This window comes from Geothrix terrae (assembly GCF_022808775.1).
Lineage (GTDB): Bacteria > Acidobacteriota > Holophagae > Holophagales > Holophagaceae > Geothrix > Geothrix terrae.
The window spans coordinates 452,452-563,991 of sequence record NZ_JAKZLA010000002.1 but is presented as its reverse complement, the minus strand read 5'-3'; the positions used below and the strand labels follow the sequence as shown (position 1 = coordinate 563,991).

General features: G+C 69.0%; 95 protein-coding genes, 2 tRNA genes and 2 riboswitches (2 of these 99 cut by a window edge). Of the genes, 43 read left to right on the top strand and 54 right to left on the bottom strand.

The annotated features are described in order from the left end of the window. From MLE42_RS05610 to aat, 4 genes are all read left to right on the top strand, one after another. Positions 1-912, top strand: partial view of a hypothetical protein gene (locus MLE42_RS05610; protein ID WP_243286893.1) — the 3' portion only. 312 nt of this gene lie to the left of the window's left edge; only the last 912 of its 1,224 coding nucleotides appear in the window; its start codon lies beyond the left edge, outside the window; it ends in the stop codon at positions 910-912. 493 nt (positions 913-1,405) lie between these two features. Then, a complete protein-coding gene (locus MLE42_RS05605; protein WP_243286892.1) occupies positions 1,406-2,482 on the top strand; it encodes a tyrosine-type recombinase/integrase in 1,077 nt (358 codons plus the stop codon). Beyond that, complete coding sequence (locus MLE42_RS05600) at positions 2,445-3,377, top strand: AAA family ATPase (protein ID WP_338029960.1); 933 nt, start codon at positions 2,445-2,447, stop codon at positions 3,375-3,377. Before MLE42_RS05605 ends, MLE42_RS05600 begins: the two co-directional genes overlap by 38 nt. Further along, positions 3,359-4,039 (top strand): leucyl/phenylalanyl-tRNA--protein transferase, encoded by a 681-nt coding sequence (gene aat / locus MLE42_RS05595; RefSeq protein WP_243286890.1) that lies wholly within the window; start codon positions 3,359-3,361, stop codon positions 4,037-4,039. Before MLE42_RS05600 ends, aat begins: the two co-directional genes overlap by 19 nt. Here the strand turns inward: aat and MLE42_RS05590 are convergent. The 5 genes from MLE42_RS05590 to MLE42_RS05570 form a co-directional block, all read right to left on the bottom strand. Further along, complete coding sequence (locus tag MLE42_RS05590) at positions 4,028-5,119, bottom strand: metallophosphoesterase (RefSeq protein ID WP_243286889.1); 1,092 nt, start codon at positions 5,117-5,119, stop codon at positions 4,028-4,030. The two genes, aat and MLE42_RS05590, sit on opposite strands and share 12 nt — an antisense overlap. A gap of 3 nt (positions 5,120-5,122) precedes the next feature. Beyond that, complete coding sequence (locus MLE42_RS05585) at positions 5,123-7,708, bottom strand: cation-translocating P-type ATPase (RefSeq protein ID WP_243286888.1); 2,586 nt, start codon at positions 7,706-7,708, stop codon at positions 5,123-5,125. A gap of 146 nt (positions 7,709-7,854) precedes the next feature. After that, positions 7,855-9,144 carry a cell division protein FtsZ gene (ftsZ, locus tag MLE42_RS05580; RefSeq protein ID WP_243286887.1) on the bottom strand — a complete coding sequence of 430 codons (1,290 nt, stop codon included), beginning with the start codon at positions 9,142-9,144 and terminating at the stop codon, positions 7,855-7,857. A 36-nt stretch (positions 9,145-9,180) separates the two neighbouring features. Next, positions 9,181-10,395: a cell division protein FtsA gene (gene ftsA, locus MLE42_RS05575; protein WP_243286886.1), complete on the bottom strand. Its 1,215-nt coding sequence runs from the start codon at positions 10,393-10,395 to the stop codon at positions 9,181-9,183. 93 nt (positions 10,396-10,488) lie between these two features. Then, positions 10,489-11,277: a cell division protein FtsQ/DivIB gene (locus MLE42_RS05570; RefSeq protein WP_243286885.1), complete on the bottom strand. Its 789-nt coding sequence runs from the start codon at positions 11,275-11,277 to the stop codon at positions 10,489-10,491. A gap of 82 nt (positions 11,278-11,359) precedes the next feature. Between MLE42_RS05570 and MLE42_RS05565 the strand changes: the two genes are divergently transcribed. The 3 genes from MLE42_RS05565 (at position 11,360) to MLE42_RS05555 (ending at position 14,093) form a co-directional block, all read left to right on the top strand. Continuing rightward, complete coding sequence (locus tag MLE42_RS05565; protein WP_243286884.1) at positions 11,360-12,607, top strand: RNA polymerase sigma factor; 1,248 nt, start codon at positions 11,360-11,362, stop codon at positions 12,605-12,607. A 288-nt stretch (positions 12,608-12,895) separates the two neighbouring features. Beyond that, positions 12,896-13,303 carry a YciI family protein gene (locus MLE42_RS05560; protein WP_243286883.1) on the top strand — a complete coding sequence of 136 codons (408 nt, stop codon included), beginning with the start codon at positions 12,896-12,898 and terminating at the stop codon, positions 13,301-13,303. A 157-nt stretch (positions 13,304-13,460) separates the two neighbouring features. Next, positions 13,461-14,093, top strand: a complete 633-nt coding sequence (locus MLE42_RS05555) for a dihydrofolate reductase family protein (RefSeq protein ID WP_243286882.1) — start codon at positions 13,461-13,463, stop codon at positions 14,091-14,093. A 57-nt stretch (positions 14,094-14,150) separates the two neighbouring features. On the opposite strand, the gene murB is transcribed toward MLE42_RS05555, so the two are convergent. Beyond that, positions 14,151-15,044 carry a UDP-N-acetylmuramate dehydrogenase gene (murB, locus tag MLE42_RS05550; protein WP_243286881.1) on the bottom strand — a complete coding sequence of 298 codons (894 nt, stop codon included), beginning with the start codon at positions 15,042-15,044 and terminating at the stop codon, positions 14,151-14,153. A 22-nt stretch (positions 15,045-15,066) separates the two neighbouring features. After that, entirely contained in the window at positions 15,067-15,651 is a 585-nt protein-coding gene (locus MLE42_RS05545) for a TetR/AcrR family transcriptional regulator (protein ID WP_243286880.1), read from the bottom strand. An 89-nt stretch (positions 15,652-15,740) separates the two neighbouring features. Here MLE42_RS05545 and MLE42_RS05540 point away from each other — a divergent pair, with 89 nt between their 5' ends. From MLE42_RS05540 to MLE42_RS05530, 3 genes are all read left to right on the top strand, one after another. After that, entirely contained in the window at positions 15,741-16,679 is a 939-nt protein-coding gene (locus tag MLE42_RS05540) for an oxidoreductase (RefSeq protein WP_243286879.1), read from the top strand. A gap of 97 nt (positions 16,680-16,776) precedes the next feature. Beyond that, positions 16,777-17,841, top strand: coding sequence for an MBL fold metallo-hydrolase (locus MLE42_RS05535; RefSeq protein WP_243286878.1), 1,065 nt, complete (start codon positions 16,777-16,779; stop codon positions 17,839-17,841). Beyond that, a complete protein-coding gene (locus tag MLE42_RS05530; protein WP_243286877.1) occupies positions 17,838-18,527 on the top strand; it encodes an NAD(P)H-binding protein in 690 nt (229 codons plus the stop codon). Before MLE42_RS05535 ends, MLE42_RS05530 begins: the two co-directional genes overlap by 4 nt. On the opposite strand, the gene MLE42_RS05525 is transcribed toward MLE42_RS05530, so the two are convergent. Then, positions 18,484-18,828: a methylated-DNA--[protein]-cysteine S-methyltransferase gene (locus MLE42_RS05525; RefSeq protein WP_243286876.1), complete on the bottom strand. Its 345-nt coding sequence runs from the start codon at positions 18,826-18,828 to the stop codon at positions 18,484-18,486. The genes MLE42_RS05530 and MLE42_RS05525 overlap by 44 nt on opposite strands. Before the next feature lie 243 nt (positions 18,829-19,071). Beyond that, on the bottom strand, positions 19,072-21,111 hold the full coding sequence (locus MLE42_RS05520; RefSeq protein ID WP_243286875.1) for a M1 family metallopeptidase: 2,040 nt from the start codon (positions 21,109-21,111) through the stop codon (positions 19,072-19,074). 241 nt (positions 21,112-21,352) lie between these two features. Here MLE42_RS05520 and ruvX point away from each other — a divergent pair, with 241 nt between their 5' ends. From ruvX to MLE42_RS05505, 3 genes are all read left to right on the top strand, one after another. Then, positions 21,353-21,790, top strand: coding sequence for a Holliday junction resolvase RuvX (gene ruvX / locus MLE42_RS05515; protein WP_243286874.1), 438 nt, complete (start codon positions 21,353-21,355; stop codon positions 21,788-21,790). 19 nt (positions 21,791-21,809) lie between these two features. Beyond that, positions 21,810-22,688, top strand: a complete 879-nt coding sequence (locus MLE42_RS05510) for an NAD(P)-dependent oxidoreductase (protein WP_243286873.1) — start codon at positions 21,810-21,812, stop codon at positions 22,686-22,688. Positions 22,689-22,962: 274 nt separating this feature from the next. Further along, entirely contained in the window at positions 22,963-25,266 is a 2,304-nt protein-coding gene (locus tag MLE42_RS05505) for a PAS domain-containing hybrid sensor histidine kinase/response regulator (RefSeq protein WP_243286872.1), read from the top strand. Positions 25,267-25,280: 14 nt separating this feature from the next. Here MLE42_RS05505 and MLE42_RS05500 read toward each other — a convergent pair whose 3' ends face one another. Further along, complete coding sequence (locus tag MLE42_RS05500; protein ID WP_243286871.1) at positions 25,281-25,931, bottom strand: ABC transporter ATP-binding protein; 651 nt, start codon at positions 25,929-25,931, stop codon at positions 25,281-25,283. Continuing rightward, positions 25,928-27,154: an ABC transporter permease gene (locus MLE42_RS05495; protein WP_243286870.1), complete on the bottom strand. Its 1,227-nt coding sequence runs from the start codon at positions 27,152-27,154 to the stop codon at positions 25,928-25,930. The genes MLE42_RS05500 and MLE42_RS05495 overlap by 4 nt, the downstream gene beginning before the upstream one ends. 55 nt (positions 27,155-27,209) lie before the next feature. Between MLE42_RS05495 and hflX the strand changes: the two genes are divergently transcribed. The 4 genes from hflX to MLE42_RS05475 all read left to right on the top strand — a co-directional run bounded on the left by hflX (position 27,210) and on the right by MLE42_RS05475 (position 33,481). After that, positions 27,210-28,400 carry a GTPase HflX gene (gene hflX, locus MLE42_RS05490; RefSeq protein WP_243286869.1) on the top strand — a complete coding sequence of 397 codons (1,191 nt, stop codon included), beginning with the start codon at positions 27,210-27,212 and terminating at the stop codon, positions 28,398-28,400. A gap of 243 nt (positions 28,401-28,643) precedes the next feature. After that, entirely contained in the window at positions 28,644-29,147 is a 504-nt protein-coding gene (locus MLE42_RS05485) for a MarR family winged helix-turn-helix transcriptional regulator (RefSeq protein ID WP_243286868.1), read from the top strand. Between the two features lie 9 nt (positions 29,148-29,156). After that, positions 29,157-32,381: an efflux RND transporter permease subunit gene (locus MLE42_RS05480; protein ID WP_243286867.1), complete on the top strand. Its 3,225-nt coding sequence runs from the start codon at positions 29,157-29,159 to the stop codon at positions 32,379-32,381. After that, positions 32,378-33,481 carry an efflux RND transporter periplasmic adaptor subunit gene (locus MLE42_RS05475; protein WP_243286866.1) on the top strand — a complete coding sequence of 368 codons (1,104 nt, stop codon included), beginning with the start codon at positions 32,378-32,380 and terminating at the stop codon, positions 33,479-33,481. Before MLE42_RS05480 ends, MLE42_RS05475 begins: the two co-directional genes overlap by 4 nt. Here the strand turns inward: MLE42_RS05475 and MLE42_RS05470 are convergent. Further along, a complete protein-coding gene (locus MLE42_RS05470) occupies positions 33,463-33,984 on the bottom strand; it encodes a DUF4149 domain-containing protein (protein WP_243286865.1) in 522 nt (173 codons plus the stop codon). The two genes, MLE42_RS05475 and MLE42_RS05470, sit on opposite strands and share 19 nt — an antisense overlap. 44 nt (positions 33,985-34,028) lie before the next feature. Continuing rightward, a complete protein-coding gene (locus tag MLE42_RS05465; RefSeq protein ID WP_243286864.1) occupies positions 34,029-34,433 on the bottom strand; it encodes a type II secretion system protein in 405 nt (134 codons plus the stop codon). A gap of 106 nt (positions 34,434-34,539) precedes the next feature. Between MLE42_RS05465 and MLE42_RS05460 the strand changes: the two genes are divergently transcribed. Further along, positions 34,540-35,553 (top strand): guanosine monophosphate reductase, encoded by a 1,014-nt coding sequence (locus tag MLE42_RS05460; RefSeq protein ID WP_243286863.1) that lies wholly within the window; start codon positions 34,540-34,542, stop codon positions 35,551-35,553. 47 nt (positions 35,554-35,600) lie between these two features. Further along, positions 35,601-36,080 (top strand): DinB family protein, encoded by a 480-nt coding sequence (locus MLE42_RS05455; protein ID WP_243286862.1) that lies wholly within the window; start codon positions 35,601-35,603, stop codon positions 36,078-36,080. A gap of 568 nt (positions 36,081-36,648) precedes the next feature. Here the strand turns inward: MLE42_RS05455 and hppD are convergent. The 5 genes from hppD to MLE42_RS05425 all read right to left on the bottom strand — a co-directional run bounded on the left by hppD (position 36,649) and on the right by MLE42_RS05425 (position 43,847). Beyond that, the gene (gene hppD / locus MLE42_RS05450; protein ID WP_243286861.1) at positions 36,649-37,782 is read right to left on the bottom strand and encodes a 4-hydroxyphenylpyruvate dioxygenase; all 1,134 of its coding nucleotides are present in this window, start codon (positions 37,780-37,782) and stop codon (positions 36,649-36,651) included. 150 nt (positions 37,783-37,932) lie between these two features. Beyond that, positions 37,933-38,601, bottom strand: coding sequence for an NAD(P)H-dependent oxidoreductase (locus MLE42_RS05445; protein ID WP_243286860.1), 669 nt, complete (start codon positions 38,599-38,601; stop codon positions 37,933-37,935). A gap of 169 nt (positions 38,602-38,770) precedes the next feature. Next, positions 38,771-41,890, bottom strand: coding sequence for a translation initiation factor IF-2 (infB, locus tag MLE42_RS16030; protein ID WP_275975712.1), 3,120 nt, complete (start codon positions 41,888-41,890; stop codon positions 38,771-38,773). Between the two features lie 57 nt (positions 41,891-41,947). After that, positions 41,948-43,276 (bottom strand): transcription termination factor NusA, encoded by a 1,329-nt coding sequence (gene nusA / locus MLE42_RS05430; protein ID WP_243286859.1) that lies wholly within the window; start codon positions 43,274-43,276, stop codon positions 41,948-41,950. A 1-nt stretch (position 43,277) separates the two neighbouring features. Continuing rightward, the gene (locus MLE42_RS05425; RefSeq protein ID WP_243286858.1) at positions 43,278-43,847 is read right to left on the bottom strand and encodes a ribosome maturation factor RimP; all 570 of its coding nucleotides are present in this window, start codon (positions 43,845-43,847) and stop codon (positions 43,278-43,280) included. Between the two features lie 232 nt (positions 43,848-44,079). Here MLE42_RS05425 and folD point away from each other — a divergent pair, with 232 nt between their 5' ends. Next, on the top strand, positions 44,080-44,994 hold the full coding sequence (gene folD, locus MLE42_RS05420; RefSeq protein WP_243286857.1) for a bifunctional methylenetetrahydrofolate dehydrogenase/methenyltetrahydrofolate cyclohydrolase FolD: 915 nt from the start codon (positions 44,080-44,082) through the stop codon (positions 44,992-44,994). Between the two features lie 117 nt (positions 44,995-45,111). On the opposite strand, the gene MLE42_RS05415 is transcribed toward folD, so the two are convergent. Beyond that, entirely contained in the window at positions 45,112-45,870 is a 759-nt protein-coding gene (locus MLE42_RS05415) for a 3-oxoacyl-ACP reductase family protein (RefSeq protein WP_243286856.1), read from the bottom strand. Positions 45,871-45,916: 46 nt separating this feature from the next. Between MLE42_RS05415 and MLE42_RS05410 the strand changes: the two genes are divergently transcribed. Then, positions 45,917-46,225, top strand: coding sequence for a 4a-hydroxytetrahydrobiopterin dehydratase (locus MLE42_RS05410; RefSeq protein ID WP_243286855.1), 309 nt, complete (start codon positions 45,917-45,919; stop codon positions 46,223-46,225). A 19-nt stretch (positions 46,226-46,244) separates the two neighbouring features. On the opposite strand, the gene MLE42_RS05405 is transcribed toward MLE42_RS05410, so the two are convergent. The 3 genes from MLE42_RS05405 to MLE42_RS05395 form a co-directional block, all read right to left on the bottom strand. After that, a complete protein-coding gene (locus MLE42_RS05405; RefSeq protein WP_243286854.1) occupies positions 46,245-46,688 on the bottom strand; it encodes a hypothetical protein in 444 nt (147 codons plus the stop codon). Positions 46,689-46,721: 33 nt separating this feature from the next. Continuing rightward, positions 46,722-48,476: an RluA family pseudouridine synthase gene (locus tag MLE42_RS05400; protein WP_243286853.1), complete on the bottom strand. Its 1,755-nt coding sequence runs from the start codon at positions 48,474-48,476 to the stop codon at positions 46,722-46,724. Positions 48,477-48,611: 135 nt separating this feature from the next. Further along, positions 48,612-51,410, bottom strand: coding sequence for a M16 family metallopeptidase (locus MLE42_RS05395; protein WP_243286852.1), 2,799 nt, complete (start codon positions 51,408-51,410; stop codon positions 48,612-48,614). A 215-nt stretch (positions 51,411-51,625) separates the two neighbouring features. On the opposite strand from MLE42_RS05395, the gene MLE42_RS05390 reads away from it, so the two are divergent. Genes MLE42_RS05390 through MLE42_RS05380 form a run of 3 tightly spaced genes read left to right on the top strand, consistent with a single transcriptional unit; the run spans position 51,626 to position 53,002 of the window. Continuing rightward, the gene (locus tag MLE42_RS05390) at positions 51,626-52,099 is read left to right on the top strand and encodes a hypothetical protein (protein ID WP_243286851.1); all 474 of its coding nucleotides are present in this window, start codon (positions 51,626-51,628) and stop codon (positions 52,097-52,099) included. After that, the gene (locus tag MLE42_RS05385) at positions 52,096-52,602 is read left to right on the top strand and encodes a hypothetical protein (RefSeq protein ID WP_243286850.1); all 507 of its coding nucleotides are present in this window, start codon (positions 52,096-52,098) and stop codon (positions 52,600-52,602) included. The genes MLE42_RS05390 and MLE42_RS05385 overlap by 4 nt, the downstream gene beginning before the upstream one ends. A gap of 43 nt (positions 52,603-52,645) precedes the next feature. Then, positions 52,646-53,002, top strand: coding sequence for a PadR family transcriptional regulator (locus MLE42_RS05380; RefSeq protein ID WP_243286849.1), 357 nt, complete (start codon positions 52,646-52,648; stop codon positions 53,000-53,002). On the opposite strand, the gene MLE42_RS05375 is transcribed toward MLE42_RS05380, so the two are convergent. Further along, on the bottom strand, positions 52,963-53,598 hold the full coding sequence (locus MLE42_RS05375; RefSeq protein ID WP_243286848.1) for a uracil-DNA glycosylase family protein: 636 nt from the start codon (positions 53,596-53,598) through the stop codon (positions 52,963-52,965). The genes MLE42_RS05380 and MLE42_RS05375 overlap by 40 nt on opposite strands. 109 nt (positions 53,599-53,707) lie before the next feature. Here MLE42_RS05375 and MLE42_RS05370 point away from each other — a divergent pair, with 109 nt between their 5' ends. Continuing rightward, a complete protein-coding gene (locus MLE42_RS05370; protein WP_243286847.1) occupies positions 53,708-54,958 on the top strand; it encodes an FG-GAP repeat domain-containing protein in 1,251 nt (416 codons plus the stop codon). Positions 54,959-54,965: 7 nt separating this feature from the next. Here MLE42_RS05370 and MLE42_RS05365 read toward each other — a convergent pair whose 3' ends face one another. After that, positions 54,966-55,556 carry an isochorismatase family protein gene (locus MLE42_RS05365; RefSeq protein WP_243286846.1) on the bottom strand — a complete coding sequence of 197 codons (591 nt, stop codon included), beginning with the start codon at positions 55,554-55,556 and terminating at the stop codon, positions 54,966-54,968. 17 nt (positions 55,557-55,573) lie between these two features. Further along, complete coding sequence (locus MLE42_RS05360) at positions 55,574-57,616, bottom strand: M13 family metallopeptidase (protein WP_243286845.1); 2,043 nt, start codon at positions 57,614-57,616, stop codon at positions 55,574-55,576. 162 nt (positions 57,617-57,778) lie between these two features. Between MLE42_RS05360 and MLE42_RS05355 the strand changes: the two genes are divergently transcribed. After that, positions 57,779-61,069, top strand: coding sequence for a S41 family peptidase (locus tag MLE42_RS05355; protein ID WP_243286844.1), 3,291 nt, complete (start codon positions 57,779-57,781; stop codon positions 61,067-61,069). A 36-nt stretch (positions 61,070-61,105) separates the two neighbouring features. Here the strand turns inward: MLE42_RS05355 and MLE42_RS05350 are convergent, their stop codons facing one another. Together MLE42_RS05350 and MLE42_RS05345 are read right to left on the bottom strand one after the other, a co-directional pair. Next, positions 61,106-62,044: a DUF4126 domain-containing protein gene (locus tag MLE42_RS05350; protein WP_243286843.1), complete on the bottom strand. Its 939-nt coding sequence runs from the start codon at positions 62,042-62,044 to the stop codon at positions 61,106-61,108. Beyond that, complete coding sequence (locus MLE42_RS05345; RefSeq protein ID WP_243286842.1) at positions 62,044-62,298, bottom strand: GlsB/YeaQ/YmgE family stress response membrane protein; 255 nt, start codon at positions 62,296-62,298, stop codon at positions 62,044-62,046. Before MLE42_RS05345 ends, MLE42_RS05350 begins: the two co-directional genes overlap by 1 nt. 167 nt (positions 62,299-62,465) lie before the next feature. Between MLE42_RS05345 and MLE42_RS05340 the strand changes: the two genes are divergently transcribed. Next, positions 62,466-62,858: a YidB family protein gene (locus tag MLE42_RS05340; protein ID WP_243286841.1), complete on the top strand. Its 393-nt coding sequence runs from the start codon at positions 62,466-62,468 to the stop codon at positions 62,856-62,858. A 19-nt stretch (positions 62,859-62,877) separates the two neighbouring features. Here the strand turns inward: MLE42_RS05340 and MLE42_RS05335 are convergent, their stop codons facing one another. After that, positions 62,878-63,435 (bottom strand): hypothetical protein, encoded by a 558-nt coding sequence (locus MLE42_RS05335; protein WP_243286840.1) that lies wholly within the window; start codon positions 63,433-63,435, stop codon positions 62,878-62,880. 241 nt (positions 63,436-63,676) lie between these two features. Between MLE42_RS05335 and MLE42_RS05330 the strand changes: the two genes are divergently transcribed. Next, entirely contained in the window at positions 63,677-63,907 is a 231-nt protein-coding gene (locus MLE42_RS05330; protein ID WP_243286839.1) for a hypothetical protein, read from the top strand. Between the two features lie 16 nt (positions 63,908-63,923). On the opposite strand, the gene MLE42_RS05325 is transcribed toward MLE42_RS05330, so the two are convergent. From MLE42_RS05325 to MLE42_RS05310, 4 genes are all read right to left on the bottom strand, one after another. Then, a complete protein-coding gene (locus tag MLE42_RS05325; protein WP_243286838.1) occupies positions 63,924-65,282 on the bottom strand; it encodes an aspartate kinase in 1,359 nt (452 codons plus the stop codon). Next, positions 65,279-66,214, bottom strand: a complete 936-nt coding sequence (gene metA / locus MLE42_RS05320; protein WP_243286837.1) for a homoserine O-acetyltransferase MetA — start codon at positions 66,212-66,214, stop codon at positions 65,279-65,281. Before metA ends, MLE42_RS05325 begins: the two co-directional genes overlap by 4 nt. A 14-nt stretch (positions 66,215-66,228) precedes the next feature. Continuing rightward, positions 66,229-67,533, bottom strand: a complete 1,305-nt coding sequence (locus MLE42_RS05315; RefSeq protein WP_243286836.1) for an O-acetylhomoserine aminocarboxypropyltransferase/cysteine synthase family protein — start codon at positions 67,531-67,533, stop codon at positions 66,229-66,231. 124 nt (positions 67,534-67,657) lie between these two features. Beyond that, positions 67,658-67,766, bottom strand: a riboswitch (SAM riboswitch). A 99-nt stretch (positions 67,767-67,865) separates the two neighbouring features. After that, complete coding sequence (locus MLE42_RS05310; protein ID WP_243286835.1) at positions 67,866-69,053, bottom strand: hypothetical protein; 1,188 nt, start codon at positions 69,051-69,053, stop codon at positions 67,866-67,868. 198 nt (positions 69,054-69,251) lie between these two features. Here MLE42_RS05310 and MLE42_RS05305 point away from each other — a divergent pair, with 198 nt between their 5' ends. Then, positions 69,252-69,758: an SHOCT domain-containing protein gene (locus MLE42_RS05305; protein WP_243286834.1), complete on the top strand. Its 507-nt coding sequence runs from the start codon at positions 69,252-69,254 to the stop codon at positions 69,756-69,758. 32 nt (positions 69,759-69,790) lie between these two features. Here MLE42_RS05305 and metH read toward each other — a convergent pair whose 3' ends face one another. The 13 genes from metH to MLE42_RS05240 all read right to left on the bottom strand — a co-directional run bounded on the left by metH (position 69,791) and on the right by MLE42_RS05240 (position 87,542). Next, positions 69,791-73,213 carry a methionine synthase gene (gene metH, locus MLE42_RS05300; RefSeq protein ID WP_243286833.1) on the bottom strand — a complete coding sequence of 1,141 codons (3,423 nt, stop codon included), beginning with the start codon at positions 73,211-73,213 and terminating at the stop codon, positions 69,791-69,793. Position 73,214: 1 nt separating this feature from the next. Beyond that, positions 73,215-73,502: a 2Fe-2S iron-sulfur cluster-binding protein gene (locus tag MLE42_RS05295; RefSeq protein WP_243286832.1), complete on the bottom strand. Its 288-nt coding sequence runs from the start codon at positions 73,500-73,502 to the stop codon at positions 73,215-73,217. Beyond that, on the bottom strand, positions 73,499-75,358 hold the full coding sequence (locus MLE42_RS05290; RefSeq protein WP_243286831.1) for a bifunctional homocysteine S-methyltransferase/methylenetetrahydrofolate reductase: 1,860 nt from the start codon (positions 75,356-75,358) through the stop codon (positions 73,499-73,501). Before MLE42_RS05290 ends, MLE42_RS05295 begins: the two co-directional genes overlap by 4 nt. Before the next feature lie 68 nt (positions 75,359-75,426). Next, positions 75,427-75,531: riboswitch (SAM riboswitch) on the bottom strand. A gap of 73 nt (positions 75,532-75,604) precedes the next feature. Further along, the gene (locus tag MLE42_RS05285; RefSeq protein WP_243286830.1) at positions 75,605-77,047 is read right to left on the bottom strand and encodes a glycosyltransferase family 2 protein; all 1,443 of its coding nucleotides are present in this window, start codon (positions 77,045-77,047) and stop codon (positions 75,605-75,607) included. Next, entirely contained in the window at positions 77,044-78,195 is a 1,152-nt protein-coding gene (locus tag MLE42_RS05280) for a HEAT repeat domain-containing protein (protein WP_243286829.1), read from the bottom strand. Before MLE42_RS05280 ends, MLE42_RS05285 begins: the two co-directional genes overlap by 4 nt. Positions 78,196-78,207: 12 nt before the next feature. Further along, positions 78,208-78,612, bottom strand: a complete 405-nt coding sequence (locus MLE42_RS05275; protein ID WP_243286828.1) for a response regulator transcription factor — start codon at positions 78,610-78,612, stop codon at positions 78,208-78,210. A gap of 20 nt (positions 78,613-78,632) precedes the next feature. After that, positions 78,633-80,330 carry a tetratricopeptide repeat protein gene (locus MLE42_RS05270; protein WP_243286827.1) on the bottom strand — a complete coding sequence of 566 codons (1,698 nt, stop codon included), beginning with the start codon at positions 80,328-80,330 and terminating at the stop codon, positions 78,633-78,635. Continuing rightward, positions 80,327-82,603: a hypothetical protein gene (locus MLE42_RS05265; RefSeq protein WP_243286826.1), complete on the bottom strand. Its 2,277-nt coding sequence runs from the start codon at positions 82,601-82,603 to the stop codon at positions 80,327-80,329. The genes MLE42_RS05270 and MLE42_RS05265 overlap by 4 nt, the downstream gene beginning before the upstream one ends. A 113-nt stretch (positions 82,604-82,716) precedes the next feature. Beyond that, positions 82,717-83,679, bottom strand: a complete 963-nt coding sequence (locus MLE42_RS05260) for an alpha-ketoacid dehydrogenase subunit beta (protein WP_243286825.1) — start codon at positions 83,677-83,679, stop codon at positions 82,717-82,719. Next, the gene (locus MLE42_RS05255; protein WP_243286824.1) at positions 83,676-84,674 is read right to left on the bottom strand and encodes a PLP-dependent cysteine synthase family protein; all 999 of its coding nucleotides are present in this window, start codon (positions 84,672-84,674) and stop codon (positions 83,676-83,678) included. The genes MLE42_RS05260 and MLE42_RS05255 overlap by 4 nt, the downstream gene beginning before the upstream one ends. A 91-nt stretch (positions 84,675-84,765) precedes the next feature. Continuing rightward, entirely contained in the window at positions 84,766-86,202 is a 1,437-nt protein-coding gene (locus MLE42_RS05250; protein ID WP_243286823.1) for a pyridoxal phosphate-dependent decarboxylase family protein, read from the bottom strand. Beyond that, positions 86,199-87,122 carry an ATP-grasp domain-containing protein gene (locus tag MLE42_RS05245; protein WP_243286822.1) on the bottom strand — a complete coding sequence of 308 codons (924 nt, stop codon included), beginning with the start codon at positions 87,120-87,122 and terminating at the stop codon, positions 86,199-86,201. The genes MLE42_RS05250 and MLE42_RS05245 overlap by 4 nt, the downstream gene beginning before the upstream one ends. A 24-nt stretch (positions 87,123-87,146) precedes the next feature. Next, positions 87,147-87,542 (bottom strand): rhodanese-like domain-containing protein, encoded by a 396-nt coding sequence (locus tag MLE42_RS05240; RefSeq protein WP_420843078.1) that lies wholly within the window; start codon positions 87,540-87,542, stop codon positions 87,147-87,149. A gap of 219 nt (positions 87,543-87,761) precedes the next feature. Here MLE42_RS05240 and pdxR point away from each other — a divergent pair, with 219 nt between their 5' ends. The 3 genes from pdxR (at position 87,762) to MLE42_RS05225 (ending at position 92,339) form a co-directional block, all read left to right on the top strand. Beyond that, the gene (pdxR, locus tag MLE42_RS05235; protein WP_275975711.1) at positions 87,762-89,237 is read left to right on the top strand and encodes a MocR-like pyridoxine biosynthesis transcription factor PdxR; all 1,476 of its coding nucleotides are present in this window, start codon (positions 87,762-87,764) and stop codon (positions 89,235-89,237) included. A 182-nt stretch (positions 89,238-89,419) separates the two neighbouring features. Then, positions 89,420-90,652 carry an amidohydrolase family protein gene (locus MLE42_RS05230; RefSeq protein ID WP_243286819.1) on the top strand — a complete coding sequence of 411 codons (1,233 nt, stop codon included), beginning with the start codon at positions 89,420-89,422 and terminating at the stop codon, positions 90,650-90,652. 4 nt (positions 90,653-90,656) lie between these two features. Beyond that, positions 90,657-92,339 (top strand): DNA repair protein RecN, encoded by a 1,683-nt coding sequence (locus MLE42_RS05225; protein ID WP_243286818.1) that lies wholly within the window; start codon positions 90,657-90,659, stop codon positions 92,337-92,339. Positions 92,340-92,382: 43 nt separating this feature from the next. On the opposite strand, the gene MLE42_RS05220 is transcribed toward MLE42_RS05225, so the two are convergent. Both MLE42_RS05220 and der read right to left on the bottom strand, forming a co-directional pair. Further along, positions 92,383-94,806 (bottom strand): M4 family metallopeptidase, encoded by a 2,424-nt coding sequence (locus MLE42_RS05220; RefSeq protein WP_243286817.1) that lies wholly within the window; start codon positions 94,804-94,806, stop codon positions 92,383-92,385. A 293-nt stretch (positions 94,807-95,099) separates the two neighbouring features. After that, on the bottom strand, positions 95,100-96,674 hold the full coding sequence (gene der, locus MLE42_RS05215; protein WP_243286816.1) for a ribosome biogenesis GTPase Der: 1,575 nt from the start codon (positions 96,672-96,674) through the stop codon (positions 95,100-95,102). A 115-nt stretch (positions 96,675-96,789) separates the two neighbouring features. Between der and MLE42_RS05210 the strand changes: the two genes are divergently transcribed. Further along, positions 96,790-97,134, top strand: coding sequence for a hypothetical protein (locus tag MLE42_RS05210; protein ID WP_243286815.1), 345 nt, complete (start codon positions 96,790-96,792; stop codon positions 97,132-97,134). A gap of 732 nt (positions 97,135-97,866) precedes the next feature. On the opposite strand, the gene MLE42_RS05205 is transcribed toward MLE42_RS05210, so the two are convergent. Next, positions 97,867-97,943 (bottom strand) — tRNA-Asp (locus MLE42_RS05205). 22 nt (positions 97,944-97,965) lie between these two features. Beyond that, a tRNA-Val gene (locus MLE42_RS05200) sits at positions 97,966-98,041 on the bottom strand. Between the two features lie 195 nt (positions 98,042-98,236). Here MLE42_RS05200 and MLE42_RS05195 point away from each other — a divergent pair. The 8 genes from MLE42_RS05195 to MLE42_RS05160 all read left to right on the top strand — a co-directional run bounded on the left by MLE42_RS05195 (position 98,237) and on the right by MLE42_RS05160 (position 104,984). Further along, positions 98,237-98,749 (top strand): ATP synthase F0 subunit B, encoded by a 513-nt coding sequence (locus tag MLE42_RS05195; RefSeq protein WP_243286814.1) that lies wholly within the window; start codon positions 98,237-98,239, stop codon positions 98,747-98,749. Between the two features lie 2 nt (positions 98,750-98,751). Further along, on the top strand, positions 98,752-99,546 hold the full coding sequence (locus tag MLE42_RS05190; RefSeq protein WP_243286813.1) for an ATP synthase F0 subunit B: 795 nt from the start codon (positions 98,752-98,754) through the stop codon (positions 99,544-99,546). Further along, complete coding sequence (gene atpH, locus MLE42_RS05185) at positions 99,543-100,085, top strand: ATP synthase F1 subunit delta (protein WP_243286812.1); 543 nt, start codon at positions 99,543-99,545, stop codon at positions 100,083-100,085. Before MLE42_RS05190 ends, atpH begins: the two co-directional genes overlap by 4 nt. 52 nt (positions 100,086-100,137) lie before the next feature. Further along, positions 100,138-101,706, top strand: a complete 1,569-nt coding sequence (atpA, locus tag MLE42_RS05180) for a F0F1 ATP synthase subunit alpha (protein WP_243286811.1) — start codon at positions 100,138-100,140, stop codon at positions 101,704-101,706. Positions 101,707-101,710: 4 nt separating this feature from the next. After that, complete coding sequence (gene atpG / locus MLE42_RS05175) at positions 101,711-102,592, top strand: ATP synthase F1 subunit gamma (protein WP_243286810.1); 882 nt, start codon at positions 101,711-101,713, stop codon at positions 102,590-102,592. 31 nt (positions 102,593-102,623) lie between these two features. Then, positions 102,624-104,045 (top strand): F0F1 ATP synthase subunit beta, encoded by a 1,422-nt coding sequence (atpD, locus tag MLE42_RS05170; RefSeq protein ID WP_243286809.1) that lies wholly within the window; start codon positions 102,624-102,626, stop codon positions 104,043-104,045. A 62-nt stretch (positions 104,046-104,107) separates the two neighbouring features. After that, entirely contained in the window at positions 104,108-104,530 is a 423-nt protein-coding gene (gene atpC, locus MLE42_RS05165) for an ATP synthase F1 subunit epsilon (RefSeq protein WP_243286808.1), read from the top strand. Between the two features lie 94 nt (positions 104,531-104,624). Beyond that, the gene (locus MLE42_RS05160) at positions 104,625-104,984 is read left to right on the top strand and encodes an Hpt domain-containing protein (protein ID WP_243286807.1); all 360 of its coding nucleotides are present in this window, start codon (positions 104,625-104,627) and stop codon (positions 104,982-104,984) included. Between the two features lie 8 nt (positions 104,985-104,992). On the opposite strand, the gene MLE42_RS05155 is transcribed toward MLE42_RS05160, so the two are convergent. Both MLE42_RS05155 and MLE42_RS05150 read right to left on the bottom strand, forming a co-directional pair. After that, the gene (locus tag MLE42_RS05155; protein ID WP_243286806.1) at positions 104,993-105,754 is read right to left on the bottom strand and encodes an MBL fold metallo-hydrolase; all 762 of its coding nucleotides are present in this window, start codon (positions 105,752-105,754) and stop codon (positions 104,993-104,995) included. Between the two features lie 77 nt (positions 105,755-105,831). Beyond that, positions 105,832-106,428: a hypothetical protein gene (locus tag MLE42_RS05150; protein WP_243286805.1), complete on the bottom strand. Its 597-nt coding sequence runs from the start codon at positions 106,426-106,428 to the stop codon at positions 105,832-105,834. Between the two features lie 92 nt (positions 106,429-106,520). Between MLE42_RS05150 and MLE42_RS05145 the strand changes: the two genes are divergently transcribed. Together MLE42_RS05145 and MLE42_RS05140 are read left to right on the top strand one after the other, a co-directional pair. Continuing rightward, positions 106,521-107,564: a tetratricopeptide repeat protein gene (locus MLE42_RS05145; RefSeq protein ID WP_243286804.1), complete on the top strand. Its 1,044-nt coding sequence runs from the start codon at positions 106,521-106,523 to the stop codon at positions 107,562-107,564. A gap of 72 nt (positions 107,565-107,636) precedes the next feature. Then, positions 107,637-108,515 carry a phosphoribosylaminoimidazolesuccinocarboxamide synthase gene (locus MLE42_RS05140; protein WP_243286803.1) on the top strand — a complete coding sequence of 293 codons (879 nt, stop codon included), beginning with the start codon at positions 107,637-107,639 and terminating at the stop codon, positions 108,513-108,515. Here the strand turns inward: MLE42_RS05140 and MLE42_RS16025 are convergent, their stop codons facing one another. The 3 genes in view from MLE42_RS16025 to MLE42_RS05120 are tightly spaced (at most 13 nt apart) and all read right to left on the bottom strand, a layout consistent with a single transcriptional unit that may run on beyond the window. Next, entirely contained in the window at positions 108,516-109,805 is a 1,290-nt protein-coding gene (locus tag MLE42_RS16025; protein WP_275975710.1) for a M16 family metallopeptidase, read from the bottom strand. It lies immediately after the preceding gene. Next, positions 109,802-111,481: a M16 family metallopeptidase gene (locus MLE42_RS16020; RefSeq protein ID WP_275975709.1), complete on the bottom strand. Its 1,680-nt coding sequence runs from the start codon at positions 111,479-111,481 to the stop codon at positions 109,802-109,804. Before MLE42_RS16020 ends, MLE42_RS16025 begins: the two co-directional genes overlap by 4 nt. A 13-nt stretch (positions 111,482-111,494) precedes the next feature. Then, positions 111,495-111,540: the 3' portion of a DUF4097 family beta strand repeat-containing protein gene (locus tag MLE42_RS05120; protein ID WP_243286802.1), read on the bottom strand. Its footprint extends 857 nt past the window's final position; 46 of the gene's 903 nt are visible here — the last part of the coding sequence; its start codon lies beyond the right edge, outside the window; its stop codon occupies positions 111,495-111,497.

Below are 111,540 nucleotides of genomic sequence, written 5' to 3'. Positions count from 1 at the left end.
GGGTGGCAGATCAAGTCAGGCGCTTCCGATTATGTGGATCCTCACAAAGTCATCGAGGTCTACAACGCCTGCGCTGACGCTGGGATGGCCCTTGATTACCCACCTCGTAGGGATGTGGACACTACCTCAGAGGTCTTCCGCATCCTGGCGAAGATCCAGAAAGGGCACAACGGCATCTTTCTGGCCAAGAGGCGAGAGGGCTTGGAGCTGATCAATGTAGCCCACGGCGTTACAGGCGATCAGTGGCGTTCTTGGATCGAGTACGTCAATGCTCCTGCCGCCTTTCAAGGCTGGGCGATCTCCGAGGACTCGAATATCGACCCCCACTGCATGCTGAGAGGGGCCGCCGTCCTCTACCGAGACTTTGGCGTACGCGAACAGCGGGTGCATCTCTTCGGGATCAGCGGCCCACTTCAAATTCCAGTGGCAGCTTGGCTTGGGCGCTACTTCCCGAACCTGACTTCGGATTCCAGCAGCTGGCAGGGAGGGCGGTTCGCCTCGTACTTGTACAACAGCCATGGTGCCCTGCGGACCTTGAAGATTGGCCGCAAAGACCCAGAGGTCGCAGATGGCGATGCGCTGAATGACTATTGCCAATGCGAGTTCTGCTCCGTCCTGGGGAACTTCGGCGCGTACCGAGCCCCCGGAGCCTACCCGGCGCTCAGTGCTCACTCTGTGATCGCCATCCAGTCTTCAGTCGCCTTGTGGAATGACCTCGCGACCAAGGTCGGAAGGGCAGAGTACGAGCGTGAGATCCGAGATCGCTTCAGCTATCCAGGCCGTAAGCGAAAGATGGACCGGCCAGCCAAGATCATCCGGCAGTTGGACTATCTCGAAGAGGCGATGGCCAAGGGGCCGGAAGCGGCTGATCGGTTGATGGCAAGGTCACGCGGCCTCAAAGGCGCGGCCTAGACCCATGGCTTCGATCTTCGACAGGTCAGGGCACCCGTCCTGCTGGAGTGCCGCATCTGTATGCGTACGAGGTCCGCCTGCACTCAGACAGAACTGCAATTCCACTCAGACCAGCTTAATAACCCAGCAGGTTCCGGGCTGTCCGGACCAAGGAGGAAAGACATGAAACACCCTAAGAAACTCAACCCCATCACCGCACTCCGATCCCTCGAGAGTGAAATCCGAGGTTACCGTTGGATGGCCAAGCAGCTCGAAGCCGAACGGGACTTCATCGCGAACCTTCTCGGTGTTCAGCCTCGTGACGATCGCGGCCGGTTTCTCTCTCTCCGCCGGAAATGATGGTCATGGCTGATGAAGGGTAGGGAAAGCCGGGTGGACCTGCCCACGCGCAGACCACTCGACTGCTCGCTACTGGTGCCGGGGCCACCCCCCTGTGGGAAAAGGGGGGTGGCCTCGACCCGCCTTTTGCGGCCCCATGGCCCTGGGGTGAATGATGCCCATCCAGGCGAAGAAGGATTCCGGTCTCAAGGATGGACTTCGTCTGCGCCGAGGCATCTACCACTTCCGGTTCATGTATCACGGGAAGTTGAAGACTGGTTCGACAGGCTGCCGGGACCTCAGGTCTGCCAAGGCGTACCTGCTGAAGCTGCGTTCAGCCCTGGCCTTGGAGTCCATCGATGTCCGGACGACATCAAAGGCCACCTTCCAGGAGGCCTTCGACCTGTATCTCAAGGTTCAAGCTCCGCGTCTAGCCGCGAGGACGGTTCGCCTCTTCCGTAGCAATCACCAGCACCACTGGTCGCACTTTCAAGATGCACCACTCAAGGATATGCAGATGCACTTGGACGAACTCTTCCCAAGGCTTGTAGCGAAGATGAAGCCTGGGAGCCAGAGGCTGGTATTCGCAAGGCTGAGAAGTGTCCTTGAACTCGCCCGGAAGCGTGGGCTTCACAACACACCGCTGGAGTATCCCACTATAGATGTTCCCCGAGACCCCAAGCAGGTGCTGAGCGAAGAGCAGGTAGAAGTCTTCTTCACTCATGTGGACCGGATCGGAAGCCTTCACGCCCAGATCATGATCCGCAGCCTATTCTATCTTGGCCTTCGAGTGTCCGAGGCCCAGCGCCTTCACTGGGACGACTACGACGAAGATGAGATGACCTATCGCATCGACGAACGCCAGAAGAACGGGAAGATCCTCTACCTGCCGGTCCTTCCCGAGATGGCCGAATGGTTCGCAAAGCAGCCCCGGAAGAAAGGGGAGCTGATGTGCCCGGGACGATGGGGGCGTCACAACACCAGGTACACCGATCTCGTGGTCAAAGCCGCTTCGAAGTCCATGGGGCTAGAGGTGCCAATGACTCACCATCGTCTGCGGGCTAGTCTCTCGACTTCGCTGCTTCGAAGAGGGGTTCCCCTTGCTGTGGTTCAGCGTATCCTTCGCCATGCTGATCCTGCCACGACCACCAAGTACTACTGGGAAGAGGGCCTACAAGACATGCGGGAAGGATTGATGGTGCTTTCCAAGGTTAATGGCTTGCCACTGGATGAGGGTCGCCATGTTAGCTAAGGCGGCCAAAGGCTCAGGCCCCTGCCACCTGGACCCTGGCTCTCGCCCCTGGACCCCCCGGCGTCTATCCCTGATGCCAGGGCCTCCCGTCAGGCGCCAGGCGGGATTTGGCTTCATCGAACGACGAGGGAGAAAATTCACGGACTTCTCCCTCAACACCTGGCTCGGGAAGTCACAAACCCACGGAAATAACTCGAAGAGGCCCCAAAACCCTGGGTTGGCGGATTCCCAGGAGAAGCACACGGTGGCGCGGCTCATCGGCGCGCCGCCGGGCTATGTGGGCTACGAGGAGGGCGGCCTGCTGACGGATGCCGTGCGGAAGCAGCCCCACGCTGTGCTGCTCCTGGACGAGCTGGAGAAGGCCCACCCGGACCTCTTCGGCATCCTGCTCCAGGTGATGGACCACGCCGCGCTCACGGACAGCCACGGCCGCAGCGCGGACTTCCGCCACACGGTGCTGGTGATGACCACCAACGTGGGCGCCCGCGAGCTGTCGGCCCGGCAGGTGGGCTTCGCCGAGGCCGGCGGCCGGCGCTCGGCCACTGGCACCATCGAGAAGGCCTTCAGCCCCGAGTTCCGCAACCGCCTGGACGCCATCCTCCAGTTCGCGCCCCTGGGCCGGCGGGAGATGGAGCGGGTGGCGGACAAGCACCTGCGGGAGCTGGAAGAGCAGCTCAGGGAGAAGGGGGTCAGCCTCGTCTGCACGCCCCCGGCGCGGGCCTGGCTGGCGGAGAAGGGCTACGACCCGGCCTTCGGCGCCCGGCCCATGGCGCGGCTCATCGAGCGCGAGCTGCGCCGGCCCCTGGCGGAGGCCATCCTCTTCGGGCCCCTGGCCAAGGGCGGCACAGCCACCGTGGACCTCAAGGACGGCCGGCCGTGCCTGTCTTTCGGCTGACGAAGGCGCTGGTCTTCCCGGACCCGGAGCTGGCGGAGGATGGGCTGCTGGCCATCGGCGGAGACCTCAGCGTGCCGCGCCTCCTGCTGGCCTACCGCAGCGGCATCTTCCCCTGGTACGGCGAGGGCGATCCGCTGCTCTGGTGGTCACCAACCGAGCGAGCCCTGCTGCGCCCCGGCCACCTGCACCTGTCGGCCCGCACCCGCCGGAGCCTGCGCCACCGCCCCTTCGAGATCCGCTTCGACGCGGCCTTCGAGCGAGTCATCGGGCACTGCTCCGCCGTGCCGCGCCCGGGCCAGGACGGCACCTGGATCACGCCGGAGATGCGCGAAGCCTACGTCGCATTGCACCGTGCGGGCCACGCCCACAGCGTGGAGGCCTGGCGGGACGGCGAGCTGAAGGGCGGCCTCTATGGTGTGTCCCTGGGCGGCGCCTTCTTCGGCGAGAGCATGTTCAGCCTGGAGCCCGAAGCCAGCCGCGCCGCCCTCCAGGCCCTGGACGCGCGATTGAAGGCCTGGGGCTTCGCCATGATCGACGGCCAGCTGCCCCACGAAGGCCTGAGGGGCTATGGCTTCCAGGTCGTGCCCCGCGCCCTGTTTCTGGCGGAGCTGGCGGAGGCGCTCCGCGCGGAGGGCCGGCCGGGGAGTTGGTCAGGCGCCTGACCGGCTCTCCACCGACCGCAGTCGGATCAGGCTGATCTCGCCCCGCCGCCACAGCCGCATGCGCGGGCCCCAGGTGCCGGTGCCACGGCTGACGATCAGGGTCATGTCCCCCACCTGGGCCCGTCCGGACAGGGTTGGATAGACCCTCCCCACGAGGGTTCCGAAGGGCCAGATCTGGCCGGCGTGCGTGTGGCCCGAGAGCATGAGCCCCACGCCCGAGCGGGCCGCCAGCTCCAGTTGGGTGGGCCGGTGGGACAAGAGCACCAGGGCGCCGGCCGGGCGCTCCCGGGGCACGGTCCAGGCGGCCTGGCGGAGGCTCCGGCCCGCGTCCGCCCGGCCGGCCAGGACCAGCCCGGGCACGGGGCTGGCGAGGGCGTTCCGCAGGACCCGCACCCCCGCCGCTTCCAGGGGGGCCCCGGCAACGCCGTAGTGCTCGTGGTTCCCATCCACCCCCCAGACGCCCAGCGGGGCATGCAGGCCGCCCAGGGCCTGGATCGCGCGGGGGTCGGGCCGGCCGTGTCCCTCGAAGACGTCCCCGAGGAGCACCACCAGATCCGGCCTCAGGGCCTGGACCTGCGCCACCCGGGCCGCCAGCCAGTCCGGCCCCAGGATGGCGCCCACATGGAGGTCCGACAGGGCCGCCACCACCAGGCCATCCCGCTCCGGCGGCAGGCCGCGCAGGCCCACCTCGTAGGCCACGATCTCGGGCGGGCGCAGGCCCTGGACGGTCGCGAGGCCGGCCAACCCGAGGCTGGCCAGGAGGGCCCACCCGCGCAGGCGGGGCGCCGCGGCGCGGAACCACAGGCCGAACCCCGTGGCCAGGTCCACGGCCAGGAGGCCGGCGAAGGCGAGGAAGAGGAGGCCCAGCACGGTCATGCCCGCGAGGGCCACCCAGCCCGCGCCGGGGAAGGCGGCTTCATGTCCCAGGATCCCCCCGGCGAGCATCAGGACCCAGGCCCCCGCGAAGGCGGCCCCGAGGTGCCGCCGCGACCAGCGTGTGAACCAGGGCACCGAGGCGGTGCGCCAGGCCACGTGGGCCAGTACCAGGGCCGAGACCAGGAGGAGGAGGCCGATGAACATGGCTCAGCCTCCGGCCGGGGCGGCTCGGTGCCTCAGGAGCTTGAAGGCCTCGAACCAGAGGATGCTGGCGAAGCCCACCCCCAGGGCCAGCGGGACATCCAGGCCATGCAGGGGGGCGAAGTGGAAGAGGCGCTGGGCCACGGGCCAGGCGAGCACCAGAGCCAGGCAGGCGGTGGTGCCCCCCAGCACCCACCAGAGGGCGGGGTTGGGGCTCCGCAGGCTGCCGAGGATGCTCCGCGACCAGGACCGGTTGGCCAGGATGATGGCGAGGAAGGACGCCACCAGGCCGGCGAAGGTGAGGGCGCGCGCCGCGTCATGGCCATGGGTGGGCCGGGCCAGGAGGTAGACCGCCACGCAGGCGGCCAGGGCGGTGATTCCCTGGAGCAGGGCCAGCCCGGTGGCTTTCAGGCTGAACAGGCGCTCCTCGGGATCCCTGGGCGGCCGGCGCATGACGTCGGGTTCGGCTGCCTCCGCCTCGAAGATCAGCGTGCAGGAAGGATCGATCACCAGCTCCAGGAAGACGATGTGGACCGGAAGCAGGAGCAGGGGCCAGCCGAGGAAGACCGGCAGCAGGGACAGCCCGGCGATGGGGATGTGCACGGCGAGGATGAAGGCCACGGCCTTGCGGATGTTGTCGAAGATGCGCCGGCCCATCCGGACGGCGGCCACGATGGAGGAGAAGTCGTCGTCCAGCAGCACCAGGTCGGCGGCCTCCCGGGCCACGTCCGTTCCCCGGCCCCCCATGGCCACGCCGATGTGGGCGGCCTTGAGGGCCGGGGCATCGTTCACGCCGTCGCCCGTCATGGCCACCACCTCGCGGTTGGCCTTGAGGGCGGCGACGAGGCGCAGCTTCTGCTCGGGCACCACTCGGGCGAAGACATTGACCGCCCGGATCCGCGCCGCGAGGTCTGCATCGCTCATCTGGTTCAGCTCGGGCCCGGTGAGGACCTGCTCGGGGTGGGCGATCCCCGCCTGCCGGGCGATGCTTTCAGCGGTCAGAGGGTAATCGCCGGTGATCATCACCACGCGGATGCCCGCCGCATGGCATTCCGCCACCGCGGCGGGGACCGTGGGGCGCACCGGATCCTCCAGCCCCAGCAGGCCCACGAAGCCGAGGTCCAGGTCGTGGTGACCCTCCGGAAGGTCGGCGGCGCCGTAGCGGCCCCGGGCGACGCCCAGGACGCGCAGGCCCTGGGCAGCCAGCTCCGCCACGCGGGCGTCCACCTGGGCGCGGCGGTCCGGGGGCAGGTGGCAGAGGTCCACCACGGCTTCGGGGGCCCCCTTGGTGGCGACGACGACCTGACCATCGCCACAGTCCCACGCGTGGGTGACAGCCAGCAGGTCCGGCATCAGCGGGTATTCCCGGGCCAGGGACCAGTCCGGGTGCAGGTGCTCGGTCTCCATCAGCCAGGTCTTCCCGGCGGCGTGGAGGGCCCGCTCCATGGGATCGAAGGGATCCTTCCGGCTGGCCAGGATGGCGTATTCCATCAGCTCGTGGACCGGCTCGGGAAGGTCCGGTCCGGTCCTCGCCAGGTCCTCGGAATGACCCGACACGTCCAGCCGCCGGAGGGTCATCTGGTTGAGGGTCAGGGTCCCGGTCTTGTCCACGCACAGGACAGTGGCCGCGCCGAGGGTTTCGATGGCGGGCATGCGCCGGGTGAGGACCCGATGGCGGGAGATGCGCCAGGCGCCCAGGGCCAGGAAGACCGTGAGCACCACGGGGAATTCCTCGGGGAGCGTGGCCATGGCGAGGGCGATGCCGGCGAGCAGGCCCTCCTTCCACACCTCCAGGCCGCCGCCCCGGGTCAGGCCGTAGAGGACCACCACCGTCACGCAGGCGCCCAGGCTGAGCAGGGCGAAGGTGCGCACCAGCCGGCCCGTCTCCCGCTGGAGGAAGGTGGATTCCGGCTCCACCTGCTGCAGGGCCCTGCCGATCCGGCCGAGCTCCGTCCGGAGGCCGGTGCCCAGGACCTCGGCCACGCCCTGGCCCGCGGTCACCAGCGTGCCCGAGAAGACCGAAGGCAGGTCGTCCCCGCCCGGGGGCTCCATGGCGCGGGCCTCGGCGGAGGCCGCCTTGCGGACGGGCACGGACTCGCCGGTGAGGAGGGATTCGTCCACGGACAGGTGGAGGCCGGCGCGCAGGAGGGCGTCCGCGGGCACCCGGTCGCCCTCGACCAGGACGAGGATGTCGCCGGGCACCACCTCGCGGCCCGGGATGCGGCGCTGCCGGCCGTCCCGGATCACCAGGGCCCGGGGGCTGGAGAGATCCCGCAGGGCCTCCAGGGCGTGTTCCGTCCGCCGCTCCTGGACGATGGTGATGCCCATGACCACGAAGACGAAGCCGAGCAGCATCGCCGCGTCCCCGTGCTCACCCATCAGCAGGTACAGCGCCCCCGCGGCGACGAGCATGATGAACATGGGCTCCCGCACCACCTCCCACGCGATGGCCAGGAAGCCGCGCCGGTCCCGGGAGGGCAGCTCATTGGGTCCGTGGCGCTCCAGGCGAAGCCGCACCTCGGTTTCGGAGAGGCCGGCAAAGCCCTCCAGGTCGAGGCCGGACGGTCGATGGATGCGAGCTTCGGCAGTCATGGGATCACCGAGGATCCGCTGGGTCCACGCATGGAGCACGGACCGGTCCCCATCACCTTAGCCCCGCTCCGGCGTGAACGCCGAAGGGAAATCGCTCGCCGACCGCCTCGGCGGTCCGTGGGGTTATTCGATGGGCAGCCGCGCCGTCATTCGATGGGCAGTCGCCCTTGGCCCAGCCGGATGATGGCCGGCACGTGGAGGTCGTCGTTGCCGCCGGGCAGCTCGCCGCTGGGCGTGGGGGCCTGGGGCAGGAGGCGGGTGGGGGTCGGGCCCTGCTCGCTGGCGGGCACCTCGCCGTAGACCCGGCCGCTGGGGCCGTTCACGGGGAGGATGGCCTGGCCGTTCACGGGCAGGATGGCCTGACCGTCCACGGGTTGAATCCCGGCGGCGACCTGCGTCGGCGCGGCGGCCTCCGCGGCCCCGGCCAGGTTCAGGCTGTGGCGGCGGTCCTGCAGCAGCTTGTCCTCGCCATCGAAGCCGCTGGCCAGGACGGTGACCAGCACGCGGTCCTCCATGCCCTCGCCCTCCACGGTGCAGGCCTTGATGTCCGGGCGGCCGTTGTAGTGCTCCTGCAGGTAGTTCATCGCCGTCTCGATGGCGGAGGCCTCCATGACCTCCCAGTCGGCGGTGATGGACACCATGACGTTGGCGGCGGCGCCGGTCTGGGCGCGCTCCAGCAGGGGGCAGGCCAGGGCCTTCTTGAGGGCGTCCATGACGGCCTCCTCGCCGCGGCCCGCGCCGGTGCCGATGAGGGCCTCGCCGCCGTCCCGCAGCACGGCCTCCACGTCCGCGAAGTCGCCGTTGATGATGCCGGGCTTGAGGATGAGGTCCGCGATGCCGCGCACGCCCTGGATGAGCACGCCGTCCGCCACGCGGAAGGCCTCCTTCATGGTCACGCGGGCGTCGCAGACGGCCTTCAGGCGCTCATTGCTCACCACGATGACGGTGTCGGCGGTCTCCCGCAGGTTGGCGAGGCCGGAGAGGGCTAGGTCGCCCTTCTTGCGGCCCTCCCAGGCGAAGGGCGTGAGCACCACGGCCACGGTGAGGGCGCCCAGCTCCCGGGCGAAACTGGCCAGCACCGGCGCCGCGCCCGTGCCCGTGCCGCCGCCCATGCCGCCGGTGATGAAGACCATGTCGGCGCCCTGGAGGGCCGCTAGCACTTCCTCGCGGCTCTCCTCGGCGGCCACGGCGCCGCGCTCGGCGCTTCCGCCCGCGCCCAGGCCCCGGCTGCTCTGGGGGCCCAGGGGCAGCTTCAGGTGGGCCTTGCTCTGGGAGAGGCTCTGCTGGTCCGTGTTCATGGCGATGAACTGCACGCCGGTCACACCGCTCTCGATCATGCGGTTGATGGCGTTGCAGCCCGCGCCGCCCACGCCCAGCACTTTGATGTTGGCGCCGGGAAGGCTGTGGGGGCAGGGGAGGAAGGGGGTCTCAGACATCGGAACTCCCGAGTGGGGCATCACGGAGGACAGGCACTAGAAGAGTTTCTTGAAACGGCCGAGGAAACCGTCTCCCCGGTCCTGCTTGCCGCGGGTCTCGCTCATGTCCCGGGCGAGGGATTTCACCGCGCCCAGGGCATTCACGAAGTAGGGGTTGCCGGTGGCCTGGGGCAAGCCGGAGACGCCGATGATGCGGCCCAGCACCACGCGGGGCCGCCCGAGGATGGTCTGGGCGAGGATGGCCAGGTGGGTGAGGAGGGCGCCGCCGCCCACCAGGTGGACGCCGCCGTGGATCTCGTGCATGAGGCCCGTGCGACCCATTTCGGCCAGCACCAGGTTGAGCAGCTCCGCGGCCCGGGCCTGGAGCACCTCCGCGATCTCGCGGCGGGAGACCAGGCGGCCCTCCTCCTCGAGCTCGATGGATTCCTCGGGGGGCACGTGGTTGTGCAGCACGGTGCCGAAGCGGATCTTGATGCGCTCGGAGGCGGCGATGCCGCCCAGGTGCTTGGTGATCTCCAGGTCGCGGGTGAAGTGCATGCCGCCGATGGGGATCACCGCGGAATGGAACAGGGTGCCGTGCAGGAAGATGCCCAGGTGCGTGAGGTGCTCGCCGATGTCCACCACCACGGCGCCGTTCTCGCGGTCCTCGCGGCTCAGCACGGCCTCGGCGCTGGCCAGGGGCGAGTACATTAGCTCCGCGCCGTGCAGGCCGGCGTTCTTCAGCGCCAGCTGGATGTTCATGATGACGGGGCTGGGAGCCACGATGATGCGGACCTCGGCTTCCAGCGACTCACCGAACATGCCCACGGGATTGCGGATGTCCCGCTGGCCCTTGATGTGGAACATCTGGGGGATGCGGTGGAGGACCAGCTCCTCCTTGGCCAGCTTGCAGCCGTTGGTGGCCTGCTCCAGCACGCGGTCGCGGTCCGAGGCGGTGATGATCTTGTCGCTGCTGCTGATGGTGATGGAATCGCGGAGGTTCTCGCCCTTGAACTGGATGCCGTCCACGGCCACGCGGATGCCATCCACCTTGGTCTGCCCGGCCGTGTTCATGGCCTCTTCCACGGCGCGCACGACCGCGCGGGTGCAGAGGTCCATGTCCGTGATCTGGCCCTGCGTGAAGCCGCCCTGCGGGGAGGCCTGTCCCGTGCCCGTCACATTCAGCGTCCCGTCTTCTTCCTGGACGGCCACCACCGCCACCACTTTGCTTGCACCGAGGTCGAGGCCTAGGAGAACGGCACGCTGAGGCATGAAGATCCTTTTCCTTGCTCTAGGTTTACACCACTTCCGTGCCAGGTTCGAGCCTTTGCGCACGGAAAAAACGCCGCTTTCTTCCCCGGCAGGTCAGCGTGGCGTCTTGACGCCGGCCGGGGCATCCTCGGGTTCCCCCACGGCGACCTCCTCGTCCCAGCGCAGGTCGATGTACCGGAGCCGGGCCAGATCCGGCCGCTGGGACAGGCGGTCGACGAACAGGCCCTGGAAATTGGGCACGTTTTTCGTCACATCCTGGCGGGACAGGTAGATCGGGGCCGGAAGGCCCTCGATGTAGGCCACAGGCCCCTTGGGGCTCCAGCGGAGCTCGGTCACCCGGTCGTAAAACCCCGCCTGCTTTTCCCTCAAAACCCGTGCGGCGCTCACGAGCCGGGCCAGACCCTGATCCGTCTGACTGGCGGGATCCACCACGACCGGAATGGGACTTAGGTTCGCCTGATTGACCCGATCCAGGAGGATGCCGTCATCGGACACGAGGAACACGCCGTTGCTCCGCACCAGCCAGAGCACGGGCCGCCGCTCTTCGACCACGAGGCTGAGGCGGTCGGGGGGGTCCTTCCGGATCTGGAGGTTCCGCACCCAGCGCTTGGCCTCGATCCGGGTACGCAGGTCCTCCGCGTCCAGCCAGAAGAGGGGCTTGCCCAGGGCCAGCTTCTCCGCCAGGGCCTGGATCTCCGCCTGGCGCTCGCCCCGGCAGCCGCTCACGTTCACCTGCTCGATGGTGAGCTTCTGGAGCCCGAGATACCGCGTGCCCAGCTCCATCAGCGCCCAGGCCCCCCCGCCCAGCACCGCCACCGTGAGCCCGGCCCGCACCCAGGGGAACCAGGGGCGCTTGGGGCGGGTGCGGGGGAGCATGGACATGGGGGTCAGTCTACCGCCTGGAGGCAGTGGCCTGGAGGACCTGGAAGCCTCCTATATCCTCTAGGACCTGGGAGGGTGCTGCATGGCCTCGATCGCCCCCGGGGGCATTCCGGATTTCCTCGATTCGCTCTTTCGAGAGGAATCGCGCCGCATCCTGGCCTCCTTGATCCGGCTGCTCGGGGATTTCGACCTGGCCGAAGACGGCATGCACGATGCCTTCGCAGCCGCCCTGGAAGCCTGGCCCAGGGACGGGGTGCCGGACCATCCCCGCGCCTGGCTGGTGTCCACCGGACGCTTCAAGGCCATCGACCGCCTGCGGCGGTCCGCACGCTTCAGCACCTCGCTGGAGACGCTGGCGGAGCTGCCCGGCGAGGACCCGTCGGAATGGGGTGAGGAGGAGGGCGTCGAAGATGACCGCCTGCGGCTCATCTTCACCTGCTGTCACCCGGTCCTGCCCCCGGAAGCCTGCACCGCGCTGACCCTCCGGGAAGTGTGCGGCCTGACGACGGAGGCCATCGCGCGGGCCTTCCTCACCGCCCCGTCCACGCTGGCGCAACGGATCGTCCGCGCCAAGGCGAAGATCCGCGAGGCGGGCATTCCCTATGAGATCCCCAGCCGCACCGACCTGCCGGGCCGGCTGGACGCGGTGCTGAAGGTCGTCTACCTGGTGTTCAACGAAGGCTACTCCGCCTCCTCGGGAGAGGCGCTGACGCGTCCGGACCTCTCGGGCGAGGCGATCCGCCTGGGACGGCTGCTCCTCGAGCTGCTGCCCGATCCAGAGGTGATGGGCCTCCTCGCCCTCATGCTGCTGCAGGAGTCCCGGCGGGCCGCGCGGGTCTCGCCGGAGGGGGACCTGGTGCTGCTGGAGGACCAGGACCGTTCCCGGTGGGACCGGGGCTTGATGGCCGAAGGAAAGACGCTGGTGGACCAGGCCTTGGCCTCCCGCCGGGTGGGCTCCTACACGCTCCAGGCCGCCATCGCCGCGATCCACGCGGAGGCTGCCGAGGCCCCGGCCACGGACTGGACCCGGATCGTCGGGCTGTACACCCTCCTGGCCCGGGTGGCGCCTTCCCCCGTGGTGGACCTCAACCGGGCGGTGGCGGTGGCCATGCGGGACGGCCCCCAGGCCGGGCTGGACCTCACCGACGCCCTCCTGGCGCGCCGCGACATGGCGGAGTACCACCTGGCGCACGCGGTTCGCGCGGACCTCTGCCGCCGCCTGGGGAGGACGGAAGAGGCGCTCGCCTCCTACCGCCAGGCCCTGAGCCTGGTCCAGCAGGGGCCCGAGCGGCGGTTCCTCGAGCGGCGGGTGGCCGAGCTCCAATCGTGACCCTCGTTGTCGGCGAGCCGCTGTCCCAAAAGATCTCCACGAAGGACACGAAGCGGAAAGCAGAGACCACGAAGTCAGGCCCACCGCCCGAGCAGGGATGTCGCGATGGGTCGAGCTCCATTCGCGCCCTTCGTGCACCCGCAGGGTGCCTTCGTGTCCTTCGTGGAGAGCTTGTCTGGCTGGGGCTCGTCGACAACCGAAACTATTTCTGCGCCCCTGTCGAAAAGGGTCCTCCCCGAACGACCAGGGAATGAAGGCGGTCAGAACGACCTCCCATAGGAGCCACCCATGAAATACATCTGCTTCGGGTACCTCGACGTCCAGCAATGGTCGACCCTCTCCCAGAGCGAGCAGAACGCCAGGTTCGACGCGTGCTTCACCTACGATGAGGGCCTCAAGAAGGACGGCCACTGGGTCGGCGGGGAGGGGCTGCAGGGCCCGGATACCGCCGTCATGGTGCGTCTCGAGCAGGGCAAGGTGTCCGTGACGGACGGCCCCTATGCCGAGACCAAGGAACTGCTGGGCGGCCTCCTGATCCTGGAGGCCAGGGATCTCAACCACGCCATCCACCTGATCTCGAACCACCCGGGCCTGAAGATGGGGCCTTGGGAGATCCGGCCGGCAGCGGACCTGGACCAGATGATTCGCGAAAGCGAGGCACGGCGTGCCAAGGCCAAGGGGAAACCTGCTTCCTGAGCAGGGCGCATCAGGCCCGCCAAATCTCCACTTCGGATTCCAACTCCCTGCCTTGGTTTGCGTGCACTTTCTTCTGCACGCGGATCATGAGTTCAACGAGTTTTTCCTTGCCGTAATCCCGAGCTTGCATGGCATCCAAACATACGAGAGGAAAATCATGAGCAAGGTATTTGTGAACATCGCGCTTAGCCTCGATGGCTACATGGCGCCGGAAGGAATGACCATGGAGAATCCCGCGTATAAGAACTGGGGTGCCAAGTGGGGTGCGCTGATGGCTTGGCTCATCAATCAACAGTACTTTCGCGAGAACCTCCTCAAGCTCGAATCAGGAGGAGAAACCGGACCGGTCAATGACCTGGTTCGCAGGACCACCGAGCGCATCGGTGCCAACATCATGGGCAAGCGGATGTTCGACCAAGGCGAGCGCGCCTGGCCAGAAGAGGCTCCGTTTCACACACCGGTATACGTTCTTACCAATGAGAAACGCGAGCCCTGGATGCGCCCCGGTGGCACGACCTTTTTCTTCGTCAATGAAGGGCCAGAGCGCGCCCTAGAACTGGCTCGGGAATCCGCAGGCAGTCGTGATATTCGTGTCGCGGGTGGACCGGATGTGATCCAGCAGTATCTGAACCTAGGTGTCGTTGATGAGCTGGAAATCGCCTTGGCACCCGTGTTTTTCGGCGGCGGGCGGCGTCTCTTCGAGAACCTAAGCGAGCCCGGGCCGCAGTTTCGCATAGACAAGGTTCTTGATGGTCCAGCCGCCACACACCTGCGCTATGTCCGTCAGTGAGGGCGGCCTAACCCCGCTTAACTGGCCATCAGATCTCGAGGCGCTGGCCGTTGGAGATCAAGGGTGCTCCCGCCAGATCTCCACTTCGGGTTCCAGCTCCACGCCATGCCTTTCCCGCACCCTCGTTCGCACCTGTTCCATCAGCTCGGCGAATTCGGTGGCGGTGGCGTGGCCGTGGTTCACCAGGAAGTTGGCGTGCTCGGGGCTCACCTCGGCGTCGCCCACGCGCAGGCCCTTGAGGCCCGCTTGGTCGATGAGGCGGCCGGCGCTCTGGCCCGGCGGGTTCTTGAAGATGCAGCCGGCATTGCGCTTCGACAGCGGCTGGCTGGTGCCGCGCTTGGCCCGGTACTCGGCCACCTGGGCCCGGATGGCGGCCGGGTCGCCCTCCACGAGCTGGGCCGTGGCGGAGAGCACCACCCGGCCTCCGGTAAGGAAGCTCCAGCGGTAGCGGAACTCGCCGGGATCCGGCGCCTTCTCCACCAGCTCGCCCTCGGGCGTGAGGAAGCGGTATCGCACGAGCACATCCACCCACTCGCGGCCGTAGGCCCCGGCGTTCATGCGGATGGCCCCGCCCAGGGAGCCAGGAATGCCGCTGGCGAACTCCAGGCCCGACAGGCCGGCGGCGGCGGCGGCCTCCGCCAGGGCGATGTGGCCGTGGCTGGCCGGCGCGGTGATCCGCGTGCCGTCGCGCTGCGCGGTCTTCGGCAGGGCGAGCCGCAGCACCGGCGTGTCGATATCGCCCAGCACCACCAGGTTCGAGCCGCCGCCCAGCACCCGCCAGGGCAGGCCCTCGCGGGCGCAGGCCCGCACGAAGGCCTGGGCCTCGGCCTCCGTCGTGGGCTCGAAGAGCCAGCGGCAGAGCCCGCCCACGCCCAGCGTGGTGAGGCGCGCGAAGGGCACGTCCCGGCGGTGTGGGACCTTCAGCAGCTCGTCGGGCAGGGGGCGCGTCACGGGTCCAGTATGGACGAAGGCCTCAGGCCTCAGGCCCCTCGATGGGCGGCTGGAGGGAGGTCAGCACCATCTCCAGCAGGCCGTCGATCATGGTGCGGAGCTCGTCGGCGTCCTTGGCGGACTCCTTGAAGCCGTGGACGGCGCGGGTGAGGACGCGGGCGATCTGCTCGGGGGGCAGCGCTTTCGCGGGCGCCGTGGCGCTCAGGGGCGCGAGGATGCCCGCCAGCTCGGCCTCGAAGGTGGCGATGGCCTGGTCAATGGCCGCCTTGGCGAAGGCGAGGCCGCCGTGGAGGGGCTCCCGCAGCTCCGGCGAGGCCTCGAAGAACCCGAAGGGACGCACGGCCCAGAGGTCGAAGGCGAAGCGGAGCTTCTCCAGGGGCGTGGGCCGGGCGTTCAGGCCCTGCCGGATCTCCTCCAGCGTGCGGGTCGTGAAGGCCCGGAGGACGGCCTCGAAGACCTCCTCCTTGTTGCAGAAGACCAGGTAGAGGGCCGGCCGGGACATGCCCGCGGCGGCGGCGAGATCGCCCATGGTGGTCCGCCGGTAGCCGAAGCGGAGGAACACGGATTCAGCGGCCTCCAGGACCCGGGCCTTCTTCTCGTTTCCCATGAAAAGAGTATTGACAAAATTTGTCCGATTGTCAATATTGGCCTTCTGACATTATTAGTCATTATGTCAAATCAATCGTGGAGCACGACATGACTCGAGAAGATTGGACTTGGGCCCAGGTCCCCGATCAGACCGGGCGGGTGGCGGTGGTCACGGGGGCCACCTCCGGCACCGGCTTCGAGGCGGCCCGCATCCTGGCGGCGCGCCGGGCCACGGTGGTCCTGGCCTGCCGGAACCAGCCCAAGGCGGAGGAAGCGGCCCGGCGCATCCAGGCCCTCCATCCCGGGGCCCGGGTGGAGGTACAGGCCCTGGACCTGGCTTCCCTCGCCTCCGTGCGGAGGGCCGCCGCGGAGCTCCAGGCCCGCTTCGACCGCCTGGACCTGCTCCTCAACAACGCCGGGGTGATGATCCCGCCCTACGGGAAGACCGAGGATGGCTTCGAGACGCAGCTCGGCACCAACCACTTCGGCCCCTTCGTGCTCACGGGCCTCCTGCTGGAGCGCCTGATGGCCACGCCAAGCTCCCGGGTGGTGACCATGAGCAGCATCGCCCACCGCTCAGGGCGCATCTACGCCGACGACATGGACTTCGACGGCGGCTACCGGGCCTGGGCCGCCTACGGCCAGTCGAAGCTGGCCAACCTCCTCTTCGCCTTCGAGCTGGACCGACGCCTGGAGGCGGCGAACTCGGGCACGCGTTCCCTGGCCGCCCACCCCGGCTGGGCGCGGACGGAGCTGCAGCGCCACGCGGAGCAGAGCTGGTGGGCCCCGTGGCTCAGACGCTCGGGGCTCCTGAAGGGATTCGAGGCGTGCTTCAGCCAGGACGCCTTCGGCGGGGCCCAGCCGCTGGTAAGGGCCGCCACGGACCCCGCGGCCCAGGGCGGTGAGTACTTTGGCCCCTCGGGCTTCCAGGAACTGAAGGGGCCCCCGGTGCGGGTGCGGTCCACGGCCCGCTCCCGGGACGAGGGCCTTCAGCGCTGGATGTGGCGGCGCTCCGAGCAGCGCACGGGGGTGGTGTATCCCATCTGAACGTCTCCGCAAAGCCGGGGCCCTGCTCCTCGCCGCCGCCGTGGCGGGGGGCTTCCGGGCCGCCGGCTCCTCCCCCGGCTTCCTCAGGAGTCCCCGCATGGACCGATCCCCCCAATCCCCCCAGTGGCGCGATGGGCGCTTCCGCAACCCCCAACCCATCTGGAACGATCCCTGGGGCGCCCTCGCCGCCATGGTGCGGCGGGACCCGAACGCGAGCCCCCGGGCCGAGATCTCCGTGGTCCACCCCACGCGGGCCGAGCTGGCCGCAGACGCCCCCACGGGCCTGCGGGCCACCTGGCTGGGCCACTCCACGGTGTACCTGGAGGTGGACGGCACCCGCGTCCTCACGGATCCCGTGTGGGGCCCCCGGGCCTCGCCCCTGGGCTGGGCCGGGCCCCGGCGCTTCTACGCGCCCCCCATCCCCCTGGAGGAGTTGCCCGTGCCCCAGGTGGTGGTCCTCTCCCACGATCACTACGACCACCTGGACCGGGACACGATCCGCCGCATCAAGGACTGGGACACGCGCTTCCTGACCCCCCTGGGCGTGGGCGCGCGGCTGGTGCGCTGGGGCGTGCCCGAGGCCCGCATCACGGAGCTGGACTGGTGGGAGTCGGCGCGGGTGGGCGACCTGGAGGTGGTGCTGGTGCCGGCCCGCCACGCCTCCGGCCGGGGCCTGCGGGACAAGGACCGGACGCTCTGGGGCGGCTTCGCGTTTCTCGGCCCCCGCCACCGGGTCTACTTCTCCGGCGACACGGGCATGTTCCCGGGCCTGGCGGACATCGGCGAGCGCCTGGGCCCCTTCGACCTGGCCATGATCGAGGCGGGCGCCTACAACCCGGCCTGGCCGGACTGGCACCTGGGCCCCGAGCAGGCCGTGGCGGCCCACCGGATGGTGCGGGGCCGCGTGCTCATTCCCCTCCACTGGGGTCTCTTCAACCTGGCGGCCCACGGCTGGACGGAACCCGTTGAGCGGGTGCGGGCGGCGGCGGACCCCGCGGGCATCCCAGTGGCTCTGCCCCGGCCCGGCGAGGGATTCGAGCCCGGCGGCCTCCTGCCGAGCCAGCGCTGGTGGCCCGCGCTGCCCTGGAAGACCGCGGCGGAGGTGCCCGTCCGTGCCACGCTGGATGGGCGGCCCGCCGTCCTCCAGGGAGGTCTTCCATGAAGGTCCTGATCTTCGGCGCCACGGGCATGGTGGGGCAGGGCGTCCTGCGCGAGTGCCTGCGGGATCCCGGCGTCAGCCAGGTGGTGGCCCTCGTGCGTAAGCCTTCGGGCCAGGCACACCCCAAGCTCCGGGAGGTCGTCCACGGGGATTTCTTCGACTACCGGGCGGTGGCGTCGGAGCTGACCGGACTGGACGCCTGCTTCTTCTGCCTGGGGGTGTCGGCGGCGGGCCTGGGCGAATCCGAATACAGCCGCCTGACCCACGACCTCACCCTGGCGGCGGCGGAGGTGCTGGCCCGGCTCAACCCAGCCATGACGTTCGTCTACGTCTCCGGCGCCGGGACGGACAGCACCGAGCAGGGCCGCACCATGTGGGCGCGGGTGAAGGGGCGGACCGAGAACGATCTGCGGCGCCTGCCCTTCAGGGCCGTCTACCTCTTCCGCCCCGGCCTCATCCAGCCGCTGCACGGCATCCGGTCCCGGACGGGCTGGTACCAGGCCATCTACACCGTGCTGGGGCCCTGCTTCCCGCTGCTGCGACGGCTGTTCCCGAAGGCCATCCTCACCACAGAGGAACTGGGCCGGGCCATGCTCCGCGTGGCGCGGGACGGGACGCCGAGCGCGATCCTCGAGGCCGCCGACCTCATCGCCCTCGGGGCGCCTCCAGCGCCAGCAGCCGCGCCTTGACCTCGGGCGATCCGAAGGCGCTCCAGCCGCCGGGCCCGTCCGCCGCCACCACCCGGTGGCAGGGCACGAGGATCAGCACGGGGTTGGCCTTCACAGCCTGGCCCACGGCGCGCGCGGCGCCAGGCCGGCCCGCCAGCAGGGCCACCTCGCCGTAGGTGATCGTCTGGCCGGGCCGGGTGGAGCGCAGCACTTGGGCCACGCGGTGCTGAAAGGGCGCCAGATCTGACAGGTCCAGCGGGATTCTCTGGAGATCCTGTGCCTGGCCAGCGAGATATGACGTGAGCCGGAGAACCGCTTCCAACACCCACCCCGGGGCGTTCTTGGTTTCATGTTCTCCGATTCCCTCTGAGAAGCGTAGTTCGCAGACGCCCGTTCCGGTCCACCCCAACCGCATCCGCCCCAAAGCGGTGACGAAGGTCAAGGTAGAGGGCACGTGGGATTACCTACGCTGGGAGAATGGGAACCGCATATCGAGTTTCCGGGATCTACCCGCATGGAAGGGGGGGAGCAAGCTCTGCCAATGAGTTTCTGCTCACAAGAGTGATCAGTTTGGCATAGCCGTGCCCCACAGGTAGGTATCGAAAAAGGAGGTGTAGTCCTTTTTCGTAATCAACTTGAGGAGATTGATTAAATCCTGCGTAGTCCCAGGTCGTCCTTTGAGTGATTTCTGGAATGACCTCATCAGAGTCGCGAAGGCTTGGTCTCCGATTTCTGTATGGATCTTATGCAACAAGATCGCGCCTTTCCCGTAGAGAAGAGCCCACCGGATCCGGGAGGTATTCAGGTCATCATCGAGGTCCTCGACTCGACCGAGGGTCGGTATCGTCGACCACTTCGATTGATCACGGGCTTCACTCGCCCATTCGGTCATGAGCCGCTTAAAATCCGTCTCCCCCTTTCCGCTTCGGATGACAAGGGCCGAACAGTACTGGGCGAAGGCTTCGGAAATCCAGTTCTCCTCTTCGCTGGCGATCAATACCTGATTGCCCCAGTACTGGTGGGCGATCTCATGGGCAAAACGCTGGTTGATTCCATTGGAAAACCACCGGTTGTAGACTCCCATCAGAGGGCTGAATGCTTCGTTGGTGATGAAGAGAAAACCACTGGGAGCCTCGCCGGTGCCCCAGGAATTACGCTGCACGATGTTCAATTCCTTCACAGGGAAGGGGCCAAGGAAGGGCTCGTAGAAGTGGATGATGTCCTGTGCGAGCGCAGCGAGCTTCCGATCTGAATTGGACTTGTGGGCGTAGCTTGCAACCCTCACCGTCACGCCATTCCGACTCTCTTCTTCGAGGAGGTAATTGCCGGCCACGATGAAGAAAGACCAGGTCGGTTGGTCCACACGGGTCTCTAGCACATGAAACCCGCCTTCTTCCCGACGGCTGATGACTTGGCCACTTGCGAAGGGGAAGAAGGGCTTCTCGCTGAGGATCTTCGAAGTTGCGGTGAAACGCCTTCCCTCAATTTCAGGGGAAGGAATCCAGGGACCGCCTCCGAGCTCCCAGCGATTATCGCCATCGGGGTGGATCAGGAAGTCGCCCTCCACCTCGAAGCGAAGCTGAATGGGGCTCCCGAGCTCGGAGGCCTTGGAGAGCTCTACCAACAGTTCGTTCTCCTGGTGGTCGAACCGCAGCTGTTGACCTTCTTGAGTCACACTCCGCACCTTTAGGTGGTGGGCGACAACGAGACCAGTGCTTAGGTCAAATATCGTATCGGTCAGATCCAGGTTCATCATCCTCATGCCAGCCGCGTGCGGAATGAAGGTTTCCGTCGCCACGTACGTGCAGGTTCCATTGGCTCGAGCCACCAGATTCAGATCCAGATGGCGAAGCATGAAGGGAGGGGTTGCTGGACGCCGAGGCTGGGAGCCTAGAACTCGTCTTGAGATGGGAGCCATGACCAGTGAATCGGTCTCCCTTCTGCCTTCGCGCGTGGATCGCGTTCTTCCAAACCACAATTGCTCCGAGTGCGTCACCCAGGGGTCCCTCACGAATTCCCAAAGTCCCTGGTCTCCCAGGAGGTCCATGTACCACGCGGCCTGGGCGGGGAGATTGTGGTGGGAGGTCAAGATGATGTGGCTCCGGTTCCGCCAGCCTGGCACGAGGTATTGGCCTCGGAACGCCTTGAGATTTTTCTCAAGCGACGCACTGGATTGCGGCTCCGGAGAACCGAGCGGCGGGAGCTGGAGGCCCTCGTAAAGGAGGTTGATTTCCCGGACTGATAGATCCAGGTATAGGGATTGCCCCACCCACCGCAACTTGGCCTTGGTGTTGCGCTCGATGTTGAACTTGACCACTGGGATCTCATCCTCCTGGTCGATCGGAAGGGTGAATACACCAGTACCCTTGAAGTAGAATCCCACTTCGCGCTCCTTGTTCAGGAGCGGAAGGATCTGGCCCTCCGTCAGCCGCAGCGCGCCTTTCCCTAGGGTCAAGTTCCAATTGGAAATGCTTCGCGCGATCCCAGCCGTGGGGCCGTTCAATCCTTGAACCTGCTGCTCCAAATCTGGGTCGGAAATGATTCCAGCGCCCAGTGCGCTTCCGAGCACCAAAAAAGAAACTGCCAGGATCAAAAATGATTTCATGTCATCTCCATGCTTCTTGCTTGAGCAATTTGCCTGGGATTGATCGAGGAATTATATCGAAATCAAATTTGATGACTCATGGGGCGTCTATCTCTACAAGATGCTAATCGTGCCCCATCCAAATTTGCCGAAACCGGAGTCGGGATTCAAAAGGAGTTCCAGCTCCAGGTTCCATCCGCATCACCGAGGCTGTGCTGGCCGCAGAATTTGGCCTGGTTCATCCTCCCGGTAGGATGGCAGCATGCGCTGGCTCGCCATCGACCACGGCACGAAGAAGCTCGGCCTCGCCTTCTCGGACGAGCTGGAGATCCTGGCCTCGCCCTTCGAGGTGTGGCCCCAGGAGGACGAGCGCACCCTGGAGCGGCTGGCGAAGCTCTGCAAGGCGGAAGGCGTGCAGGCCCTCTGCATCGGCCTGCCCCGGCACAAGGATGGCGCCGAGAGCGCCACGGCACCCGCGGCGAGGGCCTTCGGCGAGGCCCTCGCCGCCCGCACGGGCCTGCCCCTGCGCTTCGTGAACGAGCACCTCAGCAGCGCCGAGGCCGAGCGCCTCCTGCGGGAGCGGGGCGTGAAGCCCGAGAAGCGCAAGCTCCTGCTGGACGCCGCGGCGGCGGCGGTCATCCTGGACGAGCTGCTGGAGGACCGGCGGGCCAGGGGGATCCCCGCCAACTCCTTGGACTGATTCCCCACGGGAGGGAGCCATGCGCATCGCATTCCTGGGCCTGGGACGGATGGGCGACCCCATGGCGCGCCGGCTGGTGGGCGCCTTCGAGCTGACGGTGTTCAACCGGGACATGGCCCGGGCCCAGCCCTTCGGGCCCCTGGGGGCCCGGGTGGCGGGCTCCGTGCGGGAGGCCGTGGCGGGGGCGGAGGTCGCCATCACCATGCTCTCGGACGACGCCGCGGAAGAGGCCATCACCTTCGGTCCTGGCGGCCTGCTGGAGACGCTGGCCCCGGAGGCCGTCCATGTCTCCATGAGCACCATCGGCATCGCCACCTCCGCCCGTCTGGGGGAGGCCCATGCCGAGGCCGGGCAGGGCTTCGTGGCGGCGCCGGTGTTCGGCCGCCCGCCCGCGGCGGCCTCGGGCCAGCTCTGGATCCTGGCCGCCGGCCCGGACGACCAGGTGGCCAAATGCCAGCCCCTGTTCCAGGCCCTGGGCCAGGGGGTCTTCCCGCTGGGGGGACGGGCCTCCACGGCCCACGCCATGAAGCTGGCGGGCAACAGCCTGCTCGTCACCGCCGTAGAGGCCCTCAGCGAGGCCTTCGCCTACGGCGAGAAGGCGGGGGTGGCGCCGGAGACCACCCTGAAGATCCTCAACACGGCCCTGCTGAAGTCCCCCCTGGCCGACGCCTACGGCGGAGCCGTGGTGCGGGGCGACTTCGAGCCCGCGGGCTTCGCCCTGCGCCTGGGGCTGAAGGACGTGAGCCTGGCCCTGCGCGCCGCCGAGGCCTACCAGGCGCCCATGCCCATCGCCAGCCTCCTGCGGGACCGCCTCCTGTCCGCCGTGGCCAAGGGCTACGGCGAGCAGGATCTGGCGGCCCTCTCCCGCCTCAGCCGGGAGGACGCCGGGCTGGCCTGAGAGAGCTGATGTTTGGTTCGGATCTTTTTTTGCCTGATTTGCTCCAGGAAATTCGAAAAGTTTTCTTGGGTTGAGCCTCGGCCAAACCGATGCATGATGGGTCGCGTGGAGATGGCCTCCGGGCCACTCCGAAGGCCGTCGTTTCCGACTCCAGGGGTCCAGGCATGGCAGGTTCCCTCAGAGCTCTCCATCCCACCTTCCGCAAGGCAGACGCAGCCCGCGGGTCCATCGCGGGGCGGGCCTCCGGTTCGGGAAAGCTGGACGGGCTCCAGCCGTGAGCCTGAGGGAGGCTCAGGGGCCGGGCGACGACCCCCCTGATGATGCCCGTTCCGAGGAGCGGCGGGGCCGGCGGTTCGAGGACGCCATCACCAGCTTCCTGCCCCGGATCGGCCGGATGGCCAAGGTGGGGGGCTGGAGCTTCGACGTGGACTCGGGCGAAGGCTGGTGGACGGAGGAGGTGGCCCGCATCCACGACCTCGATCCCTCGACCCCCGCCTCCTCGGAGCTGGGACTGAGCTTCTACACGGCCGAGTCCCGGCCTCTGATCGAGCGGGCCATCCAGGAGGCCATCGAGAAGGGCCGTCCCTACGACCTGGAGCTGGAGCTGGTGAGCGCCAAGGGGGTGCGCAAGTGGGTATGGACCCAGGGCCAGCCGGTGGTCGTGGGGGGGCGGGTGGTCCGGGTCCAGGGCACCTTCCAGGACATCACCGACCGCAAGCGCACGGAACTGGCCCTCCGCGAGAGCCAGGGGCGCCTGCAGATGCTCATCGACCACGCGCCGGCGGCCCTGGCGATGTTCGACCGCGAGATGCGGTACCTGGCCGTGAGCCGGCGCTGGCTCAGCGACTTCCACCTGGGCGATCAGGCCATCCTGGGGCGCTCCCACTACGACATCTTCCCGGAGATCCCCGAGGCCTGGCGGGAGGCCCACCGGCGAGGATTGGCGGGGGAGGTCATGCAGTCGGAGGAGGACCGGTTCGTCCGGCAGGACGGGACCGTGTACTGGCGGCGCTGGGAACTCCGGCCCTGGCACGCCGGCGACGGCACTGTGGGCGGCATCGTGATCTTCTCCGAGGACATCACCGGGCGCGTGGAGGCGATCCAGGCCCTGCGCGAGAGCGAGCAGCGCTTCCGCCTGGCGCTGCGGAACGCGCCGGTGTCGGTGGCCGTCCAGGACCGGGACCTGCGCTATGTCTGGGCCTACAACCACCGGACCGCCAGGCCCGAGGACGTGGTGGGCCGGCGCGATGCCGACCTGTTCTCCCCCGACCAGGCGGCCCGGCTGGATGAGCTGAAACGGAAGGTGCTGGAGGAGGGCGCGGAGATCCACCAGCAGATGTGGCTGGACCGCCCGGGACGCCGCCTGTTCCTGGATTTCTACTGCGAGCCCATGCGGGACGCCGAGGGCCGGATCACGGGGGTGGGGACCGCGACCGTCGACCTGACGCCGGTCCGCGAGGCCGAGGAGGAGCGGCGGCGGCTCGAGGCCGAGGTCGCCCACGGGCAGAAGCTGGAGTCCCTCGGCGCCCTGGCGGGCGGGGTCTCCCACGACATGAACAACGTGCTGGCCGCCATCATGGCGGTGGCGTCCATGCTCAAGGAGAAGCGCCAGGACGACGCGGACCTGGTGAAGTCCATGGACACCCTGCTGCACGCCGCGGGCCGGGGCCGGGACCTGGTGAAGGGGCTCACCGACTTCGCCCGCAAGGACCTCCCCGAGCCCCAGCCCCTGGAGCTCAACGAGCTGGTCCGGAAGGAAGCCGCTCTCCTCCAGAGGACGACCCTGCAGAAGGTGGAGGTGGAGCTGGCGCTGGCGGAGGGTCTTCCCCTGGTGATGGGCGATCCCAGCGCCATCTCCAACGCCCTCATGAACCTCTGCGTCAATGCCCTGGACGCCATGCCCGAGGGGGGCCGCCTGCGCCTCGCCACCCGCTCCGGCGCGGCCGGCATGGTGGAGCTCGCGGTGGAGGACTCGGGGCATGGCATGCCGCCGGAGGTCCTGGGACGGGCCCTGGAACCCTTCTTCACCACGAAGCCGGCGGGCAAGGGCACCGGCCTCGGCCTGGCCCTGGTCTACGGCGTGATGAAGGCCCACGGCGGGCGCGTGGACCTCCGCAGCGCGCCGGGCCAGGGCACGGAGATCACCCTCTCGTTTCCGGCGTACCGGGCCGACCTTCCCTTCGACGCCGGGATCGCCCTCGCGGAGGAGGCCGGGGTCCGGCGGCTCCGCATCCTGCTGGTGGATGACGACGAGCTGGTCCGGGGCACGGTGCCGGTCATGCTCGAGGCCCTGGGGCACGAGGTCCTGGCCGCGGCCGGCGGGCCCCAGGCCCTGGAGCGGCTCGAGGCGGGCTACACCCCGGACCTCGTGATCCTGGACCTCAGCATGCCGGGCATGGACGGCGAGGAGACCCTGAGGCGCCTCCGGCTCCTGCGGCCCGACCTGCCGGTCCTGCTGGCCACGGGCTACCGGGACGAGCGGGGCGACCGGATCCTCGAGCAGGGCGCGCACGTGGGCCTGATCCTGAAGCCCTTCACGCTCATGGACCTCAAGCTGAAGCTGGGGCAGATGGGCTGAACCCGCCCTCCGGCTCAGCCCAGGCGCACCGTCCGCATGCAGCGCTCCGCCAGGCCTGGGTTGTGGGTGACGAGCAGGGTGGTGGGCCGCAGCTCGGCATGGAGGTCCATCAGGAAGCCGAAGACCTCCTCGGCCGTGGCGGGATCCAGGTTGCCGGTGGGCTCGTCCAGCAGCCAGAGGGCGGGCTTGCGCACCAGGGCGCGGGCCAGGCCGGCGCGGGCGGCCTGGCCTCCGGAGAGCTGGCCGGGCAGGCGCTCGCCGAGGTCGCCCAGGCCCACGGTGGACAGGAGCTGTCCGATCCAGGCCTCGGCCTCGGCGGAGCCGTCGCCGTCGATGAGCAGGGGCATGCGGAGGTTCTCCCGCACGGTGAACTCCGGCAGCAGGTGGGGCTGCTGGAAGGCCAGGCCCACCCGGCGCCGGCGGTAGAGGGCGCGGGCCTCGGCGCCCGCGGGCACGGGATCCCCGCCCACGGCGATGCCGCCGCCCTCCCAGTGGTCGAGGCCGGCGACGCAGTTCAGGAGCGTGGTCTTGCCCACGCCGGAGACGCCCACGATGGCGCAGAGGCTGCCGGCCTCCACGTCCAGGGAGAAGCCGTCGAAGACCGGATGGGCATTGCCGGGGTAGGTCTTGTGCAGATCCCGGATGGAAAGGGGTTGTCCGATCATTCGGCCCTCAGCGCGTCGACGGGGTCCAGGGCCGCGGCCTTCTTGGCGGGGTAGCGCGCGGCCAGCCAGGAGACCAGCAAGGGGAAGAGGCCCACCAGCAGCACGTCCAGCAGCCTGAGGCGGAAGGGCATGTAGGTGATGAAGTCGTAGACAGCCGCCGGCAGCTTCAGGAGCTTCCAGTGATCGAGGATGAGGCAGAGGGGCACGCTGATGCCCAGCCCCCAGGCCGTTCCCGCCACGCCGATGCGCAGGCCCTGCAGCTCGAAGAGCCGCTGGATCTGCTTCGGCGTGGCGCCCAGGGCCAGCAGCACGCCCAGATCCCGCCGCTTTTCCGTCACCAGCAGCACCAGGGAGGCCACGATGTTGAAGGCCGCCACCAGCACGATGAGGCTGAGGATGGAGGCGAAGGCCCACTTCTCCACCGTCAATGCGGCGAAGAGGGCCCGGTTGGATTCCCGCAGGTCCGTGGCCTGGAAGGCGGGGCCAAGGGCCTGGAGAACGCGGGGCTTTACGTCCGCGATGGCGTCGATGCTGGTGGCGCGCACCTCGATCATCTCGGCCCGGCCCTCGGATCGGGCGATCCGCATGGCGTCCGCCAGGTGGATGAAGGCCCAGGCCTTGTCGTACTCGGAGCTGTGGCTGTAGAAGGTCCCGGCCACGCGGAAGGCCGCCACCTTGGGCTGCTGGCCGCCCAGGCCCAGCTCCAGCCGGAAGACCGCCAGGGCCACGGTGTCGCCCACCTTGAGGCTGAGGCGCTGGGCCAGCTCCTTGCCCAGGATGATCTCGCCCTCCTTCAGCTGCTCCACGGGTAGGGGTTTCATGGAGTCGAAGATGCTGGAGGTGCCGTGGGCCGTGGCGGGATCCACGGCCTTCACCACCACGGTCTCAGGGGGCATGTCGCTGTCCGGGCGCCGCAGGAGCCCCTTTTCCAGCCGGATGGGCGAGGCGGCCTGCACACCGGGCACCGCACGGATGGTTCTCAAGGCGCCTTCAGTGTCCGGAATGTCCCCGCCCAGGTTGAAGACGGTGAAGTGGGCCGTGGCGCTGAAGAGGGTGGCCTGGATCTCCTCGTGGAAGCCGTTCATCACGGCCAGGGTCACCACCATGGCGAAGACGCCCAGGGCCGTGCCGCCCCGGGCGAACCGCACCATGATCCGCACGAAGGCCCCCTTCCGGTGGGTCTTCAGGTAGCGGTCGGCGATGGTGCGTTCGAACAGGGCCATGGATCCAGGGTAGCCGGGACTTGATTCTTGCCCCCCGACACGGCAGCTTTGGCTCATGGCCGAAACCCCGCCCCGCTGTCTGCTCATCGCCCGCCAGGGCCCCGAGGACCGGGAGGACCGCATCCAGGATCACCTCCTGGAGCTGGCCGAGCTCGCCCGGAGCTGCGGGTTCGAGGTGGAGGCCCGGCGCGCCCTGAGGCGGGCCCAGATCGCCACGAGGACCTTCTACGGCTCCGGCCAGCTGCAGGCGCTGGCTGACGAGGCGGCCCGGCAGGGGGTCCGCCACCTCATCTGCGACGACGAGCTGAGCGGCAGCCAGGTGAATGCCATCCAGAAGGTCACGAACCTCACCTGCCTCGACCGCACGGGGCTCATCCTCAGCATCTTCGAGCAGCGGGCCCAGACCCGGGAGGCCAAGGCCCAGGTGGAGCTGGCCCGGCTGGAATACGAGCTGCCCCGCCTCAAGGGGGCCTGGACCCACCTGGAGCGGCAGGTGGGCGGCGTGGGCGTCCGCGGGGGTCCCGGCGAGACCCAGATCGAGGTGGACCGCCGCATGATCCGCACCCGCATCAGCCAGCTCAAGCGGGAGCTCACCCACCTGGAGCGGGTGCGCGAGACCCAGCGCCAGGGCCGGCCCCAGGGCCTGCCCAGGGTGGCCCTGGTGGGCTACACCAACGCGGGCAAGACCACCCTCCTGAAGGCCCTCACCGGCGAAGGCGAGCCCCGGGACCTGCTCTTCGCGACCCTCGACACCACCACCCGCAAGGCCTGGCTGGGCCAGGACGTCGACCCCGAGACCGGCGAGGGTAGCCTCGAGCCCAAGCACTGCCTGGTGGCCGACACCGTGGGCTTCATCCGCAAGCTGCCCCACCAGCTGGTGGCCGCCTTCCGCAGCACCCTGGGGGAGGTCCGCACGGCGGACGCCCTGCTGGTGGTGGCCGACGCGGCCCACCCGGACCTGGAGGACCACCTCAAGGTGGTGGGGGCGACCCTGCGGGAGATCGGCTGCGCCCCCGAGGATGGCGACGCCCAGCCCCGCCTGCTGGTGCTGAACCAGGTGGACCGCCTGCACCGGCCGCAGAAGCTGGACCTCAAGAAGCGGCACCCGGGGGCCGTCCAGGCCTGCGCGCTGCACGGCACGGGCATCCCCGAGATCCGCGCCTGGCTGCGGGAGCTGATCCCCGGGCCGCCCAAGCCCCGGGAGCTGGAGGACTGGGAGCTGCCGGACCCCGCTCCGGCGGTCTGAGCGTGTGTTTTGGAATTCCCGCTAGCCACCGTTCCTCCGGGCTGGGGCGGCGGGCGTCGCCTGGCGTCGTCCAGCGCCCTCGACATGGAACCACCATGCCTGCGGGCCCTGTCCTAGCCATGCTCGCCCGGCGCTCCCAGCGCGGCCCGTGCGGATTCTAAATCACACTCTGACTCCCCAGGGAAGGCCGGGAGGGAAGACAGGACTAGACCCGGAGATTCCTGTCACGTAGCCTTATTGCTTATGCAACTAACTACCTTCTGGAAGACCGCCAGCCTGTCCCACATGATCACCGCGGTGAAGAGCCGCATGCGGCAGGTGGCCGGGCGCCGCCTGGCTCCCTATGGGCTGACGCCCCAGCAGTTCCAGCTGCTGATGGCCGTGGCCGAGCGGGATGGCCGTTGCCACGGCGACCTGGCCCGGTGCACCTGGATGGACAAGCCCACGGCCACCCGGATCCTCCGGACCCTCCAGGACCGGGGTCTCGTGCGGGCCGAGGGCGACCCCGCCCACCGGCGCCGGGTGCTCTTCCACCTCCTGCCGGAGGCGGAGGCGCTGGTCCAGGAGCTGCAGGGCTTCCGCCAGTCCATGCGGGAAGGGATGGAACAGGGGCTGGACCCCAAGGATCGGGACCGCCTCCGGGACATTCTGGCCTCGGTCATGGGCAACCTGGACCGGATGGACGAGCTGGACCGGATGGAGCAGGGCCAGGATCAGGGCCAGACCGGCTCCGCGGAAGGGAAGTAGGAGCGCGCCATGTGGATCGTCCGCCTGGCCCTGCGCCGCCCCTACACCACCGCCGTCATGTGCCTCCTGGTGCTGCTCATGGGCGGCCTGTCCGTCACCCGCATGCCTGTGGACATCTTCCCCAGCATCGACATCCCCGTGGTGGCGGTGGTCTGGCAGTACGGAGGACTCGCCCCCGAAGAGATGGAACGCCGGGTGATCTCCATCAGCGAGCGGGCCATGTCCACCACCGTCAACGGCATCGAGCGCATCGAGTCCCAGAGCATCCAGGGGGTGGGCCTGCTGCGGGTCTACTTCCAGCCCGGCACGGACATCGGCGCGGCCATCGCGCAGATCTCGGCGGTCAGCGGCCCCATCCTGCGCTTCATGCCGCCGGGCATGACGGCGCCGGCCGTTATCCAGTTCAACGCCAGCAATGTGCCCGTGGTCCAGCTCGCGGCGCGCAGCGACACGCTGCCCGAGCAGAAGATCGTGGATTACGCCACCAACTTCATCCGCATCCGGCTCTTCACCATTCCGGGCCTGTCCACGCCGCTCCCCTATGGCGGGAAGGGACGCCAGGTCTCCGTGGACATCGACACGGCCAAGCTGGCGGCCCGGAGCCTCAGCCCCGCGGATGTGGTGAACGCCCTGTCCGCCGAGAACGTCATCACCCCCGCGGGCATGGCCCGCATGGGCAGCCGCGAGGTGCCGGTGATGACGAACTCCAGCCCCTCGACCATCGAGGCGTTCCGGGACCTCCCCGTGAAGGTGGTGAACGGCGCGCCGGTGCTGCTGGGCGATGTGGCCCGGGTCTACGACGGCTTCGCGGACCAGACCAACATCGTGCGCGTCAATGGCCAGCGGGCCACCTACCTGGCCATCCTCAAGAAGGCGGACGCCTCCACCCTCGCGGTGGTGGACGCGGCCAAGGAGGCCCTGCCGGCCATCCAGGCCGCGGCGCCCAAGGGCCTGGAGCTGAAGTTCGACTTCGACCAGAGCCACTTCGTGCGGGCCGCCATCCAGGACGTGGCCAAGGAAGCCCTGGCCTCCTCCCTGCTCGTGTCCGTGATGATCCTGCTGTTCCTGGGCTCCTGGCGCAGCATGCTCATCGTCTGCACCAGCATCCCCCTGGCCGTCCTCGTGGGGCTCGTGGGCCTGAAGCTGTCGGGCCAGACCCTGAACATCATGACCCTCGGGGGCCTCAGCCTCGCCATCGGCATGCTGGTGGACGACGCCACGGTGGAGGTGGAGAACATCCACCGCAACCAGGCCATGGGCAAGCCCCTCACCGTCGCCATCCTGGACGGCGCGCGGCAGATCGCCGTGCCGGCCATCGTGGCCACCCTGGCCATCTGCATCGTCTTCTTCCCCGTGGTGCTGCTGGTGGGGCCCGCCAAGTACCTGTTCACGCCGCTGGCCATGGCCGTGGTCTTCTCCATGCTGGCCTCGTACCTGCTGTCCCGCACCCTGGTGCCCACCATGGCCCGGATGCTCATGGGCCACGACCACCCGGAGCCCGAGAGCCTCGTGGGCCGCTTCAACGCCTGGCGCGAAGGGGCCCTGGAGCGGTTCCAGGCGGCCTACGGGCGGGCCCTGGATCAGGTGCTGCACCACCGGGTCTTCGTCCTCATGGTGGCCCTGGCCTTCGTGGCGGTGAGCTCGGGCCTGCTCTTCGTCATCGGCCGCGACTTCTTCCCCACCGTGGACGTGGGCCTGATGAAGCTGCATGTGCGGGCCCCCGTGGGTCTGCGCCTGGAGGAGACCGAGCGGGTCGTGGCCCAGGTGGAAGCCGAGATCCGGAGCCTCGTCCCGGCCGGGGAGTTGCGGTCCATCAACAGCAACCTCGGAGTGGCCAACGCCTTCAACATGGCCTACATGCCCAGCGACAACGTCACGAGCCAGGACGCGGACATCTTCATCTCCCTGGCCCCCGAAGGGCACCACACCCGCGAGCACATGCGGCGGCTGCGGGAGGAGCTGCCGCGGCGCCTGCCCGGGGTCGGCTTCTACTTCCAGCCCGCCGACATCGTGAGCCAGGTGCTGAACTTCGGCGTGGCCGCGCCCATCGATGTCCAGATCGAGGGGCCCGACCTGGGGGCCAGCGGAGCGGTCGCCCAGCGCCTGAAGGCCGCCATCCAGGCCATTCCCGGGGCCGTGGACGTGCGCGTGAAGCAGGTGACGGAGGCTCCGGCCTACCGCATCGAGGTGGATCGCCTCCGGGCGGCGCGGGCGGGCGTCACCCAGCGGGATGTCGCCAACGGCCTGCTGGTCTCCCTCTCGGGCAACGGCCAGCTGGCGCCCTCCTACTTCCTGAACCCGGCCAACGGCGTGAACTACACCGTGGTCGTGAAGTCGCCCCTGGTGAACCTGGACTCTCCCGACAAGCTGCTCGCGACGCCCTTCGGGCTCCCGGGCTCCGCCGGCCTGCTCCAGGCGGAGCCCTTCAGGGCCGCGGGGCCCGCCACCCAGGCCGCCTTCCAGCCCCTCTCCAACCTGTCTTCGATCCAGCGGGTGAGCACTCCCAGCGAGATCAACCATTCGACGGTCCAGCGCGTGCTCGACGTCATGGCCAACGTGGACGGCCGGGACCTGGGCAGCGTGGTGAAGGAGATCGAAGGGCAGATCAAGGCCCTGGGGCCCTTGCCGCCGCCCATGAAGATCCGGATCCGGGGCCAGAACGAGGTGATGACGGAGTCCTTCCGGAGCCTGGGCGGGGGGCTGCTGATCGCCATCGCCCTGGTCTACCTGCTCATGGTCGTCCTGTTCCAGAGCTGGCTGGATCCCTTCATCATCATCACGGCCGTGCCGGGCGCCCTGGTGGGCATCCTGTGGATGCTGGCCCTGACGGGCACCACCTTCAATGTGGAGTCGCTCATGGGCGCCATCATGGCCGTGGGCATCGCCACCTCCAACGCCATCCTCATCGTGAGCTTCGCCAACGAGGTGCGGGCGGGCAACCCGGGGATGAGCGCCCTGGACGCGGCCCTGGAGGCCGGCAAGGTGCGCCTGCGGCCCGTGCTCATGACGGCCCTGGCCATGATCATCGGCATGGTGCCGATGGCCCTGGCCCTGGGCGAGGCCGGAAGCCAGAACGCGCCCCTGGGCCGGGCGGTGATCGGGGGCCTGCTGATGGCCACCTTCGTCACCCTCTTCATCGTGCCCGTCATCTACAGCCTCCTGCGGAGGAAGCCGCCCACGGCCCACCTGCTGGAGAGCCGGTTCCAGGAAGAACAGCAAGGGAGTGAAGCATGAGCGAGCGGCCGGAATCCCCCACCTTCAAGCTGGGCGGCGTCCTCACCGTGGCCGTGGCCGCGCTGGGCGTGGGCAGCCTCCTCTGGGCGCGCCAGTCCAGCCTGAAGCGGGAGGCCCAGCACCTCCGGGCCGAGGCCGAGGCGGGCCCCCGGGTCCACGTGGCCCGGCTGGACACCCAGGGCGGCGAGCGCGGCCTGGCCCTCGAAGGCGAGGCGCTGCCCTACGTCAGCACCACGCTCTACGCCAAGGTGAGCGGCTTCCTCCGCAGCATCCCCGTGGACAAGGGCAGCGCCGTGGCCAAGGGCCAGGTGGTGGCCGTGGTGGAATCGCCGGAGACGGACCGGGACACCCAGGCCCTCCAGGCCGATGCGGACAACAAGCGCCGGAACGCGGCCCGCAGCCGGACCCTGGGCGGGGATGGGCTCCTGAGCCCCCGGGACGTGGAGCAGGCGGAAGCCGATGCCCGGGTCGCCGAGGCCAAGCTGGCCTCCCAGGCGGCCCTGAAGGGCTACCAGGTGGTCCGCGCGCCCTTCAGCGGCGTGGTCACCCAGCGCTTCGCCGATCCCGGCGCCCTGGTGCAGAACGGCGGGGCCACCAGCACGGCCCAGCCTCTGGTGACCCTGGCGGAGGTGGACCGCCTCCGCGTCACGGTGTATCTGGATGCGTCGGCGGCGGCCCGGGTGAAGGTGGGCACCGAGGTGGAGATCCGCCCTGCGGAGCGCCTCGACATCGTCCGGAAGGCGAAGCTCAGCCGCGTGGCCGGGGCGCTAGATCCCCGGACCCGCACCCTGCTGGTGGAGGCCGATCTCGACAACCGGGACCGGGCGTTCCTGGCGGGGGGCTTCGTCCAGGTGGCGCTGAAGGTGCCCGCCGCCGGCCGCTTCGCGGTGCCCGCCGAGGCCGTGGTCCTGCGGGAGGGCAAACCCCTGGCGGCCGTGGTGCAGGCCGATGGCCGGGTGCGCTTCCAGGCCCTCCAGCTCGGGGAGGAGGAGGACCAGCGCATCCGCGTGCTGGGCGGCCTGCAGCCCGGGGACACGGTGGTGCTGAATCCGCCCCTCGGCCTGAAGGACGGGGACCGGGTTCAGGCCTCCGGGGCCTGATCCCTCCGGGGCAGCATCCCCACGGTGGCCGCCAGGCCCAGGGCCAGGAGGATCCGCAGGAAGAAGAGGTTGCGGCTGAGGCCGTGGGCCTTGTTGTAGGCCACGCGGTCCGCATGATCCGGCGCCAGCGTCTCGATGGGCGCGTCGATGCGGGCCCGGATGGCCCGGACCTTGGGGGTCACCACGAAGGTGCTGGCCAGGCACATGAGCATGGCCACCAGCCAGGCGGCGCTCCAGAGCCGGATGGGGCCGATGAGGTCCTCCTTCACTTCGGCGATCCACCGGGCGCCCCAGCTCAGGCCCGCCAGGCCGAAGACCGTCCAGGCGGCCCAGTCCAGACGGCCGAGGATGAGGCCGGCGATATGGCCCGCCACGTCGCGGCTGGGCAGCTCATGGAAGAAGACCGGCGCGGAGAACACGCCGAAGCCCAGCGCGGCGCCCGCCCAGAGCAGCAGGAGGGCGGTGGTGATGCGGTCGAGGCGGTGCAGGGTGCTGGGGCTCATGGGTTCCCGGGCTGGATGCTGAATGCTGAGGACTGGGGACCGCCCTACCACTCGTTGTAGGGGATCTGGTTGGTGGGGCTCTTGTCGGCGGAGCCGCTGCGAACGCGCCACACGCCCAGGTCGGCATCAGGATTATCAGGATCCGGAGGCTCTGTTTCGAGCTGCCAGGTGTCCCGGGACTGGGTCATGGGATCCCAGGGGATGTCCCGCAGGTAGCCCAGCTCCCGGAGGGGCGCGAGGCTTGAGGGATACTTGCCGCGATCCGCCCGGTACTGCTCCAGGGCGTGGTTGATCTGGAAGAGGTTCTCCTTGAGGACGGCCTCGCGGGCCACGGTTGTCTTGTACCGGTAGCCCACCAGGCCGATCGTGGCCAGGAGGGCCAGGATGGTCATGACGACCAGCAGTTCCATCAGGGTGAACCCGCGCTGGCGGGAGGGGACGAGGCGCATGGCATTACCTTAGCGCAGCCCGGGGCCGGCGAGGGGGTGGTTGCGGGATTGCCCGGGCCCGGCCGGCGGGATCGACGTATGCTGGGCGCGTCCGGACGAGGATCCCATGCCCGAAACCGCCATCACCTTCGACGACGTCCTCCTGATCCCGGCCTACAACCACCATGAGTCGCGGCGGATCGTGGACATCGGCATGACCGACAAGACCGGGAAGCTCCGGCTCGAGCTCCCCGTCCTGACGGCGAACATGGACACGGTCACCGAGGAGGCCATGGCCGACTTCATCGGCGAGCGGGGGGGCATCGGGGTCCTCCACCGGTTCATGTCCGTGGCGGAGAACGTGGCCATGTTCCGGCGGTGCCGGTTCCCGACCTTCGTCTCCGTGGGGACCGCCGAGGCCGAGATGGAGCGGGTGGAGGCCCTCCGGGACGCCGGGGCCCAGTACTTCTGCGTGGACGTGGCCCATGGCCATGCCCGGTATGTCGGCCGGATGGTCAAGCGCATGCGCGAGATCCTCCCCAATGAATGCATCATGGCGGGGAACGTGGCCACCTACGCCGGGGCGGACTACCTGGCCAGCGTGAAGGCCGACATCGTGAAGGTGGGCATCGGCCCGGGCAGCGTCTGCACCACGCGCATCAAGACCGGCTTCGGCGTGCCCCAGCTCACGGCCATCAAGGAGTGTTCCAGGGCGGACCGCTCCATCGTGGCCGACGGGGGCATCCGCACCCCGGGGGACATCGTGAAGGCCCTGGCCTTCGGCGCGGACTTCGTCATGATCGGTGGCATGCTGGCCGGCACGCGCCCCACCCCGGGCGAGCCGCTCCGGGACGCCGCCGGGTCGCCCACCCGCAAGGTGTACCGGGGCATGGCCAGCCAGGAGGTGGCCGACGACCACCTGGGCGGCCTCACCGGATGGAAGACCGCGGAGGGCGTGGCCACCGAGGTCCCCTACCGCGAGGACGAGGAGGAGATCCTCGCCGACATCGTGGGCGGCCTGCGCTCAGGCCTGACCTATGCCGGCGCGAACACTATCCGCGAGCTCCAGCGGAAGCTCAACTACGTGCAGGTCTCCCCCGCCGGATGGGTGGAGGGCCTGCCCCACAAGACGCTGCGCTGACGCGCCCCGGGGCTGGCATGCTGGGGGTACCTTCCCCCGGAGGGGCCATGTCCCGCGAGATCGAGCTGATCCTCCTGAGCCTCGACCAGGCCTACGACCGCAAGTCCTGGCACGGGTCGAACCTGAAGGGCGCGTTGCGCGGGCTGGACGCGGGGGCGGCCGCCCACCGCCCAGCACCCGGTCGGCCCTCCATTCACGAACTGGTCGTCCACCTGGCCTACTGGAAATACGCCGTGCTACGCCAGCTGGTTGACCTGCCCCGGGGCGCCTTTCCCCTCAAGGGGTCGAACTGGTTCCCCCGCGAAGGACCTGACTCCGCCGCATGGAAGGCGGACCTGGCCCTCCTGGACCGCATGCACCGGGACCTGCGCGCCGCCGTGGCCGCCCTGGACCCCGTCGATTTGGACCGCCCCTCCGCCAAGGTCCAGTACCGGATCCGCGACCTTATCCTTGGTGTGGCCGCCCACGACCTGCACCACGGCGGCCAGATCCAGCTCATCAAGCGGCTGGGTGGGGAGCGGCGTTAGAGAATGCCCCGCTTCTTCTGATCCAGCTCGATGGAGTCGCGCAGTGCCTGGAGAGCGACGGTGGGTGGTGAACCACTCCTGCCAGGATGACGGGGCGTTGTATTGCCTGGACCATTCCGGGAGAGGTCTGAGCCCGAAGGGCGAAGAGGTTGCCCTCGCCGAAGCCCTCGAAGCGGATGCGGGTCACGAGTGGACGCCGCAGGGCGGCGGTCCGAGTGGGGCCCCGCACCACTGAGATGCCATCGCGCAGCGGTCGGCCGGGGCAGGGGCCCCGGCTAGGGGGAACAGGGGCGGCGCTAGAGAACGCCTCTCTTCTTCTGGTCCAATTCGATGGAGTCGTACAGCGCCTGGAGAACGACGATGGGTGATGAACTCATCTGGCCAGGAGGATGGATGAGGTGGCTGCCGCCAACCTCCCGGGGAGAGGTCTGAGCCCGAAGGGCGAAGAGATTGCCCTCGCCGAAGCCCATGGGGCGACCGGCTATCGGAGGCTCCGAGGGAGCCTTCGATAGGGAGCGCATGAAAATGGGCCGCAAGGCGGCCCGTTTTCGAGGGAACAGGGGCGGCGCTAGAGAACGCCTCTCTTCTTCTGGTCCAATTCGATGGAGTCGTACAGCGCCTGGAAATTGCCCTCGCCGAAGCCCATGTTCCCCCGCCGCTGGATGATCTCGAAGAACAGCGGCCCGATCTGGTCCTCGGTGAAGATCTGCAGGAGGTAGCCGGTCTCGTCGCCGTCGATCTGGACACCCAGATCCTGCACGGTGGCCAGGTCCTCCCGCACGGTGTAGCCGCTCGTCGCGATGCGCCCGGGCAGTAGCTCGTAGTAGGTGTCGGGAACCCGCAGGAACTTGAACCCCTGGTCCCGCAGGGTGCGCAGGGTGTGGAAGATGTCGTTGGTGGAGAGGGCGATGTGCTGCACGCCCTGGCCCTTGTGCCGGGTGACGTACTCCTGCACCTGGCTCTTCTCGTCCGTGGGCTGGTTGATGGGGATGATCACCTGGTTGTTGGCGCTCTGCACCACCTTGGAGTCGAGACCCGTGCCCAGGGCGCCGCGGATGTGGAACTCGCGGGTGACGACGAAGCCGTAGACGCGCTCGTAGAAGTCCACCAGGGCGTCCATCTCGGCGGGGCCCACGTTGTTGGTGAGGTGATCCACACGCACCAGGCCGGGATCGCAGAAGGCCGGGGCCGGGTCGGGCGAGAGGCCCGGCCAGAAGGAAGACAGCTCGCCCTTCCGCTCGTCCTCGTTCCCCGGCGTGCGCTGCACGAGGAAGTTCCAGACGTCGCCCACGCCCTGGATCGCGGCGAAGCGGATCGTGCCGTCGCCCAGCGCGTGCGTCTCGGGCTCCAGCATGATGCGGGCCCCCTGGGCGCGGGCCTGGGCCATGGCCACGTCGAGGTCGTCCACCAGGAAGTTGAGCGCGCAGACACCTTCTCCGTGGGCCTGGGCGTAACCGCCGGCCGGATGGGAGGCCACGGCCTCGAAGATGAGAATGTCCATGCGCTGCTGGCGCAGGTGGACCATTCGGCCCCAGGCATGGGACCCGCTGGCCACACGGGCGAACCCCAGGCGGCGGTAGAGGGGCTCCAGGCGCTCGACGGAGCCGGTCAGCTGGAAGTGGTCGATGCGCTGCAGCCCCATGGGATTGCCGCCGGGTTTCCGGTTGGAGGGGGCGGTCAGGGCGAAGGTGGGAGCGGACATGCGTACCTCGTGGCGGCGGCTCCACCAGTCTGGTGCCGGATGGAGGTGACGCGGATCACACCATAAATGATTACTTCATTGTAATCAATAGTTTGAGCACCAGTGAGTCGAATATGCCTCGGCCAATCCAAAGGGCGGGAGACCTCGGTGTCAATAGCGGCCTACAGCCATTGGCGTCTCGGTCTCGATGCCGCGCAACCGTCCGGCCCAGGCCTCGAGCCAGGCCGCGCGCTCGGCGGCATCAACTCGCACGGGCTGGTAGTGGATCTGCGGCGCAAGCACCGAGAAGCCCGTGAACTCGAGGATGCCGCGGTGTATCGGGCGAAGGACCGCCGCCATGTCGCCGTGGAGTCCATCGGCCGTGTAAGCCTCCGGTGATCCACCGGTGGTCAGCGACAGCATGGCCCGCTTGCCACGGAACATGCCGGTCTCGTAGACGTGGCCACGGCCATAGGCCCGCCCCATGGCGAAGACGCGATCCGCCCAGCCCTTGAGGACGGCCGGCACGCTGAACCACCACAGCGGGAACTGCCAGATCATCAGGTCGGCAGCTTCCACCTTGGCGATCTCCGCCTCCAGTGAGGGGACGAAACCACGGGTTTCTGTGGCATGCGTCTCCTCGATCTGTAGCTTCAGGTAGTCCGGGTCTTTGGCTGCGATGAAATTGCGGCGGTCGGACACTGGATCAAAGGCCATGCGGTAGAGGTCGCTGGTCGCCACGTGGTGGCCGGCGCCGCGCAGGGTGGCGATGGCCGTGTCGAACAGCGCACCGTTGAAACTTCGGGGCTCCGGGTGGGCGAACACGATGAGCACCTTCATGACAGCCTCCTGGCGCCGGGGTCCGGCGATCCCCAGGGTTGCCCATGCAGGCGTGGCAGAAAAGTAGGCACTCCCTGGTTCGCATGAAGGGCACCCCGTGATCGCGCACCAGGCCCAAACGAAAGAGGGCCCGCATCGCGGGCCCTCTGAGATCTGCGCGGAGCGCGGATCAGCTGAGCGACGTCGCGATCACCTTCTCCTTGCTGAAGAACTCGAGGATGTCCCCTTCCTTCAGCTCGTCGAAGCCATCGAGGGAGATGCCGCAGTCGAGGCCGTTCTTCACCTCGGTCACGTCCTCCTTGAAGCGCTTGAGGTTCTTGATGCCGCCCTCGAAGAGGACCTCCTCGCCGCGCTTCACGCGGACTTTGTTCGACTTCTGGACCTTGCCCTCGGTGACGAAGGAGCCGGCGATGACGGTCTTGCCGATCTTGAAGAGCTGGCGCACCTCGGCCTGGCCGTGGACGGTCTCCTTCTCGGTGGCGTCCAGCATGCCGACCATGGCCTGCTCGACCTCTTCCGTGACCTTGTAGATGATGTCGTGGAAGCGCAGGTCCACGCCCTCCTCGTGGGCGAGCTCCTCGGTCTTCTTCTCGGCCCGGGTCTGGAAGCCGATGATGGTGGCCTTGGAGGCTTCGGCGAGGAGCACGTCGTTCTCGGTGACGGTGCCGGCGGCGCTGTGGATGATGCGCACCCGGACCTTCTCGGTGCTGAGGCGCTCCAGCTGGCCCACGAGGGATTCCACGGAACCCTGGGTGTCCGCCTTGATGATGAGGGGCAGCTCCTTGACCTGGCCATCCTTGAGGGTGCTGAACAGGGTTTCCAGCGTGGCGCGCTGCTTCTGCTGGGCCGCCTGCTTGGCCTTCTCCTGGCGGAAGGAGACGATGGTGCGGGCCTTGCCCTCGTCCTCCACCACCTGGAAGTTGTCGCCGGCGCTGGGCACTTCCTCGAAGCCGAGGATCTGCACGGCGGTGGACGGCTCGGCCTCGGTGACACGCTGGCCCAGGTAGTCGAACATGGCGCGGACGCGGCCCATGGTGGCGCCGGCCACGAAGATGTCGCCGGCCCGCAGGGTGCCGCGCTGCACGAGCACCGTGGCCACGGGGCCGCGGCCCCGGTCCAGGCGGCCTTCGATGATGGACCCGGCGGCGGGGCAATCGTAGACGGCCTTCAGCTCCTTCAGGTCGGCCACGAGGAGCAGCGTCTCGAGCAGCTCGTCGAGGCCCTGCTGGGTCTTGGCGCTGACGAGGACGGCCGGCACGTCGCCGCCGTAGGCCTCGGTCTGGACGCCGTACTGGAGCAGGCCCTGCTGGACCTTGTCCGGGTTGGCGCCGGGCTTGTCGATCTTGTTGATGGCGACCACCAGGGGGACGTCCGCGGCCTTGGCGTGGTTGATGGACTCCACGGTCTGGGGCATGACGCCGTCATCGGCGGCCACCACCAGGACGGCGATGTCCGTGACCTTGGCGCCGCGGGCGCGCATCTTGGTGAAGGCCTCGTGGCCCGGCGTGTCGAGGAAGACCACCTTGCGCTTCTCGCCGGTGTTCGGATCCTTCACGGCCACGTGGTAGGCGCCCACGTGCTGCGTGATGCCGCCAGCCTCGCCGGCCGCCACCTTGGTCTTGCGGATGGCGTCCAGCAGCGAGGTCTTGCCGTGGTCGACGTGGCCCATGATGGTGACGACCGGGGGACGGGACAGCTTCTCGCCCGCCACCTCGCCGGATTCGTCCGCGGCGATCTGCACGTCCTCCTCGAAGGAGACGATGTCGGCCAGGTAGCCGAACTCGCGGGCGATGTCCTTGGCCATCTCGGTGTCGAGGGGCTGGTTGATGGTGGCGAAGATGCCCCGGTGGAGCAGCTTGGCGACCACATCCTTGGCGGGCCGGTTGCACTTCTCGGCGAGTTCCTTGACCGTCACGCCCTCGGAGAGCATGACGATGCCGATCTCCTCCTCGATGTACTCGCTGGCCACCTGCTGGGCGCGGGAGCGCGGCTGGCGGAGCTTGAGGTCGAGTTCCTCCTCCTTGCTCCGGACGTAGCCGCCCTTCTTCTTCTTGCCGCCCACGTGGGCGCCGCGGCCGGGGCCCTTCTGGCTGTTGGGATCGATGGGACCGGAGGCCGGGATGGAGGGACCGCGGCCGGGGCCGCCGGGACGGGGGCCCATGCCGGGACGGCCGGGGCCGCCGGGCCGGGAACCCATGCCGGGACGGCCGGGGCCGCCGGGACGGCTGCCAGGACCGCCCGGACGACCGCCGGGGCCGCTGGGGCGGGCGCCGCCGGCAGGGCGGGGCTGGGGCAGCTGGATGTAGCGGGCGGGTTCCTGGGGCCGCGGCGTGGGGGCCGGGGTGTCCGAGGTCTTGATGCGGCTGAAGCCCTGGTCCGGTCGCAGCTCGGTGATGGCGGGCGGAATGTAGGGACGCCGGCTGGGGGCCGCCGGGGCGGGAGCGTCGTGGCGCACCTCGCCGCGACCCGTGTTGGTGGCCATCTGGAGAACGGCCTTCTCCTTCTGGGGCATGCCGGAGCGCTGGACGTCCCGGGGGGCGGGGGCCTGGCCGGGTCGCTGGACGATGGGCCGGGCGCCCGCTTCGGGGCGGGGACCGGAGCCCTGGGCCGTGGAGGGCTGAGCCGGGCGCTGGGCCGCCGGGGCGCCCGCGGGCCGGGTCGGCGGGAGCTGGATGTAGCGGGCGGGCTTCTCCTCGCGGGGGGCGGGCGCGGCTCCCGTGGACACCTTCAGGCGGGAGAAGGTCTCCTTGGGGGCTTCCGCCGCCGGGGTTGGCGCCGGCGCCTCAACCGCGGCCGGCGATGCGGCCGGGGCCGTGGCGGCCGGGGCTGCGGACGCGGCCGCAGCGGGCGCCGGAGTCGGGGTGGGTTCGGCCGGCTTCGCCTGGGATGCGGGCATGGCCGCGGGGGCCGACGCCTGCGGCTCGGGGCTCGGTTCGGGCTGGGGCTCGGGCCGGGCTTCAGGCTTGGGCTCGGCCTTCTTCACCAGCACGGCGGGCGCGGCCTTGGGGACCTCGACCGGGGTCTCGACCTTGGGCTCGGGACGGGGGGAGGCCGGAGCGGGCCCCTTCACCACCTTCACGGCGGCGGAGGGCTTGTGCAGCGCGAGGGGGGGCGCGTCGCTCTCCCCCTTGTGCTTGCCCTGGAAGGCCCGGCGCAGCTGGTCCGCCTGGTCATCGGTGAGGTTGGAGCTGTGGCTCTTCCCTTGGAGGCCCAGACGCTTCTCGCAGGCCTCGATGACCTCCTGGTTGGCGACTCCGAGCTCTTTGGCGAGTTGGTTGATACGCAGCATGTAAGGGGATTACCTCGGCCTGGGGGTGGGAAACGGGAAGGGCTGCAGGACTACAGCCTACTCCCCGAAGTACGCCTGCACGGCATCGATGAGACGGAAGGCCAGATCCTGATCCATGCCTTCCACCTGCATGAGCTGCTCGGCAGTGACAGTGTAAAGGGATTTGGCATCGGAATAGCCCGCGGCGGCCAGGCGGTCGGCGAGGGCGGTGTCCAGCCCCTCGACCTGGATCTCGTCCAGCAGGGTGGAGGCGGGGGCGGCGGCTTCGGCGGCGGGGGCCGCCTCGGCATCCATCTCCGGGAGGGCCAGGCCCATGGCGACTTCGGCCTCGCGGCGCTTGTCGGCCTCGCTGCGGACGTCGATGTTCCAGCCCGTGAGCTTGGCGGCCAGGCGGACGTTCTGGCCCCGCTTGCCAATGGCGACGCTGAGCTGCTCGTCGTCCACGACCACCTCGACCCGGTGGGCTTCGGGGTCCACCAGGTTCACCCGGATGGACTTGGCGGGGTTCAGGGCGTTGGCGATGAACTGGGCCGCGTCATCCGAGAAGCGCACGATGTCGATCTTCTCGTTTTTCAGCTCGCGGATGATGGCCTGCACGCGGCTGCCCTTGAGGCCCACGCAGGCGCCCACGGGATCGACATCCGGGTCGAGGCTGTGGACGGCCACCTTGGCGCGGTCGCCGGCCTCTCGGACGCAGTTGCGGATGACCACCGTGCCGTCGTGGATCTCGGGGACTTCATTCTCGAAGAGCTTGATGAGCAGCCGCGGATCGGTGCGGCTCACCTGCACCTGGGGATCCTTGGCGCTGCGGTCGACGCTGACGATGACGACCTTGATGCGCTGGCCCTTGTCGAAGCGGTCGCCGCGCAGCGCCTCGCTTCGGCGCAGCATGGCCTCGACACGGTCGATCTCGAGGATGATGGCGCTCTTCTCGAAGCGCTTGACCTCGGCCACCACCACCTCGCCGATGCGATCGGCGAACTCGGTGAAGATGCGCTCGCGCTCGGCCTCGCGGACCTTCTGCACCAGCACCTGCTTGGCGGCCTGGGCGGCGATGCGGCCGAGCTGGCTGGTGTCCTGGGGCAGCCAGAGGGTGTCGCCCTCGGCGGCGTCCGGATTCAGCGTCTGGGCTTCCGCCAGGCTGATCTCCAGATCCTCCTCCTCGACCTCAGCCACCACCTGCTTCAGGGCGTAGACGTGGAACTCGCCGGTCTCCCGGTCCATCTGGGCCTGGAAGTTGCCATAGAAATCCTGGGCATTGAAGTACTTGTCCGCGGCCTTGGCGAGAGCCTCCTCCACCGCCGCGAAGACATCTTCCTCGTTGATGCCCTTCTCGGCGGCGATCATCTTCACGCTGTCGAAAAAGGTCGTTGCCACGTTCGCCATCTCAGGCCTCCTCGTCCTCGACGGCGCTTGTCTCTACGCCATCGGCATCCGGTACTTCAGTCAAACGGGCGGCCAGGTGCTTGGGCCGCGGGGTCTTGTCCTCATCGAAGGGCGCCAGGCGCGCCTTCTGGATGGACTCAAGGGGAATGCTCTTGAGGACGCCGTCCTCTTCCAGGGTGACGCTGGCGCCTTCCATGGGGCCGATCCAGCCCTTGAACCGCTTCTGGCCGTTGATGGGCACGGCGGTCTGCACGCGGCAGAGCCGGCCTGCGAAGCGGCGGAAGTGGTCGGCCTTGACCAGGGGGCGCTCCATGCCAGGGCTGCTGACCTCGACCCCGAGCTTCTCCCGCAGGTCGGGGAACTCCACGTCCATCCAGAGCAGGAGGCCCTCATGGGCGGCGGTGCAGTCGTCCAGGGTGACCCTGCGGCCGCTGGTGGCGCCGTCGAGGTGGTCGATGTAGAGGCGCAGCACTTCGTCCCGGCCTTCGCGGGCCAGCTCCAGGTGCACCAGCTCGTAGCCCAGCAGGGCCAGCTGGCGCTCGAGGAGGGGTTGCGCTTTCTTCAGATCCACGGAATCTCCGGGTGAACAACAAAAAAGGTGGGCCGAACCCACCCAGTCTTGGCACCCGAGTCCGGGAGGCCATGGCCGAATTGACCTATGAGTCTAGCGCGATGTGCAAGGGTTCTCAAGGCCGGGAACGCATCCGGGGGTGGCGGTGCTCCGCCCTCGGTGGGCCTGACCTCGGACTGGTAGGCTGGAAAGGGGGCTGGCGGGTCCCTTATTGCTCAGGAGAGGGTGGCCCATGGCACAGGTGCTGGATGGCAAGGCGCACGCAGACCGGATGCTGGAGGTGGTGCGCCAGGGCGTGGAGGCCCGGCTGGCTGAGGGGAAGCGCGCCCCCGCCCTGGCCGTGGTGCTGGTGGGGGATGATCCCGCCAGCCACGTCTACGTCCGCAACAAGTCCGCGGCCTGCGCCAAGGTGGGCATCACCTCCCTGGAGCACCGGCTGCCGGCGGACACGCCCCAGGCCGTGCTGGACGATCTCATCGACCGCCTGAACGCCGATCCCGGGGTGGACGGCATCCTGGTGCAGCTGCCCCTGCCCAAGGGCCTGGATTCCAAGCGGGCCCTGCACCGCATCAGCCCCGCCAAGGACGTGGACGGCTTCCACCCGGTGAACCAGGGGCTCCTGCTGGAGGGCCTGCCGGGCCTGCGCCCCTGCACGCCCTCGGCTTGCATGTCCCTGCTGGCCCACCACGGGCTGGCGCTGAAGGGCCTGCGCGCCGTGGTGCTGGGCCGCAGTGAGATCGTGGGCAAGCCCATGGCGCTCATGCTGCTGGAGCAGCACGCCACCGTGACCATCGCCCACAGCCGCACAAGGGATCTGCCGGCCGTCTGCCGCGAGGCGGACCTGCTGGTGGCCGCCGTGGGCAAGCCCGGCCTGGTGGAGGGTTCCTGGATCAAGCCCGGCGCCGTGGTGGTGGACGTGGGCATCAACCGCGTGGATGACCTCGTCCTGGGCGAGCGCATCTTCGCCGCCGAGCCCAAGAAGCTGGAAACCCTGATGGCCAAGGGCGCTGTCCTCTGCGGCGACGTGCGCTTCGGCGAGGCCATGCAGGTGGCCTCCGCTGTGACCCCTGTCCCCGGCGGCGTCGGGCCTCTCACCATCGCGGGGCTGCTGACCAACGCCCTTCAGGCGGCGAATCAGTCCGTCTAAAGACACTCGCGGAGGACGCAGAGACAGGAGAGAAATGCGGAGGAAGGGCTTTCAGGTCAGGGCGCCTTTCTCCGCGATCCTCCGCATTCTCGGTGACCTCCGCGCGAGCTTGCCGCTTTAAGGGCAGAGTCCCCCGTCCACATTGATGATCTGGCCGCTCATGTAGCTGGCCCAGTCGGAGCAGAGGAAGGCCACGACGCTGGCGACTTCCTCGGGCTCGCCTTCGCGCTTGAGGATGGTGGGGGCCAGGAGGTCGCGCTTGGCCTCCTCGGAGACGTCCGCCGTCAGCTCGGTGTGGATGAACCCGGGGTTCACGGCGTTCACCAGGACCCCGAAGGGGGCCACCTCCCGGGCCAGGCTCTTGGTGAGGGCCATGACGGCCCCCTTGCTGGCGCCGTAGTTGGTCTGCCCCGCCATGCCGATGATGCCCGTGGGGCTGACGATGTTGACGACGCGCCCCCACTTGCGGGCCATCATGCCCCGCACGAAGGCCTTCGTGGCGTACACGGTACCCCGGAGGTTCACATTCATGACCTCCTCCCACTTCTCGTCGCCCATGAGGATGAAGGGGCCGTCCTTGCGGGTGCCGGCGTTGTTCACGAGGATGTCCACGGGTCCCAGCTCGGCCTTCACGCGCTCCGCGGCGGCCTCAAGCTCGGCCTTCACGCGGACATCCGCCAGCACGGCCATGGCTCGGCGGCCCATGCCGCGGACCTCCGCCGCCACAGCCTCTGCCAAGTCCTGGTTCTTCTGGGCATGCACCACCACATCCGCGCCCCAGCGGGCCAGCTCCACGGCGATGGCCCGCCCGATGCCCCGGGAGGAGCCGGTGACGAAGGCGATGCGGCCGAGCAGGGGAGGCTGGTTGAAGGGCATGGCGCGATTCCAGGGCAACGGATTAGGATGCCCCATGGGGGGAAGCATGTCCAAGGATCTGGTCAGCCCTGACGCCATGGAGGCCTTCCTGAAGGCGCATCCCGACTGGGTCGCGCAGGGGGATGCCCATGGCCTGACCCTCCGGCGCCGCTATGTTTTCTCCGGCTATCCGCGAGGCCTGGGCTTCGTCATGGCCGCCGCGGAACATGCCGAGAAGGTGAATCACCACCCGGACCTGACTCTTGGCTACCGTTGGGTCGTGGCGGTTCTCACCACCCACGTCAGCCGCGGGGTCACCCAGCGGGACCTGGACCTGGCCGAGGCGCTGGACCGGATGTACCAGGATCACATCTAGCCTGGGGACCGCCCTCGTCTCACCGCACCGGTGTGGTGCGTGGTGGCGGGTTGAACCGTTCCTGCATGGACTGCACCTTGGTGAGGTCCAGCTGCTGGGGATTCGAGGGATCCGACGAGACCAGCTCGCTGAGTTCGATCTCCCCATGGCTGGGCGGCGGGACCGCGAAGGCCCGGACCAGGCGATCCCGCAAGGCCTTGAGGGTGAGGCTGAAGGCTTCGCGCCGCGGTGTGTCGCGGTAGGCCAGATCCCACACTTCCACCGTGGCGCCGGCGGGGCCCCGACGGGAGGCGCGCAAGGGCCGGGGGGCAGCGTGCAGGACCAGGCTGTCCCAACACCCGGGCTGCACCAGGCGGAGCTGCGCCATGGGATCGGCGCCCAGATCGGTGCGCAGATCCAGGGCTCCCGCCTCCTGGGCCGCCAGGAAGGGGGTGAGGAGGAGGCTGAACCACCAGAGGCGCATGGGAAAAGGATGAGCCTGGCCGGGAGGGGTTCCTCAGGATTTCCGGGGCTTGGGTTTCCCGGTGCGCGGGCCGGGCTTGCCTGCGGGACGTCCGCCGGGGCCTTCGCGGCGCGGGCCTGCGGGGCGGCTGGTGGCGTCGTAGCTGCGCCGCGGGCGCTCGTCACCCTCCTCGCGGCGGGGCCGGGCCGGGCGGTCGCCAGGGGTGAAGGGCCGGCGGGGCCGCTCGTCACCTTCGTCACGGCGCGGGCGGGCGGGGCGCTCGGTGGAGCCGAAGGCGCGGCGGGGACGTTCGTCCCCCCCGTCACGGCGGGGCCGGGCCGGGCGGTCGCCGGGGGTGAAGGGACGGCGGGGCCGCTCGTCACCTTCGTCACGGCGCGGACGGGCGGGGCGTTCGGTGGAGCCGAAGGCACGGCGGGGACGTTCGTCGCCCTCGTCACGGCGGGGCCGGGCCGGGCGGTCGCCGGGGGTGAAGGGGCGGCGGGGCCGCTCATCGCTGTCGTCGCGCCGCGGGCGGGCGGGCCGCTCGGTGGAGCCGAAGCTGCGGCGGGGGCGTTCATCCCCTTCCTCGCGGCGGGGCCGGGTCGGACGGTCGCCGGGGGTAAAGGGGCGGCGGGGTCGCTCGTCGCTGTCGTCGCGCCGCGGACGGGCCGGACGCTCGGTGGTGTCGAAGGCCCGGCGGGGCCGCTCATCGCCATTGATGGGGCGGGGGCGGGCGGGCGCTTCCCGTTCATCGAACCGCTTGGCGCGGGCCACGCGCTTGAGCTTGTGGTCGCGGCTCTCGGTGGGCTGGAAGATGCCCTCCTCGCCCTTGGCGCCCGTGGCGGCGCGCTGCAGGCGGGCGGAATTCCGGAGGGCCTTGAGGGCCGCCTCCATGTCTGCGGGCATGGGGGCCGTCACCGTGACCTGCTCCTCGGTGACGGGATGCTTGAAGCCCAGCAGCTCGGCATGCAGGGCCTGGCGGTCCAGCAGGGGGCTCTCAGTGCCGTAGACCTGGTCGCCCAGCAGGGGGAAGCCGCGATCCGCGAACTGCACGCGGATCTGGTTGCGGCGGCCCGTCTCCAGGCGCACTTCCACGACGGTGTGGCCGGGAAGCCGCTCGATCACGCGGTAGTGGGTGACGGCCTCCTTGGCGCCGGCGGGCATGCGCTTGCCGCCACCGGGGCCCTTGCGGACCTTGGCCACGGACATCTTCAGGGACTTGGCGTGCTCGATGAGGTGGCCCGCCAGGGTGCCGCTGTTCTCAGGCAGCTCGCCCACGAGGACGGCGAAGTAGACGCGCTGGAGGCGGTGCAGCTCGAAGTGCTTCTTGAGGCCGTGCAGGGCTTCGGGGGTCTTGGCGAAGACCAGCACCCCGCTGGTGAAGCGGTCGAGCCGGTGGACGATGAAGAGGTTGAAGCGCTTGAAGCCACGGCGGCGGTAGGACTCGGTGATGGCCTCCGCCAGGCTGGGCTCTCCACCTTGTTCAGCCGGCACCGTCAGCAGGCCCGCGGGCTTGAAGACGAAGAGCAGGTGGTTGTCCTCCCACAGGGTCTCGTAAGGGCCGGAGCTCAGCTTCTTCGGCGGTGGCAGTACTTCGTAGGTGAGCTCGGGATCGAACACCACCTTCACGGCGTCGCCCGCCTTGAGCCGGTGGCCGTGCTTCTCGGCGATCTCGCCGTTCACCGTCACACAGCGGCCGTCGATGAAGCCCTTGGCCTGCCGGTGGCTGATGACCATCACCTTGTGCAGTTCCGAAGCCAGGGCTGCGCCCTCCTGCTCCGCCTGCCACTCCCGTTCGATGCGTGCCATGGCGACGCCCTCCGTCATCGCCCCGCGTCCCTGATCAACGCCGAGCGGACTATCAGCAGACCACGAAAGGCTTTTCCCACCTAGCAAAATGGGGGAGCGGCTCGCCGCTCCCCCATTTTGCTGGTACGAGAAAGACTACTTCTTGGCGAAATCCCCCGCCTTCACGATCACGAGCTTTGCGGGGTCCAGGTGCTTGCGGAGAGCGGCATTGACCTCGTCGAGCTTGAGGGCCTGGACCTTGGCTTCCAGCTCCGCCTCGAAGAGCACGGGGCGTCCCAGGTAGAGGCAGTTGTTCAGCCAGCCGGCGATGGCCCGGTCGTCCTGGCGCTGGGTCTGCTCGCCCTGGAGCCAGGTCTTGCGGGCGAAATCCAGCTCCTCCTGGGTGAAGCCGTCCTTCAGGGCCTTCTGCAGTTCCTCCTGGAAGGCGGCCTCCAGCTTCGCCGCGTTCTGGGGCGCATAGATGGCGTAGGCCTGCCAGGAGGTCACGGGATCCTGGCTGCTGACGTTGGCGTAGGACCCGGCTCCGTAGCTGAAGCCCTCCTTCTGGCGCAGGCGATCACCGAGGCGGTTCTTCAGGGCTCCACCGCCCAGGATCTGGTTGGCCATGAGGAAGGCGGGGTAGTCGGGATCCGTGTCCTTCATGGCCCAGCGCTCCACGGCCAGGAAGATGGCCATCTGCTTGTCCGGTGTCTCCAGGACCTTGGACTGGCCGGGGACGTCCTTCATCCGCGCGGGGATGCGGGCGTAGGGCGAGGCGGAGGTCCATGTGCCGAAGAGGTCGGTCACGAGGGCCTGGAGCTCCTTGGTGTCGAAGTCGCCGGAGGCGGCGAAGGTGGCGTGGTCCGCGCCGTAGAAGGCGGCGTGGAAGGCCTTGAGGTCCTCCACCTTGGCGGCCTTCAGGTCCTGGATCCGGATTTCCAGGGCCCGGTAGGCCGAGGGATGCCCGGCGGGGTAGGCATCCAGGGTCTGGCCCAGGAACTCCATGGCCTTGGCCTGGGGTTCCTGACGCTGGGACTCGATGCCCGTCACCTGCTGCTTCACGAGGGTGTCCAGCTCGGAGGCCGGGAAGGCGGGTTCGCGCAGCACTTCGGCCACGAGCTTCAGTGTGGCGGCCAGGTTCTCCCGGGGCACCTTGATCCGGGCGTTGGCCGATGTGGCGCCGCCGGTGATCATCACCTCCGCCTTCAGCCGGTCGAAGGCGTCGGCGATCTCCTGGCGCGAGTGTTTGAGGGTGCCGCGCGTGAGCATGGCGCCCGTGAGGTCCGGCACGGCCTGCTTGTCCTGCAGCGAGGACTCCTGCCCGAAGCGCAGGGTGAGTTGCACCGAGGCCATGCTGCCCTTGGTCTTCTTGGACAGCAGGGCGCCCTTCAGGCCGTTGGGGGCGGTGAAGCGGAGCGTGCGCTGGTCCACATGGGCCGGGGTGGCGTCGAAGGCCTCGCCCTGGGCGATGGTCTGCTTGCCGGTGTAGTCCTTCACGTCCGCCGCGACGTCGGGCACCCCGGGCACCTCGGTGCGGTCCGGCTTCTCCGTGGGGAGGTACTCCCCGAGGGTGCGGTTGCTGGGCTTGAAGTAGGTCACGGCGACCTTCTGGACCTGCTCGAGGGTGGCGGATAGCGTGCGGTCGCGGTCCAGGAACCACTCCCGCCAGTCGCCGGTGGCCATGGCCTCGCTGAGGCTGATGGCCATGTTCTTGGTGTTGGAGAGGGTCTGGTCGACGCCCTTCTGGACCTGGGCCTTGGCGCGGTCCAGCTCGGCCTGGGTCAGGGGCTTGTCCTTCAGGTCCTCCACCTCGCGCAGGAGGATGGCCTTCACCTTCTCCACATCCCCGTCCTTCGGCAGCATCACGCCGAACATCTGGAGGCCGGGTTCAAACGTGGAGAAGGAGAGGGGGAAGACCTGGGCGGCGAGCTTGGTTTCCACCAGGGCCTTGTAGAGGCGGCCACTGGGCGCGTCAGTGAGGATGGTCGCCGCCAGGTCCGTGGCGCTGCGGTCCGCCTGGGCGGAGGGTGCGACGTGGTACCCGGCCACCAGGAGCGGGGTGCCGCCCACGCGGCGGATGGTGACCAGCCGCTCGCCGTCCTGGACGGGCTCCACCGTGTAGGTGGGCTCCAGGGTGCGGGTCGGCTTCGGCAGCCGCCCGAAGGTGGCGTTGATGTAGGCCAGGGTCTTCGGTCCGTCGAACTGTCCCGCCACCATCAGGACCGCGTTGTCCGGCTGGTAGTACTTCGTGTAGAAGGCCCGGAGGTGGTCCACGTTCACGTGCTCGATATCGCTGCGGGCGCCGATCACCGGCTTGCCGTAGTTGTGCCAGTCGTAGGCCGCGGACATGACCCGCAGGATGGTGGTGCGGAAGGGGCTGTTCTCGCCGGACTCGAACTCGTTGCGGACGACGGTCATCTCGCCGCTCTTGCCGTCCTTGCCCCACAGCGTCTCCGCCGTGAAGGTGCAGTTCAGCATCCGGTCCGCCTCCAGATCCAGCGCCTTCTTCAGGTTCTCCTCGGAGGCCGGGAAGGAGACGTAGTAGTTGGTGCGGTCGAAGTTGGTGGTGCCGTTGGCGTCGCCGCCCAGCTCGTTGAGGATCTTCCAGGTGTCCGGCCGCGCCTTCGTGCCCTTGAAGAGCATGTGCTCCAGCAGGTGGGCCATGCCCGTCTCGCCGTAGTGCTCCTGCCGGCTGCCCACCAGGTAGGTGATGTTGGTGGTGATGGTGGGCTTGCTGGCGTCGGGATAGAGCAGCACCCGCAGGCCGTTGGCCAGGCGGTACTCGGTGATGCCCTCCACCGTCGTCACCTGCACGGGCGCGGCCACGGATGCGGGTTTGGCGGCCTTGGTCGCGGCGGCTTTCGAGGTCGTGACGGACCTGGGGGCGTCCCCCGCCACCAGCGCCATGGCCAGGGCCCCACAGAGGGGCAGCATCAATCGACGGGAGAAGGGCATGTGACCTCCAGGTTGTGAAAGATTCCCTGCGGGAGACCCTCAGACTACGCGGCATGCAGAGAAGCGCTTGTTAAGAAATGTTTAGGTCTGGCCCGAGGTTCCCCCCCTCAGATAGAAGCCAGGCAGAGGACGAGGTTGACAGGAGCCAGGGAAGGAATCATGGTGATGCATCTAGATGTAATAAACATCTAGATGTTCAATCTGGAGTTGTTCTCATGTCTTCCCTGATCCTGCTTTCGCTGGCCTTGTCCGGCCTCCTCCTGTCTGCCCGGAAGGACCGGGCCCGCACCCGCAAGATCCTGGAGGCGGCGTGGCGATCCTGGCTCGGCCTGCTGCCCTCCCTCCTGGGGCTGACGGCGGGCATCGGGTTGGCCACGGCCCTGATCTCGCCCCAGGCCGTGGCGCACCTGTTCCAGGAGCACGGGGCCGCGGGCTTCCTCTTCCTCTCGGGCCTGGGCACCCTGCTCACCATCCCCTCGCCGGTGGCCTATCCCCTGGCGGGGACGCTCCACCGCATGGGGGCCAGCCTTCCCGCCCTCGCCAGCTTCATCACCACCCTCACCATGGTGGGTCTCCTCACGGCGCCCCTGGAGGCCAAGGCCTTCGGCCGGGCCTTCACCTTCCGGAGGCAGGCCCTGAGCCTGGTCCTGGCCCTGGCCATCGGGGCCGCCATGGGGGTGCTGCTGTGAGCCGGACCTGGCGTCCCGTCCTCTGGATCCTGGCCGCCATCGCCGCGGTCCATCTTGGCCTGGCCTGGCGGTTCCCGGGCCTTGCGGCCGCCTCGGCCCGGGGTGGCCTGCAGGGTTTCGGTCAGATCCTGGCCATCCTGCCCGCGGTGCTGGTCCTCCTGGCCCTGTTCGATGCCTGGGTGCCCCGGGCGGTGGTGGAACGGAGCCTGGGTCCCGGCTCCGGCCTCCGGGGGGTGGCCTTCGCCATGCTGCTGGGCACGGCGGCGGCGGGGCCCATCTATGCGGCTTTTCCCCTTGGCCTGTCGCTCCGGGAAAAGGGGGCCCGGACCGCCAATCTGGTCATCTTCCTGGGGGCCTGGGCCACCATCAAGGTGCCCATGCTGATGCTGGAGAGCGCCTTCCTGGGTCCGCGCTTCGCCCTGATCCGCCTCGCCCTCACCGTCCCCGGTGTCCTCGGCTGTGGGTTCCTCATGGAGCGGCTGGAACGCCGGCCGGCGCGCTGAGGAGCCCGCTGAGGGGGTGGGGAGGTTACACTCCCTTGATCCCATGCTCGCCACCCACCGCCACGGCCGCCACCTCCCCGCTTTCATCCTGCTGGCCCTCACCGAGGGGCCCCTGCATGGGCACGCCATCCGGGCGGCGCTCCACGCGCGGTTCGCGGACTTCAAGGGGGATCCTGGCGCCATCTACCGGACGCTTCAGGCCCTGGAGACCGCCGGGGAGGTGACGGCCCACTGGGACACGGGCACCCGCGGCCCCGCCCGGAAGATCTACGACCTGACCCCCCTCGGCTGGGAGCGGCTCGGCTTCTGGGAGCACGACATCCGCCAGCGAATGGGTTTCCTGCAGGGCTTCCTGGACGGCTACGCGAAGGTCCGGGGGCGCGGCCCCGGCCGGTCCTGATCCAGCAGGCTTCGGAGCCGGGCCTCCCACTCGGCGCGGAGGTCCTCCAGCCGCAGGCCCTTCCCCTTGCCGGGCGCAGCCTGGAGTAGGCCCTGGGCGCTGGGGTGGGGCAGGGCGTGCAGCTCGAAGGGGGGCGCGCCCTCCAGCCGCGAGAGCACCCACTCCGCCCGCTTCCCGAAGGCGATGACGCGCAGGGCGGAAGCGTCGCCCTGCGAGGCCCGGGCCAGCTCCGAGACGAGGCGGGCGAGGTTGGCGGGGGATGACAGATCCCGGTTGGAGGGCGCGTGGAAGTGCTCACCGTCCTTCGTGGGGCAGGCGGGATAGGCGTTGCTGAGGGCCGTGCCGATGAGGCGTGGGGCCAGGGCCAGGGCCTTGAAGCGGCTTCCGTCCCAGTCCTCCCAGGCGGCCGCCGGCACCTCGACCCGGTGGGTGGCTGCCAAGGCGCGGTACACGGTGATGCCGGCGCCGTCCCCCCAGAAGGGCAGGCCGGACTGGTCCGCGCCCCGGGGGCCGGGGGCTTCGCCGAAGAGCATGACGGAGACGGGACCGGAGTCGGGGAACAGGGCGGGGACGGGATGACCTTGAATGCGGGGCATGGTGCTTCCTGAAGGCGTACATTCTGCGATGGTCCCGCCGCGTGGAGGACGCCCTTCCGCCAGAAGCCATCTGCGGGCCCAGATCGGAAAGCTCCGGGGGAGGTGGATCGTGAGGCGGCTCGCGGGGGACCTCGGGATGGGAACCAGCCTGCTCGCGGGCGCGGCGGCCCTGCTGCTTGGAGCCGCCTGTGGGGGCGGCGGGAGCGGGGAGGTGGTGATCCCGCCTTTCTGGGTCTGGGGCCAGGTGGTGGTGACGGATCTGAACGGGGATGGTCGGGCGGATGTGGCCGTCCCCGCCACCCTCATCGACGGCGGGACGCACCGGAACAGCGTGCAGGTCTTCCTCCGGGATGCGGCGGGGGGCTTCGCGGCGCCGTCGACCTACTCTCTCGAATTCGATCCCTGGAACCTGTGCGTGGGCGACGTGAATGGGGATGGGCGGCCGGACCTCCTCGTATCCATTCAGGCCTCGGTCCCCCCTCAGGCGAATGTCATCGGGGACAGCGGCGGGCTGCTGATCCTGCGCCAGGACCCCGGCACGCCAGGGCGCTTCCTACCCGCCGCCTGGGTGTGGACCGGCGGGGCTGCTGGTCCCGCGGCCGTGGTGGAGCTGACTGGAGACGGTCTCGCGGATGTGGCGGTGGCGGACGGGGTCTTCGTCAATAGCCGCCTTCTGTTGCTGGCGCAGGCTCCGGGTTCGCCTGGAGCCCTGCTTCCGCCAATGCCGATGCCGGTGGGCTCCGGGCACGGCTTCCGCGACTTGGCCGTGGCCGACGTCAACGGGGATGGCCGTCCGGATCTGGTATTGGCCGGCTATGACTGTGTGGCGATCCTGCACCAGCAGGCTGGCGGCGGCTTCGCGGCTCCCGTGTTCCTTAGCGCAGGGCTGAAGGTGGATGGCCTCGCAACTGCGGATCTCGACGGCGACGGCCGGGTGGACCTGGTGGCGGCCAACGCCGGAAATGCTCCGGATGGCGGGAAGGGCGGCGCCAACGTGACGGTCTTCCTGCAGACCCAGCCCGGGGCTTTCGCCGCCACGGCCCTCCCCGTGGCCGACGGGGCGCGTCAGGTGGCCATCGGGGATCTCAATGGCGACGGCCTGCCGGATGTGGCGGTGATCTCGCTGGTGTACCAGTCGCTGTCGACGCCTTCGAAAGTGACCATCCTCCTGCAAACCGCTGCCCACCGGGGCGCCTTCACGGTGGCAACCGTCATGGATGGAACCCAGAACGCCAACTTCCTCGCCTTGGGCGATTTGGATGGAGACGGCCGCACCGACCTGATCCTGAACGAAGGGCCGAGCGTGATGTTCCAGACTGCGGCTCCGGGGATCTTCAGCCCGCCGCGGGCGCTTCGCTGAGGGGCGTTCAGCCGGGCTGGCCCTCCTTCATGAGGGCGGACAGCGCCTTGAACTGGGGGTGGTTCTTGTCCCTGGCCCACTCGAAGGCCACGGACTCGTGGTTGGTGAGCGTGGCGCCGGCGGCGGCCATGCGCTCCAGGGCGTGGCGGCGGTACTCTTCGCCCCGGCCGCTGACGGCGTCCCAGCAGAGATGCACCTCGTGGCCCGAGCCCAGCAGCTCGAGCACGGTCTGCATCACGCAGACATGGGCCTCGATGCCCGCCACGACGATCTGGCGCTTCTCCCGGGCCAGGTGGGGCCGGGCCTGCTTGAGCAGGGCCTCGAAGCCGGCATCGCCGCAGCAGCCGAAGGCGGTCTTCTCCAGGAAGAACTTCGGCGTGGCCAGGGCATCGTAGGTGGCGCGGATGCTCTCCTCGGTGGGGCCGATGCCCTTGGGATACTGCTCGGTGAGAACCACGGGCACGGCGAAGAGGTCCGCCAGCCGCATGAGCCGGCGTGTGGCCTCCAGCACCAGGGCCGGCCGGTGGACCATGCCCACCAGCTTGCCCTGGAGATCGATGACCACGAGGATGCTGCGGCTGGAATCGAGAAGGGCCATGGGAACCTCCTGGGGGCCTACCAGATCTTCACGCGGTCCGCCGGGGCCAGGTAGAGCTTCTGGTCCGCCTTCACCTGGAAGGCCGGGTACCAGGCGTCCAGGTTCCGCACCGTGTAGGGCCGGAAGGAGGCCGGGGCGTGGCCGTCCGTGAGGATCTGCTGGCGCAGCAGGGGCTCGCGGGTCTTCTCGCGCCAGCTCTGGGCATAGCTGAGGAAGAACTGCTGGTCGCCGGTGAGGCCCTGCACCATCGGCGCCTCCTTCCCGCCCAGGGACAGGCGGTAGGCGTCATAGGCCGCGGCGAGGCCCGCCACGTCCGCGATGTTCTCGCCCAGGGTCTGCTTGCCCTTGATGTGGAGGCCCGGGAAGGGCTCGTAGGCGTCGAACTGCCTCACCAGCTGGTCGGCCGAGGCCTGGAAGTGCTTCAGATCCTCGGGCGTCCACCAGTTCTCCAGCTTCCCGCTGGCGTCGAAGAGCGAGCCGGAGTCGTCGAAGCTGTGGCTGATCTCGTGGCCGATCACGGCGCCGATGGCGCCGTAGTCCATGACCATGGGCCGCTTCGGGTCGAAGAAGGGCGGCTGCAGGATGGCCGCCGGGAAGTTGAGGGCGTTCATCACCGGCAGGTTCACGGCGTTCACGAGCTGGGGGTTCATCACCCACTCCGTGCGGTCGATGGGCTGGCCGAGCTTGGCCAGGTTGCGCTCGTACTCGAAGCGTTCGGCCCGCTGGAGGTTGCCGAAGGCGTCTCCGGCCGTGACCTTCAGGCCGCGGTAGTCGCGCCAGCGATCCGGGTAGCCCACGCCCACTTTGAGCGCGTCCAGCTTCGCGAGGGCCTTGGCCTTGGTGGCGGGGGACATCCAGTCCAGGTGCTCGATGCGGATGCGGAAGGCCGCCTTGATGTTCGAGACCATCCGCTCGGCCCGGGCCTTCTCGGAAGGCGGGAAGTACTTCGCCACGTACGCCTTGCCCACGGCCTCGCCCAGGGCCTCGTTGGTCAGGGCCACCCCCGTCTTCCAGCGGTCCAGGGGCCTGGAGGCGCCGCTCAGGACCTTGCCGTAGAAGGCGAAGGACTGGTCGGCCACGGCCTTGGGCAGCACCGGTGCCCAGTGCTGGATGGCGTGGAAGGTGAGGTAGTCCTTCCAGACGTCGAGGGGCACTTCCGTGGTCAGGGCCGAGAGGCCGGTGACAGCGCCGGGCTGCCAGACCACGAACACCGCCTGCTTCGACAGGCCCGCGGCGGCGAAGAAGGCGTCCCAGTCCAGGCCCGGAGCCTTGGCGGAGAATTCAGCCCGGGTCCAGTGGTTGTTGCCCTTCTGGACGTCGCCGGATTCCTCGCGACCCAGGTGGGCCCTGGCCATGCGGGTCTCCAGGTCCACCACCGCCGTGGCGTGGCTGAGGGCGTCCGACAGGCCCGCCAGCTTCAGCATGGCCGCCACGTGGGTGATGTACTGGGTGCGGACGGCCGCCATGCCCTCCGAGGGATCCAGGTAGTAGCTGCGCTCGGGCAGGCCCAGGCCGCCCTGGAGGAGGAAGGGCGCGTAGCGGGTGGGCTCGTCCAGGTCCTGGGCCACCCACAGGCCGAGGAAGTTGGCCGTGTGGTACTGGGTGGCGTTCAGCACGTCCACGTCGGCCCGCAGGGTCGTGCCCAGGTACCGGGCCAGGTCCTGGCGGCCCTGGATGGCGCCGATGGCCTGAAAGGTGGGCTGGAGGGGGCTGAGGCCTTTCTTGTCGATGGCCTTTTCGGCCATGAAGCTTGTGTAGAAGTCGCCGATCTTCCTCAGCTCGGATCCCGTCGGCGCCTTCGAGGCGGCCTGGATCAGAGCGGCCGTGCGCCGGTCCGTGAGGTCCGCCACCTCGCGTCCGACCCCGTAGGAACCGCGGTCCGCGGGGATCTCCGTCCGCTTCACCCAGGCGCCGTTGGCATAGGCGAAGAAGTCGTCGCCGGGGGCCACCGTGCGGTCCATGCCCGTCAGGTCGAGGCCATGGGGCGCGGCCTTGGGCGGGGCCGCCACCAGGGCTGGGACGGCCAGGCAGAGGGCGAGGGGAGACAGGTATCGGCGCATGAAAGATCCTCGGATCCTGGGGGCGGGACGGCGGCCCCGCCCGGGGCGAGGGGACATGATACTCACCCCGGCCGCCGGCGGTGGCGGCTTGACCGGGTTCCGGGCCGGGGGCATGGTGGAGGGGCTTGCCCTTGATACCTCGTCTTGCTATGGAGGATTCCCATGCCCCTGCGATCCGCCTCCCTCAGCCCCCTGGCCCTGGTGATGGTTGCCTCCCTGGTCCAGCCCCTCGTGGCCGTGGACCTCCAGGACACGCGGCTCCTGGCCAGCCCAGCCACGAGCGGCCGGCAGGTGGCCTTCCTCTACGCGGGCGATCTCTGGACCTGCGCGCCGGACGGCGGCACGGCCACGCGGCTCACCACCCGGGGCGGCTGCCTGGGCACGCCGCGCTTCAGCCCCGACGGCGCCTGGATCGCCTACACGGCCACCCTGGAAGGCAACACCGACGTGTGGGTGATCCCCGCCGCGGGCGGCGAGCCCCGGCGCCTCACCTGGCATCCCGGCGCGGATGTGGTCCAGGACTGGACACCGGACGGCAGGGCCGTGCTGTTCACCTCCGGACGCGCCAGCCACACCACCCGCCACACCCAGCTCTTCACCGTGCCGCTCGAAGGGGGCATGCCCACGCGGCTGCCCATCCCCAACGCCGCCCGGGCCACCTATTCACCCGACGGCACCTACCTCGTCTACAACCCCCTGTCGGACGCCTTCCGGCAGTGGAAGCACTACCGCGGCGGCACGGCCTCGCGGCTCTGGATCTACCGGACGAAGGACCACGAGGTGGTGCAGATTCCCCAGCTCCAAGACCAGCCTCAGGGCCGCTGCAACGACATCGACCCCATGTGGATCGGCGGGAAGGTCTACTTCGTCTCCGACCGGGCTGGCGAGTTCAACCTCTTCAGCTACGACCTGACCACGAAGGCGGTGACGCAGCTGACGCACCACGCGGACTTCCCCATCCAGGCCGCCAGCCACGGAGCGGGACGCATCGTCTACGAGCAGGCAGGATGGCTGCACCGCTTCGACCCGGCCACGGGTCAGAGCACCCGGCTGAAGGTCTCCGCGGCCGCGGACCTCCCGGAGGCCCGGGGTCGCTGGGCCTCCGGAACCCGCTGGGTGGGAGACCTGGCCCTGTCCCCCTCCGGCAGCCGGGTGGCCCTGGAATACCGCGGCGAGATCCTGAGTGTCCCCGCGGAGAAGGGCGATCCCCGCAACCTGACGAACACCCCGGGGGCCCACGAGCGCCATCCGGCCTGGTCCCCGGACGGCCGGTCCATCGCCTACCTGTCCGACGCCGGCGGCGAGTACGTGCTGAAGGTCGAGCCCCAGGACGGCAAGGGCGAGCCGCGCACCTACGCCCTGAAGGGGGCTGGCTTCTACGACAGCCTGAAGTGGTCGCCGGACGGGAAGAAGATCGCCTACACGGACAACGCCCTGGCCCTGCGCATCCTCGACCTCGGCACCGGCGCGGTGAAGGCCGTATCCAGCGAGGTGCTGTACACCCCGGGTCCCATCCTGAACCACAGCTGGTCTCCGGATTCCCGGTACCTGGCCTACACCCGCAACACGGAGTCGGGGATGCTGCGCATCCACCTGTATTCCGTAGAGGAGGACCGGTCCACGCCGCTGACAGACGGCCTGGCCGATGCCAGCGATCCCGTCTTCGACCGCAGCGGGAAGTACCTCTATTTCACCGCCAGCACGGACGCGGGCCCCGTGCGGGACTGGTTCGCCCAGTCCAACAACGACGCCACCATGCGCGGGAACCTCTACCTGATGGTGCTGGCCAAGGACACGCCTTCGCCCCTGGCCAAGGAGAGCGACGAGGAGCCCGCACCGGCCAAGGCTGAGGAGAAGGGGCCCAAGGGCGAGGAGAAGAGCGGCGGGAAGCCCGAGCCGAAGGTCCGCATCGACTTCGACGGCCTGGCCGAGCGCATCGTGCCCATCGCCGCGGCAAAGGCTGCCTTCTTCACCGACCTGGCTGCGGGCGAGGCCGGCACCCTCTACTACCTGCGCCATGCCGGCGGCGCGAACCGCTTCAACCGCGAGGAGCCCATGGCCCTCTGCCGCTTCGACCTGAAGAAGCGCGAGGAGACCGTGGTGGTGGAGAAGGCCGACGGCTACGACCTTTCGGCGGACGGCCGGAAGCTCCTCTACCGCCTGCGGGACGCGGTGACGGTCATCCCCACGGCCGGCAAGCCGGAGCCCGGCAAGGGGCGGGTGGCCCTGGAGGGCCTGCAGGTGAAGGTGGACCCGCGACAGGAGTGGGCGCAGATCCTCGACGAGGTCTGGCGCATCAACCGGGACTTCTTCTACACGCCGAACATGCATGGGGCCGACTGGAAGGCCATGAAGGCGAAGTACTCGGCCTTCCTGCCCGACCTCGCCACCCGGGCGGACCTCAACCGCGTCATCCAGTGGATGTGCTCGGAGCTGGCCGTGGGCCACCACCGCGGCGGCGGCGGCGACCTGCCCGACACCGGCAAGGCCTTGCCCGGCGGCCTCCTCGGGGCGGACGTGGAAGTGGCGAACGGCCGTTACCGGATCGCCAAGATCTTCGGCGGGCTCAACTGGAACCCCGAGCTTCGCAGCCCCCTCACCGAGCCCGGCGTGAACGCCAGGCCCGGCGAGTACCTGCTGGCCGTGAATGGCCGCGACCTGAAGGCTCCGGAGAACCTCTACGCCCGCTTCGAAAGCACCGCCGGGAAGCTGGTGGAGCTCACGCTGGGGCCTGATCCCTCGGGCAAGGGCGCCCGCACCGTGACCGTCGTGCCCGTGGAGAGCGAGGCGGGCCTGCGCAACCGCGACTGGGTGGAGGCGAACCTCCGCAAGGTGACCGAAGCCACGGACGGCCGCGTGGCCTATGTCTACGTGCCCAACACCACCACCCTGGGCTTCACCTACTTCAAGCGCTACTTCTATCCCCAGGCCCAGCGGGACGCCATCATCGTCGACGAGCGCTACAACGGCGGCGGCCAGGTGGCCGACTACTACATCGACCTGCTGCGCCGGCCCTTCATCGCCATGTGGGCCACGCGCTACGGCCAGGATCTGAAGACGCCCAACGCCTCGATCCAGGGGCCCAAGGTCATGCTCGTGGACGAAACCGCCGGCTCCGGCGGCGACCTGCTCCCCTGGATGTTCCGCAAGTTCGGCCTGGGCCCTCTGGTGGGCCGGCCCACCTGGGGAGGCCTCGTGGGCATCCTCGGCTTCCCCTCCCTCATGGACGGCGGCACCATCACCGCCCCCAACCTGGCCATCTGGACCGAGCAGGGCTGGGTGGTGGAGAACGAGGGCGTGGCCCCGGACATCGAGGTCGAGCAGCTGCCCAAGGACGTCATCGCCGGCCGCGATCCCCAGTTGGAGAAGGCCCTCGAGCTGGTGAAGGCTGAGCTGAAGAAGACCCCGCCCCGCAAACTCCAGCGGCCGCCCTATCCGGTGCGGACGAAGTAGGCTCTCCTGCCTGGCGGAACCTCGGACCCGGGAGCGTCAGGCCTCCGGGTCCGGCAGCGCATGGCGCCAGTCCCGCCCCACCAGCAGGACCTGGGTCTTCCCGTCCCGGAGGAACACGGCCGTATCCCACAGGAGGCCGGGGATGGTGCGGGCGGGGCCGGGGGCCGCGTCGAAGGCGAGGCTGCGGGTCCGGAACCAGCGCCGGTAGACCAGGTGCCAGCGGCCGCCCGCCTGCGCGAGGAAGGCGCCGTGGAAGCGTGGCAGACCCTTTACGCGGCGGGCGAAGCAGGGCAGGACCTCCGTGGGGCGCGCGGGCGCCAGCTCCAGGGCCTTCAGCTCCGCCCAGAGGGGGATCTCGTCGCGGGTTCCGCGTCCCACCAGGGAGCGCAGGGCGCCGCGGAAGCCCGTGAGCACGAACGCCAGGGCCCGCAGCAGCAGGGGCAGGAGGAGGGCCGTGGCCACCAGCACCGCGCCGAGCACGGGCAGGGCGATGGCCGGATGGCTGTAGGCCAGGGCCAGCAGGGCCGCCACGCCCAGGTCCTCGGCCACGCTGAGGACGCTGTGGCTGGCGGGCTCCGGCGCCGTGTGGGCCAGGAGCCGCACCCCCATCTTGCTGCCGTGGGTGCCCAGGGCGATGGTGCCGCCCGCGAGCAGGGCCAGCACCTTGGCCACGGGATGCAGCTCGCCCGCGGCCCCCAGGGCCAACAAGGCGCCGCCCACGGGCCGGATGAAGGTGTGGAGCCCGTCCCAGATGGGCGTGATGAAGGGCACCTTGTCGGCCAGGAACTCCAGGAGGAACAGGAGGGCCGCGACCCCGATCACCACCGGGTGGCCCAGGATGGCCAGATCCGCGGGCAGGCCGTGGATCCAGCCATAGCGCTGCCCCGCGCCCACCAGGAGCACCGTGAGGTAGAGGTTGATGCCGGAGACGGTGGACAGGCCGAGGATGGCCGCCAGGGTCTGTGCTGAGCCCATCAGGCTGTGAACCGCTTGTACAGGTGGTAGATGCCCAGGAGAATCACGGCGCCCACCACGGACATGAGGAAGCCAGCCCCCTGGCCTTCCTGATAGTGGCCCACGGCCCGCCCGATCCAGGTGCCGAGGAAGGAGCCCGCGATGCCGAGGACCATGGTGATGATCCATCCGCCAGGGTCCTTGCCAGGCATGACGAGCTTCGCCACGGCGCCGGCGATGAGACCGATGATGCAGGTCCAGATGAGGTGGAGCATGCTGACCTCCTCGATGGGTTGGGCAATGATGCAGTCACCTTAGGCTCCGGGCCTGAAGTGGTCAATCGTAAGACTTGGGAAACCTCGTGTTCGGATATTTCGAAGCGGGGCTTGCGGAATGCGGGGCCGGGGAGGAAGCTGGGGCTCCACTTCCCGAGGAGGATGTCATGGGTTTGCTGGACATGGTGGGCGGCCTGCTGGGACAGGGCGGCCAGGCGGAAGGTGGCAACCCGCTCATGGGCGCGGTGATGGGCCTCATCCAGAACCATCCTGGCGGCCTCCAGGGCCTGCTGGGCCAGTTCCAGGAGAAGGGGCTGGGCGACCAGGTGGCCTCCTGGATCGGCACCGGCGAGAACCAGCCCATCAGCGCCGAGCACGTTCAGGCGGCGCTGGGTTCGGACCAGCTCCAGCAGCTGGCGGGCCAGTTGGGCCTCTCCCACGGTGAAGCCGCCTCGGGCCTGGCCAGCATCCTGCCCCAGGTGGTGGACAAGCTCAGTCCCCAGGGCAGCCTGCCCGAGGGCGGCATCGGCATGGATCTGCTGAAGAAGTTCCTGGGCTGAGAGCGCCTGAAACCTGAAGCTACATCCGGAGCGCGGTCTCGGCTGCCATGGCGTCGCGTGCCTTCAGGTGGTCGAAGACGATCAGATACCACCCGATGGCCGCGAGGATCGCGTGCCGGAAGCGGGCCGGGTGCGTCGTGTCCAGTTCCACGTCGCCCTGCTCGTAGCCGGGGAGCGAAGTCGCGTCCCGGCCCGTACGGGCATGGAGGCGCACCAGGGGCATGCCGCTGAGATCCGCAAAGGTCCCGCCCGGGCCGACGCCGTGGTGCCAGATCCAGTCGAAGGCCGCGCCATCCTCGAATTCCAGGCGCCCGTGCCGGAAGGCGTGGGGGTGGAAGGTGGCGAGGTTCACCTTTCCGCCCTCCTCCCGCAAGGTCACCACCGGGTTCATCACGCCCAGGTGCTTGAGGGTCCAGGTCCCCTCGGCTGTCTCGACGCGGGCCAGGATGCATCCTTCGTCCATGAAGGCCATGGTGGCGAAGACCTCCTGCTCCACGTGCAGTTCGAAGCTCCTGGGATTGGCTCCCGACCGCCGCCATTCCAGGATGTTGGTGGTGGATTCGTTGAGTGATCTCATGACCTGCCGCCTGTTCCCGCGGGGGATGCGTCCGCGTACGGGAAATGTACGTCCGAGGGGGGGGTGGGGTCAGAGGGCGTCACGGGAAAATCCATGTTGAATTGAGCCGCTGTCTGGACTCGGTCATGGTCCAGTGTGCTGGACCTCCGAACCGGCCTGGGCCTGGCAAGCCATGGCGCGGTCAGGGAGTGGTGGCGCGGGGGGTGGAGAGCCCTATCTTTAGAATTCACAGAGGAAAGTGATGACCTGCGAGACACAGGGCGACCGGCGCCACGCGCCGGAAGTGCGGAAGGACGAGACGCGGGGGGCCCTGTGGTCCCTGCCGGACGGTCATCGTCTACCCAACCTGGTGGACGCGGCACCCCTCCTGCTGGCGGATCCGGCCCATCCCGCCCGCCTGCGACCCACGGACCTGGAACACCCCGAGGACTTCCACACGCGCCTGACCGCCTGGCTGCTGCGCCAAGGCTGATTCGGGATTGTAAAAATCAGGTCATGGCTGGGCCTGACTGGGTCTGGAAGGTGTCCAGGACGCAGCGGTCGTGGAGGCGGGGGATCAAGTCGCCCAGCCGGGCCTCGGGGACCAGGAAGGCGATGGAGACGGTGCTGCCGCCGGTGAGAAGACCACCCACGGGCTCCTGCCCCAGGGCCGCCAGGTGGCGCAGGGCGGCCAGCGGGTCGGTCCGCAGACCCTCACCCACCAGGGCCACCACGGCCCACCCGCCTTCCAGGTCCGGGCCCTCGGCGGCCAGGTCGGCCAGTACCCTGGTCGCCGCGGGCGTGTCCGGCCGCACCGCCAGCAGGGTGCCTGCCGGGCTGGACACCAGGCCGAAGCGCAGGGCCCCGGCCTCCTCCAGGCGCCGGGCGGCCTCCAGGGGCGGTTCCAGGCCCTCCGAGGCCGGGAAACGCAAGAGGCTGAGGCCTTCTTTGTATGCCACGGAGGTGACGGCGCCCGGCGTCCGCGCCGGCGGCACGGGCAGGATCTCCGTTCGCGACGCCGCGGGTCGCAGCGTGTTGGCCACCACGAGCCGGAAGCCCGCCCGGCCCCCGGGGGCCAGGGAGTCCGCGTGCAGCACCTTGGCCCCGAAGGCGCTGAGGGCCTCCGCCTCGCCCAGGCTCATCTGGGGGATGGGCTGGGCCTCGGCCACCAGGCTGGGATCCGCCGTGAGCACTCCGTCCACATCCGTCCAGATCTGCACCTCCGCCGCGCCCAGGGCCTCGCCCAGCAGGGTGGCGCTGGTGTCCGAACCGCCGCGGCCCAGGGTGGTGGTGTGCCCCTCGGCGGTGGCGCCGAGGAAGCCCTGGGTGATCCAGAGGGCGCCGCTTGCCAGTCCCTCGCGCCAGGACGCGGCCGCAGCGCGCAGGGCCGCGAGCTGGGGCCGGGCCTTTCCGAAGCGGGCATCGGTCCGCATCACGTCCCGCACTTCCTTGAAGGTCCCGCCGAAGCAGAGGGCCGCCAGGTGGGCCGACAGCGTCTCACCCAGGGCCAGGGCCGAGTCCCGCCCCCGGGCTGTCGCCTCGCTCAGCATGGCCATGCCCGTGAGCAGCTGGTCCAGCCGCTCGAAGAGGGGTGTCCAGGCCGGCCGGACCTCGGTCCAGAGACCCAGCTCGGAGGCCACCTGGCGGTGCCGGTCCCGCAGGGCGACCAGATGTTCCCGCGCACAGGGCAGGTCGCCCCGGCCCGCCGCGGCGCAGGCCTCCAGGAGGCGGTCCGTCGTGCCCCTCAGGGCCGAGACCACCACCAGGCCGCCCGAGGGGAGCTCGTCGCGCACGATGGCGGCAGCCCGGCGGAGCGCGTCGGCGCTGCCCACGGAGCTGCCGCCGAACTTGAGGACCTTCAGGCTCATGCCCGCCCCCCTTCCGCCGGCAGGACGTCCGCCTGGAAGGGGACCTCCTGATAGACGGCGTAGTTCAGCCAGTTCGAGAAGAGGAGGTTGGCGTGGCTCCGCCAGCGCACCAGGGGCTCCCGGGTGGGATCGTCGTCCGGGAAGTAGTTCCGGGGGATGCCGATGGGCAGGCCCTTGCCCAGGTCCCGGGCGTACTCGCCCTGGAGGGTGCCAGGATCGTACTCCGAGTGCCCCGTGACGAAGACCTGCCGCCGGTCCGTGGACTGCACCAGGTACACGCCAGCCTCGTCGGACTCGGCCAGGAGCATGAGCCGCGGCTCCGCCAGGACATCCGCCCGGCGGGTCTCCGTGTGGCGCGAGTGGGGCGCGAAGAACACATCATCGAAGCCCTGCACCAGGTGCTCGCGGCGCGCGTTCACCCGGTGGGGGAACACTCCGAACTGCTTCTCGGCCAGGGGGTGCTTGGGGATCCCGTAGTAGTGGTGGAGGGCGGCCTGGGCGCCCCAGCAGATGAAGAAGCTGGAGAAGACGTTCGTCCGGGCCCAGTCCAGCAGCTCCGCCAGCTCCGGCCAGTAGTCCACCGCCTCGAAGGGCAGCGTCTCCACCGGGGCGCCGGTGACGATGAGGCCGTCGAAGGCCTGCCCGCGGACGTCCGCGAAGGACACGTAGTGCTCCAGCAGGTGCTCCGCCGGGGTGTTCTTCGCTTCGTGGGAGGCCATGTGGAGCAGCGTCACCTCCACCTGCAGGGGGGAGTTGCCCAGCAGGCGCAGGAGCTGGGTCTCCGTGGCGATCTTCGTGGGCATCAGGTTGAGGATGGCGATGCGGAGGGGGCGGATGTCCTGCTGGAGGGCGCGGTGCTCTTCCATCAGGAACACATTCTCCGCCTCCAGGACGCCGCGGGCGGGCAGGGTGTCGGGAACCTTGACGGGCATGGGCGGGACTCCCCCTAGGCTTTCGCCAGGGCCTGGTCCAGGTCCTCGATGAGGTCGTCGATGTGCTCGAGGCCCACGGAGAGGCGGACCAGGTCGTCGGTGACGCCCGTCGCCGCGCGCTCCTCGGCGGCCAGCTGGGCGTGGGTGGTGGTGGCGGGGTGGATGATGAGGCTCTTGGCGTCGCCCAGGTTGGCCAGGCGCGAGAAGAGCTGGACCGCGTCGATGACGGCCCCGCCGGCCTTCAGCCCGCCCCCCGATGCTGAGGGCTTGAGGCCGAAGGTGAGAATGCCGCCGAAGCCCGCGCCCTTGCGGAAGTAGCGGGCCGCCGCGGCGTGGTTCGGGCTGGTGGGCAGGCCGGGGTAGTTCACCCAGGCCACCTTGGGATGCGTCCCCAGCCACTGGGCCAGGGCCAGGGCGTTCGCGCCGTGGCGCTCCACGCGGAGGTGCAGCGTCTCGATGCCCTGGAGGATGAGGAAGGCGTTGAAGGGGCTGAGCGCCGCGCCGGTGTCGCGCAGGCCCTCGATGCGGGCCTTGGTGATGAAGGCCGCGGGGCCCGCCAGGTCGGCCAGGATGGCGCCATGGTAGGCGGCGAAGGGCTCGGTGAACTCCGGGAACTTGCCGCTCTTCCAGTCGAAGGTGCCGCCGTCCACGATGAGGCCCGCCACCGAAGTGCCGTGCCCGCCCAGGTACTTGGTGGCGCTGTGGACCACGATGTCCGCGCCCAGCTTGAAGGGGTTCAGCAGGTAGGGGCTGGGCAGGGTGTTGTCCACGATGAGGGGGATGCCCGCTGTGTGGGCGATGGCGGCGATGGCCTCGAAGTCGGGCACGTCCAGCTTGGGGTTGCCCACGGCCTCGATGTAGATGGCGCGGGTCTCGGGCCGGAGGGCGGCGCGGAAGGCCTCGGGCTTGGTGGAATCCACGAAGGTGGTGGTGATGCCCGCCCGCGGCAGGGTGTGGCTCAGCAGGTTGTAGGTGCCGCCATAGAGGTTGTTCCCGGCCACCACGTGGTCGCCGCCGCGGAGCAGGGTGGTGAGCGTGAGCGTGATGGCCGCCTGGCCCGAGGCCGTGGCCAGGGCGCCGATGCCGCCCTCCAGCTGGGCCACGCGTTGCTCCAGCACGGCCGTGGTGGGGTTCATGATCCGGGTGTAGATGTTTCCCGGCACCTCCAGGTTGAAGAGGGCCGCGCCGTGCTCCGTGCTGTCGAACACGTAGCTCGTGGTCTGGTAGATGGGCACGGCCCGGCTCTTGGTGTCCGAATCCGGGCTGTGGCCCCCGTGGAGGGCGAGGGTCTCGAAGCGGGGCGTGGGGGTGGCGCTCATGGCGTCTCCTGAAAAAGCAAAGTTGAAAAGGCCGAGGCCCCGTCTGTCCAAGCAAGTCCAGGAAAAGCAAAAGGGGGCCCGATTTCTCGGGCCCCCTTCGATGATTGCGTCAGCTCGACACAGCTCGACATCTCTCCGCGCTTGATCGCTCAATCGCGGCAGGAATTGGCACCTTGCTTTCGCAGGTTGCCAAGGTTTCACAGGGCCCGTCCCTCCACCTTTCTGGATAACTCGCTATGGAACTGACAAGGATCTCGTAAGAGAACGGCCCCGAAGGGCCGGTGAAGAACAGTAACGCCAGGCAACCTGGATGGCAACCCCTTTCGTTGTCTTCACAGAGGAACCGGCTCCTCCCGCTTTGCGGCGGCTGGACCGGGCCGGGAGGCGGGATCGATCGTCGTGGCGGGCCTGGTGTTGGGCGCTGGTGTGGGGACGGCCGTTCTCAAGGCCTTCTCCAGCGGCAGGATCCTGCCTCCTTCGGAGGTGAAGGCCCGGGTGGGCTCCATCACCTCGAACCGGCGGGTCGTGAAAGGCTTCTCCTCTTCCACCACCAGGTGATCGAAACGGGAACGGTCCACCTGGGTGAATCGGGTGGTGGAAGGATCAAACCTCAGGAAGCGCACATCATCCTTCCAGCCGACTTCCTTGTCGGCCGGTACCGGCCAGAAGCCGGATTGGATGAGTTCCGCCTTCCGGAGCTGGGGAAGCTTGGACCAGGCGAGGTCGATGTCCGCACGGTCCAGGGGCAGGAACACCTGGGCCGGGACCAGGATGGATCCGTCTCCATCGAGAAAGGCTTTGCCGAACAGGGATGGATTCTGGAATTCCCCTGTGTCTTTGCACAAGGTGATGCCGGCCTCGCCCCAGACATTGGCGTGGAGCGAGTCCACGGACCAGGGTTCCGTGCCCACCCGCACACGGACGGCCTTCCCTGTGGCCGTGAACAGGTAGAAGGCATCGCGGGAAAACGCGGCGGTCATGCGCGCATCGCTTCCGACCTGCACCTCCATGAGCTGCGCGGTCTCACCGGTCAGGAGGTCCACCCGGACCAGGCACTGGGACAGGGCCCCGCCCTTGGAAGACGAGGCTGATTGAGGCTTTGCCTTGGTGTCCCGGCTCACCCGGAGGAACAGGAGGCTGTCTTCCCAGGCCCCCAGGAGCTTCCAGCTTTCCCCTTCTTTGACGGGCAGGATCTTCGGTTCTGTCCAGAACCATTGGCGCTCTCCCCCAGCGGTGAAGAGGGCTCTTCCGGAACAGGCCACCGGGTGGCGGTCTTCCGTGAAGTCCACCTGATAGGCCTTCGATCCGTCCCAGGCCACTTCCATGCGCCCAAGGGGCTTCAGGCCGGGCCAGAAGTCCGGCAGGTCCGGGACCGCCGTGAACTTGGGTTCCGCCGCGGTCCGCCGCAGCACCTGGCCTTCCAGGAGGACTTCCTGGCGGTCCGCCAGGGCCACCACGGCTTGCCCCGGGAGCATCCGACCCACCAGCAGCAGACATCCGCCCATCAGAGCCAGCCTCATGGGCGCCTCCTGTGCATGGTCACTCGACCATTAGAGCATGGGCCGACGTGCCCAGCCACGACTGTGGACCGAGCCATCCTCCCCGGGCACCCGCTTCCTCCCGGCCGCTGCCCGGAAGGGTCACCTCTGCCACACTGCTCTTCTTACCGGGCCCCGCCCCCCGCGCGGGCCGCCTGCCCCGGATGGGAGATCCTCACCATGCAACACCGCCTCGCCGCTTTGATCATCGCCCTCCCCGCGGTTGTCTCCATGGGCTGTACCAAGCCGGATCTGGATGTGACGAAGCTCAGGGTGGGGATGACCAGGAAGGAGGTGCTCGAGCGCGCGGGAGGGCCCTCCAGAACGACGGTCACCAACGACACCGAAGTGCTCGAGTACGAAGCCTACGATCGGTACGGGGCCATCAAGATCAACAGCCGAACCCAGTACGTCCGCCTCGTGAATGGCCGGGTGGACGCCTTCGGCACCCTGGAAGACCTGAAGGCCGGGCGGCCCTCCCCGAGGGCGCAGGAGACGCGGGTGAAGGTCAGCCCGAACGTGCGTGAGGTGGCCGCCGATGAGCGAGCGGCTTCGCCTGCCGCGCCCGTATTCGACCTGCGCACCGAACTGGAGAAATTGGAGAAGCTGAAAAAGGATGGACTCATCTCCGAGGCGGAGTTCCAGGAGCTTCGGCAGAAGGTCATGGACAAGGCGCGGGCCCAGTAGGGACTGGCCCCCGGTCCATCGGTGGGTGGGGGTCAGACCGAGAAGTACCGCGCCTGGGGATGCCAGGCCACGAGGGCGCTGGTGCTGTACTCGGGGTCCATCTGGTGGCTGTCGCTGAGGTGGACGCCGATCTCGGCGCCACGCAGCAGGTCGAGGATGGGGCCGTTGCCTTCCAGGTCGGGGCAGGCCGGGTACCCGTAGGAATAGCGGGAGCCCTGGTAGCCCTGGGCGAAGAGGGCGCGGCCGGGAAGGTCCTTGTGGTGGATGCCCAGCTCCCGGCGGATGCGGGCGTGGACGCGCTCGGCGTAGGCCTCCGTCAGCTCCGTGGCGAGGCCGTGGAAGGCGAAGTAGTCCGCATAGCCGTCCTCCCGGTAGAGCTTCGCCGCATGGTCCGCGGCGGCCTGGCCCAGCGTGACGAGCTGGAGGGCCAGCACGTCGGTGGCGTCGGCCCGGAAGAAGTCCGCGATGCAGAGGCGGCGGCCCGCGCTCTGGCGCGGGAACCCGAGCACGGCGAGGGTGCGGGACCCATCCGCGGGATCGAGCACGCGCAGCGCGTCGCCCTCGGCCCGCACGGGGAAGTAGCCGTAGCGGGCCTTCGGCTGGAAGACCGGGTCGGCCGCAAGGCGCTCCTTCCAGCGCGCCAGCTGGGGTTCGGCCTTGTCCCGCAGCACGGCCGCGAAGGCCTCGTCACCCTGGCTGCCCTGGCTGAAGCCCCAGCGGTTCCGCACCAGGGCGAACTCGTCCAGGTGCTCGAAGAGGTCCACGGGTGCGTCCTCGATCTCCCGCACGCCCCAGAAGGGCGGCTCCGGCGAGGGCGCGTCATGGCGCACCCAGCTGCTCTGGCTCGCTTCTGTGAGCGGCACCGCAGCGCCCCCTCGCTTCAGGATTTTGATATCGCCCGCCGCGGACGCGGCTGGCGCAGGGGCCGGCACGCTGGCATCACCCGAAACCAACGCCTGCATGTGCCGCAGGCCCTCGAAGGCGTCCTCCGCGTAGAGCACTGCGCCGGAATAGGACCGGCGGCAGTCGCCTTCCACGTAGTCGCGGGTGAGGGCCGCGCCGCCCAGGATGACGGGCACGCGCTGCGCCTGCTCCTCCAGGAAGTGCAGGTTCTCCTTCATGATCACGGTGGATTTCACCAGCAGGCCCGAGAGGCCGATGGCGTCCGCCGGCCAGGCCTCCAACTCCTTGAGGATGGACTCGATGGGCTGCTTGATCCCCAGGTTCTTCACCTCGAAGCCGTTGTTGCTGAGGATGATGTCCACCAGGTTCTTACCGATGTCGTGGACGTCGCCCTTCACGGTGGCCAGGAGGATGCGGCCCTTCTGGTAGGTGGACTCCCGGGGCAGGTGCGGTTCGATGCGCTTGATGGCGGCCTTCATGGCCTCGGCACTCTCCAGCACGAAGGGCAGCTGCATCTCGCCGGAGCCGAAGCGCTCGCCCACCACCTTCATGGCGCCCAGCAGCACCTCGTTGATGAGCTTCAGCGGATCGTGGCCCTTCAGGGCCTCGTCCACGTCCGCCAGGATGGCCTGCTTCTCGCCATCGAGGATGCCGCGGTGCAGGCGCTCCAGCACGGGCAGGTCGGCCCGGTGGTCGTCGGCAAGGGTGGCCTTCCGGTCGCAGAAGCGGGCCAGGACGGCCTTGAGCGGGTCGTAACCCTCGCGCCGCCGGTCGAAGATCAGGTCCTCGACCATGCGGCGGTCCTCGGGATCGATCTTCGCGACGGGGAGCACCTTCGAGGCGTTGAAGATGGCCATGTCCAGGCCGTGCTTCACGCCGTGGTAGAGCATGAGGGCGTTGAGCACGTGGCGCGCCGCGGGATTCAGGCCGAAGCTCACGTTGCTCACGCCGAGCATGGTCATCACGCCCGGTAGCTCGGCCTTGATGAGCCGCAGGGCCTCCAGGGTCTCCACGGCGGAGCCCCGGAAGGTCTCGTCGCCGCTGCCCAGGGTGAAAGTCAGCGGATCGATGATCAGGTCGCCGGGATCCATCCCGTACTCGCCCACCACCAGGGCATGCAGTCGCCTGGCCACCTCGAGCTTCTCGTCGCGGGTCTTGGCCATGCCCCGCTCGTCGATGGTGAGCGCCACCACGGCCGCGCCGTAGGTCCTGCACAGGTCCAGGATCTTCCGGGCCTTGCCCTCGCCATCCTCGAAGTTGATGGAGTTCACCACGCACTTGCCGGGGCTGCGCTGGAGGGCCTTCTCGAGGACCGGAACCTCGGTGCTGTCGATGACCAGGGGCAGGGTGATCTGGGAGACCAGGCGGCCCAGCAGCTCATCCGCGTCGCGCACCTCGTCGCGGCCCACGTAGGCCACGCAGAGGTCCAGCAGGTGGGCGCCCTCCTTCTGCTGCTCCTTGGCCAGGGCGATCATCCCGTCCCAGTCCTCGGCGGCCAGCAGGTCGCGGAACTTCTTCGACCCGTTCGCGTTGGTGCGCTCGCCCACGATGAGGGGCGCGGGTTCCTGCTTGAGGGCCACGCTCTGGTAGAGGCTGGCGGCGCTGCGCTCGAGCTTCGGCGCGCGCTTCGGCGGGTTCAGCTTCGCCACGCCGGGCGCCAGGGCGCGGATGTGGTCCGGCGTGGTGCCGCAGCAGCCGCCCAGGATGGCGAGGCCGAACTCCGAGGCGGCGTGCAGCACCTTGGGGGCGAAGGCGGCCGGATCCAGCGGGTAGACCACCTGGCCGGCCACATTTTCCGGCAGGCCCGCGTTGGGCAGGCAGCTGATGGGGAAGGGGCTGGCCTCGCAGAGGGTCTGCAGGTGCTGGTGCATCTCATCGGGACCCGTCGCGCAGTTGAGGCCCAGCACGTCGATGCCCAGGGGCTCCACGCTGGTGAGCACGGCGGCGATGTCAGACCCCACCAGCAGCGTGCCCGTGGTCTCCACGGTGGCCTGGACCCAGAGCGGGACCTTCCGCTGTTTCGCGGCCATGGCTTCCCGGGCGGCGCGCACGGCCACCTTGATCTGGCCCAGGTCCTGGCAGGTCTCGATGAGGATGGCGTCGGCACCGCCGTCCAGCAGGCCGTCCATCTGCACGCGGTACGAGGCCAGCAGGTCGGCGTACCTCACGTGGCCCAGGGTGATGAGCTTGGTGCCGGGGCCCACGGAGCCGATGACGAAGCGGGACCGGTCGAAGCTGCGGGCCACCTCCTTCGCGAGAGAGGCCGCCTGCACGTTCAGCGCATAGGCCTTGTCCGCCAGGCCGAACTCGCCGAGCACCAGCGGGTTCGCGCCGAAGGTGTTGGTCTCCACCGCATCGGCCCCCGCGTTGAAATAGCTCTCGTGGATCTCGCGGATCCACTGGGGCCGTCGCTCCGTCAGCAGGTCCACGCAGCCTTCCAGGGTCGCACCGCCATAGTCCTCCACCGTGGGCGTGCGGGCGAAGATCTGCGTCCCCATGCCGCCGTCCAGCAGCAGCACCTTGTCGCGGAGGAGCGTGTCGAGGGTGGTCATGTCACAGTCCCAGGTAGTCGATGGCCACGTCTCCGTGGACGGTCACCTGGCAGGCGAGTCGCTGGTCGGCCGGCGCGTCCAGACCCTTGAGGAAGTCCCGCTCCTCCGGGCCCATCTCGCTGCAGTGGCTCAGACCTTCGGCCACGCGGACGCGGCAGGTGCCGCAGGAGCCCGTGCGGCAGCCGAAGGTGATGTCGGCCCCCGCGGCATCGGCGATGCGCTGCAAGGACGTGCCGGCGGGCGCTTCGACCAGGAGGTCCTCAAGAAGGAAGTGGACCTTCACGTTCATGCGACCTCCCGTTTCGGCAGCAGGGGCGCCACGAGCTCGACCTGGCCGAAGGGGGCGCTGAGCTGGAGGCCACGGATGCGGGGGCGGATGGCCGCGATGGTTTCCTGGGCGATGGCGAGGCCCTCCTTGACCTGGTCCTCGGCAGTGGTCCACCTGGCCATGCGGGTGAGCAGGGCGGACGGCACGAGGACGCCGGGCACCTCGTTGGCCATGAACTCGGCGTTGCGCAGGCTCTTGAAGGGCCAGATGCCGGCGATGACGGGCAGGCCGGGGGCCACGACCTCCGCGAAGTCCAGGAAGCGGAAGAGGCTGTCCGGATCGAAGACGGGCTGGGTGATGGCCCACTGGGCCCCGGCCTCGACCTTGTAGCGGAACCGGGTCTTCTCCCGCTCCAGGTCCGGGGCCACGGGATTGGCGCCCACGCCCACGCTGAAGGAGGTGGGCTTGCCGATGCTGGCGCCGCCGAGGTCTAGACCGGTGTTCAGGCGCTTGAGCATGTTCACGAGGCCGATGGCGTCCACGTCGAAGACCGCCGTGGCCTGGGGGTAGGGGCCCAGCTTCGGGGGATCGCCGGTGACGGCCAGGATGTTGCGCAGGCCCAGGCCCGCCGCGCCCAGCAGGTCGCTCTGCATACCCAGCAGGTTCCGGTCGCGGCAGGCGTAGTGGAGGATGGTCTCCACGCCCACCTGCTGCTCGATGATGAGGGCCGTGGCCAGCGCGGACATGCGGGCCATGGCCCGGGGGCCGTCCGGCACGTTGATGGCGTCCACGCCCAGGGCCCGGCACTGGCGGGTCTTCGCCAGGAGTTTGTCGTACTCCATGCCCTTGGGCGGCACCAGCTCCACGGTGTGGGTGAACTCGCCCTGGGCGAGCTTGAGGCTGAAGCGGCTGCGGAAGGCGAAGGGCACCTCGGGCTGCGGCTGCTCGTGCGGCTTGAGCTCGTAGCGCCCCCCGGCCTGGACGAAGGCCCGCTCCTGGCGGAAGGCCCCCCGCATGGCGCGGATATGGGCAACCGTCGTGCCGCTGCAGCCGCCCACGGCGCGGGCGCCGCCGGCCAGGGCCCGGGCCGCGAAGGCGCCCAGGTACTCGGGACTGGCCCCGTAGATCAGGCGGCCATCCACCAGGTGCGGCAGGCCGGGGTTGGGCAGCAGGACGATGGGGCGGGTGGTGACGCCCTTCAGGTGCTCCAGCAGCCGCAGGTGGGGCGCGGGGCCGTTCCCGCCGATGAGGCCCACCAGATCCGCGCCCCAGGTGTCGAGCTGCTTGATGAACCACTCCGGTTCCGCGCCGAAGAGGGCCTGGCCCTCGTCGTTGGTGGTCATCAGGGCGGCCAGGGGCAGATCGCGGACCTCCTGGACGGCGAGGATGGCCTGGTGGATCTCGTTGAGATCCTCGAAGCCCTCCAGCACGATCAGGTCGGAGCCGGCCCCGATGAGCGCCTCCGCCTGCTCGCGGAAGAGGGCCCGGGCCTCATCGAAGGAGGTGGGTCCCCAGGGTTCGATGCGCACACCCAGGGGCCCGATGCAGCCCGCCACCCAGGCGCGGGCCTGCTGCTGGGCGATGGCCTGCTTCGCCAGGGCCACGCCCTCCCGGTTGATGGCGTCGAGCTGGCTCTCCAGGCCCCGGGCGGCGAGCTTCAGCCGGTTGGCGCCCCAGGTGTTGGTGGTGAGCACCTGCGCGCCCGCGGCGAGGAACTCGCCGTGGATGGCCAGCAGCAGGTCCGGCGTCTTGAGGTTGCACTCCTCGAAGCTCCGCTGCAGCGTGATGCCGCGGTCATGCAGGGCCGAGGCCGTGCTTCCGTCGAAGAGGAAACACTCGCCCTCGTCGAGGGCCTGCCGGAAGGTGGATTCGGTCATGGATGCGCCTGGTGGTGATCAGGGCGGTCCTCATCGGCATCCAGGGGTCTCGGGTCAGTCCGGGTCGTTCGGTATCTTCCCCCCGGGATACGCCGGGGGCAGGAATTGGCACCTTGCGTTCGCAGGTTGCCAAGGTTTCACAGGGCCTTTCCCTCCACCTTTCTGGATAGCGCTATGGAGTGCCAGGGGCACCCATGGGGACTGCCAAAGATCGAGGAACCAGCATGGTCTGACCACGCCCGTCCGTCAAGCCTGGGGCGGTGGGGCGACCCCTTCCGCGGCCGGATGGGCCGTGAGGCCCTTGCGCTTCAGGTGGCCCCAGCTGTCCTTGCCGCGGATCCAGTCGAAGGTGCCCCGGAGTCGCCACCACAGCGTCAGCTGCCGATAGCCGAAGTTCTCGGCCACGGCCGCGAACAGGAGCAGGGCCCAGGCCTTGAGGCCCTGGTAGCGGTGGCCGCTGATCTCCTGGAGCACCACGGCCACCACGGAGTTCAGCACTCCGAGGAGCAGGGCCACGTAGATGAACAGGATCGCGAAGGGCGTGTTGAGGGAGTGGGTCCAGACGGACCAGGCGAAGACGAGGTAGCCGCCCACCTCGACGATGGGGGCCAGGGCCTCGAAAAAGATGAAGTAGGGCATGGAGAAGAAGCCGATGCGCCCGTACTTCGGGTTGAAGCACATCGCCCGGTGCCGCCAGAGGGTCTCGAGCAGACCGCGTTGCCAGCGGTTCCGCTGCCGGCCTAGGCCCCGGAAGTCCTCGGGCACCTCGGTCCAGCACACCGGATCCGGCACCAGGGTGATGTGATGGGGCCGCTTCCACTCGCGCAGGCAGCGGTGGAGGCGCACGACGAGCTCGAAGTCCTCGCCGATGGTGGCGGTCTCGAAGCCCCCCGCGGCCACCACCAGGTCCTTGCGGAAGACACCGAAGGCGCCGCTGACGATGAACATGCTGTCCAGGGAGGCCAGGCCCACGCGGGCGAAGAGGAAGGCCCGCAGGTACTCCACGATCTGGAAGCGCGCCAGCCAGGATCCCGGCAGGAAGATGCCGCGGATGCCCATGGGGGTGATCTTGCAGCCGTTCACGGGCCGCACCACGCCGCCGGAGGCCACCATGTCGGGGCGGTCCATGAAGGGCCGGGCGATGCGGAGGAGGGCGTCGTTCTCCAGGAGGCTGTCCCCGTCCATGCAGCAGACCAGCGGGTAGCGAGCCAGGTTGATGCCGCAGTTCAGGGCGTCCGCCTTCCCGCCGTTGGCCTTGTCCACCACCACCAGGTTGGGCACGTAGGCGCTCTCGTAGATGCCGCGTACCTCCTGGGTGGGCAGCAGGTGGCGCACGACGCGCTGGCTCGGCTGGAGCTTGAAGGCCTTGACCAGGCGCTCGAGGGTGGCGTCCGTGCTGCCGTCGCTGACCACCACCACCTGGAACTCGGGGTAGCGCAGGCTGATGAGGCTGTTGACGCTGGGCACCGCGCCGGCCTCCTCGTTGTAGACCGGGCAGATCAGCGTGATGGGCTTGTAGTGGCTGGTCTCGAAGGCCGTGTCGAGGCGGTCGATCCTGACGGCGTCCAGGTAGCTGCGGATGGAGAAGAAGGCCCGCAGGATCAGCGACAGGTTCGTCAGCTGCATGGCCAGGTAGTAGAGGAGGATGCCCCACTCGGCGAAGGCCAGGATGACGGCGCGGAAGGTCACAGGTGCCCCCGTTCATCGGCCCACTCGAGCCGTTCCCGGGCGATGTCGCGGGCGAAGCGGTCGGAGGCGGGATCGTCCGCCAGCCAGGACAGGGCGGACACGCCGGAGTGGCCCAGGTCCACGAGGCTCTGGGCGGCGTTGCGGCGGACCTCGAAGACGGGATCGGTCATCAGCGGGAGCAGGTCGGGAACGGCCGAGGGGCCGCCCAGCACGCCCAGGGCCCGGGCCACCTGGGCGCGGATCTCCCAGGCCGGGCTGGCGGCGAAGCTCAGCACCCGCGGGTAGACCTCCGGGTCCGCCAGGATGATGAGGGCCTTGAGGACGGAGGCCCGGAGGTCCACGCTCGGGACGTCCAGGAGCCAGAGCAGGCGCGGCAGGGACTCGCGGTGGCGGTGGGAGCCCACCAGCAGGGCATAGAGGATCCAGGGTTCGGGGTTCTGGTTCGGCGACTCCAGGTTCTCCTTCATCCAGGGCAGCAGGTCCGGCCCGAACCCTTCGAGCACCCGGAGGAGCCGCTCCCGCTGGTAGAGCTCTTCCCGCATGACCCAGGTCAGCACCGGCGCGGCGAACCGCAGGCTCCGGCTGTGGGTCAGGGCCTGGGCCGCCGTGTGCGCCACGAAGGGGACCGGATCATCGAGCAGCGGCAGGACCTGGTCCAGGTAGCCCTCCATGCGGACTCCGGGCTTCCAGCGCCAGGGGCGCTCCGTCACCGGGGGCGGCGCGTGCTCCGCCGGTTCGTCCAGGCGGAAGACGGAGATCTCCTTGGCCGCCTGGGCCCGGACGTTGGGATCGCGGTCCTTCAGCCGCTGGGGCAGGGAGGCGTGGAGGCCCATGCCCAGGTAGAGGTCCCGGAGCAGCTCGAACTCCTGCCCGGCGATGGTGGACTGGTAGCGGGCGAGGAAGTCCCTGAACAGCCACCGGTCGGCCCAGGAGACCGGCCCGAAGGATCCGTGCTCGTAGCCCTTCTTGAACAGGTAGTCCGTGAGCTGGGTCTCCCAGGCCTGGTAGCAGGCGATGCGATGCCGGTTCTGGCGGTCCTTGCGGTACTGCAGGATGGTGCCCACCAGCACCAGCCCGCCGGTCAGGGCCAGCAGGCCGAGCGTCGCCCAGCGGAGGATGGGCAGCAGGAGGCCGTGGGGAAAGGGCATGGACAGGATGGCTCACCCCACGCGGTGGGATCGTTCGTAGAGCCGCCAGAGCCGCTCCACCATCACCTGCACCGAGATCGGCTTCGCCATGTAGTCGTCCGCGCCGGCCGCCAGGCAGCGCACCATGTCCTGCTCGCTGTGGTTGCTGGAGAGGAGCAGGATGGGGATGCGGCCCTTGGGCGGCGCGAGATCCCGCACCTCCTGCACCAGCCGGAACCCGTTCATGGCGGGCATCATGAGGTCGGTGGTGATCATGTCCACCTGCTCGCGGTGGAGGATCTCGAGGGCCTCCATGCCGTTGGCGGCCACCAGCACCGTCAGCCCCTCCATCTCCAGGCGGACCTGGATGATCTTCGCGGTCGCAGGGTCATCTTCGACCACCAGGATCGTCGTTTGGGCCGGCCAGCGTCGGGTCATCGGAAAAAGTCTACCCCTTTCTACCAAATCCATCGATTCCCTCGGATCCGGATGCCGAACCGGAGGGTGTGGTCGCGGTAGCTGGTGGGATCCGTGGGATCCGCGATGGGGAGGCCGGCCACGCTCTGGCTCCAGGAGGCGAAGAGGGTGGCGGCGGAGCCCCCAGGCGTCCAGGTTCCCGCCAGGGTGTAGCCCCAGGTGAACTGGCTGGCGGTCTGGTTCACCACCTGGCTTCCGCCCCACGCGTCGAGGCCGACCTCCCAGCGCTCCTCGCGCCGCACCGAGACGCCGGCGGTGGCTCCGTAGTAGCGGTAGCGCTCGGGGTTGAAGAACCCGATGCGGAGGCTCTGATCCTGGTCGATGAACCGGGTGGCGAGCCCCGCGCGCCACTCGCCCCACTCGAAGGGGAAGCGATGCCCCGCCTCCGCCCGGACGCCCGTCCGGGCCGCGCCGGGGGAGAGGAAGGCCCGCTCCAGCGACAGGGCCGCATGATCGAGGGTCTGGTTGAAGACCCAGGTCCCTCCCAGCCCCCAGGTCCGGGTGTAGGTGCGGAGGTCCACGGCCCGGGGGGTGGCCAGGTTCGGCGCGAAGGTGTGGGACAGGACCAGGTTCAGGTCCGGCGCCGCGCGCCAGCCCAGGGCCAGGCTGTGGAAGCCCGCGGCGTCCCCGCCCACGTCATCCACCCGGCCCACCTGGGCCGAGGCGGTGAGGCGCGACCCCAGCGGATGGGCGAGGCCCAGCAACCACTCATGAGGCTTGCGCTCCGCCTGGCCGCTCTGATCGAGCAGGTCGAAGCTGCCGCCGACCCGGAGGCTCCCGTCGAAGAACGGTATCGCCGCGTCCACCCGCTGGGACTGGGCGCGCAGGCCCTCGTTGGAATCCGTGCGGGTCTGGGAGAGCTCGATCCAGGGGCCCTGGGCATCGGCCAGGCCGCGGAGCCGGGCCTGGGCGTCCTCGCGCGTGTCCGGCTGGTCCAGCAGGGCCCCGGTGCGGGCCCGCGCCCGGCGGAGGCGGCCCATCCGCTGGTCGATCTGCGCCTGGATGAGCTCCGCCTCGGGGCTCCGGGCATCCTCGGGTCCGAGGCCGCCCAGGCGCCGCTCGGCCGCCTCGGGATCGCCCGCCCAGAGGTCCAGCTGAGCCAGCCCCAGGATCGCCTGGCGGTTCCCCGGCGTCCGAGTGAGGGCCTCCTGGTAGGCCCGGCGGGCCTGCCCGTGCCGCCCGCGCCAGCCGAGCACCCGGCCCCGGAGCAGGTGGAAGTCCGTGTCGGCGGGATGGGCCTGCAGCCAGGCGTCCGTCAGGGCCAGGCTCTGGTCCATGCGGCCGTCCCAGCTCAGGTAGGTGGCCGTGTCCAGGGTGGCCTGGCGGTCGCCCTTGGCCACGTAGGGCCGGAGGATCTCCTCGGCCTCGCCGAACCGTCCGGACCAGGCGGTGACCCGGGCCAGCACCGGTTCGGATTCCGCCGCCAGCTCGGGATGGACCTCCCGGCGCCGCTTCAGGTCGCGGATGGCCTCGTCAAACCGCTTCATCCAGCTGAGGGTCCGGGCCCGCTCCAGGAGGGCGTCGGGCTGGTCTTTCCAGAGCTCCAGCATCCGGGTGTAGACCGCCACGGCCTCGGGGAACCGCTTCTGCGAGCGCAGCTCCCGGGCCTGCTTCAGGAGCGCGGCGGCATCCGGAGCCGGGGCGGGCTCCTGCATGGCGGGCGGTGCGGGATGGATCATCGGGGCAACCTCGGTTCGTCGGGAGTGGCGGCCAGGGCTTTCTGGTAGATGGCGAAGGAGAGCTTGCGGAAGCGATGGAAGGTCGGCCGGTTCCAGGCCGGCCATGCGTAGAGCGGCGGCACGGGGATGGCGCCGTGGACGGCGGCGGGGAGGGTGAGGCGGAGGGTGCTCGGACCTTCCCCGAGCGGTTTGTCGGCATCCACGATCGCCAACACGAATCTGAAGCCGGTCGACTTGGAAGATTCCAGAGGGCCGCCGGGTTTCCTCCCGGGATCATCCAGGACCATCCGCTGGCTCGGGTCCGTGACCTGGAGCAGCGTCCAGGGGATGCGCGCCTCGATGAACCCCCGGCCGTCGGGGCTCCGGCCCGCCTGCCATTCGGCGCGGGAGTCGAAGGCGGGATCGGCGCGGTCCTGGGTCCCCTCGCGGAGCCAGCCGATCTCCGTGGTGTGGCCCGGAAACCGCGTTCCGTCCCGGCCGATCCGGGGATGGTTGCTCTTGGCCGTGGGCAGGAGGAAGCGGCCCGCCTCGTTGGCCACGCTCTGGTAGCGGTGATGGGGCAGGGGCCGGTAGCCGGGGATGGCGTAGGGGGCATCCACGAACACCCCCGTGTGATCCGGCCCCTGGAAGAGGACCACGAACTCCAGGCCGGCTTCGCTGCGCGGGCCCGCCACCCAGGGAAGCCGGTGGTCGCCCCGGCGGGGATCCACGGTGTCGAGGCCCAGGAGGATCGCTTCCTTCGAGAATTCCACGGGGCGCGGGAGGAACAGGCCGAGGTGGAGCCAGCCCTCGTCCGCCGCGACCTTCAGGGAGAGGCCGCGGCCTTCGAGGTACGCCGGAATCCGGGCCCAGTCGTCCGCCTTGCCGTCGATCAGGATGGACGGTCCCTTGGCGCCGGGCCGGTAGGCGATGAGCCCGTAGTTCTCCTCGGCGTCCATGGCGTTGTACCAGAGCGGCTTCCGCTCGAAGGGGCGCTCGAAGGGCAGGGTGAGCCAGTTCTTCTTGAACCACTCGTCGATCCAGGCGAAGAGCACACCCCCGGCGCAGCCCGCGTCGTAGATGTCCCGCTGGAGCCGGGCATCCTGCTCGCCCTGCTCGCGCTCGCCCTGGCCGCCGTGGGTCATGCCCTGGGGCTGCCAGTGGGCGACGACGCGGGAGGAGGGTACGCCGAATTCCGCGATGAGCACCGGATGGTGGGCGTGATGCCTCACCAGGTCGGCGAGGTACCCCGCGTAATGGCTGGGGCCCAGGTGATCCCGGGCCTGGGCGTAGCCGGGATCCAGGTTCATGAAGTCGGGGTAGTAGGGATAGGCGTGGTAGCTGGCGAAGAGGCCGGCCCTGAGGTCTGCCGTGCCCTCGAACTTCTCCATGTCCAGACTGGCGGCGTCCTCATCCTCGGGATCCGGGTTCGGGGCCTCGACCGCCATGCCGAGCTTCTGTCGGAGGGCGCGTTCCTCCTGTTCCGTGGATTCCGTGATGTGGGAGAGGGGGTCCAGGGTGGGCCAGTTGGTGAAGGCGATGGGCCGCTGGGCCTGGAACCGGTCCCATTCCCCGGCGAGGAAGTGGTCCATGCTCTGGGCGAGGAACCGCTCCATGGCGTGGGCCTCCCGCACCGCGACGAAGCGGCCGGTCCAGGTCGAGACTCCGGGGTGCTGGCGGTTGAAGGCCACCACGCTGGAGGATTCCCATTCGCGGCCCAGGATGACCGCCAGGGTCCAGGGGCTGACGTCCGCGCCATAGGTGCCGCTGGCGTGGCCCGGGCGGTCGGGGATGCGGGCGCGGCCGTGAAGCACCTCCGTCACGTCCCGCATCTCCCGGTGCCAGGCCGCGAGCCAGGCGGGATCCAGGAAGTCGTGGCCGGGGGGCAGCTCGGTCCAGACGCCGTGGATGAGCCGCATGGGCTTCCGGGCGCCGAGGTTGTAGGCGCGCAGAGCCTCGTAGAACGCAGGCGGATGGATGGTGTAGACGCGGATCGTGTTGAAGCCCGCCTCCGCCATCTCCCGGATCCACCCGTCGTAGGTGGCCCGGTCCGGGAACTCGCTGGGGTGCCGGCCGGGAATGGCGGCGCCCAGGTTCACGCCTTTGACATAGAAGGGCCGCCAGCCGCCCGCGCCATCCGCCACCTCCAACCGGCGGTCGTGGGCGCGCGCCGGGATCTGGAGCTGGGAGGGGCGGGGGGCCGGACGCGGAGGGTTGGCCCGAAGGCGGGGAGGGGGCGCCGACAGGAGGACCTGACCCCCCGGGAGGCCCAGGGAAAGGGCGAGGCCAATCATCTTCAGGGCTGGTAAAGGCCGAATCATCCGCTTCATTAGAGCGGGAATTTACCGTTCGCGAGCAGAAAATCACAGGCAGGGCCTTTGGCCAGACGGCGGGCCCTCCGTGGGATCTACCAGGCCAGGAGACGGTCCAGGGCGGATCGCACCGCCTTCGTCCCGGGCAGGTGGGCGGCCTCCAGGGGGGGGCTGGCGGGGATCGGCGTGTCCGCGGCTCCCACCCGCAGCACCGGGGCATCCAGCCAGCCGAAGCAGGTCTCGCCGATGCGGGCGGCCAGCTCGGCGCCGGGCCCGTAGGTGAGGCTGGCTTCGGTGAGCACCAGGACGCGATGGGTCCGCTTCGCGAGCTCGGTGATGGCCTGGTCGTCCAGGGGCCAGAGGGTGCGCAGGTCCAGCACGGCCACGTCCAGGCCCGCCGCGGCTTCCAGGGCCACGTGCTGGGCGGCCCCGTAGGTGATCACGCAGGCCTTCGAGCCGTCCTTGCGCAGAGCCGCCTCGCCGAGCCGGGCCGCGGGGGCCTCGTCCCACTGGTCCTTGAGGCGGCGGTAGAGGTGCTTGTGCTCGAAGAACAAGACAGGATCGGGGTCGTCGATGGCCGCGCGCAGGAGGGCGTAGGCGTCGCGCACCGTGCCGGGGGCGACGACCTTGAGGCCGGGGCTGCCGAGGAAATGGCCCTCGGGGTTCTGGCTGTGGAAGGGCCCGCCGCCGTTGCCGGCGCCGGAGGGCCCCCGGAACACGGCGGACACGGTGGCCCCCCAGCGCCAGTGGGCCTTGGCGGCGAAGTTCACCATGAGGTCGGACGCCAGGAGGGCGAAGTCCATGAACTGGAATTCCGCCACGGGCCGCTGGCCCATGAGCGCCGCGCCGATGGCCGCGCCGGCGATGGCCTGCTCGGAGATGGGCGTGTCGATCACCCGGTTCGGGCCGAAGCGGTCCAGCAGACCCTCCGTGGCCCGGAAGGCGCCGCCGTAGGTGCCGATGTCCTCGCCCAGGCAGCAGACCCGGGGATCGGCCTCCATGGCGTCGAACAGCGCCTGGCGGATGGCGTCGACGTAGGTGCCGGAGAAGGCCGTCATTCCGCCTCCAGGAGGCCCCGCTCTGCCAGCCACGCATCGTTGAAGATGCTGCTGAGGTAGCGGCCGGCGCCATCGGGGAACACGGTGACGATGCGCGCGGGGCGGCCCATGGGGGGCAGGCCCAAAGCCACCTGCCGCACCGCCCACAGCGCCGCGCCGCTGGAGCCGCCGCCCAGGACGCCCTCCTCCTTCACCAGCCGCCGCGCGTGGTGGAAGGCGTCGCGGTCCGTCACCTGGAACATCTCGTCGATGAGCTCGAACTCCATGGTGGGGATGAGGAACTCGTCGCCCAGGCCCTCGATCTTGTAGGGACCCGCCTTCAGCTCCTTCTCGCCGCGGAAGTGGGGCGTGAAGACGGAGCCTACGGGATCCACGGCCACGATCTTGATCTTCGGATCCTTCTCTTTCAGATAGCGGCCCACGCCGCCGATGGTGCCGCCGGTGCCGGCGCCGGCCACCAGGACGTCGATGCGGCCCTCCATCTGCTCCCAGATCTCGGGGCCTGTGCCGGCGTAGTGGGCGGCGTTGTTCTCCCGGTTGCCGTGCTGGTCGGGGAAGAAGCAGTTAGGCAGTTCCTTCGCCAGGCGCGGCGTGATGTTGTTGTAGCTGTCCGGGTGCTCGGGGGGCAGGCTCGTGTCCACCTTGTGGATCTGAGCGCCCAGGGCCAGCAGCTGATTCAGCTTCTCCTGGGAGATGGTGTCGCGCACCACGACGACAAGCTTGTAGCCCTTCTGGATGGCCATGAGGGCCAGGCCCATGGCCGTGTTGCCGGAGGAGTTCTCGATGATGGTGTCGCCGGGCTTCAGGCGGCCGTCCCGCTCCGCCGCCTCGATCATGTGCTTGGCGATGCGGTCCTTGCTGCTGCCCATGGGGTTGAGGAACTCGAGCTTGGCGAAGACCTCCGCCGGAAGATCCGACACGACGCGGCGCAGCCGCACCAGCGGCGTATTGCCGATGGCCTCCAGAACACTGCCGCAGGGCTTCCGGTACTGCATGGGGATCCTCCGGAAGTCAGTATGACTGGGGCGGCTGCGCGCATGATCCCCTGGCCCCCTTCTCCTGTAAGAGCAGGGGTTTCTGACCATCCTAGAGGCGGGATGCAGCGGTATTGAGGGCTGAAACGAGAAAGGCCACATCCTCCTCGGTCGTGTGGTAGCTGGTGATGCAAGCACGGAGGACATGGGCATCCGACCCCAACGCCAGCCCGGAGATCCATACCTGGCCATCCTCGTATAGCCGGTTGAGCAGCCGTCCGATCGTGGCCGCGGAATCCACCCCAGGCCGGTTGAAGCAGACGACGGGCAGAGGTGTCTGGTTGACGATGTCCCAGCCATCCTCGAGAAGACGCACCCGAAGGAGATCTCCCATGCAGGCCTGATGGTCGATGATGCGCGCGTACCCGGGAAGCCCGAGCTCGGCCAGGGCCATGAACACTTTCAGGCCGATGCCGCGGCGGGACCACTGAGGGGTGGTCGCGAAGGGATCCTGGGGGATGGCATCCTGCGCGACAGGCATGTACGTGGCGTTGATCGAAAAAGCCCGATGGGTGGCCTCTGCATGCCTGGAAAAGAACATGCCTGCCCCCATGGGGACAGAGAGCCATTTGTGGGCATCCCAGCTCACGGAGTCGGCTCGTTCGATGCCTTTGAGATGGACCCTCAGGGTGGTGCTCATGAGGGCAGAACCGCCCCATGCCGCATCGGCATGAAGCCAGAGCTGATGGCGGTCCGCGATCTCGCGGAGCTCGACCAGCGGATCGATCACGCCTGTGCCAGTGGCTCCGGCGGTTCCAACCAGCAGGAAGGGGTGGTACCCCTCTGCCCGATCCTTGGCCATGAGCCTTTCAAGCTGCTCAAGGTCGATCCTCCTTGTTGAATCGACCGGAACCTCGCGGACCGAATGTGTTCCCAGGCCCGCCATCCGCGCGGCCTTGACGAATGAGTGGTGCCCATCAGCGGATAGGTACATGACCGGGCGAAGCCTGAGTTCCGCCAATCCCTTCTCGTCCCATTCCGGGAACGCCCTCGACAGGGCGGAAAGGACCGCACAGAGATTGGATTCGGCTCCCCCTGTGGTGAAGCTGCTGAGCCCTTCGCCCTCCTCCCAGCCGATCAGTTCCTTCATCGTGGCCAGGGCGCGGCGGTCGAGTTCACAGGCCGCGGGAGCGTGGGACCATACCGCCAGTTGGGGGTTATACAGCGCGGTCAGCGCGTCCCCCAAGACGCTGATGGGCCGGACGCTGGGGTTGAACAGACCGAAGTACCGGGGATGTGTGACGTGGACCAGGCCATTGGCCAATAGATCGCCCACATCGTCCAGCAGGGAGCCGGCGTCGATGGGCGATTGGAAATCATATGTCTGAGCGATGCGCGCCCGGAGCTGATTCGGATCCGCGACCGGAAGGACCTTGCGGTCCCGCATGGTGGTTTGAAAACGTTCCGCTTGATCTGCGAACCGCCCCCAGATGTCCCGGGAAAGGCTCACGCCCTGATTGTTGTTGGAGAGGGGGCTGTGCATCGTCATAGGTCCTCCTGTTCACAAGGGCGGATTCGGGTCCCCTTGACCCGGGCGGCGGCCTTGAGGGTGGACGCTCGCAGGCTTTCAGCGATGCGGCCACCGAGGGCGTCTGCCAGGGCGGTCGCGGCTTCCGGGCTCTCCCGGAGAAAGAGGCGGGGTTCGATGAGTTCCACCTCCATGAGGTGCTGCCGTCCGTTCCCATCGGGAACAAGATCCATCCGAGCGTAAAGCGGCAATTCAGGAAGTGCCTCGATGACCTTGCGGCCGATCGCCAGCTCCTCGTCCGTGGGTTCGACCCTGGCGAGCCGAACCTCCTGATCCACGCCTTCCTGCAACGCTGGGGGGCGGCGTACCGCGTGGGTGAAAACCCCCTCGATGAAGAAGAAGGAACGCTCGCCGTAGCTCTCCACTTCGGGGAAATACGGCTGAATCATCGCTTCCGTGAAGCGCGTGATGGCCTGGGTGTGGGCTCGGATCTCGTCCTTGGCGTGCGCGGGCAACCTGACGGCATGGTGTGCGCTGGCTCCAACAGCCGGCTTGATCACCACATCCTTCCAGCCACGGCCCAAGAGATCGATGTCCTGGATATCACCACCCCGGACCCAGAGCGTCGGGATGACGGGCAGTCCCCGGAGCTGAAGGTCCTTGAGGTACCTCTTGTGGGCATTCCACCGGATGAGCTCTCGTGAATTCCACAAGGCTCCTTCAGCTGATCGCACGTCGACCCACCTCAGGAATTCCTCCAGGCGTAGGTGGTAATCCCACACGCTGCGCAGAAGCCAGCCATGGCGCGGGTTACTGGGTGCCACTTCATCCCAGACCACAGCTTGCCCCTCAAGGCCGATGCGGGCCAAGGCCGACACCAGAAGCTGGTCTTCGGGATGACCGGCCGGCCAATCCCGGCAGGTCGCCATCGCGATATCCATGCATTTATCCTTTCGAGAGGCGACTCAGCAACCGCATCGGATGCCGGCCCCCAAAACGCGAGCCGGCTTGGCTCCGACTTCCACGGCATATCCATCTCGAATCCACCAATCCAACCCGCCCAGCATCTCCTTCACCTTGAACCCCATAGAGGCGAGCTTGTAGGCAGCTTTGGTGGAGGCGTTGCACCCGATGCCGTCACAGTAGGTGACGTACACCAGCTCCTTCGAAAGGTGCGCCGTGGATGCCGCATTCATGGTGCGGTGGGGGAAGTTGATGGCCCCCGGAATATGGCCGCCGGAGTAGGCCTCGGGTGTGCGGGCGTCCACGACGATGAACCCGTTCACGCCGTTCTCCAGATCCACGGCCACATCGGAAGGATCCGTGGCGTGGGTCAGTTTGGCCAGGAATCCGGCCGCCATCGAATCCGGGGACGCTTCGGAAAGGTACTCCAACACCCGGGACGGGATGACCTCGCTGGCGGGAGGGTTGGAAGGATTCATGGGGATCTCCTTTGTTGAAGGGCCTAGTGGCTTCGACAGCTGGAGTGTGGAGCATTTTGGTTTGATCGAAATATCCATTATTGAAAGATTGACAAGACCATTTGCCGGCTGGATGTTGATCCTTCCGGGAGGCTGCGCATGAGCAAAACGCAAGGCGGTGTTCTGTTCCCTTCCCTCGCGCTCACGTCTCCGGGTTCAGAGCCTCTCTACCTGAGGCTATACAAACGGATCCGAGAAGCCATCCTGACGGGGGGCCTCAAACCCGGGACACGGCTGCCTTCCAGCCGGACCCTGGCCGCGGACCTGGGTGTCTCCCGGACCACCGCAGAAGAGGCCTTGGCCAAGCTGGAGGGAGAGGGTTTCCTTACCCGCAGGGTGGGTGACGGAACCTACGTCAGCGAGCACCTGCCGGCGACCTTCCGTCCCACCTCCGGCGCCACACCTCGCACCGGCGCGCCCGGACCTCGGCTGGGCCTCTCTGAACGTGGCACCTACCTGGCCGAGACTCGCGGGTGCGTCGAGCCTCTCGACTGCAGACCGTTCGCGGGCGGACACCCGGCTCCAGAGGCCTTTCCTTATGATCTCTGGCATCGCCTGCTGCTGCGCCGTTCCAGAACGAGCGGCCAGGCGCTTCTGGGTTACGGAGACCCTGCCGGGTACGGCCCCCTGCGCGAGGCCCTCTCGGAATACCTCATCAGCTCGCGCGGCGTGAGGTGCTCGCCCGAACAAGTGCTCATCCTCACGAGCTCCCAGCAGGCTCTGGACCTCGCCAGCAGGATGCTCCTGGACCCAGGGGACAAGGCCTGGATCGAAGATCCGGGATATCTCGGAGCCCGCGTCGCGCTGCAGAACGCAGGGGCGGATCTGGTACCCGTCCCCGTGGATGAGCAGGGCCTGGATGTGGAACAGGGGACCGCGCTGGCGCCCAGGGCAAAGCTGGCGTACGTCACGCCTTCCCACCAGTACCCCACGGGCCCGGCGCTCAGCCTGGAACGGCGCCTGGCGCTCCTCACGTGGGCGCGGCGGACCGGAAGCTGGATCATCGAGGACGACTACGACAGTGAATTCCGCTACACCGGAAGGCCCCATCCAGCCATTCAGGGTCTCGAGGCTGATGCCCCCGTGGTGTATGTCGGAACCCTCACCAAGGCGCTGTTCCCGAGCCTTCGACTCGCCTACGTCGTCGCGCCGCAGCGCATCGCCGAGGCCATGACCCGCGCTCGGTCCTTGCAGGACGGTCATTCCCCGTCCCTGAGCCAAGCCGTGCTCGCGGACTTCCTCCATGACGGCCACATCTCCACCCACTTAAGGAAAATGAAGAACCTTTACCAAGGGCGGAGGGCCATCCTTCTGGAAGCGCTCGCCGCCCGCACTTCCGGGAAACTCCGGGTGATGGAAGGAGAGGGCGGGTTCCACCTGACAGCCTTCCTCCCTCAAGGGTCCGACGACACCGCGCTTTCCAAAAAGGGCGAGAAGCTCGGGCTGGATCTGCCCACGCTCTCGCGCATGTATCTGAGAGAAAGGCCTGCCCATGGATTCGTCCTCGGCTTCGCCGCGTTGGCCCCCTCGCAGATCCTTCAAGGCGTCGCGGGATTGGCGAAAATTCTTCAATAGCTGAAGGTCGACTGGCCCCCCTTTCGCCGCCTCAGCCGCCGCCGGGGCTGCGTTCGGTCCTCCAGGAGGCCTGAGGGCCCGCTCCGCCTGAGGCCTGGATGGCCCATGGCGCGGCGAAAAATGCACGCAGGAGGTCCCCGGCACTGGCAGGCTCAGGGGAGCCACCTCTCTCCACAGGTCCCATGCCGCACCGCTTCGCGCCCATCGTCGACCACCACTCCCACGTGAGCCTTTATGCGGCCCTGCAAGGCTGCCTGGATCTCTCGGCCTGCGCCAGCCCGGCCACCGCGCTGCGCCTGATGCGGGCCCTGCCGGAGGGCTGGCTCTCCCTGGTCCGGGGCTGGCATAGCGGGCGCCTGCCCCTTTCGGAAGCCGACATCTCGGGCCTGCCGCCCCTGCTCCTGGTGAACTTCAGCCTCCACGGCCTGCGCCTCAGCCCTGGAGCCGCCGAGATGCTCCAGGACACGGACCCGGAGCTGGTGGCCCGCCACGGCGACCCCGCCTGGTGCGAGCGGAACCTGGATCGGCTCCTGGTCCTCTACGGCCGCACGGCGGGCCTCACGGCCGCCAAGCTGGAAGCCTGGATCCAGGGGCTCGAAGCCACGGGCACCGGGGCTGTGGAGGACCTGCTCCTCACGGGCGAGGCGGCCTGGCGGGTGATTCGGGCATCCCGCTGGGCGGATCGCATGCCCTGGTGGACGGTCCCGGCCCTCTTCGAGGCCCTGCCTTCTGAGGCCCAAGCCGAATGTGCAGGCTTGAAGGTCTTCACCGACGGGGCCCTGGGCGGCCGCACGGCGGCCCTGGCTGAGCCCTTCCTGGACGGGGCCCCGGGCCTCCTGCTTCACACCGACGAGGGCTTGCGGCAGGCCCTGGCCGCCCTCCATCCTCACGGCAAGGCCCTGGCCGTCCACGCCATCGGGGACCGGGCCATTGGCCAGGCGCTGGGGGCGTTGGAGGACCTGGACCGGCAGGGCCTCCGCTTTCCCCAGGTCCGTCTGGAGCACGTCCAGTTCATCACCGAGGCCCAGGCCCGCCGGGCCCGGGACCTGGGGCTGGTGCTCTCCATGCAGCCCAACTTCACCAGCGACAGCGTGGACTACGCCGACCGTCTGGGCCCGGACACGCTGGCGCGGAACAATCCCTTCCGGACGCTCATCGACCGGGTGGGGTTCCGGCCGGGCCGTGACCTGATCTTCGGCTCGGACGGCATGCCCCACGGCCTGGCCTACGCCGCCCAGTGGAGCCTCTTCCCACCCTTCGAGGGCCAGCGCCTGAGCCTGGAGGAGCTGCTGGCAGGCTACGGACTGGCGTCCGGAGATCTCCCCTGGCGCGAGATCCGGATCGACGAAGCGGCCCGGAGCGTCCAAATCCTCCCCTCGGGCTCCGTGGCCGGGCCCCGCCCTCCGATAGACTGATTCCATGCTCTCATCCCTCAGAATCCAGAACCTGGCCCTGGTGGAAGACCTGTCCCTGGACTGGGGGCCGGGCTTCACGGTGCTGACAGGCGAGACAGGGGCGGGCAAGTCCCTGCTGGTGGACGCGCTCTCGCTGCTGGTGGGCGCCCGCGGCGATGGGGAGCTGGTGCGCCATAGCGCGGAGCGGGCCACGGTGGAGGCCGTGGTGGAGGGCCGCTTCGAGGCCTGGCGGGCCTTCCTGGCCGAGCGGGGGCTGCCGGAGGAACAGCCGGTGGTGCTGCGCCGCGAAGTCGGACCGGGCCGGAGCCGGGCCTGGATCAACGGCGCCAGCTGCGCTCTGGCGGATCTGCGGGAGGCCGGCCGGCTCTGGATGCGCCTCACCAGCCAGCACGACCATCAGTCGCTGCTGGGCGAGGAGCGGCACCTGACGCTCATCGACGAGGTGCTCGGGATCGAACCGGGTCTGGAGGCGCAGGCCGTCGCCGTGCGGGAGGCCGAGGCGGCGCTGAAGGCCCGGCGCCGCAGCGAGGCGGAGCGGGAGCAGCGGCTGGAGCAGCTCGCGGAGGCCCTGGCCGACCTGGAGAAGTTGGCGCCGAAGCCCGGCGAGTGGACCCAGCTCAAGGCTGACCGCGAGCCCCTGCGGCATGCCGTCCACCTGGAACAGGCCTTCCGGGAGGCCGCCGAGGCCCTGGACGCGGGCATTCCCAAGGTGGAGCTGGCCCACAAGGCGCTGGTGCGCGCCGTGACCCACTGGCCGGACGCCGTGGCCGAGCAGGATCGCCTGCGCTCTGCGGTGCTGGAGTTGGAGGACCTCCTGGCCCTGGCCCAGGACCAGGCCCTGCGCTGGTCCCAGGCCGGCGCCGACCGCATCGAGGCCATGGAGGCCCGGCTCGCCCTCTACGAACGCCTGGCCCGCCGCCACCGCTGCGAGCCCGAAGATCTGGCCACGCGCCAGCAGGCCCTCAAGGACGAGCAGCGGGCCCTGCTGGCCGGCGATGTCTCCGTGAAGGAGCTGGAGAAGGCCCTGGTGAAGGCCGCGGAGGCCTACCGGCAGGTGGCCGAAGCGCTGCACGGCCGCCGGTCTGAAGCCATCCCGAAACTGGAAGCCGAGGTCCAGAAGCGGCTGGGTCGCCTGGGCATGAAGGGCGCGCGGCTCCAGCTGCGGCTGGCCCTCGCGGAGGAACCCGGCAGTCCGGTCCAGCAGAGCGGCCGGCCCGTGCGCGTGGCGGCGCAGGGCTTCTCGGCCCTGGCCATCTGGATCGAGCCGAACCCCGGCGAGGGCTTCCGCCCCCTGGCCAAGATCGCCTCCGGTGGCGAGTTGAGTCGCCTCATGCTGGCCCTGGTGGGTGCGGGCCTGGCTCTCGGAGCAGGCGTGAAAGACGGCCTCACCCTGGTGCTCGACGAGGTGGACGCGGGCCTCGGTGGCGAGACGGCCCTGGCCGTGGGCAAGGCCGTGGCGGAACTCGGGAAGGCCCACCAGGTGCTGGCGGTGACGCATCTGGCCCAGGTGGCGGCTCGGGCCGACCGGCACGGGCGCCTGCACAAGGAGACCGAGGGCGGCCGCACCCGCAGTGCCCTGGGCTGGGTGGCGGGCGAGACTCGAAACCGCGAGCTGGCCCGGCTCCTCTCGGGTCACCCCGACCGCCCCGAAGCCCTGGAGCACGCGAAGGTGCTGCTCGAAGGATGAAAAAGGGCCGCCCGGAGGCGGCCCTTTCCGTGGTTCGTTCCGACTACTTGACGCTCACATCGTCGACGACGAAGGAGGTCTGGAGGCTGCTGTCCTCCACGGAGTAGAAGCGCAGGCGGATGGTCTGGCCCTTGTAGGCGCTGAGGCTCAGCGACTTCTGGGTGTAGCCCGTGCCCTTGTCCAGGTTCGAGTAGGTGGCCAGGGTGGCCAGCACGGTGCCGGAGGTGTTGAGGACCTGCACCTTCATGGTGTCGTAGGCGGTGGTGGTGGTGGTCTCCGCCGTGTCGACGTGGAGCCAGAAGGTCAGGGTCCCGGTGGCGGTGCTGGGGATGGCGATCTGCTGGTAGATGTAGTCCGTGTGGGCAGAGCCGTAGCCGCACATCCAGGCATCGTAGGAACCGGTGTGGGCGGGCTCGCCGGTGTAGGTCCCGATGACGCCGGTGGTCTGGGTCCAGCTGGTGGCGCCGCTCTCGAAGCCGCCGTTCAGGACCAGCTCCGTGCCGGAGGTGCTGTTGGAGACGGAGAAGCTGACGGTGGTGCTGGTGCCCACGTTGCCGGCCGCGTCATAGGCCTTGGCGACCAGGTTGTGGGAACCGTTGGTCAGCGTGGTGCTGTCGAAGGACAGGGTCCAGGGGGTGGCCGTGTCGGTGCCCTTCAAGGCGCCATCGACGTAGAACTCCACCTTGGTGACGCCCACATTGTCGCTGGCGGTCGCGGTGAAGGTGATGGTTCCGGAGGTCCCGCTCTCGGTGACGCTGACGGTGGGGGCGGTGGTGTCCGTGCTGCTGGTCCAGGCGGCGCCCACGTTGATGCCGTGGAAGGCGTTCCACACGGCCTGCTCCTCGGCACCGCCGGCGCCGTAGAGGTCCTTGGCGGCGCTGATGGCGGCGCTGCGGGCCCCGGCGTAGTTCGTGCTGGAGGTCATGTAGACCGTCAGGGCGCGGAACCAGATGGCCGCGGCCTTGTCATTGCCGATGCCGGTCATGCCGTTGGGCAGGTAGGTGGTGCTGGTGTTGCCGCTGGTGGTGGCGCCCTGGCTGAGGAAGTAGAAGCAGCGGTTCATGGGGCCGCTGGAGTAGTGCACGTCCAGGCTGCCGATGGTGGAGGACCAGGCGTCGGGGCTGGAGCCGTCGAGGCTGGGCTTGTACATCCAGCGCAGGGGGTTGGTGGCCAGCTGCTCGCCGATGGTCCAGTTGCCGCCGGTGCTGCCGATGGTGGAACCCGATCCGCCGCGGGCGTAGAACTCGATCATGGTGCCGAAGATGTCCGAGTTCGACTCGTTCAGGCCGCCCGACTCGCCGGAGTAGGTGAGGTTGGCGGTGCGGGCGCAGACGCCGTGGCTCATCTCGTGGCCGGCCACGTCCAGGGCGGTGAGCGTGGTGAAGCTGGTGCCGTCGCCGTAGGTCATGCAGAAGCAGCTGTCGGACCAGAAGGCGTTGTCGTAGCCGTTGCCGATGTGGACTCGGCTGTAGGTGGCCGTGCCGGCGCCGTCGATGCCGTTGCGGCCGAAGACGTTCTTGTAGAAATCCCAGCTCTTGATCATGCCGAACATGGCGTCCACGGCCGCCGTCTCGCCGTTGGCGGCGGTGGTGGAGCCGCCTTCGACATAGTTGGCGCCGTCACCCCAGGTGTTGTCGGCGTCGGTGTAGAGCGTGCCCGTGGCCGTGCTGCTGGTGGAGGCGTGGGCCATGTTGGTGACCACGTTGTTGCCGAAGGAGCCGCCGCTGCCGCGGGTCATGTCCCGCAGCTCGTAGGTGCTGCCGGTGTAGTTCGTGGGCAGGGAGACCGTGCCGTTGTACTGGCTGTTGCCGGTGCCGGTGGCGGCGGTGGTGTGGAGGGTGTTCCAGGACTTCAGGATGGCGCCGTTGCGGGCGTCCACCAGGTAGTCGGTGTGCTTGATGCCGTCCTGGTCGTTCTCCAGCTCGGTGTGGACGTGGTAGGCCAGGGTGTAGCGGAGCACTTCGCGGGACACGTCCTCGGCGTTCAGGTCCGCGGCGGCGCGACCGGGGCGGACGACCTCGGCCATCTCGGGGTAGACCACCAGCTCGGTGGTCGGGGCGTAGGCATAGGCGCCCTTGGGGGCCAGGTCACTCTGGACGACGGCCAGGGCCTCCGCGGCGTCGAGGGAGGGAGTCACGTTCAGCTGGATGCCCTTGAGCAGGGCGTTCGTGAGGGGCAGCTCCGAGCCGTTCTTGGCGGTGTGGGTGATGACGTCGCCGCCCCACACCTTCACGCCCTTGTAGGTCTGCTGGAAGTGCGCATGGGACTGGCCGAGCTGGTCGGCATGGGCGCCGCGGAGCAGGAACGCGTGGTCCGCATTCAATCCCAGCTGCGCGCGGCTGGCCAGCAGGTGCTGGGCGGCCGCATCGGCGCGCGGGGAATCCTGCGGGAGCCGAGCGCTGAGGGAACCGGCGGCGAGGGCCGCGGTGAGGAAGGACAGGGCCATACGGCCCGTGGAGATCGCCATGAGGGCTCCTTGACTTGGGGGGGGGGAGAGAGGCCTGCCCGCTTCGCCGAAGCGAGGACGGAGGCTCGGTGGGGGGAAAGATCGGAAAGTCGGAACCAGAGTCCCTACCGCTCGTCAACCCCTCAAGTTAAGGCTTGTTAATTTTCTTGAGAATCATTTCTATTAAAAAATAGACGCTATAAAATAATTTATATCAATGGTTGATAATCAATCCATTGATCGTGTTTGATCATTTTGAGCCAAGGCCCCGAGGGGATCGCACCCTTCCGGAACCTCGGGATCGGATCCGGAGCTTACGGCCGCTTGGTGGATTTCTGGCGGACGCGCTTCGGGCCGACGCCTTTGCGGGGGGCCTGCTTGGCCGCCGGCCGGGGGCCTTCTTTTTTCTTGGGCTTGGGCCGGGCCTTCACCTTGTCCGCCCGCTGGGCCTGGAGGGACTCGTTGCTGCGGGAGGGCTTGAGGCCCTCGCCGGGATCGAGGATGCGGCGCACGGGGGCCACCTCGGCCTCCTCCCCCTCGCCCTTCTGCTTCTTCTGGACGCTGAGGCGCAGGGGCACCCCCGCCAGGCCGAACTGCTCCCGCAGCCGGTTCTCCAGGTAGCGCACGTAGCTGAAGTGGAGGCCGCGGTCCGTGTTGGCCTTCACCACGAAGCTGGGAGGCCGCACGCCCACCTGGGTCATGAAGTAGAGCTTGGGCAGCTTGCCGTCCACGGCGTGGGGGCTCATGGCCGCCACGGATTCGCGCAGGAAGCGGTTCAGCTCGCCCGTGGGGATGCGCCGGGCGTGGGCCTCGGCCAGCTCGTCGATCATGCCGAACAGCTTGGACACCCGCTGTCCGGTGAGCGCCGAGAGGAAGATCATGGGCGCGTGGTGCAGGAAGCCCAGGCTGCGGCGGAGGTCCTCCTCGGCACCGTAGATGGTGTGCGTGTCCTTCTCCACCAAGTCCCACTTGTTCACCACAAGGATGACGGCGGCGCCGGCCTCCTGCGCGTAGCCGGCGATGACGGCGTCCTGGTGGGTGGCGCCCTCCACGGCGTCCAGCAGCAGGAGGCTGACATCGGCCCGGGCCATGGCCTGCTTGGCCTTGAGGATGCTGAGCTTCTCGGCGCCCTCGTGGGTCTTGCCCTTCTTGCGGATCCCGGCCGTGTCGATCATCCGGTAGACCTTCCCCTTCACGTGGAAGACCGTGTCCACCGTGTCCCGCGTGGTGCCGGCCACCTCGCTCACGAGGCTGCGCTCATAGCCCAGCAGGCGGTTCGTGAGGGAGGACTTGCCGACGTTAGGGCGGCCGATGAGGGCGAAGCGCAGCTCGTCCGAGAGGTTGTGGATGGCCGCTTCCTCGGGGGTGCGGTGGAAGGGCAGCCGGGCGCGGATGGCGTCGATCAGCTCGGGAACGCCGGAGCCGTGGGCGGCCGAGATGGCCAGCACTTCGTCGAAGCCAAGGCCGTAGAAGCCGGCATCGGGAGCCCCGCCCTTCATGCCATCCAGCTTGTTGATGACCAGCAGGATGGGCTTGCCCTGGCGGCGGAGGCGTGCGGCGATCTCCTCATCCCCGGCAGTGAGGCCGTCGTGACCGTCCACCAGGAGGATGGCTACGTGAGCCTCGCCCAGGGCCGCTTCGGCCATGCGCGTGATGCCCTGGGTGATGACATCGTCGCCTTCGAAATCCAGGCCGCCGGTGTCCACCAGCTCGAAGACCTCCTCGCCCACCCCGTCGTCGTCGAGGCAGGTGACACGGCCGTAGCTGCGGTCCCGGGTCATGCCCGGCAGGTCGTGGACCAACGCCGCCCGGCTGCGGGTGAGCCGATTGAAGAGAGTGGACTTGCCCACATTGGGGCGTCCGCAGAGGGCGACGAGGGGCAGTTTCATATCTGTTCCAAGCCCTTCAGTCTATCGGTTCGGCCGGGAAAAGACAGGGACGGAATGGCAGCGGTCCCATCAATTCGCCGTAAGCTGGGGTGGATAAACCCGACGAGGTGCGTTGATGAAGAGGATTCTGACGGTATTCCTGGTCGTGGCGGGGCTGTTCACCGGAGCCTACTACTTCACGACAGGCCGTCTTCCGTGGGTGGCGCTCTCCCAGGAGGAGCAGCAGGTGATCGCCCTGGGAGAGGAGTTCCAGCGGGCCCGCCAGCAGTGGCAGGCGGCCGGTCGGACCCAGGCCCTGGGGGTGGATGCCTCCAGCCAGATCGAGGCCCCGCTGGCGACCTTGGATCGCCTCGACCAGGAACTGGCGGATCTGACGCCCCAGCTGAAGTCGACTGAAGCCAAGAACCGGGCCACGATCCTGAGGAGGGAGATCGCGGCGTTCAAGAGTGAGATGAGGTAGGGGGCCTCCCCAGGTCACGCCAAATCGCCGCTCTCCTCCCTTCGCGGCGAACCCACGCCATTACGGGCTCGATCATTCGACTGAAGCGGAGCGGAAGGAAAATAGGACGGCATGATCGCAGGTCATGGCCGCCCGGAGGGCGAGGGCGGAGCCCGAGTCCGCAACACGCTCCCCGTCGCCCTTCGGGCTTGCGTTTGCCGGTCTGGCCATCCCTGTTCCGGCCCTCCACTGGAGGGCCTCCACGACGGGCATGACCAGCCCACTCGACGCTGGATCCTGGCCGCGCATGCGCGGCCGGGGCGGGTTCGAGTCCCGTCGGCCCCGCCGTTCTCCCCTCTCTCGTGTCGACCCATTCGGTCACGGAGCTCGAACGCAACCGCGGCGCCCTTCGGGCTTGCGTTTGCCGGTCTGGCCTTCCCTGTTCCGGCCCTCCACTGGAGGGCCTCCACGACGGGCATGACCAGCCCACCCGACGCTGGATCCCGGCCGCGCATGCGCGGCCGGGGCGGGTTCGAGTCCCGTCGGCCCCGCCGTTCTCCCCTCTCTCGTGTCGACCCATTCGGTCACGGAGCTCGAACGCAGCCGCGGCGCCCTTCGGGCTTGCGTCTGCCGGTCTGGCCATCCCTGTTCCGGCCCTCCACTGGAGGGCCTCCACGACGGGATGACCAGCCCACTCGCGGGTCCGAGCCCCGTCAGCCCCAAACGCGAAAAAGCGCCCTGTTGGGCGCTTTTTGGCGGGGCTGACGGGGCTCGAACCCGCGACCTCCGGCGTGACAGGCCGGCACTCTAACCGACTGAGCTACAACCCCTTGCTTTTTCACCAGATGAATCTGGTGGGCGATGACGGGCTCGAACCGCCGACATGCTGCGTGTAAGGCAGCTGCTCTACCGACTGAGCTAATCGCCCGAATCGCCGAACCATGATGCTCACACAGGAGGCAGGAAGGGTCAAGGCCAAAGGTCTGCGTTGAGGGTTTCCTCCAGATCTGGTAAGGTTTTCAGACTTCCGTGCCAGGGGTTCCCGGGGACCTTTCGCTGGTGTCGGTGTGACCCTGGCCGATCCCTTCGGCCGTGGCCTTGGGACGTTTCTGGAGGGTGGCCTGTGGCGCTGCTGGAACTGGCGAATCTGACGCTCCGATCACCGGAAGGGGACGGCCCCGTCGCGCGCATCCTGGCTCAGATGCCGGATCCCATGCGCCCGGACCTGCCGGCCATCCTGTTCGTGATCGTCCTGCTCGTGGTGCTCTACATCTACCTCAAGGTGGTGTTCTTCAAGCCCATCACCCAGGTCATGGACGACCGGGAGCGGGACCTGAGCGCCGGCGGGGACGCCAAGGCCGAGGCCGCGGCGCAGCTGGAAGCCCGCCAGAAGGATTACCAGGGTCGCCTGAAGGATCTCCGCGCCCAGGCCTTCGAGCGGCGCAAGGCCCTGGCGGATGCCGCCGGCAAGGACAAGCAGCAGCTGCTTGACGAGGCCCGGACCAAGGCCCTGGCCGAGCGCCAATCGGCGGTGGCTGCCCTCAAGGCCCAGCAGGCCGAGGCCAAGCAGAACCTGCTGGCCCAGGTGGACGCCCTGTCCGAGACCATGGCCCAGACCCTCCTGAAGCAGGCCTGAGCATGAAGACGCTGACCCGACTCTCCCTCGCCGCTGCCCTGACGCTCAGCCCCCTTGGGCTGTCGGCCCAGGCCCATGACACCCATGCGGCCCCCGCCGCCGAGGCACACGAGGCGCCTGCGGCCGGCCACGGCGCCCAACCTGCGGCGCACGAAGCCCAGTCCCACGAAGCCCAGTCCACGGGGCACGAGGCCCAGCCCGCGGAAGGCCATGCGACGGAAGCGGCCGGACATGAGGCCGCCGGCCACGAGACCCATGGTGGCGCCCACCACGGCCCGGCCATGAAGCTCTTCGGCAAGGCCTACGGCAACCTGGGTGCCTTTCTCGTTCAGCTGTTGAACTTCGCCATCTACGCAGGGGCCCTCTTCTTCCTGCTGAAGGGTGCCCTGTCCGCCATGTTCAAGTCCCGCAAGGAGGAGCTGGAAACGATGCTAGCCCAGGCGGAGCGGGACAAGGCCGAGGGCGAGGCGCAGATGAAGGAAATGGAAGCCAAGATGGCCGGGCTCGAAGGCGAGCTGGCCGGCATCCTGGCCAAGGCCGAGACCGATGCCGAGTCCGAGAAGCAGCGCGTGCTGGAGGCGGCGAAAGCCGAGGCCGCCCAGATCCTGGCCCAGGCCCAAGCGGAGATCGGGTTCCAGAAGCGGCAGGCGGAGCAGGAGCTGCGCGCCCTCGTGGCCGAGCTGGCCGTCGAAGGCGCCGCCAAGCGCCTGGAGGCCAAGCTGGCGGGGCCTGACGCCGCCAAGACCATCGACCGCGCCATCCAGCAGATCGGCCAGCAGCCCGGGGGTGTCCAGTGAGCAACTGCCTGACCGCCCGGCGCTACGCCAAGGCCCTCCTCCAGATCGGCGACAAGCAGGGCAACGTGCCCCAGCTGCAGCAGGAGCTGGACACCGTGGCCGCCACCGTGGCCGCCAATGCCGACCTCACCCGCCTGGTGGCCTCGCCCCTGGTGCTGCCCATCAAGAAGGCCGAGGTCTTCGAGGCCATCCTCGCCAGCGCGAAGGTGAGCCAGACCCTCCGCCACTTCTTCAGGGTGGTGGCCGAGGCCGGACGCCTGAACCTGCTCGCGGACATCCACCGCACCTTCGCGGAGCAGGTGGACGAGCGGGCCGGCATCGTCGAGGCTCGGGTGTCCAGCGCCCAGCCCCTGAGTGAGGCCCAGTCCAAGGCCCTCGTCGCCTCCCTGGCCGCCCGCACCGGCAAGACCATCCGCCTCTCCTGGCAGCAGGACTCCGCCCTCCTCGGCGGCCTGAAGGTCCAGGTGGGCTCCACGGTCCTGGACGCCTCGCTCCAGGGCCAGCTCCGCCAGCTCAAGACCCAGCTTCTCTCGGCCTAAGTCACCCCGGCATCAACCCCTTCGCATCCACTCGCAGGTTTTGGAGGACTTCATGGACATCCGCGCGGAAGAGATCTCCCGCATCATCCGCAGCCAGATCGAGGGCTTCGACGCCCAGGTGGACGTGGCCGAAGTCGGCACCGTCATCAGCGTGGGCGACGGCATCGCCCGCGCCTACGGCCTCGAGAAGGCCATGGCCGGCGAGCTGCTGGAGCTGCCCCACGGCGTGATGGGCCTCGCCTTCAACCTGGAGGAGGACAACGTCGGCATCATCCTGCTGGGCGATGCCGCCGCCATCAAGGAAGGCGACACCGTCAAGCGCACCGGCAAGATCATGTCCGTGCCCGTGGGCCCCGCCTTCGTGGGCCGCGTGATCGACGCCCTGGGCAACCCCATCGATGGCAAGGGCCCCATCCAGGCCGTCCAGACCAACCCCATCGAGAGGATCGCCCCCGGCATCGTGGACCGCAAGAGCGTCCACGAACCCATGCAGACGGGCCTCAAGGCCATCGACAGCCTGATCCCCATCGGCCGCGGCCAGCGCGAGCTGATCATCGGCGACCGCCAGACCGGCAAGACCGCCGTGGCCGTGGACACGATCATCAACCAGAAGGACACGGGCGTCATCTGCATCTACGTCGCCATCGGCCAGAAGCGCTCCACCATCGCCCAGGTGGTGAAGACCCTGGAAGAGTACGACGCCATGAAGCACACCATCGTGGTGGCCGCCTCCGCTTCCGAGGCCGCCCCGCTGCTCTTCCTGGCCCCCATGACCGGCGCGGCCCTGGGCGAGTACTTCATGTGGCACGGCAAGGACGGCAAGCCGGCGGGCAAGGACAACCCCGGCGGCCATGTCCTCTGCATCTACGACGATCTCTCCAAGCAGGCCGCCGCCTACCGTGAGATCTCCCTGCTGGTGCGCCGTCCTCCCGGACGCGAGGCCTACCCCGGCGACGTGTTCTACCTCCACTCCCGCCTGCTGGAGCGCGCCTGCAAGCTCAGCGACGAGCGCGGCGCGGGCTCCCTGACCGCCCTGCCGGTCATCGAGACCCAGGCCGGTGACGTGTCCGCCTACATTCCGACCAACGTCATCTCCATCACGGATGGCCAGATCTTCCTCGAGAGCGACCTCTTCAACGCCGGCGTCCGTCCCGCCGTGAACGTGGGCATCTCCGTGAGCCGCGTGGGCGGGTCCGCCCAGGTGAAGGCCATGAAGTCCGTGGCCGGCACCATCAAGCTCGACCTCGCCCAGTACCGCGAGCTGGCGGCCTTCGCCCAGTTCGGCTCCGACCTGGACAAGGCCACCCTGGCCCAGCTCAACCGCGGCCAGCGGCTCGTGGAGATCCTGAAGCAGGGCCAGTACCAGCCCATGCCCGTGGAGAAGCAGGTCGTCAGCATCTGGGCCGCCACCAACGGCTACGTGGACGACCTGCCGGTGCCCCAGGTGCGGCGCTTCGAGAGCGAGTTCATGGCCTACCTCGACGTGAACGCTCCTGAGCTGCTCCGCGGCATCCGCGACACCAAGGCGCTGAGCGACGACGCCAAGACCCAGCTCAAGACCCAGGTGGCGACCTTCAAGGAGACCTTCGTGGCCTCCCTGAACCAGGCCGCGGGAGCCTAGTCCGATGGCCGGTCTCCAGGACATTCGCCGCCGCATCCGGTCGGTGAAGAACACCCAGCAGGTCACCAAGGCCATGAAGATGATTTCCGCGGTGAAGCTGCGGAAGTCCCAGGAACGCCTCGTGGCCCTGCGCCCCTACGCCGGGAAGATGATGGACGTCGTCCACCGTGTCGTGGGCCGCATCAAGGGTGATTCCGAGATCCAGCCGGGCCCCGCCGCCCAGGCCTTCCTGACCCCCCGCGAGGAGAAGCGCATCCGCGTGGTCCTCGTGGCCTCGGACAAGGGGCTCTGCGGCGGCTTCAACGCCAACGTGCTCAAGGCCGCCAGCGCCTTCGCGGCGGAAACCCAGGCCGAGATCGTGCACCTGGACGTGGTCGGCAAGCGCGCGGCCGAGTGGGCGCGCAAGCGCAAGCTGTCCGCCACCGGGGAATACCTGAACACCCCCCTCGCTGGCTTCCAGCGTGTGGTGACGGAGATCTCCGAAGGCGCCGCCGCCCAGTACCACGCGGGGGAGATCGACGCGCTCTACGTCATCTACAACTACTTCAACAGCCCCGTGGCCCAGACGCCCACGGTCTTCAAGGTCTTCCCCATGGAGCTGGACCGGCGCGCCGAGAGCCGCGAGGCCGCCGAGGTGCCCCACCTGCTCGAGCCGGATCCCAATGCGGTGCTGGAGACCCTGCTGCCCCGCTTCGTGGAGACGGAGCTGCTGCGCAATCTCCTGGAGAGCAGCGCCTCCGAGCATGGCGCCCGCATGGCGGCCATGGACAAGGCCAGCAACAACGCCGGTGAGATGATCGCCAAGCTGACGCTGACCATGAACAAGATCCGCCAGGCCAGCATCACCAACCAGATCATCGAGATCGTGTCGGGCGCCAACGCCTAGTCCATCTGCCCATTCCTTCGTCGAGGTTCCCATGTCCAACCAACTTCAAGGCCGCGTGATCGCCATCGTCGGTCCCGCCGTGGACGTCGAGTTCGACGCCCATCTGCCCGAGATCATGAACGCGCTGCACACCGAGATCGCCGGCGTCATGGTGACGCTGGAGGTGCAGCAGCACCTCGGCGAGAACCGCGTGCGCTGCGTCTCCATGCAGCCCACGGAAGGCATGATCCGCGGCCAGATCGTGACCGACACCGGCAAGGCCATCAACGTGCCCGTGGGCCCCGAGACCCTGGGCCGCATCATCAACGTGGTGGGCGACCCCGTGGACGAGCGCGGTCCCATCGGCCACAAGATGACCCTGCCCATCCACCGCGAGGCCCCCAAGTACGAGGAGCTGAACACCACCTCCGAGATGTTCGAGACGGGCATCAAGGTCATCGACCTGCTGGAACCCTACGCGAAGGGCGGCAAGACGGGTCTCTTCGGCGGCGCCGGCGTGGGCAAGACCGTGCTCATCATGGAGCTCATCAACAACATCGCCAAGGGCCACGGCGGCTACTCCGTGTTCGCGGGCGTGGGCGAGCGCACCCGCGAGGGCAACGACCTCTGGCACGAGATGATGGATTCCGGCGTCATCAACAAGGACGACCTCAGCAAGTCCAAGGTCGCGCTCATCTATGGCCAGATGACTGAACCCCCCGGAGCCCGTGCCCGCGTGGCGCTGACCGGCCTCACCGTCGCCGAGTACTTCCGCGACGTGGAGGGCAAGGACGTGCTGCTCTTCGTGGACAACATCTTCCGCTTCACCCAGGCCGGCGCCGAAGTGTCCGCGCTGCTGGGCCGCATGCCCTCCGCCGTGGGCTACCAGCCCACGCTGGCCACGGAGATGGGCGAGCTGCAGGAGCGCATCACCTCCACCAAGAAGGGCTCCATCACCTCCGTGCAGGCTGTCTACGTGCCCGCGGACGACTACACGGACCCCGCGCCCGCCACGACCTTCGCCCACCTGGACGCCACCACCAACCTCTCCCGTGAGATCGCGGCCCTGGGCATCTACCCCGCCGTGGATCCCCTGGCTTCCACCAGCCGCCTGCTGGATCCCCGCGTCCTCGGGGACCTGCACTACAACACCGCCATGCGCGTGAAGGCCATTCTGCAGAAGTACAAGGAGCTGCAGGACATCATCGCCATCCTGGGCATGGACGAGCTCTCCGACGACGACAAGCTCGTCGTGGCCCGCGCCCGCAAGATCCAGCGCTTCCTCAGCCAGCCCTTCCACGTGGCCGAGCAGTTCACGGGCATGCAGGGCAAGTACGTGAAGCTGGAGGACAGCATCAAGGGCTTCAGCGAGATCTGCGACGGCAAGTGGGATCACCTGCCCGAGCAGGCCTTCTACCTCGTCGGCACCATTGAGGAAGCCGTCGAGAAGGCCGAAAAACTGGCCGCTGTGTAGCCTTGTCTTTCTCCAACTCGGAATCTGCGCAAGCGGATTCCGAGCCTTGAAAAGAGCCTGCCATGTCCCAAACCATCAAACTGGAAGTGGTGACCCCGGAGCGGCCTGTCTTCTCGGCCGAGGTGGCCGAGGTGCAGTTCCCCACGGCTTCCCGCGGCTACTACGGCATCCTGCCGGGCCACACGCCCCTGATGACCGCGGTGGGTGACGGCCTGCTCTACTACGTGCAGGACGGCCAGAAGCACTGGTTGACGGTGTTCGGGGGCTTCGCGGAAGTGGGCCCCGATCGCGTCACCATCCTGGCCCGTGAGAGCGAGACCGTGGACATGATCGATCTGGAGCGCGTCGAGGCGGATCGTCAGCACGCCCTGAAGCTCCTCAAGGAGGCCCAGACCGAGCATGACCTGGCCTCCGCCCAGGCCGCCCTCGACGCCAGCCTCATCCGCCTCCAGGCCGCGGGTCACCCGGCCGGCCACGGATTCTGATCGCGTCTTCGCCCACCGGCGTCTTCCACCCGTCCTCATGGACCCGCCATCCGGGGCCGATGAGGGCGGGTGAAGTCTTCCTGTCGGAGCCGCCTTGCCGGACCTTCTGCCCATCCTCGATCCCCGTCCCCTCCGGGACCTCCTGGAGATGGGGGCGGAACCGGGCCTGGTGACGGAGCTGATCGGGCTGCTGGAGGCGGATGTCCCCGCCCGGATAGGCGCCCTGCGGAAAGCCCTGGAGCGCGAGGACGGCGACGCCGCGATCCCGGAGGCCCACCAGCTGAAGGGAGCTTTGGGGACCATGGGGTTCCAGCGCTTCGCCGAGCTGGGCCACCGGATGGAGGAGCACCTCCGCGCTGGTGAGTGGGAGGCCGCGCGGAACCTCCTGGAGGCGTTCCCCGACGCTTACGGGGAAGCGCTGGCCGCGATCCGGGCGGCCTTTCCGGAAGCCTGACCGTCCCTCTACCAGACCAGCCGCTCGTCCTGGGCCAGCAGGCTGACCCGGTGGTCGCCCAGGGCCTGGAGCTGAGGCAGCATGGTGGCCTTGTCGCCGGGGGTGAGGTGGTAGATCCTCACGGGCACGTCGCGGGTGAGTTTCCGGAGCTCGGTTCCGAGCATGGCGGGGGTCAGGTGCTTGGAGGCTTCGGCAAGTCCTGTCTGCTCGTTGGGGAAGCTGGCTTCCGTGATGACCATGCGCAGGTTGGTCGTGGCGTTGGCTTCCGCCCAGATGCGATCCGTCCTCGCGGTGTCGCTGGTGAAGATGAAGGCATCCTTCCCGTCGTCGACTTTGTAGCCGACGCAGGGGACCAGGTGGTTCACGCGGATGGGCGTGATGGCCAGGCCGCAGACGCGGTAGGTGCGTTCCGGCTCGATCTCCGTGTAGCGGATGGTGGGATCGTTGGGGCTGGGGATCACGCTGAAGTCGGGCCACAGCTCGTCATTGAAGAGGTGGCGCCGCAGCACGTCGAGGGTCTCCGGCAGGGCGTGGATCTCCACGGCCTCGTGGGTGTGCCCGAAGATGTTCTTGGTGAAGAAGGGCAGGGTGCAGATGTGGTCCAGGTGCGAGTGGCTGAGGAACACATGCTGGATGGCCACCTGCTCGGCCACCGTGAGGGCCGCGGTCAGCGAGCCGGCATCGATGGCCACGCAGCCGTTGACGAGCAGGCCCGTGAGGCGCTCACCCTCGACCTCTCCGCCGCTGCAGCCCAGGACCCTGAGTTCCATCGCCCCTCGGTGTAAGTGGACTCATCATACGAAAAAGGGACGCCGGAGGCGCCCCTTTTTCGTCGCGGAGGCCGGTGCTAGAAGCGGATGCCGCCGTAGATGCCGATCTGCACCTGCGGAGCCAGGGCCTCGCTCAGGTCCTTGTAGGTGGCCGTGGTGTCCTTCTTGGTGAGGGGCGCGGCCACTTCCAGCGTGAAGAAGGGGCTGACGATGGGGGTCGGGATGCTGAAGCCCACGTTCACGCGGGCCCAGGGGCGGCCCAGGGTGCTGTCTGTGCTGGCGCCCGCGGTGGGGCGGAAGGTGAGGCTCTCGGACCGGTATTCCACGCCGGCGCCCACGTTCACCAGGAGCTTCCAGTTCACCATGGCGCCCACGGCCCAGTACTGGTTCTCCAACTCGCCGTACTTGGTGCCGCCGTAGGTCAGATCGCCGGTGGTCTTGTTGTGCCAGGTGGCGTTCAGCTGGAGGGCGGCCACCTTCAGGTCCACGATGTCGAAGCCGCCGCGAATGGCGAAGCCCGTGGGGCTCACGGCATCGTACTTCTGGCCCGTGCCGAAGGAAGCGGCCTGGGCCTTGCCCACCTGCTTGTCCAGCAGCACGCCGACCTCGCCGGCGGAGGCCGGGAGGGCGGTCATGGCGGCCAGCGCCGCGAGTGAAAGCAGTTGCCTGCGCATAGGGTCCCCCAATCCGGCAGATATGGCATCATCGGGCCTTCGGTGGCTGTGGTCAACCTCCGCCGGTCCCGGCATCTTGTTAACCTCAGGTCATGCGGGCCCACCTTCGCTTCCTGATCCTGGACGGCTTCGACCCCGATACGGGCGAACTCGCCCTGCGGGTAGCCTTCCAGTCCGGACCGGAGCCCGGCATGGACCTGATCCGCCTGCACCTGCACCTGGGCAGGGCCGGCAACGCGCTGGACCCCCTGAGCCGCCAGCTGCGGACGCACGTGCAGATGCCGGTGCCCCCCCTCTGGGAACACGGCCTCAAGACCATCATCCACGCCATCGAGGAGGAGCTGCCCGGGGCCGAGGGACGCAATCCCCTGCGCTACCTATGGGTGAGGACCCAGCTGCTCCATCCGGCCGAGGCGGCGCGTTCCACGCCGAACCATCCCGTGGCCCGCCAGGTGGAGATCCTGCGGGACTGGGCGAATCGTCTGGACCAGGAGGGCCAGGCCCTCCGGGCCGCCGAGGTCCTGGATCGCCTGCTGCTCCTCGCGCCCAAGGATGTCGCCAGCCTCTCCTACCTGACCACCTTCTTCCGCGACCAGGGCATGGCGGAGGAGATGGCGGCCGTGGCCGAGCGGTGGGTCAAGGCCGAGCCCGGGCGCCTGGAGGCCCAGCTCCGTCTGGGTGAGGCCCACCTGCGCCTGGGGCGCGCGCGGGAGGCCCGGGCGGCCTTCGAGGCCGTCTTGAAAGCCCAGCCGGTCCACCTGCTGGGCCACCTCGGCATGGCCCAGGCCCTTGGAATGCTGGGGGGCAATCCCTTCCCGCACCTGGACGCGGCCCAGGAGCTGGATCCCGCCGCCACGGCTTCGGTGCTGCGGGAGACCTTCGACTACCGGCTGCTGGAGCCCCCGGCCGGGGACCGGGCCCATCCCCTGGATGCCCTGCCGCCCCTTCTCGGCGTGTCCGGCGCCGAGGTCCAGGACTTCCTCCAGTTCCTGGGCCTGCCCCTCACGGGGCCCGAGAGCACGGTGCGCGAATCGGAGCTGGCCCGGTGGGTGGGCGTGATGAACCGCTACGCCCTGCTGCCCGGAGGCCTCAACTGGTCGGCCCCCACGCCCAGGCGCCTGCCCGACCTGGTCTAGGCGTTGCCAGCTGTCAGTGACGGACCGGTGACGGCGGACCGCTAAGATGGGCGTTTCGACTCTGGAGGCTTCATGGCCGTCGTGTTGAGCACCGATCTCCCCTTTCCCGTCTTCCGCCGGGGCAAGGTCCGGGACGTGTATGACCTGGGCAATCAGCTGCTCATCGTGGCCACGGACCGCATCAGCGCCTTTGACTGCGTGATGCCCGAGGGCATCCCGGACAAGGGGCGCATCCTCACGGCGGTGGCGGCCTACTGGTTCGAGGCCACCGGGGACCTGGTGCCCAACCACTTCCGCGGCAATCCCGCCTGGCCGGCGGCCCTGGAACCCTACCGCGAGGCCCTGGCCGGCCGTGCCGTGGTGGTGGAGAAGACGCGGCCCATGCCCGTGGAGTGCGTGGTGCGCGGCTACCTGGCGGGCAGCGGCTGGAAGGAATACCAGAGCGGCCAGTCCGTCTGCGGCGTGCCGCTGCCGGCGGGCCTGCGCCTGGCGGATCGCCTGCCCGAGCCCATCTTCACGCCCGCCACCAAGGAGGAGGAAGGGCACGACGAGAACATCAGCTTCGAGCGCATGGCGGAGATCGTGGGCGCGGAGCTGGCAGCACGGCTGCGGGACCTGAGCCTGGCCCTCTACCGGCGCGGCGCGGAGCTGGCGGCCCAGAAGGGCATCCTGCTGGCGGATACGAAATTCGAGTTTGGGCTGAGCGAGGGCGGCGAGCTGATCCTCATCGACGAGGCCCTCACGCCGGACAGCAGCCGCTACTGGCTGGCGGACACCTGGGCGCCGGGGAAGAACCCGCCCAGCCTGGACAAGCAGTTCCTGCGGGATTACCTGGAGACGCTTCCGGGCTGGGACAAGCAGCCGCCTGCACCCCACTTGCCGGCCGAGATCATCGAAGGCATCCGGGCCCGATATCTGGACTTGGCGGCCCGGTTCGGCGTGCAGGTCTGATCAGGGTCCGACCGGGCCCGCGAGGACTCCGGTCCGGATGCGGGCCGGGTCCAGCCACCGGCGGAGCCCCTGGTTCAGGGTCTCGACCGAGAGCGCCTGCACGCGCGCGGGGGAGACCGACCCTCCCCGCGCCTCGGCTAGGGCCTCCGCCACCTGGGCTTCCGGGTGGAGGGTGATGAGGGCGCGGCTTTCGGACCAGGCGGCCTGGGCGCGGTGGAGGTCCGCCTCAGTGAAACCGCGCTGACGGATGGCCTGGAGGCGCTCCAGCATGGAAGTCTCGGCGCTGGCCGCGGATCCGGAGGGGTCCGCCTCCAGCTCGCCCACCAGATTCCGGCTCTCCAATCGGAGCTGCGCAGGAGCCAGGGCCGGGTCTCCGGGGAGGAGCAGGGCGAGAAGCGCCGCCGATTCCGGATCCAGGTCCTCCGGTTGGGCCGCCACCGCCATGGCCAGGAGGGCGGGCCGAGGGCTCCGGACCAGGATCCGGGGAGCTTGCGGGGCCGCGGGAGCGGAGGCCGATGCGGTGGCGGCCTGGGTGGGGGTTTGGGTGGGGGTCTGGGCGTCGGCGGTCGTCTTGGCGGTGGCCTGGGCGGTGGCGGGGACCGGCGGCGGCGCCTGGACCGTCCAGGTGCCGAAGCTGAGGAGCACGAGGCGCTTGGCCTGCTCCAGGCCGAGGTCGCCCTGGAGGATCAGCACCGCCCGATCGGGCCTCAGCGCGCGGGCGTAGAAGGCCAGCAGGTCCGGGTGGTTGATGGCGCTCAGGTGGTCAAGCGTGGGGGCCTGGAGGGTCCAGTCCGGTTCCAGCAGCAGGCGCAGCTTGGCCCGGGGAGAGGCCTCCAGGCGCTCCGTCTCTCGCCAGCTGGCGAGGCGGTCGGTCTCGAGGGTGAGGGAAGTGGCCACCGAGCGGAAGGCGCGATCGGCCAGCAGGCCCAGGGCCAGGTCCTGATCGCGGCTCCGGGCCAGAAGGTTCCAAGAGAGCCCGTCCGCCCGGAGGGCGGGAACCAGCTCGATGCCAGCCCCGGCCAGGAGCTGCTCGAACTCGTCGACGCCGAAGGCGCCTGCGTCCGAATGCCCCAGGACGCGCAGGGCCAGGGCGGCCAGGCCCGGGTGGACTGTCTCCAGGTCGCGGCTCAGGAGTACGTTCAGGCGGGCCCGGACCAGGGGGCGCTCGTGGTCCTCCAGAAGGACCACGCGCATCCCGTTGGGCAGGCTGAAGGTCTGAGGCCGGATCGAGGTCTGGGCCTGCCCCGGGAGGGTGAGGGTGATCGCGGCCAGGGCCGCCAGGGGTCTCATCGCTTCTCCGGTGTGAGCTGGGCTTCCAGGAGCTTGAGGGTCCGGCGGCGCTCGTCGAGGCTGAGCATGCGGAGCTGGCGGAGCCCCTCCGAGACCAGGTGTTCCCGCTGAGCCAGGTCTTCGATGCGGGTGGCCGCGAGGGCCTTCAGCACCCGCGCCGTCTCTGCCTCCAGGGGATCCTGGCTCTCGTCCGTGCCCGACTGCAGCCAGAGGGTGGTCCGGTGGCTCGGGTTCAGCCAAGTCCGGGTGGCCAGCTGGACCGTCTCCGGCCCCAGGTTCCGCAGGCGCTGGACCTCCTGCTCCGCCTGCCGCCAGTCCCCGGCCTCCACCCAGGCGCGCGCCAGGGTCCGGGCGAGGGCTCCCGGCTCGTCCTGGATCCGGAGCTGCTCCACGTCGATCTGGGTCAAGGCACGCTGCCACTCGTCCGTGGGGATGGGTTCCTGCTGGAGCCGCAGGATCTCCGTGTGCAGGGCGCCTTCGAGCTCCGCGAGGCTGTGGCCTTCCGATGGCACGGCGCGGACCACCAGCAGGCCGGGCAGGCGGCCCCCCGGAACATCCATCCAGACCTCGGCGGACTGGGCCACGGCCTTCTGGCGCACCAGCCGCTGGGCCAGGCGGCCCGAGGGCCCCTCCAGGAGGCGAGCGGCCATGCGCAGGGCCAGGTGGTCCCGATGCGGGCGCGCCGGGATGCGCCAGCCCACCAGCAGGGCGGGGGTCCCGCCCAGGCTGGCCTGGATGCGCCGGTCGCCGAGGTCCGCGGGGATTTCCGGCAGGAGGGGATCCTCCGTGGAGGCGCTGGCCGCGCCGGCGGGCAGGGTTCCGAAGGTCCGCTCCACGAGGGGCAGGACCGTGTCCATGCTGAGGCCGCCCACCAGCACCACCGTGAGCTGATCCGGCCGGCAGGCGCGACGGGCCCAGGCCTGGAGGTCCGAGCGGCGCATGGCCTCCAGGGCGGGAAGGTGGTCCGCCAGGTCGCGGCCGTACGGGTGGCCGGGCAGGGCGGCGCCCTGGATCATCGGCAGGCCCTGGGGGCCCCGGGACCGCAGCTCCGCCGCCAGGGCGGCGCGGGCCTCGGAGAACCGGCTGAGTTGGAGGACCGTCAGCCGCTGGGCCTCGGTGCGGCACCAGAACTCGAAGTCCGCGGCGGGGAGTTCAGCCTGGACCAGCAGGGCATCGGCCCCGGCGGTGGCCGTCTGGTGTCCGCCGCGGGCTGCGTAGAGATCCGCGAGGGGCGAGGTGGAGTAGCGGGCCCGAACGGCCTGGTGCAGGGTCCAGAGGCTGGCTCCCAGGGCCTGCGCCTGGGTCGCGGCTTCGGGGGCCTTCCGCTGATGGAGCCGCTCCAGCCGCAGGGCCTCCAGCAGGCCCTCCTCCTCCTTGAGCAGGGCGTCGAGCGAACCGCCCCCCTTGGCCGGGTCCAGGTCCTCGGGCCAGGTGGCGCCGTAGAGGGCCCGGGCCAGCAGATCCGTGGCGCCCGCCAACGGCGGGGGTTCCTCCGCCCGGCCGCCCCGGAAGACCAGGGCCGCATGGAAGGCGGTCACGGCCCGCCGCTCCACCACCAGGAGCCGGACGCCGTTCGCCAGGCGCCGCTCCTGCACGTCCTCCGTGTGGGGGTCGAGGAGGGGCGCCTGGGCGCTCAGGCCGAGGACGGCAAGAAGGGGCAGGACCAGGCGTCGCATGGCCCCCAGGGTACTACTTCACCCGGATGCTGCCGTTGGTGGTTTCGAGCCGGATCTGC

What these genes read in the sequence shown, in the direction of transcription:
- MLE42_RS05145 (WP_243286804.1), top strand. Translation starts at nt 106,521, where the DNA reads ATGCGGGCCCACCTTCGCTTCCTGATCCTGGACGGCTTCGACCCCGAT.
- MLE42_RS05570 (WP_243286885.1), bottom strand. Translation starts at nt 11,277, where the DNA reads ATGTCCATGCTCCCCCGCACCCGCCCCAAGCGCCCCTGGTTCCCCTGG.
- folD (WP_243286857.1), top strand. Translation starts at nt 44,080, where the DNA reads ATGGCACAGGTGCTGGATGGCAAGGCGCACGCAGACCGGATGCTGGAG.
- nusA (WP_243286859.1), bottom strand. Translation starts at nt 43,276, where the DNA reads ATGGCGAACGTGGCAACGACCTTTTTCGACAGCGTGAAGATGATCGCC.
- MLE42_RS05460 (WP_243286863.1), top strand. Translation starts at nt 34,540, where the DNA reads ATGCCCGAAACCGCCATCACCTTCGACGACGTCCTCCTGATCCCGGCC.
- MLE42_RS05225 (WP_243286818.1), top strand. Translation starts at nt 90,657, where the DNA reads ATGCTCTCATCCCTCAGAATCCAGAACCTGGCCCTGGTGGAAGACCTG.
- MLE42_RS05500 (WP_243286871.1), bottom strand. Translation starts at nt 25,931, where the DNA reads ATGATCGGACAACCCCTTTCCATCCGGGATCTGCACAAGACCTACCCC.
- MLE42_RS16025 (WP_275975710.1), bottom strand. Translation starts at nt 109,805, where the DNA reads ATGAGACCCCTGGCGGCCCTGGCCGCGATCACCCTCACCCTCCCGGGG.
- metA (WP_243286837.1), bottom strand. Translation starts at nt 66,214, where the DNA reads ATGCCCGTCAAGGTTCCCGACACCCTGCCCGCCCGCGGCGTCCTGGAG.
- MLE42_RS05330 (WP_243286839.1), top strand. Translation starts at nt 63,677, where the DNA reads ATGACCTGCGAGACACAGGGCGACCGGCGCCACGCGCCGGAAGTGCGG.
- MLE42_RS05475 (WP_243286866.1), top strand. Translation starts at nt 32,378, where the DNA reads ATGAGCGAGCGGCCGGAATCCCCCACCTTCAAGCTGGGCGGCGTCCTC.
- MLE42_RS05600 (WP_338029960.1), top strand. Translation starts at nt 2,445, where the DNA reads ATGGCTTGCCACTGGATGAGGGTCGCCATGTTAGCTAAGGCGGCCAAA.
- atpA (WP_243286811.1), top strand. Translation starts at nt 100,138, where the DNA reads ATGGACATCCGCGCGGAAGAGATCTCCCGCATCATCCGCAGCCAGATC.
- MLE42_RS05325 (WP_243286838.1), bottom strand. Translation starts at nt 65,282, where the DNA reads ATGAGCCTGAAGGTCCTCAAGTTCGGCGGCAGCTCCGTGGGCAGCGCC.
- MLE42_RS05455 (WP_243286862.1), top strand. Translation starts at nt 35,601, where the DNA reads ATGTCCCGCGAGATCGAGCTGATCCTCCTGAGCCTCGACCAGGCCTAC.
- MLE42_RS05400 (WP_243286853.1), bottom strand. Translation starts at nt 48,476, where the DNA reads ATGGCACGCATCGAACGGGAGTGGCAGGCGGAGCAGGAGGGCGCAGCC.
- MLE42_RS05405 (WP_243286854.1), bottom strand. Translation starts at nt 46,688, where the DNA reads ATGCGCCTCTGGTGGTTCAGCCTCCTCCTCACCCCCTTCCTGGCGGCC.
- infB (WP_275975712.1), bottom strand. Translation starts at nt 41,890, where the DNA reads ATGCTGCGTATCAACCAACTCGCCAAAGAGCTCGGAGTCGCCAACCAG.
- MLE42_RS05465 (WP_243286864.1), bottom strand. Translation starts at nt 34,433, where the DNA reads ATGCGCCTCGTCCCCTCCCGCCAGCGCGGGTTCACCCTGATGGAACTG.
- ftsZ (WP_243286887.1), bottom strand. Translation starts at nt 9,144, where the DNA reads ATGTCTGAGACCCCCTTCCTCCCCTGCCCCCACAGCCTTCCCGGCGCC.
- MLE42_RS05585 (WP_243286888.1), bottom strand. Translation starts at nt 7,708, where the DNA reads ATGACTGCCGAAGCTCGCATCCATCGACCGTCCGGCCTCGACCTGGAG.
- MLE42_RS05305 (WP_243286834.1), top strand. Translation starts at nt 69,252, where the DNA reads ATGCAACACCGCCTCGCCGCTTTGATCATCGCCCTCCCCGCGGTTGTC.
- MLE42_RS05540 (WP_243286879.1), top strand. Translation starts at nt 15,741, where the DNA reads ATGACTCGAGAAGATTGGACTTGGGCCCAGGTCCCCGATCAGACCGGG.
- MLE42_RS05535 (WP_243286878.1), top strand. Translation starts at nt 16,777, where the DNA reads ATGGACCGATCCCCCCAATCCCCCCAGTGGCGCGATGGGCGCTTCCGC.
- atpD (WP_243286809.1), top strand. Translation starts at nt 102,624, where the DNA reads ATGTCCAACCAACTTCAAGGCCGCGTGATCGCCATCGTCGGTCCCGCC.
- MLE42_RS05565 (WP_243286884.1), top strand. Translation starts at nt 11,360, where the DNA reads ATGGCCTCGATCGCCCCCGGGGGCATTCCGGATTTCCTCGATTCGCTC.
- MLE42_RS05270 (WP_243286827.1), bottom strand. Translation starts at nt 80,330, where the DNA reads ATGATCCATCCCGCACCGCCCGCCATGCAGGAGCCCGCCCCGGCTCCG.
- MLE42_RS05315 (WP_243286836.1), bottom strand. Translation starts at nt 67,533, where the DNA reads ATGAGCGCCACCCCCACGCCCCGCTTCGAGACCCTCGCCCTCCACGGG.
- MLE42_RS05275 (WP_243286828.1), bottom strand. Translation starts at nt 78,612, where the DNA reads ATGACCCGACGCTGGCCGGCCCAAACGACGATCCTGGTGGTCGAAGAT.
- MLE42_RS05520 (WP_243286875.1), bottom strand. Translation starts at nt 21,111, where the DNA reads ATGAAATCATTTTTGATCCTGGCAGTTTCTTTTTTGGTGCTCGGAAGC.
- MLE42_RS05485 (WP_243286868.1), top strand. Translation starts at nt 28,644, where the DNA reads ATGCAACTAACTACCTTCTGGAAGACCGCCAGCCTGTCCCACATGATC.
- MLE42_RS05510 (WP_243286873.1), top strand. Translation starts at nt 21,810, where the DNA reads ATGCGCATCGCATTCCTGGGCCTGGGACGGATGGGCGACCCCATGGCG.
- MLE42_RS05210 (WP_243286815.1), top strand. Translation starts at nt 96,790, where the DNA reads ATGAAGAGGATTCTGACGGTATTCCTGGTCGTGGCGGGGCTGTTCACC.
- MLE42_RS05245 (WP_243286822.1), bottom strand. Translation starts at nt 87,122, where the DNA reads ATGGATATCGCGATGGCGACCTGCCGGGATTGGCCGGCCGGTCATCCC.
- MLE42_RS05560 (WP_243286883.1), top strand. Translation starts at nt 12,896, where the DNA reads ATGAAATACATCTGCTTCGGGTACCTCGACGTCCAGCAATGGTCGACC.
- MLE42_RS05360 (WP_243286845.1), bottom strand. Translation starts at nt 57,616, where the DNA reads ATGCGCCGATACCTGTCTCCCCTCGCCCTCTGCCTGGCCGTCCCAGCC.
- MLE42_RS05390 (WP_243286851.1), top strand. Translation starts at nt 51,626, where the DNA reads ATGTCTTCCCTGATCCTGCTTTCGCTGGCCTTGTCCGGCCTCCTCCTG.
- MLE42_RS05495 (WP_243286870.1), bottom strand. Translation starts at nt 27,154, where the DNA reads ATGGCCCTGTTCGAACGCACCATCGCCGACCGCTACCTGAAGACCCAC.
- MLE42_RS05410 (WP_243286855.1), top strand. Translation starts at nt 45,917, where the DNA reads ATGTCCAAGGATCTGGTCAGCCCTGACGCCATGGAGGCCTTCCTGAAG.
- MLE42_RS05335 (WP_243286840.1), bottom strand. Translation starts at nt 63,435, where the DNA reads ATGAGATCACTCAACGAATCCACCACCAACATCCTGGAATGGCGGCGG.
- MLE42_RS05365 (WP_243286846.1), bottom strand. Translation starts at nt 55,556, where the DNA reads ATGGCCCTTCTCGATTCCAGCCGCAGCATCCTCGTGGTCATCGATCTC.
- MLE42_RS05260 (WP_243286825.1), bottom strand. Translation starts at nt 83,679, where the DNA reads ATGACGGCCTTCTCCGGCACCTACGTCGACGCCATCCGCCAGGCGCTG.
- MLE42_RS05445 (WP_243286860.1), bottom strand. Translation starts at nt 38,601, where the DNA reads ATGAAGGTGCTCATCGTGTTCGCCCACCCGGAGCCCCGAAGTTTCAAC.
- MLE42_RS05590 (WP_243286889.1), bottom strand. Translation starts at nt 5,119, where the DNA reads ATGTTCATCGGCCTCCTCCTCCTGGTCTCGGCCCTGGTACTGGCCCAC.
- MLE42_RS05605 (WP_243286892.1), top strand. Translation starts at nt 1,406, where the DNA reads ATGCCCATCCAGGCGAAGAAGGATTCCGGTCTCAAGGATGGACTTCGT.
- ruvX (WP_243286874.1), top strand. Translation starts at nt 21,353, where the DNA reads ATGCGCTGGCTCGCCATCGACCACGGCACGAAGAAGCTCGGCCTCGCC.
- MLE42_RS05220 (WP_243286817.1), bottom strand. Translation starts at nt 94,806, where the DNA reads ATGGCGATCTCCACGGGCCGTATGGCCCTGTCCTTCCTCACCGCGGCC.
- der (WP_243286816.1), bottom strand. Translation starts at nt 96,674, where the DNA reads ATGAAACTGCCCCTCGTCGCCCTCTGCGGACGCCCCAATGTGGGCAAG.
- pdxR (WP_275975711.1), top strand. Translation starts at nt 87,762, where the DNA reads ATGAGCAAAACGCAAGGCGGTGTTCTGTTCCCTTCCCTCGCGCTCACG.
- MLE42_RS05230 (WP_243286819.1), top strand. Translation starts at nt 89,420, where the DNA reads ATGCCGCACCGCTTCGCGCCCATCGTCGACCACCACTCCCACGTGAGC.
- MLE42_RS05555 (WP_243286882.1), top strand. Translation starts at nt 13,461, where the DNA reads ATGAGCAAGGTATTTGTGAACATCGCGCTTAGCCTCGATGGCTACATG.
- MLE42_RS05395 (WP_243286852.1), bottom strand. Translation starts at nt 51,410, where the DNA reads ATGCCCTTCTCCCGTCGATTGATGCTGCCCCTCTGTGGGGCCCTGGCC.
- hflX (WP_243286869.1), top strand. Translation starts at nt 27,210, where the DNA reads ATGGCCGAAACCCCGCCCCGCTGTCTGCTCATCGCCCGCCAGGGCCCC.
- MLE42_RS05265 (WP_243286826.1), bottom strand. Translation starts at nt 82,603, where the DNA reads ATGATTGGCCTCGCCCTTTCCCTGGGCCTCCCGGGGGGTCAGGTCCTC.
- MLE42_RS05415 (WP_243286856.1), bottom strand. Translation starts at nt 45,870, where the DNA reads ATGCCCTTCAACCAGCCTCCCCTGCTCGGCCGCATCGCCTTCGTCACC.
- MLE42_RS05355 (WP_243286844.1), top strand. Translation starts at nt 57,779, where the DNA reads ATGCCCCTGCGATCCGCCTCCCTCAGCCCCCTGGCCCTGGTGATGGTT.
- MLE42_RS05190 (WP_243286813.1), top strand. Translation starts at nt 98,752, where the DNA reads ATGAAGACGCTGACCCGACTCTCCCTCGCCGCTGCCCTGACGCTCAGC.
- MLE42_RS05380 (WP_243286849.1), top strand. Translation starts at nt 52,646, where the DNA reads ATGCTCGCCACCCACCGCCACGGCCGCCACCTCCCCGCTTTCATCCTG.
- MLE42_RS05310 (WP_243286835.1), bottom strand. Translation starts at nt 69,053, where the DNA reads ATGAGGCTGGCTCTGATGGGCGGATGTCTGCTGCTGGTGGGTCGGATG.
- MLE42_RS05280 (WP_243286829.1), bottom strand. Translation starts at nt 78,195, where the DNA reads ATGCCCTTTCCCCACGGCCTCCTGCTGCCCATCCTCCGCTGGGCGACG.
- MLE42_RS05250 (WP_243286823.1), bottom strand. Translation starts at nt 86,202, where the DNA reads ATGACGATGCACAGCCCCCTCTCCAACAACAATCAGGGCGTGAGCCTT.
- MLE42_RS05140 (WP_243286803.1), top strand. Translation starts at nt 107,637, where the DNA reads ATGGCCGTCGTGTTGAGCACCGATCTCCCCTTTCCCGTCTTCCGCCGG.
- MLE42_RS05295 (WP_243286832.1), bottom strand. Translation starts at nt 73,502, where the DNA reads ATGAACGTGAAGGTCCACTTCCTTCTTGAGGACCTCCTGGTCGAAGCG.
- ftsA (WP_243286886.1), bottom strand. Translation starts at nt 10,395, where the DNA reads ATGCCTCAGCGTGCCGTTCTCCTAGGCCTCGACCTCGGTGCAAGCAAA.
- MLE42_RS05350 (WP_243286843.1), bottom strand. Translation starts at nt 62,044, where the DNA reads ATGGGCTCAGCACAGACCCTGGCGGCCATCCTCGGCCTGTCCACCGTC.
- atpC (WP_243286808.1), top strand. Translation starts at nt 104,108, where the DNA reads ATGTCCCAAACCATCAAACTGGAAGTGGTGACCCCGGAGCGGCCTGTC.
- MLE42_RS05470 (WP_243286865.1), bottom strand. Translation starts at nt 33,984, where the DNA reads ATGAGCCCCAGCACCCTGCACCGCCTCGACCGCATCACCACCGCCCTC.
- MLE42_RS05545 (WP_243286880.1), bottom strand. Translation starts at nt 15,651, where the DNA reads ATGGGAAACGAGAAGAAGGCCCGGGTCCTGGAGGCCGCTGAATCCGTG.
- MLE42_RS16020 (WP_275975709.1), bottom strand. Translation starts at nt 111,481, where the DNA reads ATGCGACGCCTGGTCCTGCCCCTTCTTGCCGTCCTCGGCCTGAGCGCC.
- MLE42_RS05255 (WP_243286824.1), bottom strand. Translation starts at nt 84,674, where the DNA reads ATGCAGTACCGGAAGCCCTGCGGCAGTGTTCTGGAGGCCATCGGCAAT.
- MLE42_RS05480 (WP_243286867.1), top strand. Translation starts at nt 29,157, where the DNA reads ATGTGGATCGTCCGCCTGGCCCTGCGCCGCCCCTACACCACCGCCGTC.
- MLE42_RS05530 (WP_243286877.1), top strand. Translation starts at nt 17,838, where the DNA reads ATGAAGGTCCTGATCTTCGGCGCCACGGGCATGGTGGGGCAGGGCGTC.
- MLE42_RS05240 (WP_420843078.1), bottom strand. Translation starts at nt 87,542, where the DNA reads ATGGCGGCCGGATTCCTGGCCAAACTGACCCACGCCACGGATCCTTCC.
- MLE42_RS05155 (WP_243286806.1), bottom strand. Translation starts at nt 105,754, where the DNA reads ATGGAACTCAGGGTCCTGGGCTGCAGCGGCGGAGAGGTCGAGGGTGAG.
- MLE42_RS05290 (WP_243286831.1), bottom strand. Translation starts at nt 75,358, where the DNA reads ATGACCGAATCCACCTTCCGGCAGGCCCTCGACGAGGGCGAGTGTTTC.
- hppD (WP_243286861.1), bottom strand. Translation starts at nt 37,782, where the DNA reads ATGTCCGCTCCCACCTTCGCCCTGACCGCCCCCTCCAACCGGAAACCC.
- MLE42_RS05340 (WP_243286841.1), top strand. Translation starts at nt 62,466, where the DNA reads ATGGGTTTGCTGGACATGGTGGGCGGCCTGCTGGGACAGGGCGGCCAG.
- atpG (WP_243286810.1), top strand. Translation starts at nt 101,711, where the DNA reads ATGGCCGGTCTCCAGGACATTCGCCGCCGCATCCGGTCGGTGAAGAAC.
- MLE42_RS05150 (WP_243286805.1), bottom strand. Translation starts at nt 106,428, where the DNA reads ATGCGCAGGCAACTGCTTTCACTCGCGGCGCTGGCCGCCATGACCGCC.
- MLE42_RS05375 (WP_243286848.1), bottom strand. Translation starts at nt 53,598, where the DNA reads ATGCCCCGCATTCAAGGTCATCCCGTCCCCGCCCTGTTCCCCGACTCC.
- MLE42_RS05345 (WP_243286842.1), bottom strand. Translation starts at nt 62,298, where the DNA reads ATGCTCCACCTCATCTGGACCTGCATCATCGGTCTCATCGCCGGCGCC.
- metH (WP_243286833.1), bottom strand. Translation starts at nt 73,213, where the DNA reads ATGACCACCCTCGACACGCTCCTCCGCGACAAGGTGCTGCTGCTGGAC.